The organism is Streptomyces canarius, assembly GCF_014650735.1.
In the GTDB taxonomy this organism is placed as follows: domain Bacteria; phylum Actinomycetota; class Actinomycetes; order Streptomycetales; family Streptomycetaceae; genus Streptomyces; species Streptomyces olivaceoviridis.
The window spans coordinates 403,701-516,417 of sequence record NZ_BMVN01000001.1 but is presented as its reverse complement, the minus strand read 5'-3'; the positions used below and the strand labels follow the sequence as shown (position 1 = coordinate 516,417).

Genomic DNA, 112,717 nt, shown 5'->3' with positions numbered 1-112,717 from the left:
ACTTCGGTGAAGTCCCTGATCTGTCTGGGGTAGTGGCCGTATCCCTTGCTGTGTGAGATACGCGGATGGGGGTGGGCCGACGGCTGCGGGACGCCAGCGTCGGGAGATCGTGCGGATGCAGGCGGCCGAGCTGTTCCAGCAGAGGATCAAGCCACTGGAGGTGGCGCGGCAACTGCGGACGAGCAGGAAGTCGGCTTACCAGCGGCACCGGTTGTGGCGGGAGGGCGGTCGTGAGGCTCTGGCCTCCCGAGGCCCGGGCGGATCGCGATGCCGTCTGTCCCTGCGCTGTCTGGAGAAACTGGCCGCGTATCTGGAGCAGGGTCCGGCCGCGCACGAATGGGTGGCGGACCAGGTGTGGACCGCGGCGAGGGTGGCCACGCTGATCGGCAGACAGTTCCACGTCCCCTACAGCGTCTCGGGTGCAACGAGGCTGTGCACCGGCTCGGCTTCGGCCCGCAGGTCCCCGCGCGGCGGGTTGCCGAGCGTGACGAGCAGGCCGTGACCGTGGGGAAGGAGGCGACCTGGGCGGAAGTAAAAGGGGCCGGGCGGCCTGCGGGGGATACGTCTGCTTCGAGGACGAGGCAGGCTTCACCCGAAAGCCGCCCCGAGGACGCACCTGGGGCCGACGCGGCCGTACCCCGGTCGTGAGGGTCAGCGGCCGGAGCACGGGACGCCTGTCGGCAGCCGGGCTGATCGCGCGCGGCCCGGCTCCCGGACCCGGCTGTACCACCGCCTGCGCACCCACCCTTCGGGCAATGGCGGGCGCCGCAGTATGGGCGAGCGGGACATCATCGCCCTGATCGACGGCGCCCATCAGCTCGTCAAGGCGCCAATCGTGCTGGTCTGGGACCGCCCGAACACCCACGTCTCCCGCGCCATGGGCGAGCTGATCGCCGATCGTGAGTGGCTGACGGTGTTCCTGCTGCCCCGCGTACTCGCCCGACCTCAACCCCGTCGAATGGGTATGGGCGCACGTAAAAAGCAGCCTGGGCAACCTCGCCGTCGTCGCCCTCGACCGACTCGAAGCCCTCGTACGCAACCGGCTCGAACGTCTTCAGTACCGACCCGGCACTCTCGGCGGCTTCATCGCAGGCACCGCGCTGACCCTTGACGATCCACCGTCATCCTGAGCAGCCGAAATCAGTGAACACCAAGCTCCGCCCTGGCGAGGGTGCCGGCGATAAGGGTTGTCAGCATTTCCTCCAGGGTGGTGGTGAAGTCCATGCGCAGGGCGGCGAGTGAGGGGTCGGCTGCGTAGGCGGCGAGCATGGCGGCGGAGGGCCGGGCGTGGGTCCATACCGCGCCGCTGACCATGAGGGCCTGGGCGCAGAGCTGCTCGGCGTGGTGGCCGAGTTCGGGCAGGTGCCGGCGGGCGAGTACGGCCAGGGCGGCGACGTTGTCGAGGGCCGCTCGTTTGTAGCGGGCGGCGACGTCCGCGGAGACGTTGTGCTCCAGGACGCCCGCCTGGGCGCTGAGCAGGTCGCACAGGACCCGGCGCTGCGCGAGGGAATGGGCCAGGACGGCGGCGAACTGCTGACCGCGCTGGGTCGGCGGGGCGTCGGGGGTGAGCGAGGCGGCGAGCTGCTCGGGAAGGGCGGCGGTCCACTGCCGCCAGTCACGGTCGAGCAGTTCCAGCAGGACGGCTTCGCGGGACTCGAAGTAGCGCAGCACGTTGGACTTCGCCAGGCCCACGCGCCGGCTCAGCTCGTTCAGGCTGAGTGCGCTCACGGACATCTCGTCGAGCATCGCCGCCGCGGTGTCGAGGATCGCCCGGCGCCGGATCTCGCGCTGTTCCTCGCTGCGCGCTCGCTGGAAGGTCGTCATCCCCCCATATTACAGACTGACGGTCTTTTGACATCGAACCGCCGGTCTCTTAATCTGAAGCACAAGAGACCGGCGGTCTTCTAAAGCTGGATCGTCGGCCGTGCTCACCTGTATGTGAAAGAGGTCCCCCGTTATGAGCGTCTCCCGCATCGCCCTGGTCACCGGAGCCACCACCGGCATCGGCAAGGAGACCAGCCTGGCTCTGGCCCGCGCCGGCCACGCCGTCGTCGTCTCCGGCCGCCGCAAGGAAGCGGGCGAAGCCGTCGCCCGCGAGATCCGCGACAACGGCGGCCAAGCCGCCTTCGTCGCCGCCGACGTCGACTCAGAAGAATCCGTCGCCGCCCTGGTCGCGGTCACCGTCGAGCGCTTCGGCCGACTCGACGTCGCGGTCAACAACGCCGGGATCTCCCTCGACGCCGGCCGCATGGCCGACGAGCCCACCAGCCGCTTCCAGCAGATGCTCACCACGAACGTGCTCGGCGTCTTCTGGAGCATGAAGTACCAGATCCAGCAGATGCTGGCCCAGGACAACCCCGGCGGCTCCATCGTCAACCTGGCCTCGATCGCGGGCCTGGGCGGCATACGCTACTCGGCCAACTACTCCGCCACCAAGCACGCCGTGGTCGGCCTGACCAAGTCCGCCGCGCTGGAGTACGCCACCGACGGCATCCGCATCAACGGGGTCGCCCCCGCCGCGATCAAGACCGACATCCTCAACGCCGCCATCGAGGCCGGCACCTGGGACGAAGCCGGCATCGCCGCCCTCCAGCCCGTCGGTCGGATGGGCCGCCCCACCGAGGTCGCAGAAGCCATCACCTGGCTCGCCTCGCCGGCCGCGTCCTTCGTCACCGGAACCATCCTCAACGTCGACGGCGGCTACAAGGCCCAGTAAAGATCCAGCCGCGGCGCAGGGCCGAAAGCCGTCCTGATAAGCGCCTGCGTCATGCGGATTCTGCCCGAGCGGAATGCGTAAACGGCGCTCCTGCAGCGCGCGGACCCGCTCGGCGGTCTCCTGGCGTAGCCGCTTCGCCTCCTCGGCCGTTCCGCGCGGATCCGGTCGGCCTCCGTGACCGCCTCGCGCAGCCGTACGAGGTCGGTCTCGGCCTCCGCGGGCATGCGCGCCACGAGCGGGCTGGACTCGGTCTGACTCAGTTTGCGAGCGGAGTGTTTCTATCAAGTGCTCAAGAAGCGGCAGGCTGCCCTGCCCGACAACGAGACGATCGGGATCATGCCACTCGGTGGAATGCGGATTCGTCTTCGGGTTCTCGAACCCGATCTGCTGATCACCTATCGCGGATACGCGGGGGTGATTGAGGTCGACGGCCCGCAGCACAAGGGCCATGCCGGAATCGACCACAGCCGTACCCGTCAGCTCCTGCATGCCGGGCTCAAGGTTGTCGACCGCCTAAACGTGCAGGAGGTAGGCACCCTGGCGAGGTCGAGAAGTCACGCGCCGGGCGCATGGGAGCCGAAGGGACAAGTGGGGCCGCCGCTGGGCGAAGAAGAACAAGGTCGAGCTGTGCTTCACCCCGGCCTACGCTTCCTGGGCCAACCCGATCGGGGCCCCCTTCGGCCCGCTGCGGCAGTTCACCCTGGCCGACTCACACCGCCGCAGCCACCCCGCGCAGACCCGGGCACTGCACCGCTGCCCGCGCCGGCGCAACGCCAACGCCCGCCACCCCGACGTACGCACCGCCCAACGCAGGGAACGCGCCCGCAGCCGCAGCGAAGAGGGCATCCGCTGGGGCGGGCACCCCCTCGACACCGCGGCCTGACCGACCGCGAACCGCAGCCCCCGAACGCCGAAGGGGCAAGGTCAGGAGAAGGACAGCGACAGAAGGATGGCTCAGGAGGCGAACGGCTCGATCTCCCCCGCGAAGACGATGACCTGGTCGATGAGGCTCCGCCGCAGATGGACGACGTCCGTTCCCGCCAGGCGGGGACCTCCGTCCGGCGTGGTGAAGACCCACTGGTACCGGGCCCACTCGTCAGGCATGTCCACCGCCGAGCAGCGCACCATCGTGCCGGTCCCCGCCGGGTGGCGCCGGATGTCCAGCACGAACCGCTCGACCGCCGCGATTCCTTCGCTGCGACCCAGCGGCCCCCAGAAGACCACGTCTGAGGTCAGAGCCTGGGAGAGCAGGGCAGTCACATAGCTGTCTTCCGAGGCGTTGAACGCGGAGATGAACGTGTCGATCGCGGAGCGTGCAATCTCTTCCTGCATGCCCCAGTAATACCAGCCGTTTCGCGTGCGCTCGCCCCGCATGCCGCCTTCCGATCACGGTGAACCAGACGGCGCGATCGAGCGGGCGGAGTTGCCGGCCGGCCTCTTGGCGTGGCCGGGGGCACGGCGTCGTCGTTTCCCCCGGCCGGTTGAGCCCCGACCGCCGGTCTCAGTGCGCGGCGGCGATCTCCTGGCCCGCCTCCATGGGGTGGGTGACGTCGTGGGCCTCGCGGCCCTTGCCCAGGTGGTTGAAGAGGAGGTTGAGCACCACGGCGGTGACGCAGCCCGTGGAGATGCCCGAGTCCAGGACGATCTTCGCGGTCTCGGGGAACGCGTGGTAGAACTCCGGCGCGGTGATCGGGATGATGCCGACCGCGAGGGACACGGCCACGATCAGGACGTTGTTGTCCCGGTCCAGGCCGGCCCGGACCAGGGTCTGGATGCCGCTCGCGGCGACCGAGCCGAACAGGACGACGCCGGCGCCGCCGAGGACCGGCCGGGGTACGACCGCGATGAGCGAGGCGGCCATCGGGCACAGGCCCATCAGGACCAGGAAGCCACCGCCGGTCGCGACGACGTACCGGCTGCGGATCCTCGTCATCGCGACCAGGCCGATGTTCTGGGCGAAGGCGCTGCACATGAAGCCGTTGAACAGCGGGCTGATCGCGGAGCCGAGGGTGTCGGCGCGCAGGCCGGCCGCGATGGTCTTCTCGTCCGCGGGACGCTCCACGATCTCGCCGAGCGCCAGCATGTCGGCGGTCGACTCGGTCATCGAGACCACCATCACCACGCACAGCGAGAGGATCGCGGCGAGCTGGAACTGCGGGGCGCCGAAGTGGAACGGGGTGGGGAAACCCACCACGTCCGCGTGGGCGACGGGGCTGAAGTCCGTGACGCCGAACGGTATCGCGACGAGCGTGCCCACGATCAGGCCGAGCAGGACGGCGATCTGCTTGACGAAGCCGCGGGTGAAACGGCGCAGCAGCAGGACGATGAGCAGGGTGATACCGGCGAGGGTGAGGTAGGTCGTGGAGCCGTAGTCGTCCGCCCGGGGGTCGGGGCCCTGGGCCCAGCCGAAGGCGACCGGCAGCAGGGACACGCCGATCAGGGTGATGACGGAGCCGGTGACGACGGGCGGGAAGAAGCGGACCGCCTTGCAGAAGACGGGCGCGGCGAGGAAGCCGAGGAGGCCGGCGACGATGACCGCGCCGAAGATGACCGGCAGGGCGTCGGACTTGTCCTTGGTGGAGGCGACGATCGCGGTCATGGGGGCGACACCGGCGAAGGTGACGCCGTTGACGAAGGGCAGCCGGGCGCCGATCTTCCAGAAGCCGAGGGTCTGGAGGAAGGTGGCGAGGCCCGCGGTGAACAGGCAGGCACCGGTGAGGAAGGTCAGGTCGGTCGCGCTCAGGCCAATGGCCGCGCCGACGATGAGCGGCGGGGCGACGACCCCGGCGTACATGGCGGCCACGTGCTGAAGGCCGCTGGTCGCCATTTTCAGGGCGGGGAGTTTCTCGTCTACGGGATGGTCGGCCACGGCGGGTCCTCCGGGCGGGTAACACGTCGTCGTCGACGTGGGTTTCATGGAGGTGGTGCGGGTGGTCGTGCGGGACCTTACGGGGGGTGGCGCGGTGAGCGGGGGCGAGCGGTGTGGGGGTGACCGTCCCCGGGGCGCGTGTGTGCACCCGCCCCGGGGACGGCTGCCGTGGATCCCGCTCGGATCCACGGGTCCCGGCCGGGAGCCGTCCCTCCCGGCCGGAGTCTGTGCGGGCCCGGGCCGGATCAGGCCTGTGCGGTGACGCGGGCCAGGCGCTGGGCCTCCGCGCGGGTGGCGACGGCGATGGCGTCCTCGTCCACGGTGAGCAGGCGGCCGTTCCGGACGATCTGCCGGCCGTTGACGAAGGACGCGGTGACCGGTGCCGCGGCGCCGAGGACCAGCGCGGTCACCGGGTCGGCGATGGAGGCGTGGGCGAGGGTGTCCATCTTCCACAGCACCAGGTCGGCGAGCTTGCCGGGCTCCAGCGAGCCGATCTGCTCCGCGCGGCCGAGGACCTGGGCGCCGCCGTGGGTGCCGAGCCGCAGCGCCTGGCGGGCGTTCAGCGCGGCCTCGCGGTGGGCGCCGAGGCGGTTGATCAGGAGGGCGTTGCGCAGCTCGGTGTGGAGTTCGCCGGACTCGTTGGAGGCGGTGCCGTCGACGCCGAGGCCCACCGGGACGCCCGCCTTGAGCATGTCGGGGACGCGGGCGATGCCGGCCGCGAGGCGGGCGTTGGAGGACGGGCAGTGGGCGACGCCGGTCTTCGTGCGGGCGAACGCGGCGATGTCGGAGTCGGTCATGTGGACGCAGTGCGCCATCCACACGTCCTCACCGAGCCAGCCGGTGGACTCGAAGTAGTCGGTCGGCCCCATGCCGAACAGCTCGTGGCAGAACTTCTCCTCCTCCACCGTCTCCGAGCCGTGGGTGTGCAGCCGTACGCCGAGCCGGCGGGCCAGCTCGGCGCCCTCGCGCATGAGTTCGGTGGAGACGGAGAACGGCGAGCACGGCGCGACCGCCACCTGGGTCATCGCGTCGAAGGAGGTGTCGTGGTGCGTGCGGACGGTCTCCTCGGTGGCGGCGAGGGCGCCTTCCAGCGTCTCGACGGCGAAGTCCGGCGGCAGCCCGCCGTCCTTCTCGCTGCGGTCCATCGAGCCGCGGGCCAGTGTGAAGCGGACGCCCGTCTCGGCGGCGGCCCGGATGATGGAGCCGGACAGGTCGCCGGAGCCGTGCGGGTAGACGTAGTGGTGGTCCATGGCGGTGGTGACACCGCCCCGGGCCATCATGGCGAGCGATCCGCGCGCGGCGGCGTACGTCATCTGCTCGTCGATGCGCGCCCACGTGGGGTAGAGCGCGACCAGCCAGTCGAACAGGTTGTGGTCGGTGGCCAGGCCCCTGGTGATCCACTGGTAGAAGTGGTGGTGGGTGTTGACCAGACCGGGCGTGGCCAGATGGCCGGTCGCGTCGACCCGGCGCACCACGTTCTCCAGACCCTCCGGGGCCTTGCCCGCGCCGACCGACTCGATGCGGTTGCCCGCCAGGACGAGGTGCCCGGAGGCGTACTCCGTGTCGCCCGCGTCCACGGTCGCGATGGCGCAGTTCTCGATGACGATGCGCTCGGCTGCCGATGGTGCCATCGTGCTTCCTTGTCTTTCGGTGGCGGCCCGTGGACGGGGGTGGTCCACGGGAAGGGCACGGCAGGACCCTAGGAGGATTTGAGTGCCGGGGCGGGTTGCCCGCTCCGGGTGCCGAGGTGGTGGAAGAACAGGTTGAGCAGGACCGCGACGAGCGCGCCGGCGCTGATGCCGGAGCCGAGCACGGTCTGCGCCCAGGCCGGGAACCCGGCGTAGAAGGTCGGCGCGGCCAGCGGGATGATGCCGGCGCCGAGGGCCACGGCCACCAGGATGATGTTGGAGCTGTCGTCCAGGCCCGCCTCGGACAGCGTACGGATGCCGCTGACGGCGATCGAGCCGAAGAGGACGATGCCCGCGCCGCCGAGGACCGGCATGGGGACCAGGGAGACGACCGCGCCGAGGACCGGGAAGGCGCCGAGGACCAGCAGGGCGGCACCGGCGACGGCGACGACGTACCGGCTGCGCACCCGGGTGAGGGAGACGACGCCGACGTTCTGGGCGAAGGCGGAGGTGGGGAAGCCGCCGAAGACGGGGCCGAGCAGGGTGGCGATGCCGTCGGTGCGCAGACCGCGGATGATGGTCCGCGGGTCGGCGCGGCGGTCGCAGATCTCGCCGAGGGCGAGCATGCCGGCGCTGGACTCGGTCATCAGGACCAGCATCACGATGCACAGGGAGAGGACGGCCGCGGGCTGGAACTCGGGGGCGCCGAAGGCGAACGGCGTGGGCAGCGCGGCGACGGGCGCGGACTTCAGGCCGCTGAGGTCGGCCATGCCGAAGGGGATCGCGGCGAGGGTGCCGATGAGCAGCCCGAACAGCAGCGCGATCTGCCGGACGAAGCCCCTGCCGAAACGCTGGATGAGCAGGATGACGGCGAGGGTGAACCCGGCGAGCGCGAGGTGCCGCATGGCGCCGAAGTCGGCGGCGGTCTTGTCGCCGCCCTGTGCCCAGCCGACCGGTACGGGCATCAGCGTGACGCCGATCAGGGTGATGACGACGCCGGTGACCAGGGGCGGGAAGAAGCGGAGCAGCCGGCCGAAGAACGGGCCGAGGGCCAGGCAGAAGGCGCCGGCGACCATCACCGCCCCGTAGATCGCGGGGAGTTGGTGGCCCTTTCCGTTGGTTTCGGCGATCGCGAGGATCGGGGCGATGCCGGCGGAGGAGGCGGCGTTGACGAAGGGCAGCCGGTTGCCGACGAGGCCCTTGACGCCGAGGGTTTGCAGGACGGTCGCGACGCCCGCGATGAGCAGGCTCGCGGCGATCAGCCGGGTGCGGGCCGCGATGTCGAGTCCGCAGGCCTGGCCGATGATGAGCGGAGGAGTGACAACGCCCGCGTACATCGCGGCGATGTGCTGGAGCGCGGCGGGGACGAGCCGCGAGAGGTGGAGCTTCTCGTCCACCGGGTGCACGGACGTGACGGCGTCCTCGGTGTGCTCCGGCGGGGTGGGACAGGGGGCTGTGGCGGGCCCCTTCGCAGGCTGTGCCATTTCGTTCCCTCCGGTGTGGCGGGCCCCCGGCCCGGTGGCGGGGCCGGGGGCGCGCGTCCCGCGTCAGAGGTTGGTCATGTCGACCGGGATACGGGCCTCACAGCCGTCCCGCAGGATGGTGGCCTCGATGAGGCCGTAGGGGCGGTCGGCGGCGAAGTAGACCTCGTTGCCGTTCTTCAGTCCGAACGGCTCCAGGTCCACCAGGAAGTGGTGCTTGTTCGGCAGCGAGAAGCGGACCTCGTCGATCTCGCCGCGGTTGTTGATGATGCGCGCGCCCATCTGGTACAGCGTCTGCTGGAGGGAGAGGGAGTACGTCTCGGCGAAGGCCTGGAGCATGTGCTTCTTCGTCTGCTCGTAGGACTTCTCCCAGTGGGGCATCTTCTGCTCGTCGTCGGTCCAGTTGAACCGCCAGCGGCCGGAGACCTCGGTGGCCAGGATGCGGTCGTACGCCTCCTGGAGGGTGGTGTACTTGTCCTTGACGTAGCCCCAGAACTCGGAGTTGGTCGAGTTCATCACGACCAGGTCCTTCAGGCCGGAGATGACCTCCCACCGCTCGCCGTCGTAGGTGATCTGGGTGAGGCGGGTCTCCTGGCCCCTGCGGACGAAGGAGTGCTTGACCTCGTCGGCGCCGATGAACCTGGAGTTGGCGTCGGAGGTCTCGATCCGCTCCCAGGCGTACTCCTCGATCCGGATCCGGGCGCGGTGGATCGGCTCCTGGCTGGTGACGAAGTGCCGGGCGAGGTGGATGCCGAACTGCTCGGCGGACTCGATGCCGTGCTCCTTGGCGAACGCGAACACCGTGTTCTTGGTGGTGTCGGTCGGCAGGACGTTGGCGTTGGAGCCGGAGTAGTGGACCTCGTCCATGTCGCCGCTCAGTGCGACGGAGACGTTGAGGTCCTTGATGTGGTGGGTGGCGCCGTCCCGCGTGATCTTGACGACTCGGTTCTCGGCCTTGCCGTACTGGTTCTGTCCCAGGATCGTGGGCATGTGTCTGCTAGCTCCCTCGGTAAACGGAGTAGCCGAACGGGTTGAGCAGCAGCGGTACGTGGTAGTGCTCGCCCGGTACGACGGCGAACGTGATCGCCACCTCCGGGAAGAACACGGACGACGCACCGCTGTCCCGGTTCGCGGGGGCGTCCTGCTGCGCATCGGCTTGCTTCTTCGCGAAGTACGGCTCCACCTCGAAGTCGAGCCGTACGTGGGTGGTCCCCTCCGGCAGGGCCGGCAGGTCCTTGCACCGGCCGTCGGCGTCGGTCGCGGAGCCGCCGAGCGCCTGCCAGTCCCCTCCCTGCCCGTAAGGGGCGCCCTGGCCGCTGCGGGCGAAGAGGCGGACGGCGACGCCCTCGGCGGGGCGGCCGATCGAGGTGTCCAGGATGTGCGTGGACACGGAGGCGGTGGTGCTGGTGCTCATGGTGTCAGGCGTCCTCTTCGACGAGTCGGGCCAGTCGGATGCGGTTGATCTTGCCCAGCTCGGTGCGGACGATCTCCCGCTCCTGCTCCGGCGCGTTCCCGATCCGCTCCTCGACCGCGTCCCGCATCTGCTCGCCGGTCCGGCCGGTGGCGCAGATGAGGAAGACATGGCCGAACTTCTCCTGGTAGGCCAGGTTGAGTTCGAGCATCTCCGCCTTGAGCTCGTCGGAGGCGCCGGCCATGCCGCGCTGTTCGCGGGCGGAGGCCGGGTCGCCGGGCTTGGGCCGCCCGATCGGCGGGTGCCCGGCCATCGCCTCCTCAAGGTCCGCGGTGGTCAGCTCGGCCATGGCGGCGTCGCTGGCGGCGTACAGGTCCTCCGGCGTGGCGTAGGGGCGGGTGGCGAGCAGTCGCCGGGCCCACTCGGTGGAGGCGCACGCCTCGTGGAGGGCGGCGAGGGCCGCGCGCTCCTCCAGATCGTTGAACCGGGCCAGGCCCGGGGGCGTGGAAGTCGACGTCACGGGAGCCTCCGTGGCCGCGTTGGGCCGTCGTGCTGATCGGGCTGCCGATAGCTAACGCCCTCGGAAACATCACGTCAACACTTTGTTGAAAATTCCGCGTAACAAGCCGGGACGGGCCCGGACGGCACCACGACCCCCGCTTCCGGCCCGGTCAGGAACCCTTTTCCCGGTTCAGGTAGTTGTAGACCGTGAACCGGCTGACGCCGAGCGCGCTCGCCACGGTCTCCACGCCGTGCCGCACGGCGAACGCGCCGCGCGCCTCCAGGCTGCGTACGAGTTCCTGCTTGGCCTTGCGGTCCAGGTCGGCCAGCGGCCGGCCCTGCCTGCGCTCCATGGCGGCGAGGATGTGGTCCAGGGAGTCGGCGAGCTGGGGCAGGCGTACGGCGACGACGTCGACGCCCTCCCAGGCGAGCACGACGTCCTCGGGGCCGGCCTCGTCGGGCGGGAGCATCTCCCCGCCCATGGCGTCGACCAGTGGCTTCACGGCCGCGATGAACGGCTCGTCCCCGGTCACCTGCCGCCCTCCGCGGTCCCGTCGCCGTGCACGTCGTCGATCACGTTGACCTGGAGCGAGACCCGGGTGGCGCCGGCCTCCAGGGACTTGCGCAGCAGCGCGTCCACCGCGGTGAGCACGCGATCGGCGGCGCCCTCGGCCGTGTTGCCGAACGGGCCGACGTCGACGGCGTCCAGCCCGGCCGTCTCGATGACCTCCCGCGCCACCAGGGCGTGCGCGGGCGCCTCGTCCAGATCGAAGGGTTCGGTCGTGAACTCCACTCTCAATCGCACGCGCTCAACCTAACGCCCGGCGCGGATTTTCGGGCGGCCGGCGACCGGCCCCCCTTGACAAGCTCCGACACCCACCGGCAATCTTCCATTACGTAGAAACAAACTTCCGTAATACGGAATCTCGACCCACGGAAGGGAGCGCGGCCCGAATGCCAGGTTTCGAGTGGAGCACCGCCGCAGACCAGCGCTTCAACGTCAACCTGTCGATCCTCTTCACGGAACTCCCGCTCCTGGAGCGTCCCGCGGCCGCCGCCGCGGCGGGCTTCTCCGCGGTCGAGCTGTGGTGGCCCTGGATCGACTCCCCCACCCCCGCCCGGTCCGAACTGGACGCCCTGAAGAAGGCGATCGAGGACGCGGGAGTCCGGCTCACGGGCCTGAACTTCTACGCCGGACGGCTGCCGGGCCCGGACCGCGGCGCCCTGTCGATCCCCGGCGAGGAGTCGGAGAGGTTCCGCGCCAACATCGACGTCGCCGCCGGCTTCGCGGCCTCCCTCGACTGCACGGCGCTCAACGCGCTGTACGGCAACCGCGTCGAGGGCGTGGCCCCGGCCGAGCAGGACACACTCGCCCTGGAGAACCTGACCCTCGCGGCCCGGGCGGCCGACCGGATCGGCGCGATCCTGCTGATCGAGGCCCTCAACGAGCCCGAGTCGCCGCTGTACCCGCTGGTGAGCGCGCCCGCCGCCATCGCGGTCGTGGACCAGGTCAACGAGGCGACGGGCCTCGGGAACGCGAAGTTCCTGATGGACCTGTACCACCTGTCCATGAACGGCGAGGACCTGCCCGAGGTCATCGACCGGTACGCCGCGAAGACCGGCCACGTGCAGATCGCCGACAATCCGGGCCGCGGCGCCCCGGGCACGGGCTCGCTGCCGCTGGAGGACCTCCTCGGCCGGCTGAGGAAGGCCGGTTACGACGGCTGGGTCGGCCTGGAGTACAAGCCGGGCGACCGCCCGAGCGCCGAGGCCTTCGACTGGCTGCCCCGCGCGGCCCGCTGACCACCCCGCACTGAGAAAGGCACCCCCGATGAGTCTTCCCAAGATCGCCTGGATCGGCCTCGGCATCATGGGCTCCCCCATGTCCGAGAACCTGATCAAAGCGGGTTACGACGTCACCGGCTACACCCTGGAGCGGGAGAAGCTGGACCGGCTGGCCGCCGCCGGCGGTACGGCCGCCGCCTCCATCGCCGAGGCCGTGCGGGACGCCGACGTGGTGATCACCATGGTGCCCGCCTCCCCGCAGGTCGAGGCCATCGCCTACGGCCCGGACGGCGTCCTGGAGAACGCCAGGCCGGGCACCCTGCTGATCGACATGTCCTCGATCACCCCGCAGACCTCCGTCGACCTCGCGAAGAACGCGGAGGAGAAGGGCATCCGCGTCCTGGACGCGCCCGTCTCCGGCGGTGAGGCCGGCGCCGTCGAGGCCGTACTGTCGATCATGGTCGGCGGCGAGCAGGCCGACTTCGACCGGGCCAGGCCGGTCTTCGAGGCGCTCGGCAAGACCATCGTGCTGTGCGGTCCGCACGGCTCCGGCCAGACCGTGAAGGCCGCCAACCAGCTGATCGTCGCCGTCAACATCCAGGCGTGCGCGGAGGCCGTGGTCTTCCTGGAGAAGTCGGGCGTGGACCTGAAGGCCGCGCTGGACGTGCTGGGCGGCGGCCTCGCCGGCTCGACCGTGCTGGCGCGCAAGAAGGACAACTTCCTGAACCGCGACTTCCAGCCGGGCTTCCGCATCGACCTGCACCACAAGGACATGGGCATCGTCACCGACGCCGCCCGCACCGTCGGCGCGGCGCTGCCGGTCGGCGCCGTGGTCGCCCAGCTGGTCGCGTCGCTGCGCGCCCAGGGTGACGGCGGCCTGGACCACTCGGCCCTGCTGCGGGCCGTGGAGCGCCTGTCCGGCACCCAGGTCTGACGGCCCCTCACAGACTTCCGGGCCGTGGTGCCGCCGACACCTGTCCTGTCGCGCCCAGGCGGCGCCGCGGCCCGGAACCACCTTCACCCCGGCGCCCGGCACCGATTCAGTTCAACAAACTGTTGACGCTCAGATCGCCCACTCCTAGGCTCCACGAAGCGGAAACAGGTTTCCGCTGACACCCGCACGGAAGGTCCACGATGTCGCAGCGCGTGCTCACCACCGAGTCCGGCGCCCCGGTCGCCGACAACCAGAACTCCGCCTCCGCCGGCATCGGCGGCCCGCTCCTGATCCAGGACCAGCACCTCCTGGAGAAGCTCGCGCGCTTCAACCGCGAGCGGATCCCGGAGCGTGTGGTGCACGCCCGTGGCTCCGGCGCGTACGGCCACTTCGAGGTGACGGACGACGTCACCGGCTACACCCACGCCGCCTTCCTCGGCGAGATCGGCAAGCGCACCGAGGTGTTCGTGCGCTTCTCGACCGTGGCCGACTCGCTCGGCGGCGCGGACGCCGTCCGCGACCCGCGCGGTTTCGCGGTGAAGTTCTACACCGAGGAGGGCAACTACGACCTCGTCGGCAACAACACCCCCGTCTTCTTCGTCAAGGACCCGGTCAAGTTCCCCGACTTCATCCACTCGCAGAAGCGGGACCCGTTCACGGGCAGGCAGGAGCCGGACAACGTCTGGGACTTCTGGGCACACTCCCCCGAGGCGACGCACCAGGTCACCTGGCTGATGGGCGACCGCGGCATCCCGGCGTCGTACCGGCACATGAACGGCTACGGCTCGCACACCTACCAGTGGACGAGCGCCGAGGGCGAGGCCTTCTTCGTCAAGTACCACTTCAAGACGAACCAGGGCATCCGCTGCCTGTCCGCCGAGCAGGCGCAGGAACTGGCCGGCAAGGACCCCGCCTCCCACCAGACCGACCTGCTCCAGGCGATCGAGCGGGGCGTGCACCCGTCCTGGACGCTGTACGTGCAGATCATGCCGGCGGCCGAGGCGGCGGACTACCGCTTCAACCCGTTCGACCTCACCAAGGTGTGGCCGCACAAGGACTACCCGCTCCAGCGGGTGGGCCGCCTGGTCCTCGACCGCAACCCGGACAACGTGTTCGCCGAGGTGGAGCAGGCCGCGTTCGCCCCGAACAACTTCGTGCCCGGCATCGGCCCGTCCCCGGACAAGATGCTCCAGGGCCGCCTGTTCGCCTACGCCGACGCCCACCGCTACCGCCTCGGCGTCAACCACACCCTGCTCCCCGTGAACACCCCGAAGGCGGTCCCCGGCGGCGCGCGGAACTACGGCCGGGACGGCTTCATGGCGCTCAACGCGCAGGGCCGCCACGCCAAGAACTACGAGCCGAACTCCTACGACGGCCCGGTCGAGACCGGCCGCCCCCTCTCGGCCCCCCTGGCGGTCTCGGGCCACACGGGCACCCACGAGGCGCCCCTGCACACCAAGGACGACGACTTCTTCCAGGCGGGCGAGCTGTACCGCCTGATGTCGCCGGAGGAGAGGTCCCGCCTGGTCGCGAACATCGCCGGCGGCCTCTCGCAGGTCTCCCGCGACGATGTGATCGAGAAGAACCTGGCCCACTTCCACGCCGCCGACCCCGAGTACGGCAAGCGCGTGGAGGAGGCGGTCCACGCCCTGCGCGAGGACTGAGCACCGGGAACCCGCAAGCTGCGTACGGCATCTGACGGAAGGTCATGATGTCCGCACGCGGCCCGCGCGGCACGCCGGACGGCCCGGATGAGGGGTGGCCGCCGGGCGGAGCGCGCGGGCAGGGCGAGGACCGCGGTGGCCTGCGAGCCAGTGCGGTGGTGAAGGGCCCGCGTCCCCTTCTCGACCAGAGGGAAGGGCACCCGGTTCCGTCGCATCCACCGTGGTCCCACCCGGCCCCTCGCGAGGGGCCCACCCACCCCGTCCGGCGGCGCGAACGACCTGTCGCGCCCAGCCTCGCGCCGTCGGACGGCTACCAAGCGCTCCCGGCACCGGGGTCACGTCCCCCGGCGAGGGAGCGTTCGGCGTTGTCCAGCAGTTCTTTGTAGGTGAGCACCTCGACCCGGGTGACGTGCGAGTTGAAGGTCCGCAAGGCCTCGTTGACCTCGCGTTCCGGTACGTCGGGGTGCAGACCGGGATGACCGACGAGCACCAGCGCGCCGGCTCGCCGGGTCTCGATGCCGAACTCGTCACGGATGCGGGTGCGGTGCTCATCCAGTCCGACCAGGTAGTTGACGGCCTGACCGACGGCCTCGTGGACCTGCGCCGCCGGCACCCAGGCGTTGCGCTGGCGTTTGACCAGCGGGGGCTTGAGGCTCATGGCCCGCTTGAGCTCGACGATGTACAGCGCCCCGTCACCACGTACGAGCGGGATGTCCACCTCGTCCCCGGGCACCAGCCGGCGCCGCGCGGCCTCGCCGACGAACCGGCCACCGAAGATCCAGTGGTTGCCTTCGAGGGCGCGCTGGAGATCCGCCTCGGTAGCCGCACGGTCCTCCACGACAGCCCGCAGCGCCTTCAGCCGCTCGGCGCGACGCCGCAGCTCGGCGGCCCGCAGGACGAGCTGTCCCGCACGGTCGGCGGCGAGCAGGGAGATGGCCTGCGGAGAGCCGACGATCCCGCGGGCCGACTCCGCCGGGTCCGCGACGTCGATCCGGTCACTCCTCATCAGCCGCTCCAGCCACAGCGAGATCTCGGCCGCCCCGCGGGGGATCACATAGCGCCCCGGGTGTTCGTCGGGGGCCCGCAGGAACGCGGCGTCCTCCCCCTGGGCCCGGAAATGGTCCAGCGTCTCCTCGGCGCTCGCACCGGGATGATCCCTCAGGTAGGCCTCGCCCGCGGCGACCATCCACTGGTGCATCGCCCGCAGGCTGCTCGCCGCGAAGTCACGGGACTGTTCCCTGCGTACCCCGTCCTGGAAGATCCGGTACCGCTCCTGGAAGTCCTGTTGCAGGATGCGGCCCTCCGCGTAGTCCAGCGAGTCCTGCAAGAGCCGGACGACGTGCCACTCCCCCGCCTCCGCCGCCGTTGCCCGGGCGGCCTCCATGAGCCTGACGAGTTCCCTGCCCTGTCTGCGTCTGCCGCGGCTGCCGCTGCCCATGTAGGTGAAGACCGCGTCCACCGCCGACCGCACGGCCTCGCCGGCGGCCACCCCACGCACCTGCCCGAGCTGCCGCTCCAGCACCATGTCACTTCGCACGCTCATGGACGGCAGTGTGGATGCCGCCACTGACAGTCGCCGTCCCGGCGTGCAGATCCGCTTCCCGCGCCGCAGGCTGAAGGCATGGCCAATCCGACCCACTACCCGCACATCGTGGTCCACCCCCCGGCCCTGGACGGTTCCCGGCGGGTGACCGAGGGGGACGTGACGCTGGGGATCGCCTCGCATCTCGACGACGTCGTGGAGATCCTGCGGCTGGCCGATCTGGACCCGATCGAGGTGGAGCAGAGCGACCTGATCGAATGGCAGGGCGGCGGCCCGGACGACTGGCCGGGGCTGTCGGAGCACGCGTGGTGACGGCGGCGCGTACGGCAGCGGTCGTAGACCGGGTGCGCAACCCTCAAATCAACCTCTGAAGACCTCGGCGGAGGCTTCAACCACCCCGGTGCCAGGGCACATTAACGGCACACGGGGCCCGTCGGCACGGGGGCGACGGGCCCCGTACGGGGGTGTCTGATGAGCCGTACGACGTCGAATCCGCCGGACCCTCGCGCGGTGGCGCTGTTGCGCGGGGGCGACCGCGCCGCTCTCACCGTCGCCGTGCTCGGGATGCATCTGCGCGGGGCGGTCGAGGCGGGCCGGCCGGGCACGCTGCGCAAGACGGCGACCGGCGGCACCGAGCCCCTCCGGCATCCGCTGGAGAAGGCCGTGCGTACCGCCCTCTACCGGCCCGCCGGTCCCCGGGAGCTGCCCGCCCGAGCGGTGGTGCGGCGGGCCCTCGCCCGGATGCGCGCCGAGCTGGCGGCGGAGGGGCTGCTGCGGGTGCTGCCGCCCGGCCGCACCCGTGCCGCCCGCCGTCTGCTGGCGGATCTCCGCGAGCGCCGTCCGCTCCCCGAGGGGCCGGACGGACTGGCGGAGGACGAGGTGCTGCTCGCCGTCGCGCTGTACGGCGAGCGGGCCCTGACCGCTCTCGCCCCGCGTTTCGCCCGCGAAGCGGGGCTCACCGGCCGGGGCGCGCTCGCGGACGAGGGCCGCTTCCCGTTCGGCCGGGGCACCGCCTTCCGGTACGTCGTGGGGGACGAGGGCGCGTACGACGGCGGGGACGGCGGTGGGTACGGGGGTCACGGCCACGGCGGGCACGACTACGGGGGCCACGACTACGGGGGCGGGTTCGGCGGAGGCGGCGGGTTCGACTGAGGGCCGGGCGGGTGCGCGTACGACGCGGGGGCGGCCCGTCCGGATGACGGGCCGCCCCCGCGGTGCGCGCGGTCGGTCAGACCTTCAGCGGCTTGATGGACGTCGGCGCGTGGCCGGGCTCGGTGGCCAGGTCCTCGAACTCGCTGATGTCGCTGATGTCCATGGTGCGGCTCATGGAGATGTTGGTGATCCGCTCCAGGATCGCCTCGACGACGACCGGCACCCGGTACTCGGCGGCCAGCTTCTTCGCCTGCTCGAAGGCGGCGCCCAGCTCGTCCGGCTCGGTGACCCGGATCGCCTTGCAGCCCAGCCCCTCGGCCACCTTGACGTGGTCGACGCCGTAGACCCCGATCTCGGGCGTGTTGACGTTCTCGAACTCCAGGTTCACCTGGAAGTTGATGTCCAGGCCGAGCTGCGCCTGCCGGATCAGGCCCAGGTAGGCGTTGTTCACCAGCACGTGGACGTACGGGATCCTGTGCTGCGCGGCGACCGCCAGCTCCTCGATCAGGAACTGGAAGTCGTAGTCCCCGGAGAGCGCGACGACCGGGGAGTCCGGGGCGGCCTTGGCGACGCCGATCGCGGCCGGGATGGTCCAGCCGAGCGGGCCGGCCTGGCCGCAGTTGATCCAGTGGCGCGGCCGGTAGACGTGCAGCATCTGCGCGCCGGCGATCTGGGAGAGGCCGATCGTGGTGACGTACCGGGTGTCCGGGCCGAATGCCTTGTTCATCTCCTCGTACACGCGCTGCGGCTTCATCGGCACGTTGTCGAAGTGGGTACGGCGCAGCAGCGTGGCCTTGCGCTCCTGGGTGGCGGCGACCCAGTCGGAGCGGTCGGGGAGCCTGCCCCCGGCCTTCAGCTCCTCCGCCACCTCGACGAACAGCTCCAGCGCGGCCCTGGCGTCGGAGACGACCCCGTAGTCCGGCGGGAAGATCTTGCCGATCTGGGTGGGCTCGATGTCGACGTGGACGAACGTGCGGTCACCGCGGTACACGTCGAGCTTGTAGCCGGTGTGGCGGTTGGCCCAGCGGTTGCCGATGCCGAGGACGAAGTCGGAGGCCAGGAAGGTGGCGTTGCCGTAGCGGTGCGAGGTCTGCACCCCGACCATGCCCGCGTTCAGCTCGTGGTCGTCGGGCAGCGCGCCCCAGCCCATGAGGGTCGGGATGACCGGGGTCCGGGTCAGCTCGGCGAACTCCACCAGCAGGTCGGCGGCGTCGGCGCCGATGACGCCACCGCCGGCGATGATGACGGGACGCTCCGACTCCAGGAGAAAGGCGATGGCCTTCTCGATCTGGGCCAGGGTCGCGGCCGGCTTGTAGACGGGCAGCGGCTCGTACGTCTCCGGGTCGAACTCGATCTCGGTGAGCTGGACGTCGATCGGCAGGTCGATCAGGACCGGGCCGGGGCGGCCGGAGCGCATCAGGTGGAACGCCTGCTGGAAGACGCCGGGGACCTGCGCGGCCTCCAGGACGGTCACCGCCATCTTCGTCACCGGCTTGGCAATCGAGGCGATGTCGACGGCCTGGAAGTCCTCCTTGTGGATCACGTGGGTGGGCGCCTGGCCCGTGATGCACAGGATCGGGATCGAGTCGCCGATGGCCGAGTACAGGCCGGTGATCATGTCGGTGCCGGCCGGTCCGGAGGTGCCGATGCAGACACCGATGTTGCCCGGCGCGGTCCGGGTGTAGCCCTCGGCCATGTGCGAGGCGCCCTCGACGTGGCGGGCGAGGGTGTGGTTGATGCCGCCGCCCTCCTGGAGGGCCTTGTAGAACGGGTTGATCGCCGCGCCCGGCACACCGAAGGCGTCGGTGACGCCCTCGCGCTTGAGGATCTCAACTGCCGCGCGGGCAGCGGTCATACGAGCCATCGAGTACTCCTGCTTCGGCTGTCGGATGCGTACTCCCGTCGCGCCCCGCGGTGAGCACCCACATCTTCCGCATAACGGAAACTGACTTCTACTATCTGGAAGCAATGTAAGGGGGTGGGGCAAGGCCGTCAAGAGTGCTCCGGACACCGGCAAGCGCCGGACAGGAGCGGCCGGAGAGGAGCACCATGGGAGCGCCGTCCCGACGCGACGCCTTGGAGTGGGCCATGCCCGAGAGCGTTCCGGTGCGTTGCCCGGCCTGCCGGCGCGCACACGTCTACACCGCGCCGGCGTATCCCTGTGCGTGCGGGGCACCGACCGCGCCCCGGCTGGATCCGGCGGCCGAACCGGCCGTGGCGGCGCACCGCGCCTGGAACGACGAGTGGCTCACGCTGCCGTGCGCCGCCTGCGGGCGCCTGGGCCACTGGCCCCACCCGGAACTGGGCTGCCCGTGCGGCACGGTCCTGCGCATCCCGGTGACGGGGGCGCGGGCGGCGGAGCCGACGGCGGGGGCACGGGGACCGGCCGGCGCATGGGGATCACCGGGGACGCCGGAACCGGCCGGCCCCCAGGCCCCGTCGGGCCCACAGGGACCCGCCGGCCCGCCGGAACCGGTCGGCACGCACCGTCCCCCCTTCCAGCCCCGCACCATCCGTACCGCCCGGGACGCCGTCACCACCGCCGTGCTCTACCTCCGCTGGCTCGGCTACCGGGACATCCGCCGGGCGGACCAACGGCCGCCGAACGGCATCGGGCTCGCGGCCCACGGGCTGCTCGCCCAGGTGGACCCGACCGTGCGGCCGGCCGGGCCGAGGGACGTGGAGTGCCTGTGGCTGACGGCGATGACCGAGTCCGCCGCGTGCGTGTACTTCTCCCTCGCCGGCTACACCGACGCCGCCCGGTCCGGCGCGGACGCCCTCGTCGTCCCGCTGTTCGTGCTCGACCTCGCGGGCGTCCCGCAGCCGGTGAACGACCCCGCCGACACCCTGCACACCACGGGCGCCCCGGAGCGGGGAACGAGGGCCCGGGACGAACTGGCCTGACCTCCCCTCTTCGCCCGGCGCGGACGAGCGCCGTGAGAAGAGGGCCTGGTGAGAGCGCCGGCGACGCTCGCCGGCCCGCACCGGACGCGTGGCGAGGGGTTCGCGGGGCGGCGCCGGGAGCTCCCGCCCGACGCTCCCCGGGCCGAGCGCGCCGCCGACCGTGCGCTCGCCCGGGGACCGCCGTGGAACGTTCACCGCCTGCTCGCTCCCGGCCGTTTCACTCCGGGATCACACCGCGTACGTGTCCCGCAGCTCCACCTTGCGGACCTTCCCGGACACCGTCATCGGGAAGGTGTCGAGGAGCTGGAGCCTGCTGGGGACCTTGTAGTGCGCGAGCCGCCCCGCGCAGAAGTCCCGCAGTTCCTCCAGGGTGAGGGGGTCGGCGGGGTCGATCGGGATGACACAGGCGAGGACCTCCTCGCCGTACCGCTCGTGCGGCACCCCGACGACCTGGACGTCCCGGATCTTCGGGTGGGCGTACAGGAACTCCTCGATCTCGCGCGGGTAGATGTTCTCGCCGCCCCGGATGATCATGTCCTTGATCCGGCCGACGATCTCGACGTACCCGTCCTCGCGCATCACCGCCAGGTCCCCGGTGTGCATCCAGCGGCCCGCGTCGATGGCCTCGGCCGTCTTCTCCGGCTCGTTCCAGTAGCCGAGCATCACGCTGTAGCCGCGCGTGCACAGCTCTCCTGCCGCGCCCCGCGGTTGGGTGACCCCGGTGGCCGGGTCGACGACCTTGACCTCCAGGTGGGGCAGGACCCGGCCGACGGTGGCGGTGCGGTGCTCCAGGTCGTCCTCGATCCGTGTCTGCAACGACACCGGGGACGTCTCCGTCATGCCGTAGCAGATGGAGACCTGCTCCATGTGCATCTCGGCCACCACCCGCTTCATCACCTCCACCGGGCACGGGGAGCCCGCCATGATGCCGGTGCGCAGGCTGGAGAGGTCGTAGGAGGCGAAGTCGGGGAGGTTCAGCTCCGCGATGAACATGGTCGGGACGCCGTACAGCGACGTGCACCGCTCCCGCTGCACCGCCTCCAGCGTGGCCGCCGGGTCGAAGGACCGCGCCGGTATGACCATGCAGGCGCCGTGCGAGGTGGCCGCCAGGTTGCCCATGACCATGCCGAAGCAGTGGTAGAAGGGCACCGGGATGCAGATGCGGTCCTGCTCGCTGTAGGCGATCGACTCGCCCACGAAGTACCCGTTGTTGAGGATGTTGTGGTGGGAGAGGGTGGCGCCCTTCGGGAAGCCGGTCGTGCCCGAGGTGTACTGGATGTTGATGGGGTCGTCGCAGGACAGCTCCGCGTACGGCACCTCGGGCGTCGCCCGCCGCAGCAGTTCGTCCCAGCTCGGGTCGCCGATGTACACGATGTCGCGCAGCTCGGGGCAGTTGCCCCGCACCTGTTCGGCCATCGCCCGGTAGTCGCTCGTCCGGTGGCTGAGGGAGGCCACCAGCAGCGAGACGCCCGACTGTCTGAGGACGTACTCGGCCTCGTGGGTGCGGTAGGCCGGGTTGATGTTGACCATGATGGCGCCGATGCGGGCGGTGGCGTACTGCACCAGCACCCACTCCGGGCAGTTGACCGCCCAGATGCCCACCCGGTCGCCCTTGGTGATCCCGCCGGCCGCCAGGGCGCGGGCCAGCTCCTCGACGGCCGCGCCGAACTCGGCGTACGTCCAGCGCCGCCCGGACGGCACGTCCACCAGGGCCTCGCGGTCCGGCCAGGCCGCCACGGCCCGGTCCAGGTTGGCGCCGATGGTGTCGCCGAGCAGGACGGTGGGACTCGTTCCGTGCGTGTACGACAACCGCGCGGTCACCGGAAGTCCTCCTCGCGGTACTCGCTCTCCGAGCCGGCCGCCGTGGCCTCGCGCAGCTCGATCCGGCGGATCTTGCCGGAGACGGTCTTGGGCAGCGCGCCGAACTCCAGCCGGCGGATGCGCTTGTACGGCGCGAGCACGTCACGGGAGTGCTCGAAGATGACCTTGGCCGTGTCCGGGCCGGGCTGCCAGCCCTCGGCGAGGACGACGTACGCCTTGGGCACCGCGAGCCGCAGCTCGTCCGGGGCGGGGACGACGGCCGCCTCGGCCACCGCCTCGTGCTCCAGCAGGGCGCTCTCCAGCTCGAACGGACTCACCTTGTAGTCGGAGGCCTTGAAGACGTCGTCGCTGCGCCCGATGTAGGTGAGATACCCCTCCTCGTCCCTGGTGGCGATGTCCCCGGTGCGGTAGTAGCCGCCCGCCATGGCCTCCGCCGTGCGGTCGGGGTCACCGTGGTAGCCGGTCATCAGGCCGACCGGGCGCGCGGCGAGGTCGAGCGCGATCTCGCCCTCGGTCGCGCCGGGCGCGCCGGAGACCGGGTCCAGGAGTTCCACCCGGAAGCCGGGGCTGGGACGGCCCATGGAGCCGGTCTTCAGCTGCTGGCCGGGGCTGTTGGAGACCTGCACGGCCGTCTCGGTCTGCCCGAAGCCGTCCCGGACGGCCACCCCCCAGGCGCGCCGGACCTGCTCGATGACCTCGGGGTTGAGCGGCTCGCCGGCGGCCACGATCTCGCGGGGCGGGGTGCGCAGCTGCCCGAGGTCGGCCTGGATGAGCATCCGCCACACGGTCGGCGGCGCGCAGAACGTGGTCACGCCGGCCCGGTCCATCTCGGCCATCAGCCGGGCCGCGTCGAAGCGGGTGTAGTTGAAGACGAAGACGGTCGCCTCCGCGTTCCACGGCGCGAAGAGGTTGGACCAGGCGTGCTTGGCCCAGCCGGGCGAGGAGATGTTCAGGTGGACGTCACCGGGCTTGAGGCCGATCCAGTACATGGTGGCCAGGTGCCCGACCGGGTACGAGGTGTGGGTGTGCTCGACCAGCTTGGGGCGGGCGGTCGTCCCGGAGGTGAAGTAGAGCATCAGCGGGTCGTCGGCCAGCGTCGGGCCGTCCGGGACGAAGTCGGCGGGGACCGCGTAGGCGTCCTCGTACGGCTCCCAGCCCTCCTGCGGCAGGCCGCCGACGGAGATCCGGGTGTAGGCGCCGGGCACGTCGGCGAACTTGGCGGTGTCCTCCGCCCGGACGACGACGTGCTTCACCCGCCCCCGCTCCACCCGGTCGGCGAGGTCGGCCGGGCCGAGCAGCGGGGTGGCCGGGATGACGACCGCGCGCAGCTTCATCGCGGCCAGCGCGGTCTCCCACAGCTCGGCCTGGTTGCCGAGCATGACGAGGACGCGGTCCTCGGCGGCGACCCCGCGCTCGCGCAGCCACCGGGCCACCCGGTCGGACCGTTCGGACAGCTCCGCGAAGGAGAGCCGGGTCTCGGTGCCGTCCTCCTCGACGATGTGCAGCGCGGTGCGGTCGTTGCCGTCGGCGATCTCGTCGAACCAGTCCAGCGCCCAGTTGAAGTGCTCGGGCCGGGGCCAGCGGAAGCCCTCGTAGGCGGTGGCGTAGTCCTCTCGGTGTTCCAGCAGGAAGTCCCGTGCCCTGCGGAACATCTCCGTCGCCGTCGTCATCGGTTCTCCTCCTATGCTCCGGACCATTGCCGGGCGGCTCTCTGGCATCGTCTAATCCGTGATGCGGGTCTCACTACCCCCGAACGGGGGGGTGCGCGGCCGAAAGGGCGAACGGGTGACGGCAGACGCGGTGGGGGCGGTGGAGATCGGTGGCGCGCTGGCACGGCTGCGGCGGGCGACGGGGCTCCCGGTGGCCTTCGGTGGCCTGGTGGAGTCCGGCCGGCCGCAGATCCGGATCAGCGAGCTGAGCGGCACGACCACGGCCGCGCTGCGCTCGCTCGCGGTGACCTCCGGCAGCGGGCTCGGCGGCAAGGCGGTGGCGCTGGCCCGGCCGTGCGCGGTGACCGACTACTCCAGCTCACGGCAGATCAGCCACGAGTACGACGTGCCGGTGGCCGCCGAGGGCATCCACGCGGTGCTCGCCGTGCCGGTGGTGGTGCGGCGCCGGGTGCGCGGGGTGCTGTACGGCGCGCTGCGCTCGGCCCGGCCGCTCGGTGACCGCGCGCTGGGCGCGGCGGTGGCGGTGGCGCGGGACGTGGAGCAGACGCTGGTGGTGCGGGACGAGGCACGGGAGCTGCTGGCGGCGGCCCGGCCCGAGCGGACCTGCACCGGTGAGAACGCCGTGTGGGAACAGGTGCGCGAGGCGCATGCCGCGCTGCGGGCGCTGGCCCCCCGGATCGCCGACCCGGAACTGCGGGCCGAACTGCTGGCCGCGTGCGGGCTGCTGACCGCGCCGCCGCGAGCCGGGGGCGTGGCCCTGGCGCCACGCGAGGTGGACGTGCTGTCCTGGGTGGCGGCGGGGGCCACCAACGCGGCGGTGGCCGAGCGGCTGGGCATCGGCCCGGAGACGGTCAAGGGATATCTGCGTTCGGCGATGCGGAAGCTGGGCGCGCACACACGGGGGGAGGCGGTGACCGCGGCGCGCAGGGCGGGACTGCTGCCGTAGCCCGAAGCCGGCCGGGAAACCTGACGGTCATGAAACCTGTCGGTTAGGAAACCTGACCATTCATCCGGTGCCACTTTGAATTTCCCTCTGCTTGACCGTTTGTTATTTCCCTCACCAGGGCTTCCGTCCGAATTTCAAGGATCGTTGCCTAGAATTTGGTCCGGACACGACACACGAGGGGAGCGGTGACCGTGCGACGGGACTTCCAGGAGCCTGCCAGGTGCCGCCCCGACCTGGTCATCGGCCGCGAGGAGCTGTTCGCCGGCGCCCGTGGGCAACTCGCCTCCGGGGGCAGTGTGCTGCTCCACGGCCCCGCCGGAATAGGAAAATCCACCGTCCTGCGGGCATTGGCCGAGGAATACGGCGCCACCGCGCGCACGGTCTTGCGCTGCTCGGCGACCGAGTCCGAATCCCACCTCCCCTTCCTCGCCCTCGCCGACCTCCTCGGCCTGGTCCTCGACGAGGTCTCCCCGCGGCTGCCCGCCGCCCAGCGCACCGCCCTGGAGTCGGCGCTCACCGGCCGCGGCGAGTCCAGCCTCCAGCGGGACGGACTCGCCCTGCGCCTGGCCGTGCTCTCCGCGCTGCGCGCCCTCGCCGCCCACGGCCCCGTCCTGGTCGTCGCCGACGACCTCCAGTGGCTGGACCCGGCCAGCGCCGAACTGCTCGGCTTCGCCGCCCGGCGCCTGGAGGGCACCCCGGTGCAACTGCTGTGCGCGGTCCGCACGGAGGGCCGGCAGAGCCAGGAGTACGACCGCCACCTGCGCGCCTGCCCGCCGGGCACCCTCGCGGTCCGGCTGGGCCCGCTCTCCCGCACCCAGGTCGCCGAACTGCTCGACCACCGCGGCCACGGCTGCCTGTCCCGCTCCACGGTCCGCGAGATCCACCGCACCAGCGGCGGCAACCCGCTCTTCGCCCTGGAGCTGGGCCGCGCCCTCGCCGACAGCCCCACCCCGCCCCGGCCGGGCGAGCCACTGCCCGTGCCGACCTCGCTGCGCGCCCTGGTGCTCAGCCGGCTGGACATGCTCTCGGTGGAGGCCCGCCGCACCCTGCTGGTGGCCAGCGCCGGCGCCCGCCCCACGCCGGCCCTGCTGCACGCGGCCGGCCGGGAGAACGCCGAGGCCGAGTGCGCCCAGGCCGCCGAACTCGGGCTGCTGGCCACCGAACCGGATGCCCCGGCCGTACGGTTCGCGCACCCGCTGATATCCGCCGCGCTGTACGCGGAGGCGCCCGCCCACGAACGGCGGGCCGCGCACGCGGCGCTGTCCACCGCCGCCTCCGACCCGATCGAACGGGCCCGGCACCTGGCCCTGGCCACCACCGGCACCGACCCGGAGGTCGCCGCCCGGCTCGCCGAGGCCGCCGCCCTCGCCCGGGACCGCGGAGCGCCCTCGGTCGCCGCCCAGCTGGGGCTGCTCGCCGCCCGGCACACCCCCGCCGACGGCGCCCCCGGCCCGCAGGAGCGCCGGCTGACGGCCGCCGAGGACGCGATCACCGCCGGCGAGGTCGACCTGGCCCGGGACATCGCCCGGGAGGTGCTCGTCCGGGCGACCGTGCCCGCCGACCGGGTGCGGGCCTGGATGATCGTCATCGACACCGCCGGCCACACCATGGCCGAGGTCGACGCCGTCTTCCCGCAGGCCCTCGCCGACGCCGGCGACGACCCCCGGCTGCTCGCGCTGGTCCACTACCAGCTGGCCTGGCGGGCGCTCATCGTGGAGGGTGACTTCACCGAGGCCCGGGAGGCCGCCGCGCACGCCGCCGAGCTGGCCGCCCGCGGCGAGGACCGCCGCACCGAGCTGCTCTCCCTCGCCTTCCAGGCGCAGACCGAGACCCTGATGGGCCATCCGGAAGCGCCCCGCACCATCAAGCGGGCCCTGAAGGAGCCCCAGGACCCCCGGGTGGCGTGGCATCACAACGGCGCGGGCAGCGCCCGGTTCCGCTGGCTGGTCATGGGCGACCAGCTGGCCGAGGCCCGGACCACCGTCACCGCGCTGCTGCGCGAGGTGCGCCGGCGCGGCTCGGTGGAGAGCGAGGTGCACTTCCTGCGCGGCCTCGCCGAGACCGAGCTGCGCGCCGGGCACTGCGGACGCGCCCTGGAACTGGCCCGCGACAGCCTGCGGCTCGCCCGGGACTCCGGGATCGGCGAGACCGCCTCGGCGATGCTCACCTCGCTCGCCGAGGCCTCCGGCGGCGACGTGGACCGCGCCCTGGCCCTCGCCCGGGAGGCGGTGGAGCACGCCGAGGAGGACGGCGACCAGATGTACCTGTCCCGCGCGCTGGGCGCCCTCGGGTACGCCCAGCTGGTCGCCGGGGACCCGGCGGGCACCGTGCGCTCGCTGCGCCGGGTGCGCACCCTGGAGCTGGGCCTCGGCATCACCGACCCGGCCCGGGGCCGCTGGCACGGCGACCTCGCCGAGGCACTCGTCCGGACCGGTGAAGCGGCCGAGGCGCAGGACGTCATCGACGTCAGCCGGGAACACGCGCTGCGGCTCGGCCGGGAGAGCGTCCTCGCCGTGCTCGACCGGTCCGAGGCGCTGGTGCGCGCCGCCCGGGGCGACCTGGAGGCCGCGCTCGCCCAGCTGACGTCCGCTCAGGACCGGCTCGGCAAGCTCGGCTACGCCCTGGAGGAGGCACGGGCCGCGTTCGCGCTGGCCCGGCTGCGGGGCGGCCCGCGGCCCGGACCGGCGGTGTTCGACGAGGCCACCCGGATGTTCCGGCGCTGCCGGGCGCTGCCCTGGCTGCGCCAAGTGGACGAATCCCCGGCCACCGCCGAACCGGAAGCGGCGCCGGCCGTGCCCCAGGCGCCGGCCGCGCTGCACGCGCTGGCCGCGATGGAGCGTCAGGTCGCCGCGCTCGTCATGGAGGGCGCCACCAACCGGGAGATCGCGGCCCGGCTGTTCATCAGCGTGAAGACGGTGGAGGCGACCCTGACGCGGGTCTACCGCAAGCTGGGGATCCGCTCGCGGGTGGACATCGTCCGATTGGCGGCAGGTCACCGCGCGCCCTGAGCGGGGCTCTTGTTAACTGAACCGGACCGAGGGTTTTCCCTCACCCAACCCCCTAGGGGGTTCCCTCATTGGGAGCCGAGGGTTCCGGGTCCTAGCGTAATGGGCGTGCCGCTCGCCCGGGCACATGGGGTCGGTCCCTCCCCCACTCTCGGCTTCGCTCGAGCGGGGGTGCCCCCGCCCCATGCAAACCCCCCACACAGACCCGCGCGATCCCCCACCGGTGCAACCCCACTGAGGAGACTCATGTTCGGGCTCACACGTGCAAGAAAGACCGCCGCGACCGTGGTGGCCACCGCCGCCGCGGCGGCGTCCGCGCTGCTCGCCTCCCCCACGGCGAGCGCCGCCCCTCAGCCCATCGTCGGCGGTACGACCACCACGACGACCGCGTACCCGTTCATGATGCAGATCACGGACGCGTCCCAGAACCAGTTCTGCGGCGGCACCCTGGTGGCGCCCAAGAAGGTGGTGACGGCCGCGCACTGCATGGTCGGCGAGACCACGAGCAGCGTCCGCGTGGTGGGCGGCCGGACCTACCTCAACGGCACCAACGGCACGGTGAGCCGGGTCAGCGGCATCTGGATCGACCCGGACTACACGGACGCCACCAACGGCGACGACGTGGCCGTGCTGACCCTCTCGACGTCGATGCCGTACACCACGGCGAAGTACGTCTCCTCCTCCCAGACGAGCGTGTACGCGGCCGGCACCACCGCCCGCATCCTCGGCTGGGGGACCACCTCGGAGAACGGCGGCTCCTCCAACCAGCTGCGGACCGCGACCGTCCCGGTCGTGTCCGACTCCAGCTGCCGCTCCTCCTACGGTTCGGACTTCGTCCAGTCCGACATGGTGTGCGCCGGATACACGTCCGGCGGCGTGGACACCTGCCAGGGCGACAGCGGCGGTCCCCTGCTCATCGGGGGCGCCCTGGCAGGGATCACTTCCTGGGGCGAGGGGTGCGCGGAGGCCGGTTACCCGGGTGTCTACACCCGGCTGACCACCTTCTCGGACCTGGTGACCGCGCAGGTCGACTCGTGACCCGGAAGACTTCCCGAGCATCCCTCGGGTGACGGCCGGGGGGCGTTGCGGGCCACCACGAGCGGCCCGCAACGCCCCCTCTCCACCGCTTTCGGTCGCATCGGCCGGCGCCCTCACCGCCGTACGACGTCCCCGAACCGGATGTCGTACGCGGTGCCGGGGTGCATGACCGCGAGCATCCGCTCCGCCTCCGCGGTCACCTCCTCCCGCCGCGCCCTGCCCGGCTCGGCGAAGGTCTCGATGACGAGGGTGGCGCCGTCGAGCTTCCACAGACCGGCCAGGAAACCGTCGACCAGCAGCGTGCGGTGGGCCTGGTTGCCCTGCCGGTGCCGGCCGCGGTGCGCGGGCGGCACGACACGGGTGCGGTCGGCGTGGGAGAGCAGCAGGTTGTCGAACTCGGGCAGGAAGCGGGGCGGTGCGGGGGTGGCCGGGTCGGGGCGCGGGGCGTCGGGGAGGTCGAAGAGTTCGACGCCGTCCGGGTCACGGAAGGTCAGCAGCCGGGGGCGCAGGCGTTCGAAGGCGGGCCCCAGGCGGGTGAGTCCGGCCCAGGTCTGCATGTCCCGCACGGAGGCGGGGCCGAAGGCGGCGAGATAACGCAGGACCACGGCGTCCGGCTCCGGGGCGGGTTCGGCGGGACGGCCCAGCCAGTGCTCGGCGGTGGTGAGGGCGACCTGGCCGCTCCCGTCCCACAGACCGCGCGGGGTCACCTGGACGAGCGGGAGCGTGCAGCGGGCCGCGACGGCGAGGGCCCGCGGGTCGGCGTCCGGCCACTCGGCGCCGAGCGCCGCGCGCAACTGGGCCATGGTCCGTGGCTTCGCCTCCACCAGTTCCCGGGCGACGGCCGCGAGCCGGTCCGGGTCGACGCCGGTCAGCCCCGTGCGGAAGGTGCCCAGCTCGCGGTCGCGGGCGGGCTGGACGAAGGGCCGCAGGGCGAGGCAGTCGCCGGCGGTGTGGGTGTGGATCGTGGAGCGCAGCGTGACGATCCGGGCCACGTCCCGGCCGGCCATGAGCGCGGACAGCCGCTCCGGCGCGAAGCCCTCCAGCCGGGCGGCGAGGGCGTAGTACGGGGGCCTGGTGTTCTGCGCCTGGAGCCCGAGGAGATGGCTCACCGCGTCCCCGGCCGGCCGCGCGGACCGGCTCAGCAGGAGCTGCCGGGCGAGGGTGGCGCGGTTCAGCGCACGGACGTCCATGACCGGCGCGCTTCCCGGACCGCTCCGGACACCGCTGTGCTTCCCGCTGCTCTGGGTCATGGCCGCACGCTAACGCCCCTAGCGGACAACGCCTGTCCGCGATGCCCGGCGGTTGTCCCTCCGCCGCCGCCTGTGGTGTCGTACCCCGAAGATCAAGGATTCTGCGGGAGGGGCGGGCATGGGCGAGGCGTTGGTGCTGGGCGGCGGGGGTGTCGGTGGGATCGCCTGGACCACCGGGGTGCTGGCGGGGCTCGCCGAGGCCGGGCGGGACGTGACCGGCGCCGGTCTGCTCGTGGGGACCTCCGCCGGGTCCACCGTGGCGGCGCAGGTGGGCAGCGGGCTGGGTCTGGAGGAGCTGTACGCCCGGCAGGTGGATCCCGCCCGGCAGGCCGCCGAGATCATGGCCGAGATGGACCTGGAGAAGTTCGCGGCGGAGATCGGCGCGGCCATGGAATCGGCCGCGTCCATGACGGAGTTGCGGCGCGCGGTCGGGCAAAGGGCCCTGGACGCGCGGACGGTCTCCGAGGCGGAGCGCCGCGCGGTGATCGAGTCCCGGCTGCCGTCCCACGGGTGGCCGGAGCGCGCCTTGAAGATCGTCGCGGTGGACGCGGAGAGCGGTGAGCCGCGGGTCTTCGACCGGGCTTCGGGCGTGCCGCTGGTCGACGCGGTCGCCGCGAGCGGCGCCGTGCCGGGCGTGTGGCCGCCGGTGACGATCGGCGGGCGCCGGTACGTGGACGGCGGGGTGCGGTCCGCCGCCAACGCCGACCTCGCCGCCGGTGCCGACCGGGTGCTGGTGCTGGTGCCGCTGGGTGCCGCCGAGCCCTTCCCCAGCGACCGGCCGCTGGAGCGGTCCGTGGCGGAGCTGCGCGCGGGGGGTGCCGAGGTCGTGGTCGTCGCGCCCGACGAGGCGTCCGCCGCGGCGATCGGCGACAACCCCCTCGACCCGGCCACCCGCCGCCCGGCCGCCGAGGCGGGCCGCGCCCAGGGCCGCGCGCTCACGTTCCCCTGGACGCGGGGCTGACCGGGCCCGCACGCCGGCGGGTTCACGGGGCACGGCCGCGGGCCGAGGGCCGAGGGCGGCCTGCCCGTACGCCGCCGGGGCGTGACGCGCGGTCGTGCCCTGACGGCGCCTCCGCCGCGCGTCGGCCGTTGACGCCGTCAATGCCGTTAACGCCGTACGGGCGCACACCGACGGCTTCACGCCGTGCGGTCGCACACCGACGGCAGCCAGGTCAGGCCCGAGGTGTGGCTGAGGGTGTCCAGGGAGTGCAGGAGGTCGTCCAAGTGGCCGGGGTGGGCGAGGAATTCGATCGCCGCCTCGGCGAACGCGTCCCGTACCGCGGGCGGCATCGCGTCGGAGGCGTCGAAGCAGTGCACGGCCCGCCGGTCGCGGAGGGTGAGCGCCAGGGAGCGGCGCCAGTCCGGGTCGGTGCCGCCGGCGGGCGGGACGCCGGTGTGGACGGAGAACCCGGACTGCTGGGCGCTCCAGGCACGTTGGGCGTCGGCGGAGGCCAGGTACCGGATCAGCTTCCTGGCCGCAGGGGTGGCGTGCAGCAGGGCGACCAGGTCCCCGGAGACCTCCCACGCGCGGTTGGCGGGGGCGCCGAGGAGCAGCCGGGCGGAGGGCTCGTAACGGCCGTCGACGTCCTTCCAGGCGTGCTGGCGGCCCCGGATGAACGACGCCTGGTGCTCCAGCGTGCAGCCCCGCGGGCTCGCGGTGACCGGTCGTGACGCCACCTCGTACGGGGTCTTCAGGGCCCGCCGGACGAGGTCCGGGTCGCCTCCCGCGCCGACCAGGTCGCGCCAGGTGGTCCAGGCCGTCCTGACCTGCTTCGATCTCCAGGGCAGTGCGCCGCGCGCCCACTGCTCGTAGACGCCCGGACCGTACCGTTGCAGCAGGATGTCCTCGATCCAGTCGGTGCCGGGCCAGCCGCTGGTGGCACCGGAGCCCATGCCGACGCACCACGCGGCCGGCCGGTGCGCCGCCTGCTGCCGCTCCTGCTCCCCGACGTCGGCCGGGTACCAGACGATGCTCTTCAGGTCGGCCTTCAGGGGGAACCAGTACACGTGCCCGCCCGCCAGCGGCATGGCCCAGGACGGGCCGAAGTCCGCCCGGTCCACCAGGTCTTCCAGTGGAAGCAGGTGCTTCTGCCGGGCGTACTCGGCGAGTTCGCCGGGCCCGGTGAGCACCACGACGTCGGGCGGCGTCCCGGCCTCGACGTCGGCGCCGAGCACCTGGCTCTCGGCGTTGCTGCCCTGGTAGTCGACATGGATGCGGTACTTCCGCTCGAACGGCTCGACGACCGCCTTCCGGAAGGTGTCCTCGTCCTCACCGGTCCAGTTGGCCAGCAGGGTGACGGTCGGCTCCTGCCCGACGGCGCGTACGCCCACCACGACGGCCGCCACCAGCAGGGCCAGGCAGCTCGCGACCACCGTGACGATGCGGACCGGGCGGCGGGAGGGGCGGGACCGGGTGCCGGGGGCGGCCGTCGCGGAGCCGCCGGGGTGCGCGTTCACCGGGGCCTGAACCGGTAGTCGTCGATGTGCCGCCGCAGGCCCGTCTCGGCCAGTGCCATCAGCAGGACGCCTCCTATCAGGATCCACACCGCCGCCGACGCGCGGAAGCCGGTGTGCGCCAGGTACGAGGCGGTTTCCCGCCCCGCGACGGGTATGAGCCGCCCGGGCAGCGGGCTGTCGAGCAGCTGCCGGGTGTCCGCCATCCCCCGCTGGGTCCATACGGTGAACAGCACGGCGATGGCGACACCGGCCGCCGACAGCGCCAGGGCGGCCAGGAGCCGGCGGTTGTACCGGCGCCGGAAGCGGCGGCGCAGGAAGAGCTGGGTCTCCAGCAGCGCGGCCCAGAGGGCGAGGGCCAGCAGCAGGGTGACGCTCCAGGCGAGCCACAGCAGCGGGCCGAACGAGGTCTGCCGGTGCACGGCCGCCCGCTGCTGCCGTTGCAGCGCCTTCAGGCGGTCCTGTATGCCCGTGCCCTTCTCCGTCAGGATGCTGGTGGCATAGCTGCGGTAGGCCTCGCGCAACAGGCTGCCGTCCGGCTGGAGCTGGGACTTCTGGACCTTGACCGCGTAGACCGTGATCAGCCCGGCGATCGTCTGGAGGGCCTGCCGGCCCGCCGGCCCGCCCACGTCGTCGTCCGCGGCGGCGGCCGACAGGCTCTGCGCGGCGACCGAGATCTGCTTCTGGAAGTCGCTGGTCGGGGCGGGTGCGCCGGCGTCCCGTTCGGCCTGGCCGAGCGCGTACAGCGCGGTGTCCAGGGACAGGACGGCCGGGGCGCTGGAGGTGCGCAACGGGTTCGCGTCGCCGTGCACGCCCTGGTACGACACGAACAGCGACAGCGCGAGGAGGGCCGACAGGGCCAGCAGCAGGCGGTGACGGACGGTCAGGTCGTGGGCGGTCGTGCTGCCGCCGTCCGCCGGGCGCGGACCGGTACCGGGGAGCCGGACCCACGGGCGGGCGAGGCGGCGCGGCGCCCTGCCGAGGGCACGGTGGTCGGCGGGGCGGGCCCGTGCGGGGCGTGGGCTGGGCGGGGCCGCCGGCTGCGCGCCGGTCGCGGGGCCGGTGCCGGGTGTCGTCCCGCTGCCGGTGGTCATGCGGGCGCCCCTCTCAGCGGCCGGCCGCACCTGCCGCCGCAGTAGACGGAGTCGGCCGGACCGAGCCACTCGCAGCCCGGACACTCGACGAGTCCGTCGGGGCGGACGGGGAGGGACGGCCCGGCGGAAGCGGGCGGGACGGCTTCCTGAGGCACAGCGGAGCCCGGCGAGGCGGCCCCCTGTGGCACGCCGGAACCCGGTGGGGTGCCGGAACCCGGTGGGGTGCCGGAACCCGGTGGGGTGCCGGAACCCGGTGGGGTCCCGGCACCCTCGGCGCTCCGTGCGGCGGCACCGCCCTCCGCCGGACCCTCCGCCGAACCCGCCGCCGGCTGTTCCGGTGGCGTCGTCAGGGCGCTGGAGAGGATCAGGTGCTGCCAGTCGACGTCCTTCAGCCCGGTCCGGACCCGGCCGGTGCCCGGCGCGGCCTCGATCAGCCGGAGCGCGCCGAGCAGGTGGGTGTCGCCCAGTTCGGCGGCCAGCGCGAGCGCGCGGGTGAGGTCCCGGTCCGCGGTGTCACGGCCGTCCGTGCCGCGCAGCCAGGCCCGGTAGGCACCGGCGACGGCGGCGCTCGCCTGCTGGTACAGCTCGTGCCGGCGGACCCCGGGATGCTGCCGGGAGGCGTCCAGCGGGTTGTCGGTCCAGCGCACCAGGACGGGCTGCGGCGCGGGCAGCCGTACCGGCCGGCCGAAGTCGGGTACGGCGATCTCCACGGCGGCGAGCTGGAGGTCCTCGCCGGTCTCGCGGCCGGTCGGGTCGGCGGTCAGGACGACCTGGAAGTGCCGTACCTCGTCGCCCCAGGCGCGGGTGACGTACTCCGCGCCGCGCCCGCCGGAGCCGGCCGGGACGGGCGGCAGCTCCTGTTCGCTCGGGACGACCTGCTTGACCTGACGGATCACCGTGCCCGGGGTGGGGGTGAGCCGGATGCGCAGCTCGGGCACCGCCGTGCCGAGCAGTCCGGCCACCAACTCCTCGTAGGCGGCGGCCAGTTCGGACTCGGCACGAACGGCGCGGGCGCGGCCGTGCAGCCGCCGGGTGATGCGCAGCAGCAGGTCGGCGTCCCAGTCGTCGCCGATGCCCCAGGCGTCGCAGACGAACCGTCCCTCGCAGGCGTCGAGGGCGGTCTCCAGGGACATGGCGGCCCGGTGGTCGTGCTCGTTGCGCCCGTCGGTGAGCAGCAGGACGTGTTTCACGGGGGCGGGGTGGTCCTTGAGCAGCCACCGGGCGAGGTCGAGCCAGGTACCGATGGCGGTGCCGCCGTCCGCGTCCAGGATCCGTACGGCGCGTTCGGCGGCCTCGCGTTCGCCGGAGCCGGCGACGGCGAGCACCGCGCTGCCGGCTCCGGGGTGGACGAGGGTGGCGTCGAACCGTCCGGAGAGCACGGCGAACGCGGTGCCGTCGGGCAGCATCCGGACCGCCGCGACGGTGGCGTCCTTGGCCGCGTGCAGTTTGGCGGCGGGGTGGAGCATCGAGCGGGAGGTGTCGACGATCAGCACCTCGGCGAGCGCGGGCCCGGTGCCGGGCACGGGCGCGCCGGGGTGTCCCGGGCGGCCCCGGCTCCTGACCCCGATCTCCAGGATGGCGTGCATCTCCGGGTCGGGGTGCCGCCCGGCGGGGTCCGGCGCGACCGGCAGTTCCTTCTGCTGGCCGACCGCGAGCGTCACCTCGGTCTCCTCGGCCACGGTCATCGCTGCCTCTTCCCAAGTGGTCCAGAAGGTCGTCCCCTGCGGGCGTCGGGTTCCCGGAGGGCCGTGCGGGGTTCAGAACGTGGTCATCGGCCGGACCGCGTGGGCCAGGTCGAGGAGCCGGCCGTGTTCGCCGGCGGTGCGGGCCTGGGCGGCCAGTTGCCGGAACGAGTGCTCCAGCCGGGCGCGCAGGCCGTCCTCGTCCCCGGGTCCGAGGAGCTCCCCGGCGGGGAAGTCCGGGCCCCAGCCCTGGGCCGGCCGGCCGTGCAGGGCGTTCTCGCGGACCTCGGCGACCAGCCGGGCCCGGGACTCCCCGGCCGCCGCGCCGCCGTCCAGGCGCAGTTCGGGCAGCCGCCGGGCGGCGTCCCGCAGGCCGGCCGGGGTGGGCGGGTCGCCGTGCAGGACGCCGGCGCGGACGCGGACGGCCGCGATGCGGGCGGCGTCGTGGTGCCGGGAGGTGGCGGGCACCTCGTCGAGGACGTGGACGGCGGCGTCCCGGTCGCCGCCGGCCAGGTGGCCGCGGGCCAGGCCGAACGCGGCGGCGGTGTGCGCGGAGTCCCGTTTCCAGACGGCTTCGTAGTACCGCATGGCCCGCGTGGGGCGTCCATGGCCCGTGGGCCGGGAGCCGGAGTGTTCGGCGCAGTAGCCGAGGGCGAGCTTGGGCACGTACTCGCCGGGCAGGGCCCGGTAGACGGCGTCGAAGCGGGCACCGGCCGGCTCCACCTCGCCCTTGCTGAGGTGCAGTACGCCGTGGTGCCAGGCGATGCGCCAGTCATGGGCGGCGCGTTCGCCGAGCTGGGTCTCGGCCTCGGCGAGCCAGCTCTCCGCCGCCTGCTGCTCGCCCTTCCTGAGGTAGGCGCGGCACAGCCACAGCGCGGTCTCGGGGGTGCCGAGGCGGGATTCGCGTGGCCACTGCCGGGCGACCCGGTCGGGGGCGTCGGGCGGGAAGGTGTCCAGGAGCAGGGCGGCGCCGTCGTCGGGGTCGGGCAGCGGCTCGGGCAGGGCGCCGGCCACCTCGGCGGCGGCGGGCGGGGAGGCGTCCAGGCCGGCGGGCCGCTCGCCGGGGCGGGTGGTCCAGTGGTCCAGGGCGGGGATGGCGCCGAGTCCGGCGTCGAGGCTGGCGCCGGTCGCGCGGAACCGGGTGGAGCTCTCCGGCAGCTGCTCGCCGAACTGGAGCGAGCGGAACTCACGGAGGACTTCCCACAGTTGGCGGGACATCTCGGCGGCGGAGCGGAAGCGGGCGCGGGGTTCGGCGTGGGTGGCGCGGGCGATGAGGCGGCGGAAGGAGTCGGGGGCGAGGCCGCGGGCGGGTTCGGTGTTCCGGGCCAGGGCCTGGAGGGTCATGCCGACGGTGTAGAGGTCGCTGTCGACGTGCCAGCCGCGCCGGTCGATCTCCTCCTGGGGCGGGGCGTAGCCGGCCGTGTGGACGTGGGCGGAGGTGCGGTCGCCGATGGCGCGGACGGCGCCGAGGTCGATGACCTTGAGCGCCCGCCCGAAGTGGATGACGTTGGCGGGCTTCATGTCGCAGTAGAGCAGCCCGCGTTCGTGCATGTACTGGAGGGCGCCGAGGATCTTGCAGCCGTAGGTGAGGACGTGGTCGAGCCGGGGGCGGCCGTGGAAGATCCGCTCGACGTCGTCGGCGTCGAAGAGCTGTTGCAGGGAGCGTCCGCCGATGTAGTCCATGACCAGGTAGCCGGTGGGCGGGCGGCCGGGGGCCCGGTGTTCGGCGTAGGTGATGATGCGGACGATGTCGGGGTGGTGCAGGTCGGTCAGGGAGCGGCGCTCCTCGACGGCGGTGCGGCGGGCGAGGGCGTCGTGGACGTTGATCTGGCCCTTGAGGACGACCCGGTGGCCGGCGGCACGGGTGTCCTCGGCGAGGTACACCCAGCCGAGGCCGCCGTGGGCGAGGCAGCCGAGGACCTGGTAGTGGTCGGCGACGATGTCGCCCCGGGTGAGCTGCGGCCGGAAGGAGTAGGGCGTGCCGCAGCGGGGGCACCGGCCGGTGTCGCGGGCGGGCTGGCCGCCGTAGCCGATGCCGATGGTCATGGTGCAGCCGTTCGCGCCGCAGCGGCGGCCCCCGGTGGGCGGTCGCGGGTCCTCGACGAGGACGTCGTCGGGGACGGGGACCTCGGGCAGGACGACCAGTCCGTGCTGGTCGAGTTCGCCGGTGCCGGCGACGGCGTGCACGGCCGCCGGGCCGGGGGGCTCGGGCTCCTCGGCGGCGCCGGCCGGGGGCCGGGCCTGCGGTGCGGTGCGCGGTTCTGCGTGCCGGTGGCCGCAGGTGTCGCAGTAGCCGGTGCCCATGATGCGGCCCGCGCAGCCGGGCCGGACGCACGAGGTCACGAGGCGCCCTCCTCACCGGGTGGGGTGGCGGAGCAGAAGCCGACGAACCGCTCGACGGCGGCCTCGGCCCGCTCGATGTCGCAGGGGGTCTGCCGCAGCAGCGAGACGGCCTGTTCGTAGAGCCGGTACGCCGCCACGACCCGGTCGCCCTGCGTGGCGGCCCGCTGCCGGCACAGCGGCCACTCGGCGCCGACGCGGCCGAGGAGTTCCTCGCGGCGGCGCAGCCGGGCGTCGAGCAGGTCGACGGCCTTCTCCAGGCGGCGCCGGCGGCGGCCGACGGCGTCCTCGAAGGTGAACAGCAGTCCGGCGCGCGCCGGTGCGCGTTCCTGTTCGGGGGCGTGGTCGATCCAGGCGCGCAGCATGCGGCTGCGCCTGACGCCGGCCTCGGCCCGGTCGAGGAGCCGCTGGGTGCCGGGCGGGGGCAGGACGCGGTCCCGGCGGGCGTCGAGCGCGGGCCCCAACGCGTCGGTGATGTGGTCGAGTTCGGTGTGCAGGCGGGCCCAGCGTGCACGCAGCGGCCGGTGCACGAGCAACTCGATGGCCTGCTCGGCGCGTTCCGCCCGGTCGCGGAAGACCAGCAGCAGCCGTGCGCCCTGCCGGGCGAGCCGGTCCAGCAGACCGAGCAGCGCGTCGGGTTCGGCGGCCTCGTCGACGGCGACCAGGACGGCGGCGAGCGGGAGGCGCAGCGTGCCGAGCCGTTCGGGCCGGGGGTCGTCGCGGATGCCGAGGCGTTCGGCGATCCGGTCCATGACCTCCGCGGCCGTCAGTCCCTTGACGTCCAGGGCGAGGTCGTGGGCGCCGGCGGGGGGCACGGTCTCGGGCGGGTCGTGGCTGACGGCGCTGGTGTTGCGGTGGGTGCGCAGCTCGCGGTCGGCGAGGGTGACGGCCCGTTGCAGGGTCCAGGCGCGGTCGCCGCGCGCGGGGACGACGGTGACGAGCACCGGCCAGCCCTCGCCGCGGAACCAGGAGGCGAGTTCGCCGGCGAACGGGACGTCGAGCCGGCCGGCGCCCGCTCCGGTGCCGGTGCGCAGCCGGGGGTCGACGGCCTCGGCGCCGTCGGTCCAGGCGGCGACCTGCGGCAGATGGCTGAGGATGGTCTCGGTGGGGCTCATGTAGCTGAAGGCGGAGCGCGGGCCGTCGTCCACGCTCAGGACGATGCCGATGACCTGGTCGGTGGCGTGGTCGACGACGCCTCCGCCGCTGAAGCCGTGGTCGGCGAGTTCTTCGGGGGTGAGCGGGCGCAGTTGCACCTGGCTGTCCCGGCCGCGCGCGGCGACCAGGGTGGCGCCGTGCCAGCGCCCGCCGTCGTCGCCGCGCGGGAAGCCGTACATGCTGACGGGGCCGTGGGGGGCGGCGAGCCGGTAGAGCCGCGTGGTGTGCTCGGCGGGCAGTGGTGCGTCCAGGCGCAGCAGGGCGAGGTCGCCGCTGCGGTCGCCGAAGGTGTCCTCGCTCTGCGGTACGTGTTCGTCCGGGCGGACGGTGGCGGTCACGGCGGCCAGGCCGGGCACGCCGACCAGGCGGACGGTGTAGCGGTGGCCGGGACCGACGACGTGCGCGGCGGTGAGGACCCGCTCGGGGGCGAGCAGCACGCCCGCGCCCAGGACCCGGCCGTCCGGTGTCTCGATGCGCGCGATCCAGGACGGTGTCCGTAAGCGCGATGCGACGACTCGCTCCCCCGTGCGCGTCATGGTCCTGAGGTTACTCCGCGTACCCGCCCGGTACTACTGGTGTGCACGGGGTCGTCGCGGCAGTCGCACCCTCGGACGCGTGCACTATACACACCATGTATAGTCCCGGCATGCCCCTGACGACCGACACGAACTCGACGCCGACGCACGCGACCACCGACGCGCCCAGGAAGATGCGCGGAACGGGCCGGAGGTTGCGTGGCTGGGCGCTCGCGTCCGCCGCCGCCTGCCTGGCGCTCACCCTGTCCGGCTGCGCCCAGGTCGACACGACCGCCCCGAGCACCGCCCGCGCCGAGGCGGCGCACGGGGCACCGGCCCGGTTCGGGACCGTCGACTGCCGGGAGGCCAAGTGCATCGCGCTCACCTTCGACGCGGGCCCCAGCGAGAACTCGGCGCGGCTGCTCGACATCCTGAAGGAGAAGAAGGTCCCGGCCACCTTCTTCCTCCTCGGCAAGCGGCACATCGAGAAGTACCCGGAGCTGGTCAAGCGGATGGCGGCGGAGGGCCACGAGGTCGCGAGCCACACCTGGGACCACAAGATCCTCACCCGGATACCGGACAAGGAGATACGTGAGGAGCTGAACCGGCCCAACGAGGCGATCGAGCACCTCACCGGGCGCAAGCCGACGCTGATGCGCCCGCCGCAGGGCCGCACCGACGCCGACGTGCACGAGATCTGCAAGGAGCTGGGCCTGGCGGAGGTGCTGTGGAGCGTGACCGCCAAGGACTACACCACCGACGACTCGGCGCTCATCACCAAGCGGGTCCTCGACCAGTCGTCCCGGGACGGGATCATCCTGCTGCACGACATCTACCCCGGGACCGTGCCGGCCGTGCCCGGCATCATCGACGCGCTGAAGGCACGGGGCTACGTCTTCGTGACGGTCCCCCAGCTGCTGGCACCCGGCAAGGCCGAGCCCGGCAAGGTGTACCGCCCGTAGCCCACGCCCCGGCTCAGAACACCACCGACCAGCCCTCGCGGGAGGCTTGTTCGGCGGTGTAGGAGACGCCGTGCACCTTCAGGCCGGCCGCGTCGAGGAGCGTGATCTCGCCGCCCTGATTGCCGAGCGGTGCCTCGGCGGTGAGCGGCACGGTGAGGCAGTCGCCGGGCGCGAGCGGGGCCGTGGCCGGGACCGGCGAGCCGTGGCCGAGGCGGCTGACGATCCGCCAGCCGGTGAGATCCGCGGGCTCCGGCGAGGCGTTGAGGAGGGTCACGGTCTCCGTCTCGGGAGCGGGGCCCGTCGGGTTGACCCTCGCCGCGATGATCATCACGGGCTGCGCGCCGGTCGTGGGCCGGGTGCCGTCGACGTCCTCCAGGGTGTGCCCGGTGGTGTCGTCGGTGTGCCAGGACTGGCTCTGGAAGGCCAGGAAGATGCCGACCCAGCGGGACTGCGCCGGGAAGCGCAGCAGGAGTCCGCCGTCCTGCCACACCCCGTCGTCGCCCTGGAAGCGCCGGCTGTTGCCCTGGTTCATGTGGACGTCGTGCACGCCGTTGCCGGGCAGGAAGCCGAACACCTTGTCCTTGACGGCGGGTTCGGGGCCGAAGCGGGAGCCGAAGACGTACGCCCGCGCCTGCGGGTCCGCCACCGCGCGCTGTACGTAGTGGTCGAGGAGGTCGGCGAGGTCGTTGTCCGGTCCCTCGACGTCCGGTGGGAGCGTGCGCATCCCGGCCGGGTCGAAGAGGTTGCCGCGCACGAAGTCGAGGGTCGGGCCGCCGGGGCCGGCCGGCAGGGTGTTCCAGCCGCCGGACAGGCCCTCCAGGGCGGCGGTCAGCGGGTGCCGGAAGTCGTCGGTGACCAGGTAGAGCAGTTCGGAAGGGTGCTCCTGGGAGAGCACGTTGACCGCGGCGCGGTAGTGCGTGCCGTGGTCGTCCGTGAGGTGGATCTGGTAGTGCGGTGTCTCCCGCGCGCCCTCACGCCGTGTCTCGACGACGCGGGCGATCAGAACGCCGTAGTTCTTCACCGGCATGACGATCAACTCCCCCGTACGACGGGCCGCTTGCCCGGCCCGTGGCAGGAAGCGTAGAAGCAGGATCCCCGTGGCGCCGCCCCGCGCACCCACTGTTCCAGAATACGACTCCCCAAGGACACCTGCTACGCGAGCGGCGCGGCGCGGCGGGTGAACGCGCAGGTGACCGGCGTCCCTTGCCTACGATCGTGCCGTGCCCACCTTCTCCTTCGAACGCACGGTCCCGCTCCCGCCCGACGAGGCGTGGCGCCGGCTCACGGACTGGCCGCGCCACGCCGACGCGGTCCCGCTGACCCGGATCAGAGTGCTCACGCCCCCGCCGACCCACGAGGGCACGCGCTTCGTGGCCCGGTCGGGGTTCGGCCCGCTCGCCGTCGACGACGTGATGGAGGTGACGGTGTGGCGCCCGCCGGCCGACGACGCCCCCGGCCTGTGCCGCCTGGAGAAGCGCGGCCGGCTCGTCCTCGGCTGGGCGGAGATCGAGGTCCGCCCGGGGCCCGGGGACCGCAGCCGCGTGGTGTGGCGGGAGGACCTGGGCGTCCGCTTCCTCCCCCGGGCCTTCGACGGCCCGTTGAAGTCGGCGTCCCTCCTGCTCTTCGGCCGGGCGGCGGACCGTCTGCTGACACGGGGGTGAGCCGGGACGGGTGCGTCCGCGCGCCCTCGGTCCCCCTGGCCCGTCAGGGCCACCGTCACGCCCGGGCCGATCATCGTCAGGCCGCCCGTTCCGCCGACCGCGGACAGGCGGCGGGGCGAGCGGGCGAACCAGTCGCGGGCGGCCGAGGCGGCCAGGCCCCAGACGGCGTCGGAGACCACCGCGATGGCGTTGAGGACGAGCCCGGGCAGCGGCATCCGCGCGGGCACGTGACCCTGCTCGCGGTCCACGAACCGGGGCAGTACGGCGGCGAAGAAGACCATCGTCTCGGGGTGGGCCACGCCGAGCGCGAACCCCTCCCCCAGGGTGCGCGGGCCGCCGCGCGCCGGGCCGGACTCCGCGACCGCGGCCCGCAGCGAGCCGCGCCGCCGCCACGCCTTGACGCCGAGGTGCACGAGGTACGCGGCGCCCGCGAGCTTCAGCGCGGTGAAGACGAGGACCGAGCGCTCGACGACCGGCCCGACGCCGAACGCCACCGCGACGACGAGCAGGTACGCGCCGAGCGTGGTGGCGGCGACGGTGGTCGGCGCGGCCCGGCGGCCGTGGGCCGGGGCGCGCCCGATCACGAACAGCACGCCGGGGCCGGGGACGATGACGAGCAGGAAGGAGGGGACGGCGAAGGCCGCCAGACGGCCGGGGGACACCATGCCGTCATGCAGCACAGGGGCGACGGCGGCCGGCGAACGCCTTTCAGGCCACCGACCCGATCCGCCCCGCCGGCCGCGTGGCCGCATCGTGGTGGATGGGGGTGTGCGCGCCGGTCAGCGACACCCCGCTGCCCCCGCGCCGGCCCGCGACGATCTCCGCCGCGATGGACAGCGCCGTCTCCTCCGGTGTGCGGGCGCCGAGGTCCAGGCCGATCGGGGAGCGCAGCCGGGCCAGCTCCAGCTCGGTGACGCCGACCGCGCGCAGCCGCTCGGTGCGGTCGAGGTGGGTGCGGCGGGAGCCCATCGCGCCGACGTAGGCGACCGGCAGCCGCAGCGCCAGCTTCAGCAGCGGTACGTCGAACTTGGCGTCGTGGGTGAGGACGCACAGGACGCTGCGGCCGTCGACCTCGGTGCGCTCCAGGTACCTGTGGGGCCACTCGACGACGATCTCGTCGGCCTCGGGGAAGCGGGCGCGGGTGGCGAACACCGGGCGGGCGTCGCAGACGGTGACGTGGTAGCCGAGGAACTTCGCGATCCGGACCAGCGCCGACGCGAAGTCGATCGCGCCGAAGACGATCATCCGGGGCGCGGGGACGGAGGACTCGACCAGGACCGTGAGCGGGGCGCCGCAGCGCGAGCCCTGTTCGCCGATCTCCAGGGTGCCGGTGCGGCCCGCGTCCAGGAAGGCTCCGGCCTCGGCGGCGACCGTGCGGTCCAGCTCGGGGTGGGCGCCGAAGCCGCCGTCGTACGACCCGTCGGGCCGGACCAGCAGGGCCCGGCCGCGCAGTTCCGCCGGGCCGTCGGCGATCCGCGCGACCGCCGCCGCCTCCCCTCGGGCGGCGGCGGCCAGCGCTGCCGCGAACACCGGCCGGGCGGGACCGTCCGCCCGGACCGGTGTGACGAGGATGTCGATCACGCCGCCGCAGGTCAGGCCGACGGCGAAGGCGTCCTCGTCGCTGTACCCGAAGCGTTCGAGGACGGTGTGGCCGTCCTCCAGCGTCTGTCGGCACAGCTCGTACACGGCGCCCTCCACGCACCCGCCGGAGACCGAGCCGATCGCCGTGCCGTCGGCGTCCACCGCGAGCGCGGCGCCGGGCTGGCGCGGGGCGCTGCCGCCGACGGCCACCACGGTGGCGACGGCGAAGTCACGGCCCTGCCCGGCCCACCGGTCCAGCTCCTCGGCGATGTCCAGCATCTGTCGGTCTCCTTGAACGGGGTCGCGGGGATCAGGGTGGCTAGTGCACGCCCAGCCACGCCTCGATGGGGTGGAGGGCGAAGTAGACCAGGAAGAGGGCCGTCAGGCCCCACATGAAGGCGCCGGCCTCGCGGGTCTTGCCCTGGGCCGCCTTGATGGCGACGTAGGAGATGACGCCCGCGGCGACACCGGTGGTGATGGAGTACGTGAACGGCATCAGGACGACGGTCAGGAAGACCGGGATCGCGGTCGCGCGGTCGGCCCAGTCCACGTGCCGGGCGTTCATCAGCATCATGGCGCCGATGACGACCAGCGCGGCGGACGCGACCTCCTGCGGCACGATCGCGGTGACCGGGGTGAAGAACAGGCAGGCCGCGAAGAACAGGCCGGTGACGACGGAGGCGAGACCCGTGCGGGCTCCCTCGCCGACGCCCGTCGCCGACTCGATGAACACGGTCTGGCCGGAGCCGCCCGCCACGCCGCCGATCGCACCGCCGGCGCCGTCGATGAACAGTGCCTTGGACAGGCCCGGCATCCGGCCCTTGTCGTCGGCCAGTCCGGCCTCGGTGCCGACGCCGATGATGGTGGCCATCGCGTCGAAGAAGCCGGCGAGCACCAGGGTGAAGACGATCATGCCGATCGTCATCGCGCCGACCTCGCCCCAGCCGCCGAACCCGACGTGCCCGAAGAGCGAGAAGTCGGGCATCGAGACGGCACTGCCGTGCAGTTCCGGGGCGCCGCCCGCCCACTGCCCCGCGTCGATGACACCGAGGCCGCCCAGGGCGGCGGCGACGACCGTGCCGGAGACGATGCCGATGAGGATGGCGCCGGGGACGTTCCGGGCCTGGAGCATGAAGATCAGCAGCAGGGTTCCGGCGAAGAGCAGCACCGGCCAGCCGGCGAGTTCGCCAGCGGGGCCGAGGGCGAGCGGGGTGGCCTTGCCCTGGTGCACGAAGCCGGACTTGTAGAAGCCGATGAGGGCGATGAACAGGCCGATGCCCATGGTGATGCCGTGCTTGAGCGCGAGCGGGATCGCGTTCATGATCATCTCGCGCAGGCCGGTGACGACCAGCAGCATGATGACCACGCCGTACACCACGCACATGCCCATGGCCTGCGGCCAGGTCATGGCGGGGGCGACCTGCGAGGACAGGACGCCGGAGACGGAGAGGCCGGCGGCGAGGGCGAGCGGCACCTTGCCGACGACACCCATCAGCAGCGTGGTGAAGGCCGCCGCGAACGCGGTCGCGGTGATCAGCGCCTTCTGGCCGAGCGTGTCCCCCGCCGCGTCCTTGCCGGACAGGATGAGGGGGTTGAGCAGGAGGATGTAGGACATCGCCATGAAGGTGGTGATGCCGCCGCGCACCTCACGCGCGACCGTGGATCCCCTTCCCGATATGTGGAAGTACCGGTCGAGCCAGGACCGCCCGGCCGGGACGAGGCTGCCTTCGCCCGCGTCCTCGGCGGCGGTCCCGGGCTCCACTGACTGCTGGGTCATGGGCCAACTCCCAAGGTTCATGGGTGCACCCGTGCGGCGCCTAGTCCGGGCACGGGTTTTGGGAATGGACGACCCGGGGGACGGCCCGAGACGAACTGAGTGGGGGCCGGGGGGACGAGGCCCCCCGGGAGATCACCGGCTGGATCCCCGAAGGGTCACGTTCCGGTCAGATGCTCGGGCCGCACCGGCGTGCGGTTGAGCTCCAGCCCGGTCGCGTTCCGGATCGCCGCGAGGACGGCCGGGGTGGACGACAGGGTCGGGGCCTCGCCGATGCCGCGCAGCCCGTACGGGGCGTGTTCGTCGGCGAGTTCGAGCACGTCGACCGGGATGGTCGGCGTGTCGAGGATGGTGGGGATCAGGTAGTCCGTGAAGGAGGGGTTTTTGACCTTCGCGGTCTTCGGGTCCACGACGATCTCCTCCATCACGGCCACGCCCAGGCCCTGGGTCGTACCGCCCTGGATCTGGCCGATGACGGAGAGCGGGTTGAGCGCCTTGCCGACGTCCTGGGCGCAGGCCAGTTCGATGACCTTGACCAGGCCGAGTTCGGTGTCGACCTCGACGACCGCGCGGTGGGCGGCGAAGGAGTACTGGACGTGTCCGTTGCCCTGGCCGGTGCGCAGGTCGAAGGGCTCGGTCGGCCGGTGCCGCCACTCCTCCTCGACCTCCACGGCCTCGTCCTCCAGGACGTCGGCCAGGTCGGCGAGGACCTCGCCGCCGTCGGTGACGACCTTGCCGCCCTCCAGCAGCAGCTCCGCCGTGGCCCAGGCGGGGTGGTAGGAGCCGAACTTGCGCCGGCCGATCTCCAGGACCCTCTCGCGGACCAGCTCGCAGGCGTTCTTGACGGCTCCGCCCGTGACGTACGTCTGCCGGGAGGCCGAGGTCGAACCGGCCGAGCCCACCTGGGTGTCCGCCGGGTGGATCGTCACCTGTGCGACGCCCAGCTCGGTGCGGGCGATCTGCGCGTGGACGGTGACCCCGCCCTGGCCGACCTCCGCCATCGCGGTGTGCACGGTGGCGACGGGCTCGCCGCCCACGACCTCCATGCGCACCTTGGCGGTGGAGTAGTCGTCGAAACCCTCGGAGAAGCCGACGTTCTTGATGCCGACCGCGTAGCCGACCCCGCGTACGACGCCCTCGCCGTGCGTGGTGTTGGACAGGCCGCCGGGCAGCTGCCGTACGTCGGCGCCCTCGCTGGACTCCCACTGGCGCTCCGGCGGCATGGGCATCGCCTTGACGCGGCGCAGGAGTTCGGCGACCGGGGCCGGGGAGTCGACGGGCTGCCCGGTCGGCATGACGGTGCCCTGCTCCATCGCGTTGAGCTGCCGGAACTCCACCGGGTCCAGGCCCAGCTCCTTCGCCAGCTTGTCCATCTGCGCCTCGTAGGCGAAGCACGCCTGCACCGCGCCGAAGCCGCGCATGGCGCCGCAGGGCGGGTTGTTGGTGTAGAGGGCGATCGCCTCGATGTCGACGTCGTCGATCACGTACGGGCCGACGCTCAGCGAGGAGGCGTTGCCGACGACCGCCGGGGAGGCGGAGGCGTAGGCGCCGCCGTCCAGGACGATCCGGCACTTCATGTGGGTCAGCTTGCCGTCGCGGGTGGCCCCGTGCTCGTAGTGGAGCTTGGCCGGGTGGCGGTGGACGTGCCCGAAGAAGGACTCGAACCGGTTGTAGACGATCTTCACCGGCTTGCCGGTGCGCAGCGCCAGCAGGCAGGCGTGGATCTGCATCGACAGGTCCTCGCGTCCGCCGAACGCGCCGCCGACGCCGGCCAGCGTCATGCGCACCTTCTCCTCGGGCAGGCCGAGGACGGGCGCCATCTGGCGCAGGTCGGAGTGGAGCCACTGGGTGGCGATGTAGAGGTGGACGCCGCCGTCCTCCTCGGGCACGGCGAGGCCGGACTCGGGGCCGAGGAAGGCCTGGTCCTGCATGCCGAAGGTGTACTCGCCCGTCACGATCACGTCCGCGCGCCCACGTGCCTCCTCCACGTTGCCGCGGACGATCGGCTGGCGGTGCACGATGTTCGGGTGCGGCACGTGCCCGGCGTGGTGGTCGTCGCGGTTCTCGTGGACGAGGATCGCGTCCGGGGCGGTCGCGGAGGCCTCGTCGGTGATGACGGGCAGCTCCTTGTAGTCCACCCTGATCCTGGCCGCGGCCCGGCGGGCCGTCTCCGGGTGGTCGGCGGCGACGATCGCGACCGGCTCACCGTGGTGGCGCACCTTGCCGTGCGCGAGGACCGGGGTGTCCTGGATCTCCAGGCCGTAGTTCCTCACCTCGGTGGGCAGGTCGTCGTACGTCATGACGGCGTACACGCCCGGCGTGGCGAGGGCCTCGGAGGTGTCGATGGAGACGATCTCGGCGTGCGCGACGGTGGAGCGCAGGATCTGGCCCCACAGCATGTCCTCGTGCCACATGTCGGACGAGTACGCGAACTCGCCGGTGACCTTGAGGGTGCCGTCCGGGCGGAGCGTGGACTCCCCGATGCCGCCCTTGGTCTGCGAACCCTGGGTGATCTTGGTGGGTGCACCGTTGGCCGGCATGCTCAGACCCCCTCGGACTGCCGTGCGGCCGCCAGGCGGACCGCGTCCATGATCTTCTCGTAGCCCGTGCAGCGGCACAGGTTGCCCGACAGCGCCTCACGGATGTCGGCGTCGGTCGGGTTCGGGTTGCGTTCCAGCATCTCGTCGGCAGCGACGAGCAGGCCCGGGGTGCAGAAGCCGCACTGGACGGCGCCTGCGTCGATGAACGCCTGCTGGACGGGGCTCAGTCCGGTGCCCTCGCCGGTCCGCGAGTCGGCGCCCTTCGCCTGCCATCCCTTGGCCTCGTCCAGGCTCGTGCCACCGCGGGCACCCGTCCCGCAGGAGCGCTGCCTGGCGTAGTCCGCCAGCCCCTCGACGGTCACGACGTCCCGGCCCTCGACCTGGCCGGCCGCGACCAGGCAGGAACACACGGGCACGCCGTCGAGGCGGACCGTGCAGGAACCGCACTCGCCCTGCTCGCAGGCGTTCTTGGAGCCCGGCAGGCCGAGCCGCTCGCGCAGCACGTACAGCAGGGACTCACCCTCCCAGACGTCGTCGGCCTCCTGCGGACGTCCGTTGACGGTGAAGTTGACGCGCATCACGCAGCTCCCTCGGTGGCGCGGCGGGCGCCGCGGTACGACTCCCAGGTCCAGGTCAGGGTCCGGCGGGCCATCACGCCGACCGCGTGCCGGCGGTAGCTCGCGGTGCCCCGGACGTCGTCGATCGGGTTGCAGGCGGCGGAGCACAGGTCCGCGAACCGCTTGGCGACCGACGGGGTGATGATCTTCCCGTTGTCCCAGAAGCCGCCCTCCTCCAGGGCCGCGTTCAGGAACTCCTCGGCGGTCTTCGCCCGCACCGGTGTGGGCGCGGCCGAGCCGATGCCGGTGCGCACGGTCCGGGTCCGCGGGTGCAGGGCGAGCCCGAAGGCGCACACGGCGATGACCATGGCGTTGCGGGTGCCGACCTTCGAGTACTGCTGCGGGCCGTCGGCCTTCTCGATGTGTACCGCCCGGATCAGTTCGTCGGGCTGGAGCGCGTTGCGCTTGACGCCCGTGTAGAACGCGTCGATCGGGATGAGGCGGGTGCCCCGGGCCGCCGACGCCACCTCGACCTCGGCGCCGGCCGCGAGGAGCGCGGGGTGGGCGTCGCCGGCGGGCGAGGCCGTGCCGAGGTTGCCGCCGACGCCGCCGCGGTTGCGGATCTGCGGGGAGGCGACCGTGTGCGAGGCGAGCGCGAGGCCCGGCAGCTCGGCACGGAGATTCTCCATGATCGCGGTGTACGGGACGGAGGCACCCAGCCGTACGGCGTCCTCGCCGACCTCCCACTCGTAGAGGTCGCCGACGCGGTTCAGGTCGAGGAGGTACTCGGGCCGGCGGTGATCGAAGTTGATCTCGACCATCACATCGGTGCCACCCGCAATCGGCACAGCGGTGGGGTGCTCGGCCTTCGCGGCGAGCGCCTCCTCCCAGCTGGCGGGGCGAAGGAAGTCCATGACCGGCTCTCTTCTTCGTCTCGGTGCTCTTGAAGTCCTACAGATTGAGCCAATCCGTGTGCGGCGGGCCCGGCTCGTTCATGTGCTGTTAACGCGGAGCGGACTCAGTACACCGCCCTGTGCTCCGACGGGGTCAGTCACCGAAACCATGAAGGAGTTCGCTGGCCAGCACGAGCATCTTGTAGATTCGTATGAACGGAGGTCATCGCTCACCTCTCCGTTTTCCCGGGGAAACACGGGTGACGGCACGGCGACCCCGCCACTCCGGCCGGTGCGGCCCCTCACCGGACCACTTCCCGGCACTCCTCCAAGATTCATCGTAGGTTTCGAGACACAGAACGGCGGCGACGAGATGCGGCTGCGCGCACTGCTGGACACCGATGCGCTGGGCCTGCGGCTGCTCGGCGGCGAGGACGAGCTGGACCGTGCGGTGCGCGGGGTCATGACCACCGACCTGCGCGACCCGAGCCGCTACCTGTCCGGCGGTGAGCTGGTGCTCACCGGGCTGGCCTGGCGCCGGGACGCCGCCGACTCCGAGCCCTTCGTACGGATTCTGGTGCAGGCCGGGGTGGCCGCCCTCGCGGCCGGCGAGGCCGAGCTGGGCGATGTGCCGGACGATCTGGTGCTGGCCTGCGCGAAGCACCGGCTGCCGCTGTTCGCCGTGCACGAGTCGGTGGCGTTCGCGACGATCACCGAGCACGTGGTCCGGCAGGTCTCCGGGGAGCGCGCCGGGGACCTGGCGGCCGTCGTGGACCGGCACCGCCGGATGATGACCTCGGGCCCGGCCGGCGGCGGCCCGGACGTCGTCCTGGACCTGCTCGGCTCCGACCTCGACCTGCGCGCCTGGGTGCTCTCCCCCACCGGCCGGATGATCGCCGGCTCCAAGGTGGCGGGCCCGGCGCTGCCCGCCGAGACCTGCGCCCGGCTCGCCGCCGAGCACCTGGCGGCCACCCGCACCGGCCGCCGCGGCCCGCACCGCGTCCACGTGCACGGCACCACCTACTCCCTCTTCCCGGTCCGCTCCTCCGGCCGCTCCCCGCAGGCCGCCCGCGACGTCCGCGAGACGGTCCTGTCGGACTGGCTGCTGGCCGTCGAGGCGGACGCCGGCGACTGGCCCGGTGAGCGCCTGGACCTGCTCCAGGGCGTGACCCAGCTGATCGCCGTCGAGCGGGACCGCCGGGACGCGGCCCGCACGGTCCGCCGCCGGCTCGCCCAGGAGGTGCTGGAGCTGGTGCAGACGGGCGCCGCGCCCGCCGAGATCGCCGCCCGCCTCAGGGTGGCGGCCCCGGTGCTGCTCCCCGGGCTCGGGGCGGCCCCGCACTGGCAGGTCGTGGTGGCCCGGGTGGAGTGGGAGGACGGCGAGGTCGAGGGCGGCCCGGTAGCCCAGTCGCTGCTGGAGGAGGTGCTGGTCGACCCGCTGGCCACCGGACCCGAGCCCGCGGACCGCATCGCCGTCGCGCACACCGGCGACGAGGCCGTCGCCCTGGTCCCGCTGCCCGCGGTCGCCTCCGAGCACGACGGCTCGGAGACCGGCCTGCTCGCCGACGCGCTGCTGCGGTCGGTGCGCGAGCCGCTGTCGGCGGGCCTGGACGACGACGGACGGCTCACCCTCGGGGTCAGCGCGGCCGTGCACTCGGCGGAGGGCCTGCGCGGCGCCCTGGAGGAGGCCCGGCACGCCCGCCGGGTCGCCGCCGCCCGCTCCGGGCGGGTCTGCGCGGCCGGCCACCAGGAGCTGGCGTCGCACGTCCTGCTGCTCCCGTTCGTCCCGGACGACGTCCGGCGCGCCTTCACGGCCCGCCTGCTGGACCCGCTGAAGGAGTACGACCGCCGGCACCGGGCCGAGCTGATCCCGACCCTGGAGGCGTTCCTCGACTCCGACGGCTCCTGGACGCGCTGCGCCACCCGCCTGCACCTGCACGTCAACACGCTGCGCTACCGGGTCGGCCGGATCGAGCAGTTGACGGGACGGGACCTGTCCCGCCTGGAGGACAAGCTGGACTTCTTCCTGGCCCTGCGCATGAGCTGAGGTCAGCGGGGGCGTGCCGCGGCCGGAACAGGTCACGGTCGCGCCCCACTACTTTGTGAAATCTTTCACCCACCCTCTTGGCCGGGCCCCGCGATTGGTGCTGGAATGCCGCCACCACTCAACAGCTCGATGGCGTGCTCGGGGAGGGCAACGTGGCGCATACCGCCATGTCTGGTAACGGAACCACCGGTGACGATCCGCTCCAGACCGCGGTATGGCGGTTGCGCAGCCGGGCCTGCTGGGCCGACGCGGCGGCTCTGCTGCCCGCCGACCGCCCTGCCCCGGCGTTGCAGCGGGCCGCCCTGCTGGCCGAACGGTGCCTGTACACCGAGGGGGGCTGGGAGGAGGCGGAGGACGCGCTGCGGACGGCGGAGGCGGTGGCGCACAGCGACGAGGAGCGGGGGGCCGCCGCGTGCGAGCGGGGCTACCTGGCGTACGCCGCCACGCTGCTCGGGGTGCGCGACCGGGCCGACGAGGCGCGGGCCGCGCTGGGCCGGGCGGCGGCGCTGATCCCGCCGGGGGCCGCGGGGCGGGCCCTGCTGGACTTCCGGCGCGGGCTGGTGGCCCAGAACCTGGCCGGCGCCCCGCAGGCGGCCCGCGCCGCGTTCCGCCGGGCGCACGCGGGTGCCACGGCGAACGCCGACCCGTTGCTGCTGTCCTTCACCTGGCGCCACCTGGCGGGACTCGCGCTGCGGGACGGCGAGTTGACGGAGGCGCGGCACGGCTTCGCCGAATCCCTGCGCATCCGCGAGGAGCTGGGGTACCTGGTGGGCACGGCGCCCGCGCTGGTCTCCCTGGCCGACACGGAGGAGGAACCGGAGGCGTCCCGGCTGCGCGAGGAGGCCCGCCGCCTGTTCCGTTTGCTGGGGGGTGTGCCGACGTGGCTGGCGCAACAGCTGGCACCGCCCGCGCCGGGGGCGGCGACGGCGTAGGGGCCGCCGGTCCGTTGCCGTTTGCGGGCCGCTGGTACTCGCTCGCGCGGTTCCCCGCGCCCCTTCAGGGCGCGTCAGCCGCAACCCGCACCCGGCGGACGGCCGGTACCCGGGCGGCGCCCCCTCAGTACTCAGCCCGCGCCCGCGAAATGCCCGCCCACCAGCCCCCGCACCCGCTCCACGTCGCCGGAGGCGAGGGCGTCCAGCAGGGCGAGGTGCTCCGCCGCGTCGGCGACCAGCTCGCCCCCTCCCCGACGCACCGGGGGCCACTGGGAGCGCCGGTGCAGGTCCTCGGCGATGCGGAGCAGTTGCTCGTTGCCCGACAGGGCGAGCAGCGCCCGGTGGAAGGCCCGGTCGGACTCCGCGTACGTCGCCGGGCAGCCGGCGGCGGCCACCCGTACCGTCTCCTCCGCGAGCGGTCGCAGCTCGGCCCACCGCTCGGCCGGCACCGTCCGCGCGAGCCGCAGCATCACCGGCACCTCGATGAGCGCGCGCACCTCCGCCAGCTCGGCCAGCTCCCGCGCGCCCCGCTCGACCACCCGGAAGCCACGGTTGGGCACGACCTCGACGGCGCCCTCCAGCGCGAGCTGCTGCATGGCCTCCCGCACCGGCGTGGCCGAGACGCCGAAGCGGTCGCCGAGCACCGGCGCCGAGTAGACCTCGCCCGGCTTCAGCTCGCCGGTGACCAGCGCCGTGCGCAGCGCGTCCAGGATCTGCCCGCGCACCGAGGAGCGCCGCACCGCGGCCCGCGGCTCCGGGACCGGCCGCTCGCCGTGGGTGTGCTCGCCCCGCGCCGTGCCCGGCACCGCGGCGTCCCGTTCCCGGCCCGGGTCGGCACCGTCGGCGGGCCGCTGCCGCTGCTGCGCGGGCACCCGGGCGGCGCCCGGCGCGCCCGGGGAGCCCTGCACGCCCTGCTTCACGGCTCCTCCTGGCGGCTTGTCGGCACTTGGGGTCATTAACGACGGGTTGTCGCTTGTCCGTCAAGCACCTTAGGCGCACCGGGCGGCAGTTCAAATTCCGACAACTCCAGGTAAGGTAAGGCTTACCTGTTCAGCCCAGTCCGTGACCGCGGACGCGTCCAAGGACCGGTGGTCCCGCCATGCCCGCTGCGGCCTCGCCGCTCACCGCCGCGTACGACCGCCTCGCCACGGCCTTCCCGGGCCTGGCGGTGACCGAGCTGGGCCCGGACGACCCGGCACCCGCGGGCGGGGGCTGGACCGCCGCCGCCGGGCTCGCGGCGGGCGGCGCGGAGATGGACGCCTTCCTCGCCCGGGACGCGGACCAGGTGGTGCGGGACTACGGCCGGCCGGCCCGCCCGGACGTCGTCGCGAGCTTCGGCCTGCACCGCTACGCCTGGCCGGCCTGCCTGCTGATCACCGTTCCGTGGTTCCTGCACCGCCGGGTGCCCCGGCTGCCCGTGACACACGTCTGGTACGACCGCACGGCCGGCCGGATGGCCGTACGGCCCCCCGTCTCCGTCGCCTGCCTGCCGGGCGACCCCGCCGCCGCGCTGCCCGGCACGGTCGTCGTACCGGACGAGGAGGCGCTGCGGGCCGAGGTGCGGGCGGCCGTCGCCGAGCACCTGGAGCCGGTGCTCGGCGCCTTCGGGCCCCGGATGCGGCGGCGCGGGCGCGCGCTGTGGGGCATGGCGACCGACGAGGTCGCGGAGGGGCTGTGGTACGTCGCCCGGCTGTTCGGCGAGCGGGAGGAGGCGCGGGCCGTGCGGGAGCTGGAGCTGCTGCTGCCGGGGGCGACCCCGCCGTACGCCGGTTCCGCCGGGTTCCGGACGCCGGCCGGGCCGGACGGCTCACCGCTGCCCACCCGGGACCGGGTGAGCTGCTGCATGTTCTACACCGTCCGCCCGCAGGACATCTGCGCCACCTGCCCGCGCACCTGTGACGGCGGGCGGATCGCCAAACCCGCCGCGTCCGCAGCCGCTTGAGGGGCCCTCAGGGACGGAGCACGCCCCAGGGTCCACTAAGATCACCGGCACAGGACCACCCACCCTCGGCCCGGTTCCCGGACAGGTGATTCACAACTTCCTCACCTGTCGCGGGAACTTTCCGAGGAACCACCCGTACGGGTAGTCTTATTCGAACTCAACTCCCGCCCCTCACGCGGCAGTTCGAGCAGAACGCCGTCCCTGGGCATTCCCTTGCACCTTATTGGCGGCCTCTTGCCCCGAAACCCCCTGAGGGCCCTCGGGAGTGGGCCACTATGGCGGGCGTTACGCCCTATCCCAATGCAAGGGACCCCTGATGAGACTGACCGACATATCGCTGAACTGGCTGCTTCCGGGCGCCGTACTGCTCCTGGGCGTGCTGGCGGCGGTGGCGGTGCTCGCGCGCGGCAAGCGCTCCTCCGGGGAGAACGCGAGCGCGGACGACTCGTGGGAGCGCAGCGAGGAGCGCCGCAGGCGCAAGGAGGCCATCTACGGCACGGCCTCCTACGTACTCCTTTTCTGCTGTGCGGCGGTGGCGGCTGCGCTGTCCTTCCACGGCCTCGTCGGCTTCGGTGAGCAGAACCTCGGGCTGACCGACGGCTGGCAGTACCTGGTGCCGTTCGGCCTGGACGGCGCGGCGATGTTCTGCTCCGTCCTCGCGGTCCGCGAGGCCAGCCACGGCGACGCGGCGCTCGGTTCCCGGATACTCGTCTGGCTGTTCGCCGCGGCGGCGGCCTGGTTCAACTGGGTGCACGCGCCCCGGGGCGCGGGGCACGCCGGTGCGCCGCAGTTCTTCTCCGGCATGTCGCTGTCGGCGGCCGTGCTGTTCGACCGGGCGTTGAAGCAGACCCGCCGGGCCGCGCTGCGCGAGCAGGGCCTGGTGCCGCGTCCGCTGCCGCAGATCCGGATCGTGCGCTGGGTGCGGGCGCCCCGCGAGACGTACAGGGCCTGGTCGCTGATGCTCCTTGAGGGCGTGCGCAGCCTCGACGAGGCCGTCGAGGAGGTCCGCGAGGACAAGCGGCAGAAGGAGGAGACCCGGCAGCGGCGGCGCGACCAGCAGCGTGTGGAGCGCGCCCAGCTGAAGGCGATCAGCCGGGGCCACCGCGGCTTCGTCGGCCGGGGCGCCGGCCGGCAGGTGGAGGTGCAGGCCGTGGAGCGCGGCCCGGCTCCCGCGACCGCGGAGCCTGCCATATCGACCGCGGAACAACTGCCCGTCCGCGCACGGCCCTCCCTTCAGCGGGTCCCCAGCGGGAGTGAGCCGGTGACCGTCGACCTCACCGCCGAGGACGACACCATGGCCCTGCCGCGCCTGGACTCCCTGGAGCGCAAGCTGAAGGACCTGGAGCAGCAGTTCGGCTGACGGGCCCCGCGGTGCGACCGCGGTACGGGACGGGGGCGTGACCGCGCGGGTCACGCCCCCGTCCCGTCGCGCTGTGCCTCACGCCGCCTCGGCGCCGAGTTCGAACCACACCGACTTGCCCACCTCGTGCGGCCGTACGCCCCAGGCGTCGGCGAGGGACCGCACCAGCAGCAGGCCCCGGCCGTGGGTGTCGTCGTCCGTCTCCGGCGCGTGCGGCTCGGGTCTGCGGGCCACGAAGTCCCGCACCTCCACGCGCAGTCCGCCCGGGTCCACGACGGCCGTGAGCACGGCGTCGTCATCGGTGTGGACGAGCGCGTTGGTGACGAGTTCGCTGGTGAGCAGTTCGGCTATCTCCGAGCGGCCCGGTTTGCCCCAGTGCCGCAGCAGTTCGCGCAGCTCCCGGCGGGCCTCCGGCACCGCCCTGAGGTCCGCCCGGCCCAGCTCGCGCCGCAGTTGCCGCGCGTGTTCGGTGATGGTGTCGGTCCGTTCCCCCGTTGTCGCCGAGAAGGCCCCTACCGTCACGGGACCGCCCCCTCGCGCCTGCCTCTTCATGACCCCCGCCCGCACGCCGCCGGTCCCTGCCCCTCCTGGTCGAACACGTTCACGGGGGGATGCTTGCCCAGCAGGCTCCCGGGCAGTCCTGGCGCATGCCCGATGACCGGTGGTTCAGCCATATCCGTGCCCCGCCCGGTCCGGCTGTCGGACACCGCGGCGGCCGGACCTCGCGCTCACCGGACGCCGCCGGACGCCACGGACGTCCCGGGACACCGGTCCGGCCGCGTCCGGCACCGGTTGACGTCGCATCGTCACGCCACGTGAAACTGGCCGAAATCACTCCCCTTAGGGCCGCGGTACGTTGCGCAGGTTGGAGCGGGCCATCTGGAGCATCCGGCCGACCCCGCCGTCCAGCACGATCTTGGAGGCGGACAGCGCGAACCCGGTGACCATCTCGGCGCTGATCTTCGGCGGGATGGACAGCGCGTTGGGGTCGGTGACGACGTCCACCAGGGCGGGCCCCTTGTGCCTGAAGGCGTCCTTGAGGGCCGCCGCGAGCTGCTTCGGCTTCTCCACGCGCACGCCGTACGCGCCGCAGGCCCGGGCGACGGCGGCGAAGTCGGGGTTGGTGTTGCCGGTGCCGTACGAGGGCAGTCCGGCGACCAGCATCTCCAGCTCGACCATGCCGAGGGAGGAGTTGTTGAACAGCACCACCTTGACCGGCAGGTCGTGCTGCACGAGGGTCAGGAAGTCCCCCATCAGCATGGAGAATCCGCCGTCCCCGGCCATGGCGACCACCTGCCGGCGCCGGTCGGTGAACTGGGCACCGATCGCCATCGGCAGCGCGTTCGCCATCGACCCGTGCGAGAAGGAACCGATGATCCGGCGGCGGCCGTTGGGCGAGACGTACCGGGCGGTCCAGACGTTGCACATCCCGGTGTCCACGGTGAACACGGCGTCCCCGTCGGCGACTTCGTCCAGTACGGCGGCCACGTACTCGGGGTGGATCGGGATGTGCTTGTCGACCTTCCGGGTGTACGCCTTGACCACGCCCTCCAGCGCGTCGGCGTGCTTCTTCAACATCCGGTCGAGGAAGCGCCGGTCCGTCTTCTCCTTCACACGCGGGATCAGGCACCGCAGCGTCTCGCGGGCATCGCCCCACACGGCCAGGTCGAGCCGCGAGCGGCGGCCGAGCACCTCGGGCCGTACGTCGATCTGCGCGATCCGCACGTCGTCCGGCAGGAACGCGTTGTACGGGAAGTCGGTGCCGACCAGGATCAGCAGATCGCACTCGTGGGTGGCCTCGTAGGCGGCGCCGTAGCCGAGCAGTCCGCTCATGCCGACGTCGTACGGGTTGTCGTACTGGATGAACTCCTTGCCGCGCAGCGCGTGCCCGACCGGCGACTTGATCTTCCCGGCGAACTCCATGACCTCGGCGTGGGCGCCGGCCGTGCCGCTCCCGCAGAACAGGGTGACCCTGCCGGCCGCGTCGATCATCTCCGCGAGCGCGTCGATCTCGGCGTCGCCCGGCCGCACGGTGGGCCGTGAGGTCACGAGCGCGCTCTGCGCCGCCTTCTCCGGGGCCGGCTCGGCGGCGATGTCGCCGGGCAGGGCCACCACGCTCACCCCGCTGCGGCCGACCGCGTGCTGGATGGCGGTCTGGAGCAGCCGGGGCATCTGCTTCGGGCTGGAGATCAGCTCGCAGTAGTGGCTGCACTCCTGGAACAGCCGTTCCGGATGGGTCTCCTGGAAGTAGCCGAGGCCGATCTCGCTCGACGGGATGTGCGAGGCGAGGGCCAGCACCGGGGCCATCGAGCGGTGGGCGTCGTACAGGCCGTTGATCAGGTGCAGGTTGCCCGGGCCGCAGGAGCCGGCGCAGGCGGCCAGCTTCCCGGTGATCTGTGCCTCGGCGCCGGCCGCGAAGGCGGCGGTCTCCTCGTGGCGTACGTGGATCCAGTCGATGGCGGCGTTGCGGCGGACGGCGTCCACGACCGGGTTGAGGCTGTCGCCGACGACGCCGTACAGGCGCCGCACCCCGGCGCGGACGAGGATGTCGACGAACTGCTCGGCGACGTTCTGTTTGGCCATGGCGCGCGTCAGCCCCTTCACTGTCCCGGGATACGGCCTACCCGTTCCATCAATCCACAGGGGCGGTGATCACGCCTCCCACACGGCCGCCGCCGTACGGTCGTCGGCGTAGCCCTTCACCCGTACCTGGGCGTCGGCGAGGAAGGCGGCGAGACCCGGCGGAGTACGGCCCGACCAGCGACGGGCCAGGTAGGCGCAGAGGGCGGGCTCGTCGCGCAGGGGGCCGGCCAGGCCCGCCGTGCACATCACCAGCGCATCACCCGTGCGGGCTACCGAGGCCCGGAACCGGAACGGCTCGCGGGGCGGCTGCGGGGCCGGCACCGCGGGCTCGAACGGGCTCGGCGGGGCCGGGAGGCCGAGGTCCATCGTCAGCCGGTCACCCTCGGGCGTCCGCTCCGGCGGCGCGCCGGGGCCGGCGACGGGTGCGCCGGTGCCGCCCTCGGGCGCGGCCTGCGGCTCGATGTCCTGCCAGGCGTCGTCCCGCAACCGGAACAGCCCGCCGTCTCCGACGCCGAAGAACACGCGGGTCCGGCAGTCCGGGTCGGCGGGCAGCAGCAGACAGCGCAGGCTCGCCGTGTACTCCTCGGGGTCCAGGCCCTGTTCGGCGGCGCTCGCGCGGAGCTTGCCGAGACTGCGGTCGGTCAGCCGGTGCAGACCCGACTTCAGGTCGCCGCGCCGGGCCGCGCGGATGTCCGCCACGAGCCGCTGGTGGCTGCGGCCCACGGCCCGCCCGATCCAGCGGCACGCCTCGGCCGCCGCCAGGTGCGCATCCGGCGCGGCTCGGGCCCCGGTGGCCATCGCGACCAGGACCAGAGCCTGCTCCCCCGCCCCGAACCGCGCGGTGAGCAGCGCGTCCCGGCGCGGCTCGCCCCGGTACCGGGCCGAGTCCCCGCGCAGCGACACGGCCCGCAGTGTGCAGGCGCCGTACCGGGCCCCGTCCAGCACGGTGTCCGCGACCAGCTCGCCGAGCCCGTCCGGCTCGGCGAGCGGGAGCGCGGTGGGCTCGGGATCGTAGGTGGGGGGACCGGAACCGACGTAGTCGACGGAGGGCGGTGGACTGCTCTCGGCGGGCGGGGCGGACTCGGTGGGGAGGGCGGGCTGTGGCGGTGGCGGCGGCGCGGTCCGCTGGGTCGGCACCGGCGCCTTCGCGGGAGCCGGTGCCGGCGGCGCCGGCTCGGCTGCTCCGGGACGGACCGGTACCGCGTCAGCCGGCTCGGGATCCACCGGTCCGGGCTCCGCCGTGTCCGTCGGCCGTCCCCCCACCGCGTTCCGCGCCGAGGCGAAGCGGTCGTCCAGGGAATCGGGCGCTGCCGTGGGACCCGTGTCCGCGGTGGAGTCGTCGTACAGCTGCCCCCACCAGTCGTCGTCGTGACGGGCGGGGCTTCCCCCCTGCTGGCTCATGCCCTTCATTGTCCACCGCACGGGCGGTGGGAAAACGGGGCATCAGGAAAATTCGGCGCATCGCCCCCGTCGAACGACGGGTCGAGTGAGCGGGTGAACTGCCGTACGAGCGGCGGCTGGTGGCCGCCGGGCGGCCCCACCCCCCACGGGAGGACCGCCCGGCGGCGTCCGCACCCACCTTGGCAGAGTCCCCACCGGTACGACGATGATGTCCGGCGGCGGGTTTGCGCCGTGGCCGGTTTCCGCCACGTCGTTCCGCTTCCGTCGGTTTGTGCACTGGGGAGGGACGCGGGGCGATGCTGGCAGCGATAGGGCTGGACGAGACGCACGAGGCGGCGTACCGGGCGCTGGTGTCCGTGGGCGCGGCCGACGTCACCGATCTGGCGCGGCGCCTGACGCTGGCCGAGCACGACACCGAGCGGGCGCTGCGCCGGCTGGAGCGGCAGGGTCTCGCGGCCCAGTCCTCGGCGTGGCCGGGCCGCTGGGTGGCGGCTCCGCCCGGGGTGGCGCTGGGCGCGCTGCTCACCCAGCAGCGGCACGAGCTGGAGAAGGCGGAGCTGGCGGCGGCGCTGCTCGCCGAGGAGTACCGGGCGGCGGCGGCCGAGCCGGCGGTGCACGACCTGGTGGAGGTGGTGACCGGCGCCTCGGCGGTCGCGCAGCGCTTCCTCCAGCTCCAGCTGGGCGCGGCCGAGGAGGTGTGCGCGCTGGTGACCGAAAACCCGGTGGCCGTCTCCGGCACGGAGAACGACGCGGAGGAGCAGGCGGCCGGGCGCGGGGTGCGCTACCGGGTGGTGGTGGAGCGGGCGGTGCTGGACCTGCCGCACGGGCTCACCGAGCTGACGGCGGCGCTCGGCCGGGACGAGCGGGTGCGGGTGGTGGACCGGGTGCCGACGAAGCTGGTGGTGGCCGACCGGTCGCTCGCGATGGTGCCGCTGACGTCGAGGACGGCGGAGCCGGCCGCGCTGGTGGTGCACGCCAGCGGGCTGCTGGAGCTCCTCGCCGGACTGTTCGAGTCGGTGTGGCGGGAGGCGCTGCCGTTGCGGCTCGGCGCCGCCGGGGTGACCGAGGGCGAGCCGGACGGCCCGGACGCCACCGATCTGAAGGTGCTGTCGCTGCTGCTGGCGGGGCTGACCGACGCGAGCGTGGCCAAGGCTCTCGACCTGGGCCTGCGGACGGTGCAGCGCCGGGTACGACGCCTGATGGAACTGGCCGGGGTGACCACCCGGCTCCAACTGGGCTGGCACGCCCGCGAACGCGGCTGGGTGTCCCGCGGAGCGGGCGGCTGACCGCCGGCGCGCCGGTGCGGCCTCACCTGCCTGCCGGTCGCGGGCGCGGTGCCGTGCGGGTGACCGGCGCCGTGGCGTGGGCGCGGCCCGTCAGGCCGGATCCGAGCGGCCCCTGGGTCAGCACGCGGTGGACGGTGTCGGCCACCGCGGCCATGCCCGCGTCGTTGAAGTGCAGGTGGTCGCCGGGGTCGTAGGCGGGCAGGATGCGGCCGGGGTCGTCGGGGTCCCGGACGGTCGCGTCCGCGTCGGCGACCGCGTCGAAGGCGCCACCGTCCCGGATGAAGGCGTTCACCCGCTGCCGTACCGCCTCGCCGGCGGCGGTCCAGGCGGGGTATCCGCCGTACGGGGTGAGGGTGACGCCGACGACCCGGACACCGCGGGCGTGGGCCCGGGTCACCACGGTGCGGTAGGCGTCCGCGAAGGCGGCGGTGTCGTTCGCCTCCGGGGTGCCCTTGATGTCGTTGATGCCCTCGAAGACGACCAGGACCCGCACCCCGGCCCGGTCCAGCGCGTCCGCGTCCAGACGGGCGAGGGCGCTCGGTCCGGCGCCGTCGAGCAGCAGGCGGTTGCCGGCGATGCCCGCGTTGAGGACGCCGAGCCGCCGCTCGCGCAGCCGCTGGGCGAGCCGGTCGGGCCAGCGGCGGTTGGTGTCGGGGGTCGAGCCGTTGCCGTCGGTGAGCGAGTCCCCGAACGCGACGACACTGCCGGCGGCGGGCCCGCGGACATCGACGCCGGTGACGTAGTACCAGCGGCTGGTGGTCGCCGTGTACGCGGTGCCGTCCTCGTCGGCGGCCCGGCCGGCGCCGGCCGGGGCCACGTAGCTGGTCTGGAGGGCGGTGCGGTGATAGGTGGCGGGTCCGGAGTTCTCCGGGGTGTACACGGTGACGAGCAGGTCGGCTCCGGTCGGTACGCGCAGCGGCACCGGGTCGGTGACCGCGTCCGCGCCCGCCGGTACGGTCAGCTCCGTGGCACTGCGGAAGGTGGCGGTGCGCAGGGTGCCGGGTACGGCCTCGGGGCCGGCCGCCCGGCTCAGCGCGACGGTGACCGCGCCGAGGCGCAGGGGCGCGGTGCCGAGCCGGTTGCTGAGCCGGACGCGGACCGCGGTGCCGCCGACGCTGAGGTGGACGACGTTGCGGACGGCGGCGCCGGGCAGCGCGGCGGCGGTGCCGGAGGGCGCGGTCTCCCAGCTCCCGGTCCAGGGCAGCGGGGCCGGCTCGGCGACGGCCGGTGCCGTCAGGCCCGGCAGCAGCGCCGGGAGGAGGACCGCGAGGACCCGTACGACCTTGTCCATGTGTGCCCGCCCTTCCCCGTCGGCCGTCGGAGGCGACCGTGCCACACGGGCGGGCCGCGCCGCCGGAACATCGACGGGGGTCCACCCGCTCGGCGCAACGGGGCACCGGGGAGCCACGGGACGGCGGACGCGGGTGCGGAGGCACGGCGGACGCGGGGCGGGAGGCGTGGCAGGGCGGGGAACGCGGCGGGCGGCGTGTCAGGGGAGCACGCCCTCCAGGGTGAGCAGCCGGACCTTGCGCTCAAGTCCCCCCGCGTAGCCGGTCATCGATCCGTTCGCACCGATCACCCGGTGGCAAGGGCGCACGATGAGCAGCGGGTTGGCGCCGATCGCCCCGCCGACGGCGCGAACGGCGGCGCGGGGCGCACCGATCCGGGCGGCGATCTCGCCGTAGGTGGCGGTGGCGCCGTACGGCAGCTCGTCCAGCGCGGCCCAGACCCGCTGCCGGAACTCGGTGCCGGTCGCCCGCAACGGCAGCCGGAACTCCTTGAGTTCCCCGGCGAAGTAGGCGGCGAGCTGGTCGGCGGCGGCGCGGAACGGCCCGGGGTCGTGCCGCCAGCCGTCCTGGACGGTCCGGCCGCCCTTCTGTCCGGGCACGGACAGGGAGGTGAGCGCGCCGTCCGTGTCGGCGGTGAGCAGCAGCCGCCCGACGGGGGCGTCCAGGTGAGTGCAGTAGACGGTGGTCATCGCAGCGGATTCCTCGGCTCGGCGGTGGTCAGGGGACGGGTGGACAGGGCGGTCACCGGACCGGCTCCCCCGCCAGCAGCAGGTGCCGGACGGCGTACGACCGCCAGGGCCGCCAGGTGTCGGGGACGTCGGCGCCGGGCGGGGCGACGTCGGGATCGCCGAGGGCGCGGACGCGGAGGGTGGCGACGGTGGCCGGGTCCATGCCGGGCACGGCGAGCAGGGCCTCCTCGGCGTCGTGCCGGTCGGCGCCCGGGTCCAGCCGTACGGTGCCGTCGGCTAGGGCGGCGGCGAGCGCGCCCAGCGGGCCGCCGGGCTCGGCCTCGGCGAGGACGGCGGGCTCCGGGAAGAGGTGGGTCAGGCCGCCGTGGGGCGCGTCGAGCACCTTGCCGTACCGGCGCACCAGTTCCTCGGCGCCGCGGATGCCGGCCAGGGCGCGTACGGCGGGCTCCAGCGGGTCCACGGCGCCGGGCGAGCGCAGTCCGGGCCGGGCGGCGACCAGCGGGGCGAGCCGGGGGTCGGCGCCGAGCCGTTCGTCGACGGCGTACGGGTCTGCGTCCAGGTCGAACAGCCGGCGCAGCCGCTGCACGGCGGTGGTGAGGTCCCGGGGGTCGGTGAGGTGCAGCCGGGCGTCGAGCCAGCCGCCCGGGCGGGTGCCGGTGCCGGCCCGCGGGGTGCGGGCGCGTTCGTCGACGGCGGCGAGGCCGGTGCCGTACGGCAGGCGCAGGGTGCGCCGGTAGGTGCGGGCGCCGGGGGCGCCGGTCACCTCCTCGACGCCCGGTACGGCCTCCCGCGCGAGCTGGTCGAAGACGGCGGCGGACTGGTAGGGGCCGCGGTGGGCGAGCCGGAGCGGGATGCCGGCGCCGGGTGCGGTCCGGCGGGCGGCGCGGCTTCGGGGGGCGGCGGCCCGCACCTCGGTGGGGGTCGCGGCGTACACCTCCCGGATGGTGTCGTTGAACTGCCGCACGCTGGCGAACCCGGACGCGAACGCGATCTCGGTGACCGGCAGGTCGGTGGTCCGCAGCAGCACCCGCGCGGTGTGCGCCCGCTGGGCGCGGGCGAGCGCCACGGGCCCGGCGCCCAGCTCGGCGGTGAGCTGCCGCTGGACCTGCCGGGCGCTGTAGCCGAGCCGCGCGGCGAGCCCGGCGACGCCTTCGCGGTCCACGACGCCGTCGGCGATCAGGCGCATGGCCCGGCCGACGACGTCCGCGCGGACGTTCCACTCCGCCGAGCCCGGCACGGCGTCCGGCCGGCACCGCCGGCAGGCCCGGAATCCGGAGCCCTGCGCGGCGGCGGCCGTCGCGAAGAACCGTACGTTGCGCCGTTTCGGCGTCACGGCCGGGCAGCTGGGCCGGCAGTAGATGCCGGTGGTCTCGACGGCGAAGAAGAACACCCCGTCGAACCGCCCGTCCCGGCTCCGCACCGCCTCGTACCTGCTGTCTTCGTCCTTCACGTGGTCCAGTGTGGAGCGGGCGGGAGGGAGGGGCCAGCGGAAATCGGACGTGGAGCCGGCGGGCGCGGCCGGGGTGTCCCTACGCCCACCGCCCCCGCTTGGCCTCCATCGCCGCCTTCCCCTCGGCTCCCTTCCGCCTGTACTCCCGGCGCAGCTCCGCACGGACCCTGGCGTCCGTCTTGGCCACGATCCACTGGTTCTCCCGCAGCAGCTTCCGGTAGCTCTCCAGCCGCCGCTGCGGAAGCTCCCCGTGCTCCACGGCGGACCGCACCGCGCAGCCCGGTTCGGACTCGTGGGCGCAGTCCTGGAACCGGCACCGCTCGGCCAGTTCCTCGATCTCGGTGAACACCTGCCCGACGCCGGTCTCGGCGTCGAAGAGGCCGACGCCCCGCAGGCCGGGGGTGTCGATGAGCACCCCGCCGGAGGGCAGGGCGAGCAGGTTGCGGGTGGTCGTGGTGTGCCGCCCCTTGCCGTCGACGTCGCGGGCCGCCTGCACGTCCATGACGTCGGCGCCGACGAGCGCGTTGGCGAGGGTGGACTTGCCCGCGCCGGACTGGCCGAGCAGCACGCTCGTACCGGAGCCGACGAGCGCGACGAGCACGTCGAGTCCGTCGCCGTGCAGGGCGCTGACGGTGAGGACGGGCACGCCGGGCGCGCTGCTCTCCACGTCCTGCACGAGGTGGGCCAGGGTGACCGGGTCCGGCACGAGGTCGGCCTTGGTGAGGACGACGACGGGCTGGGCGCCGGACTCCCAGGCGAGGGCGAGGAAGCGTTCGACGCGGCCGAGGTCGAGTTCGACGGCGAGGGAGACGGCGACGACGGCGTGGTCGACGTTGGCGGCGAGGATCTGCCCCTCGGACCGCTTGGAGGAGGTGGAGCGGACGAAGGCGGTGCGGCGCGGCAGGTAGGCGCGCACGTACCGGGGGTCGCCGCCGGGGTCGAGGGCGACCCAGTCCCCCGTGCACACGACCTTCATCGGGTCGCGGGGCACGACGAACTCGGTGTCGGCGCGGACGGTCCCGTCCGCGGTGACGACGTCGCACTGTCCGCGGTCGACCCGGACGACCCGTCCGGGCAGCAGCCCGTCGGCCTCGAACGGGGCGAACGCCTCGGCCCAGGACTCGTCCCAGCCGTAGGGAGCCAGTGCGGAGAATTCAGCGGAGGTGGAAGTCAAGGGAGACCCTTCACAAGGGTGGCCCCGGGCAGGCGCGTACGGTGCGCGGTCGGTTCAGCCGGCGGCCACGGAGGTGGACTTGATGAGTTCCTGGATGAGGGCAGCGCCCAGCGCAGTGACAGCCATCTGTCGACACCTCCTCGTCCTCGCTCGCGCGTCCGCACACCACCTCGGCGTGCCAGGCAACTGTAGCCCGTGGACGGGCCGGTACGTCAAAGCATTTTCCGCACGACCGGAAATTCCTCGCCCGCGGTCAACTGACCGTGCAGGGCGATCCGTTGAGCGTGAAGCGGTACGGCGTGCGGTTGCCGCCGGTCAAGGAGCCCAGGAAGCCGAAGGACAGGGTGCCGTGCGCGGCGACCGCCTTGTTGTAGTCGGCGGCGGTGGCGGTGACGCGGGGGCCGTCCTGGTGCACGGTGGCGTCCCACATCTGGCCGACCCGCTGGCCGTCGCGGAAGGCCCAGGACACCTCCCAGCCGGTGAGGGCCTGGTCGGTGGTGACGCTGACGGTGGCCTGGAAGCCGTCGGGCCACTGGCTGTCCAGCTCGTAGGCGACCCGGCAGCCGGCCGGCCGGGTGGTGGCGGGGGTGTTCGCCGGGCCCGCGCGGTGGGTGGCGGAGGAGGTGCCCTGGGGTTCGGGGTCGGGCTTCTGCGGGGCCGGCCGGCGCTCGGTGCGGGTCGCGGAGGCCGGGGCGGAGGAGGAGTGCGTGGCGGTGGGGCGGGCCGCGGTGCGGGAGACGCCGGGGCCGGCGACCGGCTGCCGGTCGTCCTGGGCGGCGGCGGTGTCCTCGGCGGAGCCGCCGAACGGCATCATCGACACACCGAGCGCCAGCGCCGACAGCAGCACCGCGGTGGCGAGGAGTCCGCCGCGCAGCACCCTGCTGCGGCCCGTGCCCTCCTCGCGGTCGTCGGCGTCGGCGCCGCCCGGGCGGCCCGCGCCGAGGCGGACCTCGGTGGCGCGGCGGCGCCGCTCCAGGTAGGCGAGGCCGCCCCAGCCGATCACGCCGCCGGCCAGCGCGCCGGGCAGTCCGCCGCCGTGCAGGCGCAGACAGGCGGCGGCCTCGGCGCACCGCACGCAGGTGGCGAGGTGCCGGGAGAGGTCGCCGGGGGTCTCGGCGACGGTCGAGCGGGTGACCGCGTCCAGCAGGCGGGCGTAGCTGCGGCACTGCGCGTCCATCGGGGAGTCGAGGTGGGCGCGGTGGCAGCGGTCCCGGAACAGGCCGCGGACCTGGTCGAGTTCGTCGGCGACGGTGGCCGGGTCCAGGCCGAGCCGGCGGGCCACGGTGGGCAGCGGGAGCGCCTCCACCTCGGCCAGCCAGAGCAGGGCGGCGTCCGCCTCCTGCATGTCCCGCAATCCCCGCAGCGCGACCGGCCGGCCGAGCGGTGGCCCGCAGAACCGGGCCGCGCTGCCGGAGTTGAGCCACAGTCGCAGCTCGGGGTCGAGCTTGTGCCCCTGCCCGCCGGCCTCCCAGGCGGCGGCGGTGGCGCGTACGGCGGTGAGCAGCGCCGGGATCGTCGGCAGCCGTGCGGTGCGGCTGCCGGCGCCGCGCACATGGGTGCTCGCGGCGGCGCGGACCTCGCGCATGCCGAGCGTGAACGCCTCGGTGGCGAGCTGGTGGGCCGTCAGGGAACCGGAGGTGCACAGGTCGGCGTAGGAGAGCACCGCGTCCCAGCACTCCGAGAACAGCGCGGCCTCGGTGTCGTCCTGAGGGGTCGGCAGGTCGGGCATGGGACTCCTGCATCCACGAGCGAGGGCAACTCACCAAAGGGGAAAAGGAGTTGCGGGGAACCCCGCGGCAGGGCACAGAGCCTTTCACGCTCCCGCCACAACTGACAAGCGGCCTGTTCACATCCGGCTACCGACAGTGGCGGCGGGCGCGCGTGCCGCGATCAGCCCGCGACTCCGGCCTTGGGTACGGACGCGGACACGGTTCTGCTCACCGGGTCGGACGCGGACCTCACCGGATCAATCGCGGACCTCACGGGGTCACACCCGGACCTCACGGGGTCACACCCGGACCTCACCGGGTCACACCCGTACCGGCTCCTCCCCCGTCTCCGTCCCCTCCGCGCCCTGCGCCGACGTGTCGTCCGCGGGCAGGCTGTCCATGAAGGAGCTGACGGAGAAGACCGCGCGGCCGGGGCCGGGCGGGCCGTAGCCGGGCGGGGAGGACAGGCCGAAGTCGTCCATGGTCTGCCGGTAGGCCTGGAGCAGCCGGATGTGGTACTCCAGCGGCGCGCCGTGCGGGTTGGCCTTGCCGAGCGGGGTGGTGGGCTCCGGGCACCAGGTGGTGAAGCGCGGGGTGATGCCGTGCGACATGAAGAAGCGCAGGCCCTCGGTGGTGGAGGCGATGGCCTCGTCGACGGTGGTGAAGCCGAACGGCTCGGCCATCTCCACGCCCGCCACGAAGTTGGGGATCACGTTGCGCGCGCCGAACACCTCGGCGGAGTCCAGGATGCGGCGGTGCCACTCGTCCCGGCCGACGTAGCGCTCCTTGCCGGGGCAGTACAGCTCGAACAGCCGGCGGTCCCACACCTCGAAGTTGGGGTGGTAGATCTGCACGCCGTAGTCCTTGAACCGCTGCACGTCCGCCTTGGGCAGCGCCTGCGCGACGACCTTGCCGATCCAGCGGCCCGGGAAGCGCTCCTCGATGGCCTTCGCGTAGTGGCCGTAGAAGTCGGCCTCGTCCCGGCCGGCCACCTTCGACGTGATCGCGCCGCCGGTGAGGGTGTAGGCCGTCGACGCCTTCTGGGTGTCGTACCGGTCGATGATCTCCAGCGCCTCCAGGACCTCCTCGACGTCCTTGACGCCGGTGTAGGGCCGGCCGGCGGCCTTGTGCTGGCGCCAGTTGTGGTTGATGTCGCAGTACTGGCACTCCTCCTTGGCGCCGAAGTACTGGCAGACCCGGAAGACGGTCAGGTAGATCAGGTAGCCCCACTGGATGGTGGGCGCGACCTCCATCACGGACTTCCCGTTGGAGAGGGTGTGCCGGTAGTACTCGGGCATCGGCGGCACCCCGACGTCGGCGACGCGCCGGCCGTCGAGGTACAGCCCGAGCAGCCCTTCCTCGTCGGCGGCGACCCGGTACGGCGAGGCGGGGTTCACCCGTACGGAGACGACCGTGCGCCTCAGGTCGTACGGGCCGCCCGTCAGGATGATCTCCTCCGGGGGCCGGCGCAGCGCGGCCTCGCCCAGCTCGGGCAGGGTGCCGTGGTCGAAGGAGAAGATGAAGTACGACTTCGGTTTGACGTCCCCGTCCTCATTGTCACTGAGAGCGGATTTGTCGAAGGCGACACCGCCCCGGAGCAGGTCCTCCTTGAAGACGGCTTCCCGCGGCACCTGCGGGAACCGCTCCATCAGATCCTCGACCAGCGCGGTACGACTGCCCATCCGTCTGTCTCCTCCCGGCTCAGGCGTACGCCTCTCACCGTATGCCCCCGCCACCGGCACCCCTGTGCCGGGGCCCCGACGATCCTACCGGTACACCCCTTTTGTTCACTTTGGCGATGAAATCGACAGGGCGCCGCGCCGCCACTCCCCCGGCCGGCACGCTCAGGCCGTTCGTCCCAGTTCCGCGGGGTCGACCGCGTGCAGCAGACCGACGCCGGCCGACAGCCGCTCGGCCTCCTCCACGACCACCCGCCCCAGCCGGGCCACCTCGTTGCCCTGCGAGCCGGCCAGGTGCGGGGTGAGGAAGGCGTTCGGCAGGTCGTACAGCGGGGAGTCGGCGGGCAGCGGTTCGGGGTCGGTCACGTCCAGCACGGCGCCGAGGCGTCCGGCGCGCAGCTCCGCGATCAGTGCCTCGTGGTCGACCAGGGCGCCGCGCGCGGTGTTGACGAGCACGGACCCGGCGGGCATCAGGGCGAGTTCCCGGGCGCCGATCAGATGGCGGGTCTCGGCGGTCTGCGGGGCGTGCAGCGTCACGATGTCCGAGGTGCGCAGCAGTTCGTCCAGCGGCAGCAGCGCTGCGCCGAGCCGGGCGGCCTCCGCCGCGTCCACGTACGGGTCGGCGAGCGTGACCGCGAGGTCGTGCGGGCGGAGCAGTCCGAGCAGGCGGCGGCCGATCCGGGAGGCGCCGACGACGCCGACGCGGCGGCCATGGTTGCCGATGCCGGGCAGGATGTCGCCGTAGGGAAAGGCGCGCCGGTCGCGCAGCCGGTCGCGGAGGGCGAAGACGTCCTTCCCGGCGAGCAGGATCATGGCGAGGGTGTACTCGGCGACGGGCACGGCGTTGGCGGCGGCGGCCGAGGAGACGGCGATGCCCCGCTGCCACACCTCGGGCGCGGTGAACCCCTTGACCGAGCCGGCCGCGTGCAGCACGGCGCGCAGCTTCGGCGCGGCGGCCAGGACGGCCGCGTCCAGGCGGGGACAGCCCCAGCCGGTGATCAGGATCTCGGTGCGGGCGAGGACCTCCCGCACCCGGGCCCCGGTGAAGTCGTGCGCCACCAGAGCGGGATCGAGGTCCACGCACGCGCGCAGCCGGGCCAGCAGTTCCGGCGGGAAGACGAGCGGCACGTTCCGGGCTGTCATGGCGAACAGCGCCTGGGGACGCTCGGGCAAGGAAGGGACCTTCCGGCTCGGTGACGCTCGGACAGCAACCGGTCTCTACGGTAGGCGGCGCCGAATGAGAGGGTCAACGCAGACGCAACGCTCCGGGAGAGGACGCAGGGATGGCTGAGACCGCAGGGACCACGGGGACGACGGGGGCCGGGGCCACCGGCACGGGCGCGGTCACCAACTGGGCACGCACCGTCACGTACGCGGCGCGCGAGTTCCACCGGCCGCGCACGCCGGAGGAGCTCGCGGCGCTGGTGGCGGGCAACGCGCGGGTGCGGACACTGGGCAGCGGACACTCCTTCAACCGGATCGCCGACCCGGGCCCGGACGGCGTCCTGGTGTCCACCGCCGGGCTGCCGCGGACGATCGACGTCGACACGGCCGCGCGTTCGGTCCGGGTGTCGGGCGGGGTCCGCTACGCCGAACTGGCCCGCACGGTCCACGCGCACGGTCTCGCCCTGCCCAACATGGCCTCCCTGCCGCACATCTCGGTGGCCGGTTCGGTGGCGACGGGCACGCACGGCTCGGGCGTGACCAACGGCCCGCTGGCATCGGCGGTCCGCGAGGTGGAGATGGTCGTCGCGGACGGCACGACCAAAACGATCGGCCGGGACGACGCGCGGTTCGGCGGTGCGGTCACCTCCCTCGGCGCGCTGGGCGTCGTCACCGCGCTCACCCTCGACCTGGAGCCGGCGTACGGGATGGAGCAGCGGGTCTACACCGAACTCCCCCTGGACGGCCTGGACTTCGAGACCGTCGCCGCCGCCGGGTACAGCGTGAGCCTCTTCACCGACTGGCGGCGGCCGGGCTTCCGGCAGGTGTGGGTCAAGCGGCGCACGGACCGGCCGGCGGTGGACTTCCCATGGGCGGCGCCCGCGACGGAGCCGCTGCACCCGGTGCCGGGCATGCCCGCGGCGAACTGCACGGAGCAGCTCGGGGTGCCGGGGCCCTGGCACGAGCGGTTGCCGCACTTCCGGGCCGAGTTCACGCCGAGCAGCGGGGAGGAGATCCAGTCGGAGTACCTGCTGCCGCGACCGGCGGCCCTCGACGCGCTGCACGCGATCGACGGCATCCGGGAGACGGTCGCCGGCGTGTTGCAGACCTGCGAGGTGCGGACGGTCGCCGCCGACCCGCAGTGGCTGAGCCCGGCCCACGGACGGGACTCGGTCGCACTGCACTTCACCTGGGTGAAGGACGAGGCGGCGGTGCTGCCCGTGGTGCGCCGGCTGGAGGAGGTACTGGAGCCGTTCGACCCGCGCCCGCACTGGGGGAAGGTCTTCCGGATCCCCTCGGCCGTACTGCGCGGGCGGTACGCGCGGTTCGCCGACTTCCGGGACCTGGTCCGCGCCCTGGACCCTTCCGGCACGTTCGCCAACGCCTTCGTGCGGGATCTCCTCGACCACTGACGGCCGTTCGCCGGGGCGCCTCCCCCGACTTCCTCCAGCCCCTTTCCAAACCCCTTGTCGAAAGTCCCTCACAGCCCATAGCCTGACGCCCGCGCCGGTGCCGGAGCCGCCCCGGCCCGCACCGGTCCGCACGGGAGGGGAGGGGCAGCCACGTGAAGCGCACCTCACGTGACATCCGCACCGCGAACCGCTACGAGGTGCTGCGCCAGATCATCGCCGAGTCCCCCACCTCCCGTCAGGAGCTGGCCGCGGCCACCGGACTGAGCCTCGCCACGGTGGCCACGCTCGTCGGTGAGCTGCTGGACCTCCGCGTGATCACCGAGGTCGGGTTCGAGGACTCGGCCGGGGGCCGCCCCCGCGGGCTGGTCGCCGTCAACGCGTCGGGCGGCGCGCTGATCGGCGTGGACATCGCCGAGACGTACGTCCACGTGGAACTGTTCGACCTGGCGTTGAACGTGCTGGCCCGCGCCGACGAGGACATGCGGCCCGGCGAGAGCCGGCCCGAGCAGGTGGTCGGGCACGTCGCCGCCGCGGTCGGCTCGGTGGTCGCCCAGGCCGGCATCGAGGCGGCCCGGGTGCTGGGCGTCGGGGTGAGCGTGCCGGGCCAGGTCGACCGGGACACCGGGGTCGCCGAGTACGCGCCCAACTGGGACTGGCACGACGTGCCGTTGCTCGGTCTGCTCGCCGGACACATCGCCTACCCGCTGTACCTGGACAACCCGTTGCGTGCCTGCGCGGTGGCCGAGCTGTGGTGCGGGGCGGCGCGGGGCCGCGGGGACGCCGTCGTGGTCAACCTCGGCACCGGGGTGGGCGCCGGTCTGGCCCTCGGCGGCGGTCTGCACCGCGGGGTGAGCAACAGCGCCGGCGAGTGGGGCCACACCACGCTCGTGCTGGACGGCCGGCTGTGCCACTGCGGCAACCACGGCTGCGTGGAGACGTACGTCGGCGCACCGGGCATCATGCAGAACCTGCGCGAACTCGACCCGCGCTCGGTCCTGTTGCACCCCGGGGACCAGACGGCCACCATCGACGCGCTGGCCCGCGCGGTCGCCCAGGACGACCCGATCGCGCTCAAGGTCGTCCGGGACACGGCCCGTTACCTCGGCGCCGGCATCTCCGACCTGATCAATCTCCTCAACCCCGAAGTGGTCGTCCTCAGCAGCTGGGTGGCCTCCCGGCTGGGCGAACCGCTGCTCGGGGAGGTCCGCCGGGCGGTCGCCCGGCACGCCCTGGGCCGGCCGCTGGCCGCCACCGAGATCGTCCTCTCCCCGATCCCCACCGACCCGGTGTCCCTCGGCGCGGCCACGTTCGCGCTGGAGGGGGCGCTTCAGTCCGTCGGGCAGCGGACCGGCACCAAGCGCACCACCGCACCCGCGAGGAGCCGTACCGCACCGCCTTCGTGACGACGGAAGGGATGCACGTGCCTCACCTCCGCACCTGTCGGCCCCCACTTCCCGGCCCCGCACCCGCGAACCGGTCCTGCTGACCGCCTCGGCCGCGCCGGCCGTCACCGGAGCCCTGCTCGGCTCCCCGCCCGCGAGTGCCGCCGGCACCGCCGCCACCCCGGCCACCCCGGCCGCCGAGGTCTCCGCCCACGCCGCCCAGACCATCGACAACATCGGCGCGTCCGGTGCCTGGTGGGTCGAGTTGACACCTCGCTGCCTAGGGACTCTAGGCTGTGACCTAGGAACCCAAGGGAGGTGGGCGGTGGCCCGGGTGGGAGTGACCGTCGAGCGGCTGGTGGCGGCAGCGGCGGAGCTGGCGGACGAGGCCGGCTTCGACCACGTCAGCATCTCGGCGCTGGCGCGCCGCTTCGGCGTCAAGGACGCGAGCCTGTACTCGCACGTCCGCGGTCTCAAGGACCTGCGCACCCGCCTCGCCCTGTACGCGGGCGGCGAGCTGATCGACCGGATCGCGGCGGCGGTGGCCGGCCGCTCGGGCAAGGAGGCGCTGCGGGCCTTCGCCGGCGCCTACCGGGACTACGCCCTTGAGCACCCGGGCCGGTACGCGGCCACGCAGATCCGCATGGACCAGGCCCTCGTCGCCGACTCCTCCGCACTGCACCGCACCGCACAGATCACCTACGGCATGCTGCGCGCGTACGGCCTGGAGGAACCGGACTTGACCGACGCGGTGCGCCTGCTGCGCAGCACCTTCCACGGCTACTGCCTCCTGGAGGGCGCGGGCGGCTTCGGCGCGGACCGGGACGTACAGGCCTCCTGGGACAAGGCCGTCGACGCCCTGCACCTCGCCCTCGTCCACTGGCCCCGGGAGCAGGAGAACGATGACTGACACACCCTCCTACGACGTCACGGGCCGAGGTCCCGTGCTGCTGCTCGTGCCGGGCGGGGCCGGGCATCCGATGGGCCTCGGACCGCTGACCGAGCGGCTGGCCACGCGCTTCACCGTGGTGACGTACGACCCGCTGGGCCTCGCGCACGGCCGGCTCGGGCACCCGGTCGCCGAGCAGCGGGTCGCGGACTGGAGCGAGGGCGCGCGACGGGTGCTGGAGGAGGTGCTGCCGGAGGGCGGGACGGCGTCGGTGTTCGGCACCAGCTCCGGTGGCATCGCGGTGCTGGACCTGCTGGCGCGGTACCCCGGGCGGCTGGCGCACGTGGTCGCGCACGAACCGCCGTGCGTGACGGTCCTGCCGGACGGGGCGGCGCGCCGGGCCGAGCTGATCGAGCAGTTGGACGGCCCCGGACGGCCGCCCGCCGAGGGCGGGTCGGCGACCCCGATGGGCGTCTTCCTGGCACGTGTCCTGCGCCCGTTCTCCGCGTACGCGCCCGCCCTGACCCCGCCGCCGGGCCGGCTCACCCTCGCCGCCGGGACCGCGTCGCGCGGTCAACTCCTGCACCGCACGACCGAGTTCCTCGCCGCACGCATGGGCTGTGCCTTCACCGAGTTCCCCGGCGGGCACCTCGGCACGCTGGATCACCCCGTGGAGTTCGCCGACTCGCTCGCCGAGACACTGCGTTCCAGTGCGCGGACATCGGCGTAGGACGGGGTCGTACCGGCCGGGGCGCGCCCGGCCGCGATGTCGGTCACCGCGTCCAGGGCCGCGCCCAGCGCCCGCCGGTACAGCAGCGAGCCGAGGCTGACGCGGCGCACGCCGAGCCCGGCGAGGTGACCGAGCGTGGGTCCGGTGGGCGAGTGGAGGACGTTGAGGGGGACGGCGGTGTGCCGGACGAGGGCCGCGATGCGCCCCGGGTCGGTGACGCCGGGTACGAACACCCCGTCGGCGCCCGCTTCCTGGTAGGCGTCGAGCCGGCGCAGGGTCTCCTTCTCGTCGCCGTCGCCCGACCAGTAGGTGTCGGTACGGGCGTTGACGAACAGGCCCGGCACGGCCGCCTTGACGGCGGCGATCTTCGCCGCGTGCCGCCGGACCGGGCCCAGGCCGTCCTCCAGGTTGACGCCGACGGCTCCAACGGCCCACAACTCGCGTGCCAGCTGGACGACTTCGGCCGGGTCGTCGCTGAAGCCGTCCTCGGCGTCGACCGAGAGGAGGTACGGTCCGGAGCCGAGGATCAGGGCGAGACCCACGGTGTGCTCGCGGGTCGCGCCCTCCCCGTCGGGCCGCCCCACGGCCGCCGCGACCGCCAGGCTGGTCGTGCCGATCGCCGGGAACCCCCGGGCGGCGAGGACGGCGGCCGAGGCGTGGTCCCAGGCGTTGGGCAGCAGCAGCGGCTCGCCCGGACGGTGGTGGAGGCCGGCGAAGGAGGGGGCGGGAGCGGGCTCTGCGGTCATACGGCCATGCTGCACCCCGGTTGTTTCGGCGCCCGCCGAAACGTACGGCGCCCCTCCCCGCCGCCTCACCGGGGCGACACCGACCAGGACGGGCCGGCGGACACCTCGTCCGCCGCCGTGAACCGGAAGGCGGCGGCCGGCCCCCCGGACCAGCTCACCCGCACCTCGTGGCCGTGCTCGTCGCCGTCCGTCTCCACGCGCGCCAGCTCCGCCGGCGGCAGCGGGTCCGGCTCCCCGGTGAGCCGGGCGAGCGCCACGAAGAGCGTGGCCGCGCCGTCCCCGGTCACCCCGGTCAGCTCCGCCGACAGGCCGGTGACCGGGGTGAGCTCGGCGCGCAGGCCCTTCCCGTCCGGCCAGCCCGTCACCCGTACCGGCGTGCCGGGTGCCGCGCCCGCCACCAGATGGGCCCGCACCTCCATCGCTCCCCGGACCGCCACCAGGCTGGTGACGGTGATCCCGGCGCGCACGGTGTGCCGGGAGGCGATCCACCCCTCGCCGGTGCCGAGCGGCTCGATCCGCGTACGGCTGGGATCGCCGTCGACGATCACGCTGTTGTCGTACGACGCCACGGGCGCGGTGGCGGTCGAGTAGGCGAGCCGGGTGTAGTAGGGGTCGTAGCGGACGTCCTCGCTGCCGTGGTTGTGCAGCCGGACCACGCCGTCCGAACGGGTCGTCTGGAGCAGCCAGTTGGGGGCGGGCACGGGGTGTGTCCCGTCGGCGCGGTCGGCCGGGCCCGGCTCCTCCGGTGCCGTCCACACCTCGTGCCCGGGTGGCAGCAGCAGCCCGAGGAAGCCCTTGCTCGCCCAGTACGGCGAGGCGGGGCCCGAGTAGGCCTGCGCGACGGACTCGTCGGGGCCGAGCCAGCCGAGCGGCAGCAGGCCCCGCTCGTCGACCGCGCCGCCGTCGAGGAAGTACCGCAGCGTTCCGGAGGCCAGCCGCCGTGTCTCGCCCGGCGGCAGCGGGGTGTGTCCGGTCAGGGCCCCGAGCCAGAGCGGGGCCGTCGTCGCGAAGCGGTAGGTGAGGGAACGGCCCTGGTGCAGGGGGGCGCCGTCGGCGCCGAACAGGCGGGCGTAGTCGGCGAGGTGGCGGGACAGCCGGCGGCCGTAGCGGTCGAGCAGTGCGCCGTCGTCCGCCAGCCATGCGTGCAGGACGGTGTACAGGTGCATGGCCCAGCCGTTGTAGTAGTCGAACTTCCGGCCGTCGCCGTCCGTGTACCAGCCGTCGCCGACGTACCAGCCCTCGACCCGTTCCAGCCCCCGGTCGACCGCCTTGCGCGCCGCCTCCTCCCGGTGGCCGGTCTCCGCGAGGAAGCCGCCGACGGTGACCGGGAACAACTCCCAGTTGCACGGCCAGGGTTCAGCGGTGAGCGCGTCCGCCAGCCAGGCGGCGGTCCGCTCGCGGACGGCGTCGTCCAGGCGGTCCCACAGCAGGGGCCGGGTGAGCCGCAGGGCGAGCGCGATCGAGGCGGCCTCGACCAGCGGCTGGCCGCGGTCCGTGATCCGTGGCCAGACCCCGCCGGGCCCGGCCGCGAGGCCCTCGGCGTACCGGCCGAGCGCGGTCTCGTCACGGCGGAACGCGGCCAGCAGCAGTGTGCGCGCGTACCCTTCGAGGCCGTCGGAGAGGCGGCCGGCGTGGCTCACACGGTCGCCGGGCAGGTGGTAGAGGGCGCGGTCGGGGGTGGCGTACGGCTCGACGGCGGCGAGCAACGCGTCGGCGGCGGCCTCCCAGTGGGCGCGGGTGAAGCCGGTGTATGGGCTCGACACCCGGTCGTCGGCGGGCAGTTCGATCACGGCGGTGACGGTCCTTCCTCGCGGGACCCGGGACGCCCCGGTTCCGGTCGGGGCGCCCCGGGGACTCATCCCACCCTTACCTCGCCCGGGGGCACCCGACGCGGGGCGGGCGGGATCGCGTACGGGCGCCTCATCTCACGCGCCCTCCTCCACGGCGTCGGCGACGGGTACGCCGAAGTCCGGCGTGCCGTCCGGTTTCCAGCCGAGCTTCTGGGCCCGGGTGTGCCGGTTGGGGTCGTGCAGGGGGTCGCCGGTGATCTCCTTGTACTGGCGGGCGTGGTAGACGAGGACGTCGGTACGGCCGTCCTCGGCGACGGTGAAGCAGTTGTGGCCGGGGCCGTACTGCTCGGTGGTGTCGTCGCTGGTGAAGACCGGGACGGGCGACTTGGCCCAGCTCCGCGCGCCCAGCAGGTCACTGTGCGCGTCGGCGGTCAGCAGGCCCATGCAGTAGTGCCGGTCGGTCGCGCTGGCCGAGTAGGTGAGGAAGACACGGCCGTTGCGTACCAGGACGTACGGCCCCTCGTTGACCTTGTAGCCGACGCACTCCCAGTCGTACTCGGGGGTGGACAGCCGGACCTGGGGCCCGGTCAGGGTCCATGGGTCGGCCATCTTCGAGATCCACAGCGCGGTGTTGTTGTCCATGCCGGGTTCGTGCTGGCGTGGGCGTTCTCCAGCACCCAGATCCGGATGGCCCACACGTCCTCGGCCGGGGCCGAGGCGAAGTAGATGTACCACTTGCCGCCGATCCGGTGCAGCTCCGGCGCCCAGATGTGGGCGCCCATCGGGCCGGTCGGGTGCGCCCGCCAGATCACCGACTCGTCGGCCGCGCCCAGGCCGTTCAGGGTGCGGGCGCGGCGCAGGACGATGCGGTCGTACTCGGGGACGGTGGCCGTGAAGTAGTAGAGACCGTCGGTGTGGCGGGTGATGTGCGGGTCGGCGCGCTGGAGGACAAGGGGGTTCCCGTAGGGGGTCGTGGCCTCCGGGTGCGGCTGCCGGGGCGTGGGGGCGCCTGGGCGAGGCCGGGGGCGGCGGTCGGGCGCCGGCGGCGAGCGCGGCGCCCTTCAGCATCAGTCTGCGGCTGGGAGCTTCGGGCAGGTCGTGGTCGCGGCTCATGCGGACTGCCTCTCGTGGGGAAGCGATGCCTTCGAATCGAGGGCTGCCGGTCAAGGACTGCTCGTTCGATATCCCTTCGTCGTTCGATATCCCGTACGTCATCTGTGATTCCGAACGCCGAAAAGGTACGGGCGGGCCACCAGGGGGTCAATGGGTCCGGCGGAGAAAGCGGGACCGGAGGGAAATCCCTTTCTCCCGGTCGTTCGACTAGCGTCGTGACCATGACCAGCCACACCTCCCCCAGCCTCGCCGACGCCCTCGCCGCCGAGACCGTCGTGCTCGACGGCGGCATGTCCAACCAGTTGGAGTCGGCCGGGTACGACCTGAGCGACGAGCTGTGGTCGGCACGGCTGCTCGCCGAGCGGCCCGAAGCGGTCACCGAGGCCCACCTCGCCTATTACCTCGCGGGCGCGAGCGTGGCGATCACCTCCAGCTACCAGGCCACCTTCGAGGGCTTCGGCAAGCGCGGCATCGGCCGGGACGAAGCCGCGCGGCTGCTCGGGCTGAGCGTGGAACTGGCCCGGGAGGCGGCCCGGAAGGCCCACGGAGCCGGTGTCCCCCGCCCGCTGTGGGTGGCCGCCTCCGTCGGTCCGTACGGGGCGATGCTCGCGGACGGCTCCGAGTACCGGGGCCGGTACGGGATGGGCGTGGACGAGCTGGAGCGGTTCCACCGGCCCCGGATGGAGGTGCTGGCCGCCGCCGCGCCGGACGTGCTCGCGCTGGAGACCGTCCCGGACGCCGACGAGGCCGCCGCGCTGCTGCGGGCGGTGCGGGGGCTGGGGGTGCCTGCCTGGCTGTCGTACACCGTCGAGGGTCTGCGGACGCGGGCCGGGCAGCCCCTGGAGGAGGCGTTCGGCCTCGCCGCCGACGCGGACGAGGTGATCGCGGTCGGCGTCAACTGCTGTGCGCCGGAGGATGTGCGGGGCGCGGTGGAGATCGCGGCGCGTGTCACCGGCAAGCCGGTCGTGGTGTACCCCAACAGCGGCGAGGCCTGGGACGCGCGGGCCCGCGCCTGGCGCGGACGCACCACGTTCGGCGCCGGGCAGGTCAAGGCGTGGCGGGAGGCGGGAGCGCGGCTGATCGGAGGGTGCTGCCGGGTCGGCCCGGAGGCGATCACGGGAATCGCCGGAGCGCTCACCACGTAGCCGAACCGAGCCGACCGCTTCCCCGCCCGGGCGGTTCCTGGTGTGTGGACCCTTCCCCAAGACTGCAATCTGACAGATCGCGAGGTGCGGCGTGGGCCGCCGACAGCCGGCCCCCGCCGGAGCAACCGCTGCGGCGGGCAACGTTCTTGAAGGCCCTCAGCGGTGCCGGGCCACCACCGACCGCCGCAGACGCCGTACCGCCGCCGCCAGTTCGGCCCCCGGCGCCCGGACCCCGGACGCGGGGGCGGGCTCCGGGACGGTGCGGGCAGTCGGCCACAGGCCGGTCTCCGCATCCCGTGGACCGTGCACGGTATGCGGTTCCCCCTCGCCGAAGACCCGCACCGGATGGGTCGCGTCCCAGGCGGCCCAGCCGGGGTCCCCGGTGGCCGCGAACCGCACCCAGGCGGCGTGCATCGCGTCGCTCAGCTCCTGCGGGGCGCCCTCACCGGCCAGCATCCGCGACTCGGGCACGTCCCCGCTGTCGAAGACGAACCCCAGCTCCAGGGCGTGGCAGGCACCGAGGCCGGGCAGCCGGGAGGGCCACGCGAACTCGTAGAGGTGACTGGCGCCGGGGCGGGCGTCGGCGAGCCGGTGCAGCGGCACCCGCAGCAGGTGGTCGGTGACCATCTGGCCGACGATCTCGGCGGTCCCGGCGTCCGGGTGCAGCGCGCGGTAGCCGCGCGCCACCTCGTGCCCGGCGTGGCAGCGGGCCATCGCCCCGGCCAGGGCGACCGCGCCGAGCCGGTCGACGTGCTCCAGCAGTCCGCCGGGCACCAGCCACAGCCGGTACTCGTCCCGGGTCCACCCCATGAGCAGGTCGACGTCCCGGGCGGCGGCGCCGTCGGTCAGCGCCTTCAGCGGGTCGCGGGGCACGAGGTCGCCGTCCACGACGATGCCGAACGCGGGCCCGCCCAGCACCGGGCTGCTGAGCCGGCCGACCTCGGCCTGCGTGCGCAGCAGCAGTGCGCGGTCGACCCCGGCGAACGCCTCGGCGGTGGCGGGGATCTTCAGCCGGGTGGCCATCCGGCGCACCATCCGCCGTACCTTGTCGCGGTCGACGGCCTCGGGCGCGCCGCTCTGTAGGACCGCCCGCCGGATCAGGCCCCGCGTCTGGGGTGCGGCGAGGAGGACGCCGGCGCTGATGGCACCGGCCGACTGGCCGCACAGGGTGATCCGGCCGGGGTCGCCGCCGAAGGCCTCGATCGACTCGTGCACCCAGCGCAGCGCGGCGAGCTGGTCGCGCAGGCCGGGGTTCGGGGGCGCGTCGGGGAACAGGCCGTAGCCCTCCACCCCCAGTCGGTAGTTGACCGAGACGCAGACGACCCCGTCGCGCGCGAAAGTCCTGCCGTCGTACACCGGAACCGCCGAGGAACCCCTGGTCAGCGCGCCGCCGTGCAGCCAGACCAGGACCGGGAGCCGGGCGCCGGGCCCCGGCTCGGGGGTCCAGACGTTCAGGTTGAGGCAGTCGTCGCCGGGGACCACGGGGTCGGACAGGTACGGGGCGAACGCCTCGGAGTACGGCGGCTTCGGCGCGGTCGGCCCGAACGCTCCGGCGTCCCGGACCCCGTCCCAGGGCTCGGGCGGCCGGGGTGGGCGGAACCGCAGGGGGCCGAAGGGCGGGGCGGCGTACGGGATGCCCCGGAAGACCGCGATCCCCCGCTCGTACCGGCCGCGTACGGCCCCGTGGGGCGTTCTGACCACGGGGCCCGTCTGGTCTGCCGTCATCGCCCACCAGCCCTTCGCCACGCACGCGTGCCTCTTCTCACCAAGAGCGCCACAGCGCCCGGACCTATTCCGGTGCACGGGTCTGCGACGTGGGCCGCCCGGTGTACGGCGGAGTTTCGAAAGTCTGAGCCGGTGCCATCCCGTGAATCCCCCCGTCTTCCCGCCGTCCCGCCCCGCATCTATCGCAGGAAGCGCTTTCTGCACCGTCGCCGAGCCAGCCGCGGGAGCGGTGTCGGTCGCGACTTTCGATGGCCCGCGGGCGGGCCGGACAGGTGGTTCCCCATGGTCCGTGCGGGGAGTGCGAGCGTGGGGGCCGGGCCGACGCCGGAGGTGGTGGCCCGGGAGGCGGGTGTGTCGGTGCCCACCGCGTCGAAGGTCGTCAACGGCCGCGAGGACGTGGCCCCGGAGACCCGCCGCCGGGTGACCGAGGCGCTCGACCGGCTCGGCTATGTGCGCCGCCCTCGCTTCGACGCGGCGAAGGCGCCGGGCCTGGTGGACCTGGTGCTGCACTCACTGGAGAGGTCCTGGTCGGGTGCGGTGCTGCACGGGGTGGAGGCGGCGGCGTACGAGGCGGGCCCGGAGGTGGTCGTCTCGGCCGGCCGGGCCCGGCTCCGGGACGCCCGCCGGAGCGCGACTGGCTGGACAAGCTGACCACGCGCGGCTCCTCGGGCGTGCTGGCCGACCGGGCGGAGCCGTCCGCCTCCCAGTACGCCCGGCTGGACCATCACCGCATCCCGTACGTGCTCATCGACCCGGCGCACGAGCCGCCGGCCGGCGTGGTGTCGGTCGGGGCGGCCAACTGGCAGGGCGGGGTGAGCGCGACCGAGCACCTGCTGGGGCTCGGGCACGAGCGGATCGCGGTGATCGCCGGGCACCGGCGCACGATGGCCGACGCCGCCCGGGTGGCCGGCTACCGCTCGGCGCTCGTGTCGGCGGGGGTGCGGCACCGCGCCGAGTGCGTGCGGCACGCGGGCCCCGACGAGACCACCGCCCGGCTGCGCATGCACGAGCTGCTGGACCTGCCCGAGCCGCCGAGCGCGGTGTTCGTGTGCTCCGACCGGATGGCGCTCGGGGTGTACGCGGCGCTGGCCGAACGGGGGGTGCGGGTGCCGGACGAGGTGAGCGTGGTGGGGTTCGACGATCTGCCCGAGGCGTGCTGGGTCACCCCGGCGCTGACGACCGTGCGCCAGCCGCCGGCGGAGATGGCGGCGACGGCGCTGCGGCTGCTGGTGCGGATGACGCGGGGCGACCGCCCCGAGGGGACGCGGACGGAGCTGTCGACACGGCTGGTGCGGCGCGCGAGCACGGCCCCACGCGGGAAGGTCCCCGCCGCGTGCCGCCCGTGAGCCGCACCGGCCGGCTGCTCCGCCGGACCGAGCGGCCGACCGCGTGATCCCGGCGGCGGGTCGGGGCGCGGGAGGTGACCCCGCGCCAGCGGTGATCGTTCGCCGGACATGAAGCACTCCACGCGTATCGCCGCGGCCCTCTCCGTGGCCGCGGTCGCCCTGGTCACCGTCTACGGCACGGCCCATGCCGCCTGCCGCACCCTCGCTCCGGGACAGCAGCGCGCCACCGTGGCCTCGCCCGTCGACGAGCACGACCCGAAGGAGGACGTCGAGCTCGACGAGAACGGCCGTCCCGACCTCAAGGAGGACTGAGTCCGGCGACCGGACGCCGGGAGCCGGTGCAACGGTGACGGCCGGGCACCTCCCGCAGGGGGTGCCCGGCCGTCGTGTCGTCCGGCGGCCGCTCAGTCCTCCTCGCCCCGGTCGGCCCCGACGAGTGCCTCGACCACGTCCACGGCGCTGCCGTCGTGGTCGCTGCCGGCGGTGCCGCTGCCGGTCTGGAGGTTGGCCGCGCGATCGACTTCGAGCCACGAGTCGGCGTGGGAGTTGTCGATCACGGTGATCAGGCTCCCGGACGCGACGGCGGGTACGGCACCGGCCCCGAGGAGCACGGCGGCCACCGCCGTGGCCATGCCGAGCCGCGGTACGGCACCGCTCACACGCCCACGCCCTCGGGGGCGAGCCGCTCGCGGGCGATGTTGCGCTCCAGCAGGCTGGTGGAGGCCTTCACGCCGACGCCGCTCGCCGGGTCCACCTCGGGCAGCCGGCCGTCGGCCGCCTTCAGGCCGGCGAGCGCGGAGTCCATCGCCTCGTGCGCGGCGAACAGGCACGGGGTGCTGTAGATGGCGACGTCCACGCCGAGGTCGGACAGCTCTCCGAGCGACAGCCGGGGCGACTTGCCGCCGGCGATCTGGTTGAACAGCAGCGGCTTGTCCCCGACGACCTCACGGATCCGCTTGATCCACTCGACGCTGCGCACCCCGTCGACCAGCACCACGTCGGCGTCGGTGGCCGCGAGCCGTTCGGCGCGGTGCAGGATGTCGTGCTCGTCGGTGGCGTCCGTGCGGGCGACCACGACCAGGTCCTTGCGGGTCTCCAGGACCTTGTGCAGCTTCTCCAGGTATTCCTCCAGGGGCAGTACCTGCTTGCCGTCGGCGTGGCCGCACCGGCGGGGCCGCTTCTGGTCCTCCAGGATCACCCCGGAGGCGCCGATGCGCTCCAGTCCCTCGACGACGTGACAGGCGACCTCGGGGTCGACGTACCCGTCGTCGATGTCGACCAGCAGGTGGTGGTGGGGGAACGCCCCGCGCAGCCGCTGGACGAAGGCCACCATGTCGGGCCAGGCGATGAATCCGATGTCCGGCAGTCCGTAGTACGAGGCCGCGAAGCCGAAGCCCGATACGAACATCCCGTCGTAGTGCTTGGCCGCGATCGACGCCGAGTACATGTCGTACACGCCGATCAGCGGCGTGGTTCCGGGATCGGCGATGCGCTCGCGCAGCTTATTACCGTAGGTCAAGGTCCGGCTCCTCCTGTGGGTGGGTGACGCGGGACGGAAGGGGGCCGCCGCGTCTCGACGCCCTTTGCCAAGACAAGAGCATCTCTAGATAGTCACGTGACCTTCCCCCTACGCCAGCTTTACTCACTCCAACGGCGCAACCGGTTCACCGCAGAAACGTCACTGGGCGGCCGTTGCCGCCCAGGTGAGGCCGCCGTTCAGGTGGGCCAGGAAGACCGGGTCGCGGTAGGCGCCGGCGGCATGACCGAGGGCCGTGTAGAACACGCGTCCGCCTCCGGGACCCCGCTCGTAACACCAGGCCAGCGGATGGTCCGCGCCCATCCCGCCGCCCTCGTACGACGTCTCGTCGGCGCGCAGCAGCACGCGTGCCCCGCCGCTCGGGGCGTGGTCGAAGTCGTACCACTCGTCGGTGAACTCCCAGACGGACGGCAGCCGCCGGGTCGCGGGGTGGGCGGGGTCGGCGACGAGGGCCCGGCCCGGCTGGTAGGCGGGGTGCCGGGTGAAGCGGGCGCCGAGGAGTTCGCCGTAGTACGGCCACCCGTACTCGGTGCAGGCCGCCGCGTGCACCCCGGCGAAGCCGCCGCCCGACCGGACGTACCGCTCCAGCCGCTCGCGTCCGGCCGGGGTCAGCACGTCCCCGCTGGTGGAGAGGAAGACCACGGCCGCGAACCCGTCCAGCGGCCGTTCCAGGTCCGCGGGGTCCTCGGTGTGCTCGACGGCGAACCCGCCCAGCGCCCGGACGGCGGCGACCGCGTCCGGGATGGAGTCGTGGCGGTAGTCGGTGGTGCGGGTGCAGAGGAGGAGACGAGGAGGCATGCCACGGGACTCTAGGCGCACGCCCGACGGCCCGGCAGGGCGGTCCGCCGTGCCCTGGCCCGGCACCGTCGGGTCAGGAGACGTTCTCCTCAACCGCCTTCGCCCACGCTGTCGTCGGGCGCTCCGTCGCCGTACGACGGCAGGTCACCGCGCCGCACCGGCACCGTCGCCGTGGGAACCGGCGGCAGCAGCGCGGCGAGCTCCGCCGACGCGGGACGGTGGACGGCGTCCGCGGCGCCGCGGAGCACGTCGGCCGCGACCTTCTCGCCGCTGATCCGCACCACCTGGCCCTTCGCCGGTGCCACGCAGGTGTAGCCCTGCGGGCAGTCGGCCGCGCTGCCCCGCTCGGCGTAGAGGTGGAGCACGGCGCCGTCCTTCGCCCAGTACGCGGCGGAGAAGCCGTCGTCGCCGTTCACGCCGACGGACTGCTGCGCGAGCGTGAAGCCGGGCACGTCGGTGACGTAGACGAGTTCGGGCGCGATGCCCAACGCGCGCAGCCTGGCGTCCAGTTCGGCGCGCGGCACGCTCGGGGACGCCGGGTCCCGGGCATCAGCGGACGCCGCGCCCCGGGTGTCGCCGGTGTCCGCCTTCTCGGTGCCGCACGCCGTGAGCAGCGCGGGGAGGAGCAGGAGCGGCGGCAGGACGCGTGCGGTACGGATCACGCGCCCATGGTGCCGCACGGGCGTTCCCGGGGACGGTCCCGATCCCGTAACCTCCTGCGCGATGAACGCGATTCCGCCACTGCTGGACCATCTCGTCCTGGCCACGCCCGACCTGGGCGCGACGGTCACCGCGTTCGCGCGGCGGACCGGGGTCACTCCGGCGCCCGGCGGGGTCCACCTCGGGCTGGGTACGCGCAACCACCTGGTGGGGCTGGGCGGCCGGAGCTACCTGGAGATCCTCGGGCCCGATCCGGAGCAGCCCGACCCTTCCGGGCCGCGGCCGTTCGGCGTCGACCGGCTGACCGGGCCGGCCGTGCTGACCTGGGCGATCAGCCCGCCCGACCTGGACGCGGCGATCGCCGGTGCGCGGGCGCGGGGCCATGACCCGGGCCCGGTACGGCCGATGAGCCGCCGCACCCCGGACGGCACCCTGCTGCGGTGGCGGCTGACGGACGCCGGACCCGGGGAGACGGGGGGCCTGCTGCCGTTCCTCATCGACTGGGGCGACTCCCCCCACCCGGCCGACTCGGGCCTGCCGGTCACCCCGCTGCTGGCGGTGTCGGCCTCGGCGCCCGACCCGGAGGGTCAGCGCGGCCCGCTGGCGGCCCTGGGGACCGCGCTGACGCTCACCACGGGCCCGTTCGCGCTCTCCTTCACCGTGGACACCCCGAACGGACCGGTCTCCTTCGGCTGAGTGCCGGGCCGCGGCCGACGGTGAGCACCGGGGCCCAGGCGATCTCTCGCGCGTGGCCGGAGAAGGCGTCCCGCACGTCGGAGAACGCGCTGACCCTGGTGACGCACAGGGGTGCACCTCACCGGCGAGTGATCAGTGGGAGGCGGGGAGTTCGTCGGCGGTCCGGTCGTCGGGCACGCCCGACGCGGCCATCGTGACCGCCGGCCGGCCGCGCAGTCCGAGGGCACCGATCAGTGTGGCGAGCAGGGCCGCGGCGAGGGGGACCCACAGGGCCGCCCGGTAGCCGTCGAGCAGGGCGGCCGGTGACGTCGACGCGGTGGCCGACACATTGACGGCGGTGGCCGCGGAGAGGCCGATCGCGGCACCGAACTGGAAAGCGGTGTAAAGCAGTCCGCCGGCCAGGCCCTGCTCCTCCTCCCGGACGCCCTCGGTGGCCACGATGGTGAGGGGGCCGTAGGCGAGGGAGAAGGCGATGCCGAGGGTCAGCAGGCTGGGAAGCATCGCCAGGTACGTCCAGTCGGCACCGACCGGGAGGAACAGCGCGTACGACAGCGAGGCCAGCAGCAGTCCGCCGAAGATCACCCGGGCGTTGCCGAAGCGGTTCACCAGCTTGGGGGTGAGGACCGGGGAGAGGATCGCGTCGACACCGACGACGATCATCGCGAAGCTGGTCTCCAGCGTCGACCAGTCGCGCAGCTCCTGGAGGTAGAGGACGACCAGGAACTGGAATCCGAAGAAGCCCGCCGCGAAGAGCAGTCCGATGAGATGGGCGCGGACCAGGGCGCCGCTGCGGAAGATGCCGAGCCGGACCAGCGGGGATGCCGAGCGGCGTTCCCTGGCGATGAACGCGGCGAGGAGGACGAGGCCCGTGCCGAATGTGCCGAGGGTCCACACGAGGCTGGTGTGGGCGGCGCGCTCCACGCCGAGGACGAGCAGGACGACGGCGGCGGTGATGGTGAGGCCGCCGGCCAGGTCGGTACTCCGGCCGGTGCGGTCGGGACGCGGTGTCCTCGGCACGAGGACGAGCGCCGCGACGAGGATCAGCCCGGAGAGCACGACCGGTGCGAAGAACACCCAGCGCCAGCCGGCCGAGGCGAGCAGCCCGCCGACGACCAGGCCGACCGAGAAGCCGCCGGCCGCGGTGCCGGAGTAGAGGAGCAGGGCCTTGTTGCGCTGCGGGCCCTCTTCGAAGCTGGTGGTGATGAGGGAGAGGCCGGCCGGGGCCATGAAGGCGGCGGCGACTCCGGTGACGAACCGGGCGGCGATCAGCGTCCAGCCCTCCGTGGCGAATCCGCCCAGTCCGGAGAAGAGCAGGAAGACCGACAGCCAGAGGACGAACATCCGGCGGCGGCCGAAGAGGTCGGCGGCGCGTCCGCCCACCAGCATGAAGCCGCCGTATCCGAGGACGTACGCGCTCATGACCCATTGCAGGGAGCCGGTGGACAGACCGAGGTCGGCCCGGATGGACGGCAGGGCCACATTGAGCATGGCCACATCGATGCCCTCCAGGAAGATCGCGCCGCACAGGACGAGCAGGACCCCCCAGTCGCGCGCACTCAGAGCAACCGCCTTCGGTGAGCCCATGTCAGTTCCTCGCTGTGTGGGTCTGTTGTCGGCTGAACCACCCTCGATCAGGCGCAGGAGAGGAACAACGGCGAATACCGCGACGTTCGTTCAACCAGGCTTACCGATCCGAGGGACCGGGGGACGTCGATGGAACGCGATGAACTGGTGTGCTTCCTCCTGCTCGCCGAGGAACTGCACTTCGGGCGCACGGCCGACCGCATGAGGCTGTCCCGGGCCCGGGTGAGCCAGCTCGTGCGGCGCCTCGAACGCCGCGTCGGCGCACCGCTGTTCATCCGTACCAGCCGCCGCGTCGCCCTCACCTCGCTCGGCCGGCAGTTGCGCGCGGACCTGGAACCGCACCACCGCGCGATCGAAGCCGCCCTGGAGCGGGCCGCCGCCACCGCGCGCGGCATCGACACCGTGCTGCATGTCGGCTTCCCGAACCCGCTGACCGGCGAGATCGTGATGAAGACGACCGAGGCGCTGCGCGCCAGCCACCCCGGGCTCGCCGTGGAGATCTGTGAGGTACCGCTCGCCGATCCGTACGGGCAGCTGCGCAAGGGCGAGTTCGACCTCCAGATCGCCGAACTGCCCGTGCGTGAGGAGGATCTGGGCGAGGGCCCGACACTGCTCGCGGAGGAGCGCGTCCTCGCCGTCGGCTCGGCACATCCCCTCGCCGCCCGGGACGCGGTCTCCCTGGAGGACCTGGCCGACGTACCGCTGCTCACGATCATCGGCGACGTCCCCGAGTACTGGCTCGCACACCACCTCCCCGCTCACACACCGAGCGGCAGGCCGATCGCCCGCGGCCCCGGCATGACCACCATGCAGGAGGCGCTGATGCTGGTCGCCGCCGGCAAGGGCGCGGTGCTCGCGCCCGCGCACACGGCCCTGTACCACGCCCGCCCCGGTGTCGCCTACGTCCCTTTCACGGACGCGGAGCCGACCGGCTACGGCCTGGTCTGGCGGGCCGGACACACCACCGGCGCGGTACGGGCCTTCGTCAGCGCCGCCCGCGAGGTCGCGAGGAGCATGGCACGGCCGGCTCCCGGGCACCGCGCCCCCCGCAACTGAACACGTTCACATGCGCGCCTGGTATCGGCCCCCTCGCTGTCGCGCGAAGGAGGGGGCATGCGCAAGGAGGAGAAGTCCGCCGCGAGTGGGCTCCGGCACGGGTTCGGGCAACTGGCGCGGTTCGGGATGGTCCAGGCCCGCGCCTGCGCCTGCGCCGTGGCACTGTCGGCCGGGCTCGGCGCCTCCCGGCTGCTGCCCCCGCTGCCGGTGGCGCGCTACACCTGGTCCTCGTCTACGGCGTGCTGCTCACCCTACGAGCTAATCAAGGTGCGCCTGGGGTCGTGGAGTTACCCCGAGGACGCTCTCACCAAGGTCGCCGGAGTGCCGCTGTACGGCGGCTTACTGTACGCGGCGGTCGCCGGTCACGTGTGCCGGGCCCGGCGGCTGATGGGACTGCGTTACACCCGCTACCGCGCCGCCGCCACGACCCTGGTGGCCGCCACCGTCTACCTGAACTTCTTCACCCACCACCGGATACCGGACCTGCGCCGGCCGCTCGCGGCGGCGATGACCGCCGCGACCGCCGGGACCTGGGTGGGCTTCAGCGTGGGCGCCCACCGCTACCGCATGCCGCTCACCGCCTCCTTCGTGCTGATCGGCTTCTTCCTGTGGGTCGCCGAGAACGCCGCGACCTAGGCGGGCGCCTGGAGCTACCCGCAGCAGCTGGGCGGCCGGCAGCCGGTGCCGCTGACCGAGTTCGGCGCCTGGTTCCTGCTGATCAGCGTGACGTTCGTGCTCGTCGAACGCCTCGGCACGGCCGGCCGGGACCGCTGCGCGGGCCGCCCGGAGCCGGGTCCGCGACCGTGCCCGCCACCGGTGTCCGATTCCTTCAAGACCGGCTGACCGGCCGCTGCCTACGGTGGCCGCATGACCGTACGATTCGCCGTGATCGGCCTGGTCGCCTCCGACCTGGCCGCCTCCCTCGCCTTCTACCGCCGCCTCGGGCTGGTCTTCCCCGACGGAGCCGAGGACCAGCCGCATGTCGAGGCCGAACTGCCCGGCGGGCTGGTGCTCGCCCTGGACACCGAGGAGACCATCCGCTCCTTCCATCCCGGCTGGCGGCCGTCCGCCGGCGGAGGGCGCGTCGCGCTCGCCTTCCGCTGCGACTCCCCCGCCGAGGTCGACGCCCGCTACGAGGACCTGGTGGCCGCCGGTCACCACGGGGAACTGGGGCCGTGGGACGCCTTCTGGGGGCAGCGGTACGCCACCGTGCACGACCCCGACGGCAACGCGGTCGACCTGTTCGCCCCGCTACCCGCGCCCGGCGAGTAGTTCCCCGAGCGGCATCCCCGCCAGCTCCCGCACCTCCCGCGCCAGATGGGGCTGGTCCGCATAGCCCGCGCGGACCGCCGTCTGCGCGGACGGCGTCCCGGAGCGGGCCAGGGCCAGCGCCCGCTGGAGGCGCAGGACGCGGGCCAGCGTCTTCGGACCGTACCCGAAGGCGGTCAGGCAGCGGCGGTGCAGCCGGCGTTCGCCGAGGCCCAGTTCGGCGGCCGTCGCGGCCACCGTGCGGCCCTCGTCCAGGCACTCCACCACCCGGCGCAGCAGCGGGTCCGGGGCACCCGCCTCCGCCGCCCGGTCGAGGGCGATGTCCTCCAGCGCGCTCGCCGGGTCGGGGGCCGCCGCGACCCGGTCGCACAGCCGGCGGACGCTCGCGGCGGGCCAGAGGTCCGCCAACTCCACGCGGAGGTCGCGCAGTTCATGCGCCGGAACGCCGAGCAGCGCGGGCGCGGTGCCGGGGAAGAAGCGGATGCCCGTCCACGAACGCGTCGGGCCCTCGGGGAGGTAGGGGCGAGTGTCGGGACCGGCTACCAGCAGCCGCCCCTCGCTCCACAGCAGATCCATGCACCCATCGGGCAGCACGGGCCGGGCAGCGACACCGACCGGGGAGTTCCTCCACACGACCGCACCGGCCAACCGGGACACCCGCTCCACGTACACGACGGCCAGCGTACGCCGCCCACGGATACCTGCGGGGCCGCCTCGGAAGCCCCGGGGGGGGCAGGCCGGGAGCGAGCACGCCCGAGCGGGGTCTCACCCCGGTGCCGGGTCGGGAGGGCGAGAGCCACGGGGCGGGCTGCCACTGGGGAGCGGACCGGGAAGGGAAGAGCTGCCGGGGCGAGGCTTCCATCCCGCAGCGGACCGGGAAGGCGAGCACACGCGGGCGGAGCCGCCGCCGGGTGACGGGGCGAGGTGGCCGGGGCGCCCGGACGGGGCGCACCCGGGTGGTCTGCGGAAGGCGAGGGTACCGTCAGCTCGGACGTGGGGACGCCGGGGAGGGGCTGCCTCGGTGGACCGTCGCCGGTGCCGGGGTTCCGAACAGCGGGAGGGTGTGGCGTATGCGGAAGCGGCGGGTGTAGACGGCGGTGGCCCCGGCGGTCAGGCCCAGCAGGAGCAGCGAGAGGGCCCGGTCCAGCAGCGGCACCGTGTCGGTCGGCAGCGTCGCGGCGGCGGCCGAGCCGAGGGCACCGTCGAGGAGCTGCTCGGCCCCCCACAGCGCAGTGAGGACACGCAGGGCTCGGCGGAACGGGGCACTGTCCTGCCAGATCCTGTCCCGTGCGCGGGCCGTGCCGCCCGGGTGCAGTCGCTGTCCCACCTGGAACGCCAGGGGTCTGCCGGTGAACGCGGTGCCGAGCGCCCAGCCGCCGACCGCGAGGGACAGTGCCGCGTTCTTGAACAGCAGGACGCGGGGGCCGCCACCGATCAAGGACACCAGCGCGGCGGCGGCCAGCAGGACCGTGAAGAACAGGTCGACGCCGTCGACCCGGCGGTGCCGGGCCGCGCCGGCCAGCAGACGCAGCGCCGGTGGCGCACCGCTCAGCAGCAGGGCCGACGCCTGACCGGCGCCGAGTGCCCGGGTCACGTAGTAGACGAGGAGCGGGAGGACGAGGTCCACGGCGAGGGAGAGCAGGGGGCCGCGAGCGGTCCCGGACGGCCCCGCAGGCTCGGTCGACTCGGCGGACGCGGACCCGTCCGTCCCATCTGTCCCAGGGATGCCGCCAGTCCCGGCGGTCCTGGTGCTCCCGAGCCGCCCGGCGGTCCCGCTGACCCCGGCGCCCCCGATCCGCCCGGCAGCCGCACCGATCCCGGCGGCCCCGTCGATCCCCACCACCCCGAAGCTCCCGGCCCGCCCGACGGCCCCGCCGGCCCTGATCGCCTCGGCCGCCCAGGCGGTGCCGCTCGCTCCGGGGGACCAGGCCGTGCCGCCGGCGTCGATCCTGCCGGCCCCGGCGCCCCCGCCCGCGCCGCCCGCCCTCCCCCTCGTACCACTGATTTCCGTGTGTCCCGTCGGATCCGCCATGTCCGCCGCCTCCTCGCCCGGTGCCGCAAGCCGTGCCGGGCGACGTGACGCACAACGGCGCTGCCCGGCTGTCCGCTCTGGCCGGACGCCTCCGGCCTGCGCGTGCACGACCTTCACGCTAGGTGCGGGACGGTGTCCGGCGGATCGGCGCAGGGGTGGAGTGCCGGGTGGACATTCCGGGGACAAGCGCAGTCACCTTCTCCACCGCAGGGTCCACACCCGAGGGTGGAGACGGCCGCGACGGGGGTCAGGGACGGCCGCCCCCACAGACCGAGCGGACCGACCCCGACCAGAGCGAGCAGACCGACCCCGACCAGAGCCAGCAGACCGACCCCGACCAGAGCCAGCAGACCGACCCCGACCAGAGCCAGCAGACCGACCCCGACCAGAGCCAGCAGACCGACCCCGACCAGAGCCAGCAGACCGACCCCGACCAGAGCGAGCAGACCGGGTCGGCCGGAAGGTCACCGCACCGGGTGCGCCGTACCCCCGTCCCCGTCCCCGTCCTCGCCCCCGGCGCGCCCGGCCCGCCCGCTCCCCTTGTGCGCGTGGTGCGGGTTCTTCGCGTGGGTGCGCAGGCGGGCCGTCACGTCCTCCGGGGGCAGGAAGCGGGACCAGCGTTCGGGGAACTCGGAGGGCATGTCGGGGTCGTCGGGGTCGGTCTCCCGGGCCACCGCGGCACGGGCGACGTACTCGGCGACCTGCGCGTGCCGCACCCGCTCGTTGGCCTCGCGCGCGGCGGCCGTGGCCGCGGCCGGCCAGACCCGGTCGATGGCCGCGTTGACGGCCGCGCCGACGAGCACGGCGAACGCGGACACGCCGATCCACAGCAGAACGGCGACGGCGGCGGCGAGCGAGCCGTAGATGGTGGCGCCCTCGATGGTGCTGGTGAGGTAGATGCGCAGCAGGAAGCTGCCGAGGACCCACATGGCGAGGGCGACCAGCGCGCCGGGCACGTCCTCGATCCACGGGGAGCGCACCGGCACCGAGACGTGGTACAGGGTCGTCAGGAAGACGATGGACAGGACGATCACGACCGGCCAGTACAGGACCTGGACGACCGTCTCCGACCAGGGCAGGATCCGCACCACCGCGTCGGGCCCGGCCACCATCAGCGGCAGTGCCACCGAGCCGATCAGCAGCGCCACGATGAACAGCAGGAACGCCATGATCCGGGTCTTCACGATGCCCCGGACACCGTCGAGGCCGTACATGACGGTGATGGTGTCGATGAAGACGTTCACCGCGCGCGAGCCCGACCACAGGGCGAACAGGAAGCCGATGGAGATGACGTCGGGCCGGCCGCCCTTCATCACGTCGTGCAGGATCGGCTCGGCGATGTCCTTGACGCCCTTGTCGGACAGCACCGTGCGGGAGGCCTCCAGGAGGTTGGTCTCCAGACTGTGGATGGTGTCGGCGCCGGTCCAGTCGTCGACGTAGCCGAGCAGTCCGATCAGGCTCAGCAGCAGCGGCGGCACGGACAGCAGCGTGAAGAACGCCGCCTCCGCCGCCAGGCCCAGGATGCGGTACTCCATGCAGGAGTTGACGGTGTCCTTGAGCAACAGCCAGGCGGTCCTGCGCTTGGAGACGTTCCGGTAGAGGGCTCTGGCGCGGTGGAGCCGGCCGGCCGGCCGCTCGGGGGTTTCACTTGCTGGCTGCACGTCCTAACGGTAGCCGCCGCACCGGGCCGCCCTCACCTTCCGGGGGCGATCACCGAGGGGACACATCGATTTCCGGCGCTGTGCCACTCCGGGGCCATCACCACCGCCGTCCCGGGTAGGTTCGCCATCATGGCAGGCACCTCCACCCACACCGTGACGAACCAGCCGCCCCCGCTGGCCGGCTACGACGTCTTCACCGCCGACCGGGCCCTCGCCGAGGCCGTCGACCGGTACACCGGAGCCGATGTCCTCAAGGAAGTGCGCGCCGAGCTGTCCGCGCTGGGCCGGGCCGCCGGTTCGGCCCAGCTCCAGGAGTGGGCGGTGCAGGCGAACGAGCATCCGCCCCGGCTGCGCAGCCACGACCGGTACGGACACCGGATCGACGAGGTCGACTTCCACCCGGCCTGGCACCGGCTGCTCGGCAAGGGCGTCTCGGCCGGGCTGACCGGCGCCTGGACGCGCCCGTCGGGGCATGTGCGGCGGGCGGCCGGGTTCCTGGTCTGGACGCAGGTCGAGGCGGGCACCTGCTGCCCGCTGTCGATGACGCACGCGGCGGTGCCCGCACTGCGCGCCGACGCGGAGCTGGCCGCCGAGTGGGAGCCCCGGCTGACGTCCACGGTCTACGACCGGGAGCTGCGGCCCGCCGGGCAGAAGCCCGGTGCCCTGTTCGGAATGGGCATGACCGAGAAGCAGGGCGGCAGCGACGTCCGCGCGAACACCACCGCGGCACGGCCCCTCGCGGAGGACGGCACATACGTGCTGACCGGGCACAAGTGGTTCTGCTCGGCGCCGATGTCGGACGCGTTCCTGGTGCTCGCGCAGGCCCCGGGCGGGCTCACCTGCTTCCTGGTCCCGCGGGTCCTGCCCGACGGCACCCGCAACGTCTTCCGGCTCCAGCGGCTGAAGGACAAGCTGGGCAACCGCTCGAACGCCTCAGCGGAGGTCGAGTTCGACGGCACCTGGGCGCGCCGGGTCGGCGAGGAGGGGCGCGGGGTGCGCACGATCATCGGGATGGTCGCCGCGACCCGGCTGGACTGCGCGCTCGGCTCGGCGGGCCTGATGCGGCAGGCGGTGGCGCAGGCCGTGCACCACTGCGCGCACCGGGAGGCGTTCGGCGGGAAGCTGGTCGACAAGCCGTTGATGCGCAACGTCCTCGCCGATCTCGCGCTGGAGTCGGAGGCGGCGACCGCGCTCGCGCTGCGGCTGGCCGCGGCCTGGGACGACGGTGGCGAACAGGAGCGCGCCTTCCTGCGGCTCGCGGTGCCGGCCGCGAAGTACTGGATCACCAAGCGCTGTGCCCCGGTGACCGTGGAGGCCGCCGAGTGCCTGGGCGGCAACGGGTACGTGGAGGAGTCCGGTCTGCCCCGGCTGGTGCGGGAGTCGCCGCTGAACTCCATCTGGGAGGGCGCGGGGAACGTGCAGGCGCTGGACGTGCTGCGGGCCTTGCAGCGGGAGCCGGGCGCGCTGGACGCCTGCCTCACCGAGATCGGCCGGGCGCACGGCGCGGACCACCGGCTGGACCGGGCCGTGAAGGACCTGTTCACCGAACTCGCCGATCTGGAGGGCGTCGAGGGGCGCGCCCGGCGCCTGGCGGAGCGGCTGGCGCTGGTCCTCCAGGGCTCGCTCCTGGTGCGGCACGCCCCACCGGAGGTGGCCGACGCCTTCTGCGCCTCCCGCCTGGGCGGCGACCGCGGCGCGTCCTTCGGCACGTTGCCGGCGGGCCTGGACCTGGAGTCGGTGGTGGATCGAGCGCGTCCGGTCTGAACCCGCCGTACCCGGCCGGGGCCTCGGCGGGAGGGGGTGGTGCTGCGCCGACACGGCACCACCCCCCACCACCTGGGTCAAGTCTCGGCCACGCTCCGGCGGTTCACCAGGGTTGCAGGGAGTTGCAACTCGTGGGGGCACATGCGCGGAGTCTGTGCCTCCGCCATGTCCGGAACGGCAGTATGAGAGGCACAGTCGGACCGGAAACCGCCGCCCGGACGGCTTTACACGTGTGTTCGACGCCCCTTTCCGGGAGGACCGCAGTGGTGAACCCGCCGATGAACGTGGCGCGCCTGGCCGCCGTGGACGCGGCGCAGGCGGCCCGGGTGCTGAGCGAGGTGCGCGAGGCCACGCTCGCCGGGCAGCGTACGCGGCTCGCGCCCCGTCCGGTGATCGAGCAGTCGTGGGGACGGATGCTGCGCAGTGGTGTCGACCCCGAACGCGACTTCAGGTCCGGGCTGTTGTCCTCGGAGGAGGTGCGGCGTCGGCGGGAGGAGTCGCCGCTGCGGCATGTCCTGCCGGTGCTGCGGGAGGGGCTGCTTTCGGTCGCGGACGTCGCCCAGCACATCATGGTCGTCGCGGACGCCGACGGGCGCGTGCTGTGGCGGGAGGGTGTGCCGTCGGTACTGCGGAAGGCCGACGGGCTGGGCTTCGAACTCGGCGCGGACTGGAGGGAAGACGTCGTCGGCACCAACGGGGTGGGCACCCCGGCGGTGGTGCGGCGGCCGGTGCAGGTGTTCGCCGGCGAGCACTTCGTGCGGTCGCACGTCTCCTGGACCTGTTCGGGCGCGCCGATCACGGATCCGCGGGACGGGCGGCTGCTCGGCGTGGTGGACGTCAGCGGCCCGCTGGAGACCATGCATCCGGCGACCCTCGCCTGGGTGGACTCGGTCGCCAAGCTGGCCGAGGCCCGGCTGCGGGAGCTTCATCTGGCCTCGCTGGAGCGGCTGCGGGTGGTGGCGGCGCCGGTGCTGGCCCGGTTGGCCGGGCGGGCGCTGGTGGTGGACCGCGACGGCTGGGCGGCGGCCGTGGCCGGGATGCCGTACGTGCGGCGGGTGACGCTGCCCAGGGCGCTGGCGCCGGGCCGTCGGTGGCTGCCCTCGCTCGGCTCCTGCGCGGTGGAGCCGCTGGCCGGGGGCTGGCTGCTGCGGGCGGAGGAGGAGCCGCGGGCCGGTGCCCGCCGGATCGTGCTGGACCTCGCCCGGCCGGGCCGCCGTACGGTGACGGTCACGGCGCCGGCGGGTTCCTGGTCGCGGGAACTGAGTCCGCGCCACGCCGAGTTGCTGTTCCTGCTCACCGAGCACCGTGCCGGACGCGGGGCGGCGGGGCTGGCCGAGGACCTGTTCGGCGATGCGTCCCGGACGGTAACCGTACGGGCCGAGATGTCCAGGATCCGGAGGTATCTTGGGGAACTCCTCCAGCACCGGCCGTATCGTTTCCGCGACGATGCGGAAGTGGACGTGATCCTTCCAGAAGATCCGTCCCACCTGCTTCCCCAGTCGACGGCACCAGCGGTAACCCGGAAGCGGAATGCTGTGCGCGACGCCCGGACCGAGCGGCCCGGACAGGGGTGACCGTCCGGCCGGCCCCGGCCCCGCACGCGCGTCTTCCACCGATCTGCGCAGTCCTGGCCCTGCGCGGCCCGTTCCTGCCGTAGCATCCCGTACGGGCCTCCCCACCTGCTCCTCGCGTCAACCCACGGATCGCGCGGCGCAGTTGGCCCGCCCTCTGGAGGAGAGATGAAGCATCGCGGCAGACACCGCCGACGCAGACGGGGCGCTGCGCTGCGCGCGGTCCTGACCGGCACCGCGCTCGCGCTCACCGCCGCGGCCACCCTGATCAGCGCCTCCCAGGCCGACGTCACCGACAACCCGGGCGCGCTGAAGCCGCTGACCTCCCCGGCGGACACCAGCCGGCTCCGCCTCCAGGAGCACCTGGTCCCCACGCGCTCCCTGGACCGGCTCACCACCGCGATGGGCCGCCCGGTCGGCGTGGACGCCGTGCTCCGCAGCACCGACCGAACCCTGCGCGAGGGCGAGGACTGCGCCAGCGGCGACCGCGCCTCGCTGCCCGTCGCCCCGGCCGCCACCCGCGCCTACTGCTGGGACCCGGCCGACACCGCCACCGGCGACTGGCGGCCCGCCTCCGTGACCACCTCCGGGGACGCCGACGAGGACGGCGTCTGGGGCACCCACCGGGTCGTCCTCGCCGGCTGGTCCCACAGCACCACCACCGGCCGCCGAGCCGAGCGCGGCCTCGCCCGGGTCGCCTTCGTCGACGCCGACGACCCGGCCCACCTCACCTACCGCTGGGTGCTGCTGGTGGTGCCGGTCGACGGCGGCCGGGACTACCGGGGCCTGGCCTCCGGCCTCTCCGGCATGGTCTGGTACCAGAACAAGCTGCTGGTCACCACCACGGCCGGCGGCGCCGACGCGCTGTACGTCTACGATCTGGACCACATCCAGCGCACCACGGTCGACGGGCCGGCGATCGGCCGCGTGGCCGGAGGCTGGTCCGCCGACGGCCACGACTACGTACTGCCCGCGGTCGCTTCGTACCGCTTCACCTCCGGCCGTTGCGCCCCCTCCGGGCCGCCCTGCCCCGGCGCGCTCGCCCTCGACCGCGGTACGACGCCCGACAGCCTGGTCGCCGCGGAGTGGACCGCGCCCGGCGGCGACCGGCGCGCCCGGCTGTGGCGGTACGCGTTCAGCGACGACCCGGCGCGTGCCGGGCTGCTCGCCACGGACCCCTGGGGGCGGGCGGACGCGGTGGAGGCGTACCGGACCCGGGCCGACGGGATCCGGGGCCTGCTGTCGTACCGGAAGCCCGGGGCGGACCGGCCGTCCTGGTATGTGGGACGGCTGCCCGAGTCGCAGGACGGGCACGGCGGACTGTGGCGGCAGGACACCCGGGGCGCCCGCGCGGCCCGTTGCGGCGCCGACGCCTCGGACCGCTGCTGGGCGCAGGAGGCGGGCTCGCTCTCCTACTGGCAGGAGACCGGCGAGGTGTGGTCGCTGTCCGACCGCATGCTGTTCGCGCTGCCCCTGGCCGAGCTGGACCGCTCCCTGGACTGACGGCGGTCCTGCCGACCGGCTCCGGGAGCGGTGGTGCCGACCGGCCCCGGGGTGCCGCGTTACCGCTCGCCCCCGCGGGCGATGCGCCGCCCGGCTCGGGCGGGCGCCCCCGGACCCGATCGACAGACCGGGCCGCGGGATGGTTCCCTGGCCCGCATGAGCAGCACCCCTGTCACCACCTGGTCCCTTGAGCAGACCTCCCCGGCCGATCTCCTGCCCGCCGCCGCCCCCGACGGCGACGTCCGGATCGTCCGCGCCGAGGTACCCTCCCCCGAGTTCAGCCGGTTCCTCTACGCCTCGGTCGGCGGCGACATCCGCTGGACCGACCGGCTGGGCTGGACGTACGCGCGGTGGCAGGAGTTCCTGGAGCGGCCCGGCGTGGAGACCTGGGTGGCCTACGACCACGGCACCCCGGCCGGCTATGTCGAGCTGGAGCCGCAGGACGAGGGCGCGGTCGAGATCGTCTACTTCGGGCTGATCCCCGCCTTCCGCGGCCGGCGCATCGGCGGCCACCTGCTGGCGTACGGAACGGCCCGCGCGTGGGACCTGGCCGAGCGGTGGCCCGGGCGGACGCCGACGAAGCGGGTGTGGCTGCACACGTGCAGCAAGGACGGCGAGTTCGCGATGGACAACTACCAGCGGCGCGGCTTCAAGCTGTTCGACACGAAGGTGGAGCTGGAGCCGGACGTGGCCGCGCCGGGCCCCTGGCCCGGCGCCTACCCCGCCTGACCTGCCAGGACAAGCCCTTCGGCGACGCATGTGAGCGATGACACCCTTGTCCCACATTCCGGGACAAGGGTGTCCACATGACGGATGAAGCTGGACTGCGTTCAGATCGCCGTGACACGCTTCCGTCATGTCCGGAACTGGAATTGCCTTGGTGAGTCGGCGGCACGTCGACCTCGGCCGCATGTCCAGCGCCATCTGTCCGGCGAGCTGACGCCTCCCAGCACCGCCGTTCCCCCTCGTACCTGATCCTGTGTGCGCGATGACGCGCACCCATGCCGCATGCGCACGTACGCGCAGGTCAGCCGCATTCCCGCCTGTCCCGAAGGACGTACATCCATGGCCGCCACCCCACAGAACCCCGCCGCCTCCGCGCCCCGCCGCAAGGTGAGCCGTCACCGCGGTGAGGGCCAGTGGGCCGTCGGCCATTTCACGCCCCTCAACGGCAACGAGCAGTTCAAGAAGGACGACGACGGTCTCAATGTGCGGACACGCATTGAGACGATCTACTCCAAGCGCGGCTTCGACTCCATCGACCCGAACGACCTGCGCGGCCGGATGCGCTGGTGGGGGCTGTACACCCAGCGCAAGCCCGGGATCGACGGCGGCAAGACCGCGATCCTGGAGCCGGAGGAACTGGACGACGAGTACTTCATGCTGCGCGTCCGCATCGACGGCGGGGCGCTGACCACGGCGCAGCTCAGGGTGATCGGTGAGATCTCGCAGGAGTTCGCGCGCGGCACGGCGGACATCACCGACCGGCAGAACGTCCAGTACCACTGGATCCGCATCGAGGACGTGCCCCAGATCTGGGACCGGCTGGAGGGCGTCGGCCTGTCCACCGTCACGGCCTGCGGCGACACCCCGCGTGTGATGATCGGCTCCCCGGTGGCGGGCATCGCCGAGGACGAGATCATCGACGCCACGCCGGCGCTGGAGGAGATGAAGCGCCGCGTCCTGAACAACAAGGCGTACTCCAACCTGCCGCGCAAGTTCAAGACGGCCATCTCGGGTTCGCCGCTGCTGGACGTCGTGCACGAGATCAACGACGTCGCGTTCGTCGGCGTCCGCCACCCCGAGCACGGTCCGGGCTTCGACGTCTGGGTCGGCGGCGGTCTGTCCACCAACCCCAAGCTGGGCGTCCGCCTCGGCGCCTGGGTGCCGATCGACGAGGTGCCGGACGTCTACGAGGGCGTCATCTCGATCTTCCGTGACTACGGCTACCGCCGGCTGCGCAACCGGGCCCGGCTGAAGTTCCTCGTCGCCGACTGGGGCGCGGAGAAGTTCCGGCGGGTGCTGGAGGACGAGTACCTGAAGCGCGAGCTGACCGACGGTCCCGCTCCCGAGCAGCCGGTGCGGCAGTGGCGCGACCACATCGGTGTGCACCGGCAGAAGGACGGCCGGTTCTACGTCGGTTTCGCGCCGCGCGTCGGCCGGGTCGACGGTGCCACGCTGACGAAGGTCGCCGACCTCGCGGAGGCGCACGGCTCGGGCCGGGTCCGCACCACCGTCGAGCAGAAGATGATCATCCTCGACGTCGAGCAGGACAGGGTCGAGTCGCTGGTGGAGGGCCTGGAGGCGCTGGACCTCACCGCCCGGCCGTCCTCCTTCCGGCGCGGCACCATGGCCTGCACCGGCATCGAGTTCTGCAAGCTCGCCATCGTGGAGACCAAGCAGCGCGGCTCGACGCTGATCGACGAACTGGAGCGCCGGCTGCCGGACTTCGACGAGCCGATCACCATCAACCTCAACGGCTGCCCGAACGCCTGCGCACGTATCCAGGTCGCGGACATCGGTCTCAAGGGCCAGCTGGTCCTCGACGACCGGGGCGAGCAGGTCGAGGGCTACCAGGTGCACCTGGGCGGCGCCCTCGGGCTGGAGCCGGGCTTCGGCCGCAAGGTGCGCGGCCTGAAGGTCACCGCGGAGGAGCTGCCCGACTACATCGAGCGGGTGCTCAAGCGGTTCCAGGCCGAACGCGAGGACGGCGAGCGGTTCGCGGCCTGGGCGGCGCGGGCGAGCGAGGAGGCGCTGTCGTGAGCGAGCGGGCCGCGCCCTTCTACTGCCCCTACTGCGGCGACGAGGACCTGCGTCCGAACGACGAGGGTCACGGCGCCTGGGAGTGCGGGGCCTGCAACCGCGCGTTCCGGCTGAAGTTCCTCGGGCTGCTCTCCCGGGGGCTCCAGCGAGCCGACAACGGAGGGGACGAGCTGATATGACGACGGCTCAGGAAGACCGTACGACCGAGGAGTTGAAGGCGCTCGCCGAGCAGGCGGGCCGCGACCTGGAGGACGCCAGCGCGCTGGAGATCCTCCAGTGGGCGGTGGACACCTTCGGCACGAAGTTCTGCGTCACCTCCTCCATGGAGGACGCCGTGGTCGCCCATCTCGCCTCGCGCGTGCTGAAGGGTGTGGACGTGGTCTTCCTCGACACCGGCTACCACTTCCCGGAGACCATCGGGACCCGGGACGCCGTGGAGGCCGTGATGGACGTCAACGTCATCACCCTCACGCCGAAGCAGACGGTCGCCGAACAGGACGCCGAGTACGGCCCGAAGCTGCACGACCGCGACCCCGACCTGTGCTGCGCGCTGCGCAAGGTGCGACCGCTGGAAGAGGGCCTGGAGAACTACCAGGCGTGGGCGACGGGCCTGCGCCGCGACGAGTCCCCGACCCGGGCGAACACCCCGGTCGTCGGCTGGGACGAGAAGCGTCGGAAGGTCAAGATCTCGCCGATCGCCCGCTGGACCCAGGACGACGTGGACGCGTACATCAGCGAACACGGCGTGCTCACCAACCCGTTGCTGATGGACGGCTACGCCTCCGTCGGCTGCGCCCCGTGCACCCGCAGGGTCCTGGAGGGCGAGGACGCGCGGGCCGGCCGCTGGGCGGGCCGGGCCAAGACCGAGTGCGGGTTGCACGGATGACGAACGAGCGGATTCAGGAGAACCACGTGACGACCGGAGCCACCGTCTGGCTCACGGGTCTGCCGAGCGCCGGCAAGACCACCATCGCGTACGAGCTGGCGGGCCGGCTGCGCGCCGGGGGCCACCGTGTCGAGGTGCTCGACGGCGACGAGATCCGCGAGTTCATCTCGGCGGGACTCGGCTTCTCCCGGGAGGACCGGCACACCAACGTGCAGCGCATCGGCTTCGTGGCCGAGCTGCTGGCCCGCAACGGCGTCAAGGCGCTGGTGCCGGTGATCGCGCCGTACACGGACGGCCGGGACGCGGTGCGGGGGCGGCACGAGGAGAACGGGACGCCGTACCTGGAGATCCATGTGGCGACCCCGGTCGAGGTGTGCAGCGTGCGCGATGTGAAGGGGCTGTACGCCAAGCAGGCCGCGGGCGAGCTGACCGGGCTCACCGGGGTCGACGACCCGTACGAGGAGCCGAAGGCGCCGGACCTGCGGATCGAGTCGCAGTACCAGACGGTCCAGGAGTCGGCCGCGTCGGTGTACGCGCTGCTGAGCGAGAGGGGACTGGCATGACCACGGTCGCCAAGGTGGACGAGGGCACGCACAGCCCGTACGCGCTGTCGCACCTGGACGCGCTGGAGTCCGAGGCGGTGCACATCTTCCGCGAGGTCGCGGGCGAGTTCGAGAACCCGGTGATCCTGTTCTCCGGCGGCAAGGACTCCATCGTCATGCTGCACCTCGCGCTGAAGGCCTTCGCCCCCGCGCCGGTGCCGTTCGCGCTGCTCCATGTCGACACCGGACACAACTTCCCGGAAGTCCTTGAGTACCGGGACCGTGTGGTGGCCGCACATGGGCTGCGCCTCCATGTGGCCTCCGTCCAGGACTACATCGACCGCGGTGTGCTCAAGGAACGCCCCGACGGCACCCGCAACCCGCTCCAGACCCTTCCCCTGACGGAGAAGATCCAGAGCGAGAAGTTCGACGCCGTCTTCGGCGGTGGCCGCCGCGACGAGGAGAAGGCCCGCGCCAAGGAGCGGGTGTTCTCGCTGCGCGACGAGTTCTCCCAGTGGGACCCGCGCCGCCAGCGCCCCGAGCTGTGGAACCTGTACAACGGCCGGCACGCCCCCGGTGAGCACGTCCGGGTCTTCCCGCTGTCCAACTGGACCGAGCTGGACGTCTGGCAGTACATCGCCCGCGAGGGCATCGAGCTGCCGGAGATCTACTTCGCCCACGAGCGCGAGGTGTTCCAGCGCGGCGGGATGTGGCTGACGGCCGGGGACTGGGGCGGGCCGAAGGACGGCGAGACGGTCGAGAAGCGGCAGGTGCGCTACCGGACCGTCGGCGACATGTCCTGCACCGGCGCGGTCGACTCCGGCGCCGACACGATCGAGAAGGTCATCGCCGAGATCGCCGCGTCCCGGCTGACCGAGCGGGGCGCGACCCGCGCCGACGACAAGCTGTCCGAGGCCGCGATGGAAGACCGCAAGCGCGAGGGGTACTTCTAAGCATGAGCACGACCACGACCGAGGCGCTCCCGGACACCACCCTGCTGCGGTTCGCCACCGCCGGCTCCGTCGACGACGGCAAGTCCACGCTCGTCGGACGGCTGCTGCACGACTCCAAGTCGGTCCTCGCCGACCAGCTGGAGGCCGTCGAGCGCGCCTCCGCGAGCCGGGGCCAGGACGCCCCGGACCTCGCGCTGCTCACCGACGGCCTGCGCGCCGAACGCGAGCAGGGCATCACCATCGACGTCGCCTACCGCTACTTCGCCACCCCGCGCCGCCGGTTCATCCTCGCCGACACCCCGGGCCATGTGCAGTACACCCGCAACATGGTCACCGGCGCCTCCACGGCCGAGCTGACGGTGATCCTGGTCGACGCCCGCAACGGCGTGGTCGAGCAGACCCGCCGGCACGCGGCCATCGCCGCACTCCTGCGCGTCCCGCACGTCGTCCTCGCCGTCAACAAGATGGACCTCGTCGGGTACGAGGAGAGGGTGTTCGCCGCGATCGCCGAGGAGTTCACGGCGTACGCGACCGAGCTGGGCGTCCCGGAGGTCACCGCGATCCCGATCTCGGCGCTGGCCGGCGACAACGTGGTGGAGCCGTCCGCGAACATGGACTGGTACGGCGGTCCGACCGTGCTGGAGCACCTGGAGACCGTGCCGGTCAGCCATGACCTGGCGCACTGCCACGCGCGGCTGCCCGTGCAGTACGTGATCCGGCCGCAGACCGCCGAGCACCCGGACTACCGGGGCTACGCGGGCCAGATCGCGGCCGGTACGTTCCGGGTGGGCGATCAGGTCACCGTCCTGCCGTCCGGCCGCACCTCGACGATCTCCGGCATCGACCTGCTCGGCGAGCCGGTCGACGTGGCCTGGACGACGCAGTCGGTGACGGTGCTGCTCGCGGACGACATCGACGTCTCACGCGGCGACCTGATCGTGCCGACGAAGGACGCCCCGGCCACCACGCAGGACGTGGAGGCGACCGTCTGCCACGTCACCGACGCGCCGCTGACCGTCGGTCACCGGGTGCTGCTCAAGCACGGCACCCGCACGGTCAAGGCGGTCGTGAAGGACATCCCGTCCCGGCTGACGCTCGACGACCTGTCCCTGCACCCGCACCCGGGGCAGCTCGTCGCCAACGACATCGGCCGGGTGAAGATCCGTACCGCCGAGCCGCTGCCGGTCGACTCCTACGCCGACTCGCGCCGCACGGGCTCCTTCATCCTGATCGACCCCGCCGACGGCACCACGCTCACCGCGGGCATGGTCGGCGAGTCCTTCGCGTCCCCCGAGCCGGTCAAGGACGCGGCCGACGACGACGGCTGGGACTTCTGAGCATGAACTCCACCGATTTCTACGCGACGTTCGCCAAGGAGGGCGGCCGTGTCGGCAGCGGCGCCCTCGGCAGCGGGCAGGGCGGGGTCGCGCGATGTGCGCTGTGACGTACGCGCACTGCCTGCGCGCCCCGTCCCCCCACCCTCCCCCACATGCTCGGCTTCGCTCGCAAGCGGGGGGACCCCCTCCCCGGAAGCGACGAAGACCCTTTGCCGACTCCCGGCCACGACCTGAGAGACCGTGACCGCCGGGCCAACGAGAGGAAAGCCTCCCGTGCCTGCCAACCGCTCCGCTCTGCTTCGCCGCGGGATCGCCGCGATCGCCGCACTGCCCCTGCTGTCCCTCGCTGCCTGCGGCTACGGGTCCGACTCCAAGGACGACAACGCGGGGGCCAAGATCGCCACCGGTGCCAAGAAGATCGACGGTCTCGACTCCGTCAAGATCGGTTACTTCGGCAACCTCACCCACGCCACCGCCCTGGTCGGCAACCAGAAGGGCTTCTTCCAGAAGGAGCTGGGCGCGACCGAGGCCAAGTACCAGATCTTCAACGCCGGTCCGTCCGAGATCGAGGCGCTGAATTCGGGTGCCATCGACATCGGCTGGATCGGACCCTCCCCGGCGATCAACGGCTACACCAAGTCCGACGGCAAGAGCCTGCGGATCATCGGCGGTTCGGCCTCCGGCGGCGTGAAGCTGGTCGTCGACCCGAAGAAGATCACGTCCCTGAAGGACGTCAAGGGCAAGAAGATCGCGACCCCGCAGCTCGGCAACACGCAGGACGTGGCGTTCCTCAACTGGGTGGCCGAGCAGGGCTGGAAGGTCGACGCGCAGAGCGGCAAGGGTGACGTGTCCGTCGTCCGCACGGACAACAAGGTGACCCCGGACGCCTACAAGTCCGGCTCCATCGACGGCGCCTGGGTGCCGGAGCCGACCGCGTCCAAGCTGGTCGCCGAGGGCGGCAAGGTGCTGCTGGACGAGTCGGCGCTGTGGCCGGACAAGAAGTTCGTGATCACGAACATCATCGTGTCGCAGAAGTTCCTCAAGGAGCACCCGAAGGCCGTCGAGGCGGTCCTCAAGGCGTCGGTCGAGACCAACAAGTGGATCAACGCCAACCCGGACGAGGCGAAGGCGGCGGCGAACAAGCAGCTGGGCGTCGACTCCGGCAAGGAGCTGCCCGCGAAGGTGCTGGACCCGGCGTGGAAGTCCATCCAGTTCACCGACGACCCGCTCGCCGCGACCCTCGACACCGAGGCGAAGCACGCCGTCAAGGCCGGCCTGCTGGAGAACCCCCAGCTGGACGGCATCTACGACCTCACCCTCCTGAACAAGGTCCTCAAGGCCGAGGGCGAGCAGAGCGTCAGCGACGCCGGACTCGGCGCCGAGTAAGTCCCGTAGCCGATGAGTTCCCAGGAGGTGACGACCATGGCAACGACCTTCGCCGAGGCCGCCGAGACGGTCGAGCACGCGGCACGCATCGAGCACGTCTCGAAGTCCTTCGCGACACCGGGCGGACAGCAGCTCGTCCTGGACGACATCAGCCTCGATGTCGCGCCGGGTGAGTTCGTCACCCTCCTGGGGGCCTCGGGCTGCGGCAAGTCGACGCTGCTGAACCTGGTGGCGGGGCTGGACCGGCCCTCCGCCGGCAGCATCGCGACCGACGGGCGGCCGGCCCTGATGTTCCAGGAGCACGCCCTGTTCCCGTGGCTGACCGCGGGCAAGAACATCGAACTCGCCCTCAAGCTCAGGGGCGTCGCGAAGAACGAGCGCCGCGAGCGGGCCGAGCAGCTGCTCGAACTGGTCCGGTTGCAGGGCTCGTACGGCAAGCGGGTGCACGAGCTGTCCGGCGGTATGCGCCAGCGTGTGGCCATGGCCCGCGCGCTCGCGCAGGACAGCCAGCTGCTGCTGATGGACGAACCGTTCGCCGCGCTGGACGCGATCACCCGGGACCTGCTGCACGACGAGCTGACCCGGATCTGGGCGGAGACGGGCGTGTCCGTCCTGTTCGTCACGCACAACGTGCGCGAGGCGGTACGGCTGGCGCAGCGGGTGGTGCTGCTGTCGTCCCGGCCGGGCCGGGTGGCCCGTGAGTGGCGGGTGGACATCCCGCAGCCGCGGCGCATCGAGGACGCGCCGGTCGCCGAACTGTCCTTGGAGATCACCGAAGTACTGCGTGGGGAGATCCGGCGTCATGGCCAGCACTGAGACCAAGACCGTCACGGACGCGGGGAGCGTCGAGGCGGGTCTGGACGCCCTGGAGGTCGTCGCCACCGGCCGTACGCCGTTCCGGCAGACGTTCACCAGCAAGATCCTGCCGCCGGTCGTCGCCACCGTGGTGGTGCTGGTCGTGTGGCAGGCGCTGATCTCCTTCGGAATCGTCGACGACCCGACGAAGCTGCCCTCCCCCGCCGACGTCGGCGGCGAGTTCAAGCGTGCCTGGCTGGAGGGCACGCTGCTGGGCTACATCTGGACCAGCGTCTCGCGCGGTCTGCTGGGCTTCCTGTTCGCGCTGGCCATCGGCACCCCGCTCGGTCTGCTGGTGGCGCGGGTGAAGTTCGTGCGCGCGGCCATCGGCCCGGTGCTGTCCGGTCTTCAGTCGCTGCCGTCGGTGGCGTGGGTGCCGCCGGCGGTGATCTGGCTGGGCCTGGACAACTCGATGATGTACGCGGTGATCCTGCTCGGCGCGGTCCCGTCGATCGCCAACGGCCTGGTCTCCGGCATCGACCAGGTGCCGCCGCTGTTCCTGCGGGCGGGCCGCACGATGGGCGCGACCGGGGTGAGAGGCGCCTGGCACATCGTCCTGCCGGCCGCGCTGCCGGGCTACCTCGCGGGCCTGAAGCAGGGCTGGGCCTTCTCCTGGCGCTCGCTGATGGCCGCGGAGATCATCGCCTCCTCCCCCGACCTCGGCATCGGCCTGGGCGCGCTGCTGGAGAACGGCCGCAACGCCAGCTCCATGTCCATGGTGTTCGAGGCCATCTTCCTGATCCTGTTCGTCGGCATCGCCATCGACCTGCTCATCTTCAGCCCGCTGGAGCGGTGGGTCCTGCGCAGCCGCGGTCTGCTGGTGAAGAGCTGACCATGCGCCGTCCCGTTCTCCTCGTCATCGCCCACGGCAGCCGCGACGCGCGGCACGCGGCGACCGTGCACGCCCTGGTGGAGCGGGTGCGGTCGCTGCGGCCGGGCCTGCGCGTGGAGACCGGGTTCCTGGACTTCAACGTCCCGTCGGTGCATGGGGTGCTCCAGTCGCTGGCGGCGGAGGGCGTGCGGGACGTCGTCGCCCTGCCGCTGCTGCTGACGCGCGCGTTCCACGCCAAGGCCGACATCCCCGCCGTGCTGCGGGACGCGCCGGCGCGGCTGCGGATCCGGCAGGCGGACGTGCTCGGCCCGTCCCCGCTGCTGCTGTCCGCGCTGGAACGGCGGCTGTACGAGGCGGGCCTGTCGCCCACGGACAAGTCCTCGACCGGGGTCGTGCTGGCCTCGGCGGGGTCCTCCGACCCGGAGGCGATCGCGGTGATCGCCGACATCGCGCGGGAGTGGTGGCACACCGGTTGGTGCGCCGTGCGGCCCGCGTTCGCCTCCGCGTCCCTTCCGCGCACCGAGGACGCGGTACGTGAGCTGCGCGCCCTCGGCTGCGAGCGGGTCGCCGTCGCGCCGTACGTCCTGGCCCCCGGCTTCCTGCCGGACCGGATCGCGCGCGGCGCGGCCGGTGCGGACGTGCTCGCCGAGGTGCTCGGCCCCGCCCCGGAGGTGGCGCGGGTGGTGCTGGAGCGGTACGCCGGGGCCTGCCGGCCGGCCGTGGCGGCACTCGGCGCGTAACCGCCGCGCGGCCGTGCTCCGCTGTTGTCGTGGCATCCACTGCCTGGGCGAGGCGGCGGGGCGCAAGCTGTACGGCCGGGGCCCGCTGTTCGTGTTCGACCCGGCGGACGACGCCCATGCGCCGGACCCGCTGGAACACGCGGCCGTGCCGGCCACCTGGGACGCGGCGGCGGGAGCTGTTCCGGCGGTCGTTCACGACGGGGCTGCGCGATCCCGCGGCCCGGGTGCGGGAGTCGGAGTGGCGTTGCGCGCTGCGGGCGGTGCGGGACGCGGTGGTCGAGTGCGTCTCGTGCGGGCAGCAGACCATGACGGAGCCGGGCGGGAACCCGCCGCCGCGGGACTGCTGGGGGTGCGGGGCCCGGCTGGTGCTGCCGCCGCGGCTGACGGTGACCGCTCCCCCGCCGCGCACCGAGCGTCACATCCGGCTGCGCCGCGCCGCCCGGGTGCGGGCCCACCATCTGCTGCCCGCGCCGACGCGGTACGACCGTTCGGACGCGGCGCTCGTCGCGGCGCTGGTCGAACAGCCGGAGAAGCCGGGGCGGTTCGGGCTCGCCAACCGTTCCCGGGAGACCTGGACGGGGACCCGCGCGGACGGCACCGTGCAGAAGGTCGAGCCCGGCCAGGCGGTGCCGCTGCGGTCGGGGCTCGACCTCGGCGGCGGGGTCCGGGCGGTGGTGCGGACCCGGTGACGTGCCATGGCCGAGGCCCCGTGGCGGCGGGGCTCCGGCCGGTCACAGCCCGAGGGCGGTGATGAGCTGCTGGGTGAAGGCGAGGCTGCCGGTGCCGGCCGAGGCCGCGATGGCGATCGTATCCAGCGCGGAGCGGATCCGGCCGCGGTTCGGCGGCAGGCCGTCCTCGGCGGACTCCTGGAACTGGGCCTGGATGATCTCGCCCTGGGGCACCAGCTCCGGGTACTCGGCGCGCAGCGTGTCGGTGAGCCGCTGGGCGAGGTCCATCATGGTGGGCAGGTCGGGGTGGGCGTGGTCGATGTGGGTCTGGCCGGGGTCGCCGAAGTTGGCGGGGCCGTTGCCGAAGTTGTAGGTGCTCATGTCCTGTCCTCGCTCACGGTCCGGCGGCTCGCCCCGGACCGGAGGAGCCGTCGGATGGGTGGGGTTACGGTTACGGCCTCGGCGCGGACGGGCCTGATCCCGCGGGGCCGGGGCCGCCCTGGGGTCCGGGCCCTTGCCGCCCGCCCGGGAGGATCGTCCCGTGGGCGCCGAAGTGGGAAGCGGCCGTCCAGCGGCGGTATCGCGTAGGCGGCGTCTGGGCACGGGGCCGCCGGGTGGGGTCGGCCAACTCGGGTATGAGGTGGGCGTCGCTGCCGAGGACGTGGAGCCGGTTCCTGGCCCGCCGTCCCTGGAGCCCGGAGGTGGTCTCCCTGTGCCGTGCCCCGTAGGTGTTCAGGTCGACGACGTCGAACGGGCGCATCGGCAGCTTTGCGCCACCCGGGGCGTCGGCAGGTCTGCCGACGTCAATGGGCTGCCGGACGACTTCCTTGATCTTGTCGCCGCCGCCGGCGAACGGCTTGGTGCGGGCCGTCCCGCCGGCGTGGGGCAGGACGTTGGCGCGTTTCAGGTCGTGCGGTACGGCCTCGGGTTCCACCGTGGGTGCGGTCTGCTCGGGCCCCTCGGCGCGGAGGAACGCGTCCCGTGCCATGACGCGGCTGCGCGCCTGGGTGCGGCGGACCAGGGTCCAGGCGATCGCGCAGGCACCGAGAGGGCCGAAAATCGCCACCCGCCCGAGTGACCGGTGTCCGTTGACCAGCCCCCGGAGTCCGGCGAGGAGTGCGAGGGGCACGGCCGTCTGGGGGCACGCGAGCCGGTGGTCGAGGGTGGCGCGGCGGCGGGTGGCCGCGCGCGCGTGCCGGGCGAGGGCGACGACGTCGATGCCGAGGCTCAGCCCGATCGTGTCGAGCCGGTCGCCGGTGCGCATCCGGTCGACGTACCGGGCGGAGTCGTCGTCGAGGTGCACCGGGGCGCTCAGGCGCCGGGTCACGCCGTCCTTGCGGTACCGCGGCAATGACGGCAATGGTCTGCCCGTCACACTCATCCGTCCGTCCCCCTCAGGCCTTCCGCGCGGTTCACCCTAGGGACAACGCCGCGGGTTTGTCGCCGGGTTCGGTGAGGGGCGGTGCCGGGGGGCGGTCGTGTGGTATCGGCCGCCGCGGTCCGGCGCTCCCCTGTGACGTCGGACCGCGGCGGCTCTTGGTTCTGCGCCGGACGGCGGCGCCGTGTCACACGCCCGGTGCGGCCGGCCCGCCCAAGGGGCGGTTATCGGCCAACCCGCTCCGGGTCAGTCGAACCGGAGCGCGCCGGTGCGGGTGCGCTTCAGTTCGAAGAAGTCGGGGTGCCGCGCCAGCACCCGGAAGGAGTCGAAGAGTTCGGCCGCCTCGGCGCCGCGCGGGACGGCGCGCAGCACGGGTCCGAACCAGACGGTGCCGTCGAGGTGCAGGGTGGGTGTGCCGACGTATCCGCCGGTCTCCGGCTCGGCGCCGGCCGCGTGGCTGCGGCGGACCGCGTCGTCGTACGACGGGTCGTGGGCGGCGGCCGACAGGTCGGCGGGGAGCCCGAGCCCGGCCAGCGAGTCGGTGATCACGGTGTCGAAGTCCTCGACGCCCTGTTCGTGGATGCGGGTGCCGAAGGCGGTGTACAGGTCGCGCAGCACCTTCTCGCCGTACCGTTCGGCGGCGGCCACGGCGACCCGTACGGGCCCGGTCGAACGGTCCACCAAGTCGCGGTACCAGTCGGGCAGTTCGTTGCCGGTGTTGTGCAGGTACAGGCTCATCGCCCGGAACCGGAGGTCGAGCGGGCGCAGCCGCTCCACCTCCAGCAGCCAGCGGGAGGTGATCCAGGCGAAGGGACAGGCGGGATCGAAGAAGAAGTCGACCCGGGTCGGGGCGGTGGTGGTGGCGGTGTCCGGGGCCGCGGCGGTGCTGCTGTGCGTCATGACGCCGACGCTAGTGCGCAGGTGGTACGGGATCCCGGCCCAATCCCTCACCGTTCTCCTGGCCCAATTTGGTCGGCGGTCAGGCGCGCACCGCCTCGTCGGCCAGTCGGACCAGGTCGGCGACGGGCAACGAGCCGGCCGCCCGGTGCTCCCGGGCGAACCGGTTGGCGAGATCGCGCAGCAGTTCGTTCAGCGGGGTGGGGACGCCGTGCAGCCGGCCGAGCAGGACGATCTCGCCGTTGAGGTAGTCCGCCTCGATGGTGCCGGTGCCCCGGACCAGGGACTGCCAGGAGGAGCCGCCGCCGCGGGGAGCGCCGTCCAGCGGGACCAGGGTGACCTTGTCGCCGCGGGCCGCGCGCTGCTCCTCCGCGCCGGCGTACGGGATGCCGGCGGCGTCCAGCACGGCCTCCCCCTCGGCCCGCACGCGCGCGAACAGGGCCCGCGCCTCCTCGCTCGCCACCGGCCCGCTGACCGCTTCGAGGGCGTTGCCGAGGTTGCCGAGCAGCTTGGCGTACTGCCAGCGGGCCACGTCGGGCACCACCGGCGCCTCGAAGTGGGCGTCCGCGAGGTCGGCGGCGATCCGGCGGGCGGTGTCGTCGGTGCCGTGCGGGAGACGGCCGAGGTGCAGGATGCCGGTGAGGGGGGCGCCGGTGGCGGAGACGACGCCGGGTTCCACGAAGGTCGACGGCAGCCAGACGCAGACGCCGTACACGTGCCGGAAGCGGCGCAGCGCCAGCCGGCCGCTCTCGACGCCGTTCTGGAGGCAGACCAGCGGCAGCAGTCCGGCCGCCGTGCCGCCACCGGCGACGGGCACGTCGCCCCAGGTCTCCAGGGCGG

At 73.3% G+C, this 112,717-nt stretch carries 97 protein-coding genes and 5 pseudogenes (1 of these 102 running past the window's edge); 48 read left to right on the top strand and 54 right to left on the bottom strand.

Annotated features, from left to right (window positions below; all coding sequences use genetic code 11):
• Positions 1-52 precede the first annotated feature (52 nt).
• Positions 53-1,130 (top strand): annotated as a pseudogene (locus IE294_RS50105) (IS630 family transposase).
• 10 nt (positions 1,131-1,140) lie between these two features.
• Here the strand turns inward: IE294_RS50105 and IE294_RS02125 are convergent.
• Positions 1,141-1,824, bottom strand: coding sequence for a TetR/AcrR family transcriptional regulator (locus IE294_RS02125; protein WP_189881650.1), 684 nt, complete (start codon positions 1,822-1,824; stop codon positions 1,141-1,143).
• A 133-nt stretch (positions 1,825-1,957) separates the two neighbouring features.
• On the opposite strand from IE294_RS02125, the gene IE294_RS02120 reads away from it, so the two are divergent.
• Together IE294_RS02120 and IE294_RS47300 are read left to right on the top strand one after the other, a co-directional pair.
• A complete protein-coding gene (locus tag IE294_RS02120; RefSeq protein WP_189881648.1) occupies positions 1,958-2,716 on the top strand; it encodes a glucose 1-dehydrogenase in 759 nt (252 codons plus the stop codon).
• A 595-nt stretch (positions 2,717-3,311) separates the two neighbouring features.
• Positions 3,312-3,599: pseudogene (locus tag IE294_RS47300) on the top strand (IS630 family transposase); the annotation flags it as partial.
• Between the two features lie 71 nt (positions 3,600-3,670).
• Here the strand turns inward: IE294_RS47300 and IE294_RS02115 are convergent.
• The 9 genes from IE294_RS02115 to IE294_RS02075 all read right to left on the bottom strand — a co-directional run bounded on the left by IE294_RS02115 (position 3,671) and on the right by IE294_RS02075 (position 11,411).
• Positions 3,671-4,048 (bottom strand): nuclear transport factor 2 family protein, encoded by a 378-nt coding sequence (locus IE294_RS02115; protein WP_189881647.1) that lies wholly within the window; start codon positions 4,046-4,048, stop codon positions 3,671-3,673.
• A 169-nt stretch (positions 4,049-4,217) separates the two neighbouring features.
• The gene (locus tag IE294_RS02110) at positions 4,218-5,585 is read right to left on the bottom strand and encodes a nucleobase:cation symporter-2 family protein (protein ID WP_189814170.1); all 1,368 of its coding nucleotides are present in this window, start codon (positions 5,583-5,585) and stop codon (positions 4,218-4,220) included.
• A gap of 245 nt (positions 5,586-5,830) precedes the next feature.
• Entirely contained in the window at positions 5,831-7,216 is a 1,386-nt protein-coding gene (locus IE294_RS02105) for an 8-oxoguanine deaminase (protein WP_189881644.1), read from the bottom strand.
• A gap of 68 nt (positions 7,217-7,284) precedes the next feature.
• Positions 7,285-8,697 carry a nucleobase:cation symporter-2 family protein gene (locus tag IE294_RS02100; RefSeq protein ID WP_189881642.1) on the bottom strand — a complete coding sequence of 471 codons (1,413 nt, stop codon included), beginning with the start codon at positions 8,695-8,697 and terminating at the stop codon, positions 7,285-7,287.
• 63 nt (positions 8,698-8,760) lie between these two features.
• Complete coding sequence (pucL, locus tag IE294_RS02095) at positions 8,761-9,684, bottom strand: factor-independent urate hydroxylase (RefSeq protein WP_189881641.1); 924 nt, start codon at positions 9,682-9,684, stop codon at positions 8,761-8,763.
• 7 nt (positions 9,685-9,691) lie between these two features.
• Positions 9,692-10,108: a hydroxyisourate hydrolase gene (uraH, locus tag IE294_RS02090; RefSeq protein ID WP_189881638.1), complete on the bottom strand. Its 417-nt coding sequence runs from the start codon at positions 10,106-10,108 to the stop codon at positions 9,692-9,694.
• Positions 10,109-10,112: 4 nt separating this feature from the next.
• The gene (uraD, locus tag IE294_RS02085) at positions 10,113-10,625 is read right to left on the bottom strand and encodes a 2-oxo-4-hydroxy-4-carboxy-5-ureidoimidazoline decarboxylase (RefSeq protein WP_189881630.1); all 513 of its coding nucleotides are present in this window, start codon (positions 10,623-10,625) and stop codon (positions 10,113-10,115) included.
• Between the two features lie 151 nt (positions 10,626-10,776).
• On the bottom strand, positions 10,777-11,088 hold the full coding sequence (locus IE294_RS02080) for a helix-turn-helix domain-containing protein (protein WP_189814171.1): 312 nt from the start codon (positions 11,086-11,088) through the stop codon (positions 10,777-10,779).
• Positions 11,089-11,135: 47 nt separating this feature from the next.
• Positions 11,136-11,411, bottom strand: a complete 276-nt coding sequence (locus tag IE294_RS02075; RefSeq protein ID WP_189813805.1) for a thiamine-binding protein — start codon at positions 11,409-11,411, stop codon at positions 11,136-11,138.
• 149 nt (positions 11,412-11,560) lie between these two features.
• Here IE294_RS02075 and IE294_RS02070 point away from each other — a divergent pair, with 149 nt between their 5' ends.
• The 3 genes from IE294_RS02070 (at position 11,561) to IE294_RS02060 (ending at position 14,989) form a co-directional block, all read left to right on the top strand.
• Positions 11,561-12,409: a TIM barrel protein gene (locus IE294_RS02070; RefSeq protein ID WP_189881628.1), complete on the top strand. Its 849-nt coding sequence runs from the start codon at positions 11,561-11,563 to the stop codon at positions 12,407-12,409.
• Positions 12,410-12,437: 28 nt separating this feature from the next.
• Entirely contained in the window at positions 12,438-13,325 is an 888-nt protein-coding gene (locus tag IE294_RS02065; RefSeq protein WP_189881625.1) for a 2-hydroxy-3-oxopropionate reductase, read from the top strand.
• A 200-nt stretch (positions 13,326-13,525) separates the two neighbouring features.
• Positions 13,526-14,989 carry a catalase gene (locus IE294_RS02060; protein WP_189881624.1) on the top strand — a complete coding sequence of 488 codons (1,464 nt, stop codon included), beginning with the start codon at positions 13,526-13,528 and terminating at the stop codon, positions 14,987-14,989.
• 310 nt (positions 14,990-15,299) lie between these two features.
• Here the strand turns inward: IE294_RS02060 and IE294_RS02055 are convergent, their stop codons facing one another.
• On the bottom strand, positions 15,300-16,532 hold the full coding sequence (locus IE294_RS02055) for a Shedu anti-phage system protein SduA domain-containing protein (protein ID WP_229916989.1): 1,233 nt from the start codon (positions 16,530-16,532) through the stop codon (positions 15,300-15,302).
• 78 nt (positions 16,533-16,610) lie between these two features.
• Here IE294_RS02055 and IE294_RS02050 point away from each other — a divergent pair, with 78 nt between their 5' ends.
• Together IE294_RS02050 and IE294_RS02045 are read left to right on the top strand one after the other, a co-directional pair.
• A complete protein-coding gene (locus tag IE294_RS02050; RefSeq protein ID WP_189881622.1) occupies positions 16,611-16,844 on the top strand; it encodes a hypothetical protein in 234 nt (77 codons plus the stop codon).
• A gap of 198 nt (positions 16,845-17,042) precedes the next feature.
• On the top strand, positions 17,043-17,684 hold the full coding sequence (locus IE294_RS02045; protein ID WP_229916988.1) for a DUF2207 domain-containing protein: 642 nt from the start codon (positions 17,043-17,045) through the stop codon (positions 17,682-17,684).
• A gap of 76 nt (positions 17,685-17,760) precedes the next feature.
• Here the strand turns inward: IE294_RS02045 and gcl are convergent, their stop codons facing one another.
• Positions 17,761-19,548, bottom strand: coding sequence for a glyoxylate carboligase (gene gcl / locus IE294_RS02040; protein ID WP_189881618.1), 1,788 nt, complete (start codon positions 19,546-19,548; stop codon positions 17,761-17,763).
• A 224-nt stretch (positions 19,549-19,772) separates the two neighbouring features.
• Between gcl and IE294_RS02035 the strand changes: the two genes are divergently transcribed.
• Positions 19,773-20,588, top strand: a complete 816-nt coding sequence (locus IE294_RS02035; protein ID WP_229916987.1) for a collagen-like protein — start codon at positions 19,773-19,775, stop codon at positions 20,586-20,588.
• A 228-nt stretch (positions 20,589-20,816) separates the two neighbouring features.
• Here the strand turns inward: IE294_RS02035 and IE294_RS02030 are convergent, their stop codons facing one another.
• Both IE294_RS02030 and IE294_RS02025 read right to left on the bottom strand, forming a co-directional pair.
• Positions 20,817-22,409, bottom strand: a complete 1,593-nt coding sequence (locus tag IE294_RS02030) for an AMP-binding protein (RefSeq protein WP_189881617.1) — start codon at positions 22,407-22,409, stop codon at positions 20,817-20,819.
• The gene (locus tag IE294_RS02025) at positions 22,406-24,079 is read right to left on the bottom strand and encodes an AMP-binding protein (protein ID WP_189881615.1); all 1,674 of its coding nucleotides are present in this window, start codon (positions 24,077-24,079) and stop codon (positions 22,406-22,408) included. The genes IE294_RS02030 and IE294_RS02025 overlap by 4 nt, the downstream gene beginning before the upstream one ends.
• A gap of 115 nt (positions 24,080-24,194) precedes the next feature.
• Between IE294_RS02025 and IE294_RS02020 the strand changes: the two genes are divergently transcribed.
• The 3 genes from IE294_RS02020 to IE294_RS02010 all read left to right on the top strand — a co-directional run bounded on the left by IE294_RS02020 (position 24,195) and on the right by IE294_RS02010 (position 29,068).
• Positions 24,195-25,025: a helix-turn-helix transcriptional regulator gene (locus tag IE294_RS02020; protein WP_189881613.1), complete on the top strand. Its 831-nt coding sequence runs from the start codon at positions 24,195-24,197 to the stop codon at positions 25,023-25,025.
• 185 nt (positions 25,026-25,210) lie between these two features.
• Positions 25,211-28,033, top strand: a complete 2,823-nt coding sequence (locus IE294_RS02015; protein ID WP_189881611.1) for an ATP-binding protein — start codon at positions 25,211-25,213, stop codon at positions 28,031-28,033.
• A 243-nt stretch (positions 28,034-28,276) separates the two neighbouring features.
• A complete protein-coding gene (locus IE294_RS02010) occupies positions 28,277-29,068 on the top strand; it encodes a S1 family peptidase (protein WP_189881609.1) in 792 nt (263 codons plus the stop codon).
• A gap of 113 nt (positions 29,069-29,181) precedes the next feature.
• Here the strand turns inward: IE294_RS02010 and IE294_RS02005 are convergent, their stop codons facing one another.
• Positions 29,182-30,318, bottom strand: a complete 1,137-nt coding sequence (locus IE294_RS02005; protein ID WP_189881607.1) for a winged helix DNA-binding domain-containing protein — start codon at positions 30,316-30,318, stop codon at positions 29,182-29,184.
• Positions 30,319-30,436: 118 nt separating this feature from the next.
• Here IE294_RS02005 and IE294_RS02000 point away from each other — a divergent pair, with 118 nt between their 5' ends.
• Entirely contained in the window at positions 30,437-31,279 is an 843-nt protein-coding gene (locus IE294_RS02000) for a patatin-like phospholipase family protein (RefSeq protein ID WP_189881605.1), read from the top strand.
• A gap of 176 nt (positions 31,280-31,455) precedes the next feature.
• Here the strand turns inward: IE294_RS02000 and IE294_RS01995 are convergent, their stop codons facing one another.
• The 5 genes from IE294_RS01995 to IE294_RS01975 all read right to left on the bottom strand — a co-directional run bounded on the left by IE294_RS01995 (position 31,456) and on the right by IE294_RS01975 (position 39,579).
• The gene (locus tag IE294_RS01995; protein ID WP_189881603.1) at positions 31,456-32,775 is read right to left on the bottom strand and encodes an ABC transporter substrate-binding protein; all 1,320 of its coding nucleotides are present in this window, start codon (positions 32,773-32,775) and stop codon (positions 31,456-31,458) included.
• Positions 32,772-33,866, bottom strand: coding sequence for a GlnX family signal transduction membrane protein (locus tag IE294_RS01990; protein ID WP_189881592.1), 1,095 nt, complete (start codon positions 33,864-33,866; stop codon positions 32,772-32,774). Before IE294_RS01990 ends, IE294_RS01995 begins: the two co-directional genes overlap by 4 nt.
• The gene (locus IE294_RS01985) at positions 33,863-35,551 is read right to left on the bottom strand and encodes a vWA domain-containing protein (RefSeq protein ID WP_189881589.1); all 1,689 of its coding nucleotides are present in this window, start codon (positions 35,549-35,551) and stop codon (positions 33,863-33,865) included. The genes IE294_RS01990 and IE294_RS01985 overlap by 4 nt, the downstream gene beginning before the upstream one ends.
• Before the next feature lie 72 nt (positions 35,552-35,623).
• Positions 35,624-37,891 (bottom strand): serine/threonine-protein kinase, encoded by a 2,268-nt coding sequence (locus IE294_RS01980; RefSeq protein ID WP_189881587.1) that lies wholly within the window; start codon positions 37,889-37,891, stop codon positions 35,624-35,626.
• Entirely contained in the window at positions 37,888-39,579 is a 1,692-nt protein-coding gene (locus IE294_RS01975; protein ID WP_189881586.1) for a trypsin-like serine peptidase, read from the bottom strand. Before IE294_RS01975 ends, IE294_RS01980 begins: the two co-directional genes overlap by 4 nt.
• 173 nt (positions 39,580-39,752) lie before the next feature.
• On the opposite strand from IE294_RS01975, the gene IE294_RS01970 reads away from it, so the two are divergent.
• Positions 39,753-40,520 carry a polysaccharide deacetylase family protein gene (locus IE294_RS01970; protein ID WP_229917001.1) on the top strand — a complete coding sequence of 256 codons (768 nt, stop codon included), beginning with the start codon at positions 39,753-39,755 and terminating at the stop codon, positions 40,518-40,520.
• A gap of 13 nt (positions 40,521-40,533) precedes the next feature.
• Here IE294_RS01970 and IE294_RS01965 read toward each other — a convergent pair whose 3' ends face one another.
• Positions 40,534-41,547, bottom strand: a complete 1,014-nt coding sequence (locus tag IE294_RS01965; protein ID WP_189881584.1) for a DUF2278 family protein — start codon at positions 41,545-41,547, stop codon at positions 40,534-40,536.
• A gap of 193 nt (positions 41,548-41,740) precedes the next feature.
• Here IE294_RS01965 and IE294_RS47295 point away from each other — a divergent pair, with 193 nt between their 5' ends.
• The gene (locus IE294_RS47295) at positions 41,741-42,181 is read left to right on the top strand and encodes an SRPBCC family protein (RefSeq protein WP_229917000.1); all 441 of its coding nucleotides are present in this window, start codon (positions 41,741-41,743) and stop codon (positions 42,179-42,181) included.
• Between the two features lie 29 nt (positions 42,182-42,210).
• Here IE294_RS47295 and IE294_RS01960 read toward each other — a convergent pair.
• From IE294_RS01960 to IE294_RS01935, 6 genes and pseudogenes are all read right to left on the bottom strand, one after another.
• A pseudogene (locus IE294_RS01960) lies at positions 42,211-42,846 on the bottom strand (LysE family translocator); the annotation flags it as partial.
• A 43-nt stretch (positions 42,847-42,889) separates the two neighbouring features.
• Complete coding sequence (locus IE294_RS01955; protein WP_189881582.1) at positions 42,890-44,041, bottom strand: XdhC family protein; 1,152 nt, start codon at positions 44,039-44,041, stop codon at positions 42,890-42,892.
• 40 nt (positions 44,042-44,081) lie between these two features.
• Positions 44,082-45,539, bottom strand: coding sequence for an NCS2 family permease (locus IE294_RS01950; RefSeq protein ID WP_189881580.1), 1,458 nt, complete (start codon positions 45,537-45,539; stop codon positions 44,082-44,084).
• 155 nt (positions 45,540-45,694) lie between these two features.
• Positions 45,695-48,076: a xanthine dehydrogenase family protein molybdopterin-binding subunit gene (locus IE294_RS01945; RefSeq protein WP_189881578.1), complete on the bottom strand. Its 2,382-nt coding sequence runs from the start codon at positions 48,074-48,076 to the stop codon at positions 45,695-45,697.
• Positions 48,077-48,078: 2 nt separating this feature from the next.
• On the bottom strand, positions 48,079-48,654 hold the full coding sequence (locus IE294_RS01940) for a (2Fe-2S)-binding protein (protein WP_189881576.1): 576 nt from the start codon (positions 48,652-48,654) through the stop codon (positions 48,079-48,081).
• The gene (locus IE294_RS01935) at positions 48,654-49,547 is read right to left on the bottom strand and encodes an FAD binding domain-containing protein (protein ID WP_189881574.1); all 894 of its coding nucleotides are present in this window, start codon (positions 49,545-49,547) and stop codon (positions 48,654-48,656) included. The genes IE294_RS01940 and IE294_RS01935 overlap by 1 nt, the downstream gene beginning before the upstream one ends.
• Before the next feature lie 352 nt (positions 49,548-49,899).
• On the opposite strand from IE294_RS01935, the gene IE294_RS01930 reads away from it, so the two are divergent.
• Both IE294_RS01930 and IE294_RS01925 read left to right on the top strand, forming a co-directional pair.
• The gene (locus IE294_RS01930; protein WP_189881572.1) at positions 49,900-51,573 is read left to right on the top strand and encodes a PucR family transcriptional regulator; all 1,674 of its coding nucleotides are present in this window, start codon (positions 49,900-49,902) and stop codon (positions 51,571-51,573) included.
• 167 nt (positions 51,574-51,740) lie between these two features.
• The gene (locus tag IE294_RS01925) at positions 51,741-52,505 is read left to right on the top strand and encodes a hypothetical protein (protein WP_059262256.1); all 765 of its coding nucleotides are present in this window, start codon (positions 51,741-51,743) and stop codon (positions 52,503-52,505) included.
• Positions 52,506-52,636: 131 nt separating this feature from the next.
• Here the strand turns inward: IE294_RS01925 and IE294_RS01920 are convergent, their stop codons facing one another.
• Positions 52,637-53,425 carry a GntR family transcriptional regulator gene (locus IE294_RS01920; RefSeq protein WP_229916986.1) on the bottom strand — a complete coding sequence of 263 codons (789 nt, stop codon included), beginning with the start codon at positions 53,423-53,425 and terminating at the stop codon, positions 52,637-52,639.
• Between the two features lie 179 nt (positions 53,426-53,604).
• On the opposite strand from IE294_RS01920, the gene IE294_RS01915 reads away from it, so the two are divergent.
• Both IE294_RS01915 and IE294_RS01910 read left to right on the top strand, forming a co-directional pair.
• A complete protein-coding gene (locus tag IE294_RS01915) occupies positions 53,605-54,447 on the top strand; it encodes a (2Fe-2S)-binding protein (RefSeq protein ID WP_189881568.1) in 843 nt (280 codons plus the stop codon).
• A gap of 316 nt (positions 54,448-54,763) precedes the next feature.
• The gene (locus IE294_RS01910) at positions 54,764-55,807 is read left to right on the top strand and encodes a DUF2637 domain-containing protein (protein WP_189813834.1); all 1,044 of its coding nucleotides are present in this window, start codon (positions 54,764-54,766) and stop codon (positions 55,805-55,807) included.
• 78 nt (positions 55,808-55,885) lie between these two features.
• On the opposite strand, the gene IE294_RS01905 is transcribed toward IE294_RS01910, so the two are convergent.
• From IE294_RS01905 to IE294_RS01895, 3 genes are all read right to left on the bottom strand, one after another.
• Positions 55,886-56,329 carry an ATP-binding protein gene (locus IE294_RS01905; protein WP_189881566.1) on the bottom strand — a complete coding sequence of 148 codons (444 nt, stop codon included), beginning with the start codon at positions 56,327-56,329 and terminating at the stop codon, positions 55,886-55,888.
• Positions 56,330-56,647: 318 nt separating this feature from the next.
• The gene (locus IE294_RS01900; RefSeq protein WP_189881564.1) at positions 56,648-58,390 is read right to left on the bottom strand and encodes a pyruvate dehydrogenase; all 1,743 of its coding nucleotides are present in this window, start codon (positions 58,388-58,390) and stop codon (positions 56,648-56,650) included.
• A gap of 69 nt (positions 58,391-58,459) precedes the next feature.
• Positions 58,460-59,791, bottom strand: coding sequence for a protein phosphatase 2C domain-containing protein (locus tag IE294_RS01895; RefSeq protein WP_189881562.1), 1,332 nt, complete (start codon positions 59,789-59,791; stop codon positions 58,460-58,462).
• A gap of 296 nt (positions 59,792-60,087) precedes the next feature.
• Between IE294_RS01895 and IE294_RS01890 the strand changes: the two genes are divergently transcribed.
• Positions 60,088-61,077 (top strand): helix-turn-helix domain-containing protein, encoded by a 990-nt coding sequence (locus IE294_RS01890; RefSeq protein ID WP_189881560.1) that lies wholly within the window; start codon positions 60,088-60,090, stop codon positions 61,075-61,077.
• Positions 61,078-61,099: 22 nt separating this feature from the next.
• On the opposite strand, the gene IE294_RS01885 is transcribed toward IE294_RS01890, so the two are convergent.
• The 7 genes from IE294_RS01885 to IE294_RS01855 form a co-directional block, all read right to left on the bottom strand.
• On the bottom strand, positions 61,100-62,368 hold the full coding sequence (locus tag IE294_RS01885) for an SGNH/GDSL hydrolase family protein (protein WP_189881558.1): 1,269 nt from the start codon (positions 62,366-62,368) through the stop codon (positions 61,100-61,102).
• 198 nt (positions 62,369-62,566) lie between these two features.
• Positions 62,567-63,055 carry a methylated-DNA--[protein]-cysteine S-methyltransferase gene (locus IE294_RS01880; RefSeq protein ID WP_189881557.1) on the bottom strand — a complete coding sequence of 163 codons (489 nt, stop codon included), beginning with the start codon at positions 63,053-63,055 and terminating at the stop codon, positions 62,567-62,569.
• Between the two features lie 52 nt (positions 63,056-63,107).
• Positions 63,108-64,505: a bifunctional transcriptional activator/DNA repair enzyme AdaA gene (locus IE294_RS01875; RefSeq protein WP_189881555.1), complete on the bottom strand. Its 1,398-nt coding sequence runs from the start codon at positions 64,503-64,505 to the stop codon at positions 63,108-63,110.
• A gap of 79 nt (positions 64,506-64,584) precedes the next feature.
• Complete coding sequence (gene rsgA, locus IE294_RS01870) at positions 64,585-65,679, bottom strand: ribosome small subunit-dependent GTPase A (RefSeq protein ID WP_189881553.1); 1,095 nt, start codon at positions 65,677-65,679, stop codon at positions 64,585-64,587.
• 253 nt (positions 65,680-65,932) lie between these two features.
• Positions 65,933-67,408: a cellulose-binding domain-containing protein gene (locus IE294_RS01865; RefSeq protein ID WP_189881551.1), complete on the bottom strand. Its 1,476-nt coding sequence runs from the start codon at positions 67,406-67,408 to the stop codon at positions 65,933-65,935.
• A 300-nt stretch (positions 67,409-67,708) separates the two neighbouring features.
• On the bottom strand, positions 67,709-69,070 hold the full coding sequence (locus IE294_RS01860; RefSeq protein WP_189881548.1) for a radical SAM protein: 1,362 nt from the start codon (positions 69,068-69,070) through the stop codon (positions 67,709-67,711).
• A 162-nt stretch (positions 69,071-69,232) separates the two neighbouring features.
• Positions 69,233-70,240: a hydroxyacid dehydrogenase gene (locus IE294_RS01855; protein ID WP_189881546.1), complete on the bottom strand. Its 1,008-nt coding sequence runs from the start codon at positions 70,238-70,240 to the stop codon at positions 69,233-69,235.
• A gap of 110 nt (positions 70,241-70,350) precedes the next feature.
• On the opposite strand from IE294_RS01855, the gene IE294_RS01850 reads away from it, so the two are divergent.
• From IE294_RS01850 to IE294_RS01835, 4 genes are all read left to right on the top strand, one after another.
• The gene (locus tag IE294_RS01850; protein ID WP_189881544.1) at positions 70,351-71,643 is read left to right on the top strand and encodes an FAD-binding protein; all 1,293 of its coding nucleotides are present in this window, start codon (positions 70,351-70,353) and stop codon (positions 71,641-71,643) included.
• Between the two features lie 152 nt (positions 71,644-71,795).
• On the top strand, positions 71,796-73,046 hold the full coding sequence (locus IE294_RS01845; protein WP_189881542.1) for an ROK family transcriptional regulator: 1,251 nt from the start codon (positions 71,796-71,798) through the stop codon (positions 73,044-73,046).
• Between the two features lie 304 nt (positions 73,047-73,350).
• Positions 73,351-73,935: a TetR/AcrR family transcriptional regulator gene (locus tag IE294_RS01840; RefSeq protein WP_189881540.1), complete on the top strand. Its 585-nt coding sequence runs from the start codon at positions 73,351-73,353 to the stop codon at positions 73,933-73,935.
• Positions 73,928-74,644, top strand: a complete 717-nt coding sequence (locus tag IE294_RS01835) for an alpha/beta fold hydrolase (RefSeq protein WP_189881538.1) — start codon at positions 73,928-73,930, stop codon at positions 74,642-74,644. The genes IE294_RS01840 and IE294_RS01835 overlap by 8 nt, the downstream gene beginning before the upstream one ends.
• On the opposite strand, the gene IE294_RS01830 is transcribed toward IE294_RS01835, so the two are convergent.
• The 3 genes and pseudogenes from IE294_RS01830 to IE294_RS01820 all read right to left on the bottom strand — a co-directional run bounded on the left by IE294_RS01830 (position 74,578) and on the right by IE294_RS01820 (position 78,293).
• Positions 74,578-75,390: an isocitrate lyase/PEP mutase family protein gene (locus IE294_RS01830; RefSeq protein WP_189881535.1), complete on the bottom strand. Its 813-nt coding sequence runs from the start codon at positions 75,388-75,390 to the stop codon at positions 74,578-74,580. The genes IE294_RS01835 and IE294_RS01830 overlap by 67 nt on opposite strands.
• A gap of 65 nt (positions 75,391-75,455) precedes the next feature.
• Positions 75,456-77,177, bottom strand: a complete 1,722-nt coding sequence (locus IE294_RS01825) for a DUF2264 domain-containing protein (RefSeq protein WP_189881806.1) — start codon at positions 77,175-77,177, stop codon at positions 75,456-75,458.
• A gap of 138 nt (positions 77,178-77,315) precedes the next feature.
• Positions 77,316-78,293: pseudogene (locus IE294_RS01820) on the bottom strand (glycoside hydrolase family 43 protein).
• A gap of 221 nt (positions 78,294-78,514) precedes the next feature.
• Here IE294_RS01820 and mmuM point away from each other — a divergent pair.
• Positions 78,515-79,438: a homocysteine S-methyltransferase gene (mmuM, locus tag IE294_RS01815; protein WP_189881533.1), complete on the top strand. Its 924-nt coding sequence runs from the start codon at positions 78,515-78,517 to the stop codon at positions 79,436-79,438.
• 156 nt (positions 79,439-79,594) lie between these two features.
• Here the strand turns inward: mmuM and IE294_RS01810 are convergent, their stop codons facing one another.
• Positions 79,595-81,163: a carboxylesterase/lipase family protein gene (locus IE294_RS01810; protein ID WP_189881531.1), complete on the bottom strand. Its 1,569-nt coding sequence runs from the start codon at positions 81,161-81,163 to the stop codon at positions 79,595-79,597.
• Between the two features lie 282 nt (positions 81,164-81,445).
• Here IE294_RS01810 and IE294_RS01805 point away from each other — a divergent pair.
• Together IE294_RS01805 and IE294_RS01800 are read left to right on the top strand one after the other, a co-directional pair.
• Positions 81,446-82,509 (top strand): annotated as a pseudogene (locus tag IE294_RS01805) (LacI family DNA-binding transcriptional regulator).
• A 108-nt stretch (positions 82,510-82,617) separates the two neighbouring features.
• A complete protein-coding gene (locus IE294_RS01800; RefSeq protein WP_189881529.1) occupies positions 82,618-82,821 on the top strand; it encodes a hypothetical protein in 204 nt (67 codons plus the stop codon).
• Between the two features lie 92 nt (positions 82,822-82,913).
• Here IE294_RS01800 and IE294_RS01795 read toward each other — a convergent pair whose 3' ends face one another.
• From IE294_RS01795 to IE294_RS01780, 4 genes are all read right to left on the bottom strand, one after another.
• Positions 82,914-83,168, bottom strand: a complete 255-nt coding sequence (locus IE294_RS01795) for a hypothetical protein (RefSeq protein WP_229916985.1) — start codon at positions 83,166-83,168, stop codon at positions 82,914-82,916.
• On the bottom strand, positions 83,165-84,028 hold the full coding sequence (locus IE294_RS01790; RefSeq protein ID WP_189881527.1) for an isocitrate lyase/PEP mutase family protein: 864 nt from the start codon (positions 84,026-84,028) through the stop codon (positions 83,165-83,167). Before IE294_RS01790 ends, IE294_RS01795 begins: the two co-directional genes overlap by 4 nt.
• 159 nt (positions 84,029-84,187) lie before the next feature.
• On the bottom strand, positions 84,188-84,844 hold the full coding sequence (locus IE294_RS01785; RefSeq protein ID WP_189881525.1) for a ThuA domain-containing protein: 657 nt from the start codon (positions 84,842-84,844) through the stop codon (positions 84,188-84,190).
• Between the two features lie 89 nt (positions 84,845-84,933).
• Complete coding sequence (locus tag IE294_RS01780; protein WP_189881523.1) at positions 84,934-85,506, bottom strand: membrane lipoprotein; 573 nt, start codon at positions 85,504-85,506, stop codon at positions 84,934-84,936.
• A gap of 61 nt (positions 85,507-85,567) precedes the next feature.
• Here IE294_RS01780 and IE294_RS01775 point away from each other — a divergent pair, with 61 nt between their 5' ends.
• Complete coding sequence (locus IE294_RS01775) at positions 85,568-86,200, top strand: VOC family protein (RefSeq protein ID WP_189881520.1); 633 nt, start codon at positions 85,568-85,570, stop codon at positions 86,198-86,200.
• A gap of 132 nt (positions 86,201-86,332) precedes the next feature.
• Here IE294_RS01775 and IE294_RS01770 read toward each other — a convergent pair whose 3' ends face one another.
• Complete coding sequence (locus IE294_RS01770) at positions 86,333-87,784, bottom strand: MFS transporter (protein ID WP_189881518.1); 1,452 nt, start codon at positions 87,782-87,784, stop codon at positions 86,333-86,335.
• A gap of 129 nt (positions 87,785-87,913) precedes the next feature.
• Between IE294_RS01770 and IE294_RS01765 the strand changes: the two genes are divergently transcribed.
• The 4 genes from IE294_RS01765 to IE294_RS01755 are packed head-to-tail and all read left to right on the top strand — an operon-like array spanning position 87,914 to position 90,112.
• The gene (locus IE294_RS01765) at positions 87,914-88,840 is read left to right on the top strand and encodes a LysR family transcriptional regulator (RefSeq protein WP_189881516.1); all 927 of its coding nucleotides are present in this window, start codon (positions 87,914-87,916) and stop codon (positions 88,838-88,840) included.
• Between the two features lie 57 nt (positions 88,841-88,897).
• Positions 88,898-89,476 carry a DUF817 family protein gene (locus IE294_RS01760; protein ID WP_306433301.1) on the top strand — a complete coding sequence of 193 codons (579 nt, stop codon included), beginning with the start codon at positions 88,898-88,900 and terminating at the stop codon, positions 89,474-89,476.
• A gap of 45 nt (positions 89,477-89,521) precedes the next feature.
• Positions 89,522-89,683 (top strand): hypothetical protein, encoded by a 162-nt coding sequence (locus IE294_RS49275; RefSeq protein ID WP_306433300.1) that lies wholly within the window; start codon positions 89,522-89,524, stop codon positions 89,681-89,683.
• Between the two features lie 24 nt (positions 89,684-89,707).
• Positions 89,708-90,112 (top strand): VOC family protein, encoded by a 405-nt coding sequence (locus IE294_RS01755; RefSeq protein ID WP_189813859.1) that lies wholly within the window; start codon positions 89,708-89,710, stop codon positions 90,110-90,112.
• Here IE294_RS01755 and IE294_RS01750 read toward each other — a convergent pair.
• The 3 genes from IE294_RS01750 to IE294_RS01740 all read right to left on the bottom strand — a co-directional run bounded on the left by IE294_RS01750 (position 90,092) and on the right by IE294_RS01740 (position 93,802).
• Positions 90,092-90,781, bottom strand: a complete 690-nt coding sequence (locus IE294_RS01750) for a helix-turn-helix transcriptional regulator (protein ID WP_189881514.1) — start codon at positions 90,779-90,781, stop codon at positions 90,092-90,094. The two genes, IE294_RS01755 and IE294_RS01750, sit on opposite strands and share 21 nt — an antisense overlap.
• Positions 90,782-91,091: 310 nt before the next feature.
• On the bottom strand, positions 91,092-92,141 hold the full coding sequence (locus tag IE294_RS47290) for a VC0807 family protein (RefSeq protein ID WP_229916983.1): 1,050 nt from the start codon (positions 92,139-92,141) through the stop codon (positions 91,092-91,094).
• Positions 92,142-92,605: 464 nt separating this feature from the next.
• Positions 92,606-93,802 carry a YihY/virulence factor BrkB family protein gene (locus IE294_RS01740; protein WP_229916982.1) on the bottom strand — a complete coding sequence of 399 codons (1,197 nt, stop codon included), beginning with the start codon at positions 93,800-93,802 and terminating at the stop codon, positions 92,606-92,608.
• Positions 93,803-93,931: 129 nt separating this feature from the next.
• Between IE294_RS01740 and IE294_RS01735 the strand changes: the two genes are divergently transcribed.
• The 16 genes from IE294_RS01735 (at position 93,932) to IE294_RS47285 (ending at position 109,623) form a co-directional block, all read left to right on the top strand.
• Positions 93,932-95,566 carry an isovaleryl-CoA dehydrogenase gene (locus tag IE294_RS01735; RefSeq protein WP_189881512.1) on the top strand — a complete coding sequence of 545 codons (1,635 nt, stop codon included), beginning with the start codon at positions 93,932-93,934 and terminating at the stop codon, positions 95,564-95,566.
• Positions 95,567-95,844: 278 nt separating this feature from the next.
• A complete protein-coding gene (locus IE294_RS01730) occupies positions 95,845-97,140 on the top strand; it encodes a GAF domain-containing protein (RefSeq protein ID WP_189881510.1) in 1,296 nt (431 codons plus the stop codon).
• Positions 97,141-97,305: 165 nt separating this feature from the next.
• Positions 97,306-98,640: a hypothetical protein gene (locus tag IE294_RS01725; RefSeq protein ID WP_189881501.1), complete on the top strand. Its 1,335-nt coding sequence runs from the start codon at positions 97,306-97,308 to the stop codon at positions 98,638-98,640.
• A gap of 156 nt (positions 98,641-98,796) precedes the next feature.
• Positions 98,797-99,369 (top strand): GNAT family N-acetyltransferase, encoded by a 573-nt coding sequence (locus tag IE294_RS01720; RefSeq protein ID WP_014675742.1) that lies wholly within the window; start codon positions 98,797-98,799, stop codon positions 99,367-99,369.
• A gap of 127 nt (positions 99,370-99,496) precedes the next feature.
• Complete coding sequence (locus IE294_RS49560) at positions 99,497-99,580, top strand: putative leader peptide (protein ID WP_309486338.1); 84 nt, start codon at positions 99,497-99,499, stop codon at positions 99,578-99,580.
• A 125-nt stretch (positions 99,581-99,705) separates the two neighbouring features.
• Complete coding sequence (locus IE294_RS01715; RefSeq protein WP_189881499.1) at positions 99,706-101,403, top strand: nitrite/sulfite reductase; 1,698 nt, start codon at positions 99,706-99,708, stop codon at positions 101,401-101,403.
• Positions 101,400-101,582, top strand: a complete 183-nt coding sequence (locus IE294_RS01710) for a hypothetical protein (RefSeq protein ID WP_014675740.1) — start codon at positions 101,400-101,402, stop codon at positions 101,580-101,582. The genes IE294_RS01715 and IE294_RS01710 overlap by 4 nt, the downstream gene beginning before the upstream one ends.
• Positions 101,579-102,289 carry a phosphoadenylyl-sulfate reductase gene (locus IE294_RS01705; protein ID WP_189881498.1) on the top strand — a complete coding sequence of 237 codons (711 nt, stop codon included), beginning with the start codon at positions 101,579-101,581 and terminating at the stop codon, positions 102,287-102,289. Before IE294_RS01710 ends, IE294_RS01705 begins: the two co-directional genes overlap by 4 nt.
• Positions 102,290-102,315: 26 nt before the next feature.
• Entirely contained in the window at positions 102,316-102,852 is a 537-nt protein-coding gene (cysC, locus tag IE294_RS01700; protein ID WP_229916981.1) for an adenylyl-sulfate kinase, read from the top strand.
• Positions 102,849-103,784, top strand: a complete 936-nt coding sequence (cysD, locus tag IE294_RS01695; protein ID WP_189813869.1) for a sulfate adenylyltransferase subunit CysD — start codon at positions 102,849-102,851, stop codon at positions 103,782-103,784. The genes cysC and cysD overlap by 4 nt, the downstream gene beginning before the upstream one ends.
• A gap of 2 nt (positions 103,785-103,786) precedes the next feature.
• On the top strand, positions 103,787-105,121 hold the full coding sequence (locus IE294_RS01690; protein WP_189881493.1) for a sulfate adenylyltransferase subunit 1: 1,335 nt from the start codon (positions 103,787-103,789) through the stop codon (positions 105,119-105,121).
• Between the two features lie 273 nt (positions 105,122-105,394).
• Positions 105,395-106,507, top strand: coding sequence for an aliphatic sulfonate ABC transporter substrate-binding protein (locus IE294_RS01680; RefSeq protein WP_189881485.1), 1,113 nt, complete (start codon positions 105,395-105,397; stop codon positions 106,505-106,507).
• 12 nt (positions 106,508-106,519) lie between these two features.
• On the top strand, positions 106,520-107,323 hold the full coding sequence (locus tag IE294_RS01675; protein ID WP_165951494.1) for an ABC transporter ATP-binding protein: 804 nt from the start codon (positions 106,520-106,522) through the stop codon (positions 107,321-107,323).
• Positions 107,310-108,194, top strand: coding sequence for an ABC transporter permease (locus IE294_RS01670; protein ID WP_189881483.1), 885 nt, complete (start codon positions 107,310-107,312; stop codon positions 108,192-108,194). The genes IE294_RS01675 and IE294_RS01670 overlap by 14 nt, the downstream gene beginning before the upstream one ends.
• A 2-nt stretch (positions 108,195-108,196) precedes the next feature.
• Positions 108,197-108,934 (top strand): sirohydrochlorin chelatase, encoded by a 738-nt coding sequence (locus IE294_RS01665; RefSeq protein ID WP_189881481.1) that lies wholly within the window; start codon positions 108,197-108,199, stop codon positions 108,932-108,934.
• Positions 108,935-109,050: 116 nt separating this feature from the next.
• The gene (locus tag IE294_RS47285) at positions 109,051-109,623 is read left to right on the top strand and encodes a hypothetical protein (RefSeq protein ID WP_229916980.1); all 573 of its coding nucleotides are present in this window, start codon (positions 109,051-109,053) and stop codon (positions 109,621-109,623) included.
• A 42-nt stretch (positions 109,624-109,665) separates the two neighbouring features.
• Here IE294_RS47285 and IE294_RS01655 read toward each other — a convergent pair whose 3' ends face one another.
• The 4 genes from IE294_RS01655 to IE294_RS01635 form a co-directional block, all read right to left on the bottom strand.
• A complete protein-coding gene (locus IE294_RS01655; protein ID WP_189881479.1) occupies positions 109,666-109,983 on the bottom strand; it encodes a hypothetical protein in 318 nt (105 codons plus the stop codon).
• A 70-nt stretch (positions 109,984-110,053) separates the two neighbouring features.
• Positions 110,054-110,929: a hypothetical protein gene (locus IE294_RS47280; RefSeq protein ID WP_229916979.1), complete on the bottom strand. Its 876-nt coding sequence runs from the start codon at positions 110,927-110,929 to the stop codon at positions 110,054-110,056.
• 297 nt (positions 110,930-111,226) lie between these two features.
• Complete coding sequence (locus IE294_RS01640) at positions 111,227-111,880, bottom strand: mycothiol-dependent nitroreductase Rv2466c family protein (protein ID WP_189881477.1); 654 nt, start codon at positions 111,878-111,880, stop codon at positions 111,227-111,229.
• 79 nt (positions 111,881-111,959) lie between these two features.
• Positions 111,960-112,717 carry the 3' portion of a ketopantoate reductase family protein gene (locus IE294_RS01635; protein ID WP_189881471.1) on the bottom strand. The gene runs 253 nt beyond the window's last position, so 758 of the gene's 1,011 nt are visible here — the last part of the coding sequence; its start codon lies beyond the right edge, outside the window; the stop codon is at positions 111,960-111,962.

What these genes read in the sequence shown, in the direction of transcription:
- IE294_RS02125 (WP_189881650.1), bottom strand. Translation starts at nt 1,824, where the DNA reads ATGACGACCTTCCAGCGAGCGCGCAGCGAGGAACAGCGCGAGATCCGG.
- IE294_RS02120 (WP_189881648.1), top strand. Translation starts at nt 1,958, where the DNA reads ATGAGCGTCTCCCGCATCGCCCTGGTCACCGGAGCCACCACCGGCATC.
- IE294_RS02115 (WP_189881647.1), bottom strand. Translation starts at nt 4,048, where the DNA reads ATGCAGGAAGAGATTGCACGCTCCGCGATCGACACGTTCATCTCCGCG.
- IE294_RS02105 (WP_189881644.1), bottom strand. Translation starts at nt 7,216, where the DNA reads ATGGCACCATCGGCAGCCGAGCGCATCGTCATCGAGAACTGCGCCATC.
- IE294_RS02100 (WP_189881642.1), bottom strand. Translation starts at nt 8,697, where the DNA reads ATGGCACAGCCTGCGAAGGGGCCCGCCACAGCCCCCTGTCCCACCCCG.
- pucL (WP_189881641.1), bottom strand. Translation starts at nt 9,684, where the DNA reads ATGCCCACGATCCTGGGACAGAACCAGTACGGCAAGGCCGAGAACCGA.
- uraH (WP_189881638.1), bottom strand. Translation starts at nt 10,108, where the DNA reads ATGAGCACCAGCACCACCGCCTCCGTGTCCACGCACATCCTGGACACC.
- IE294_RS02080 (WP_189814171.1), bottom strand. Translation starts at nt 11,088, where the DNA reads ATGGGCGGGGAGATGCTCCCGCCCGACGAGGCCGGCCCCGAGGACGTC.
- IE294_RS02070 (WP_189881628.1), top strand. Translation starts at nt 11,561, where the DNA reads ATGCCAGGTTTCGAGTGGAGCACCGCCGCAGACCAGCGCTTCAACGTC.
- IE294_RS02065 (WP_189881625.1), top strand. Translation starts at nt 12,438, where the DNA reads ATGAGTCTTCCCAAGATCGCCTGGATCGGCCTCGGCATCATGGGCTCC.
- IE294_RS02060 (WP_189881624.1), top strand. Translation starts at nt 13,526, where the DNA reads ATGTCGCAGCGCGTGCTCACCACCGAGTCCGGCGCCCCGGTCGCCGAC.
- IE294_RS02055 (WP_229916989.1), bottom strand. Translation starts at nt 16,532, where the DNA reads ATGAGCGTGCGAAGTGACATGGTGCTGGAGCGGCAGCTCGGGCAGGTG.
- IE294_RS02050 (WP_189881622.1), top strand. Translation starts at nt 16,611, where the DNA reads ATGGCCAATCCGACCCACTACCCGCACATCGTGGTCCACCCCCCGGCC.
- gcl (WP_189881618.1), bottom strand. Translation starts at nt 19,548, where the DNA reads ATGGCTCGTATGACCGCTGCCCGCGCGGCAGTTGAGATCCTCAAGCGC.
- IE294_RS02035 (WP_229916987.1), top strand. Translation starts at nt 19,773, where the DNA reads ATGCCCGAGAGCGTTCCGGTGCGTTGCCCGGCCTGCCGGCGCGCACAC.
- IE294_RS02025 (WP_189881615.1), bottom strand. Translation starts at nt 24,079, where the DNA reads ATGACGACGGCGACGGAGATGTTCCGCAGGGCACGGGACTTCCTGCTG.
- IE294_RS02010 (WP_189881609.1), top strand. Translation starts at nt 28,277, where the DNA reads ATGTTCGGGCTCACACGTGCAAGAAAGACCGCCGCGACCGTGGTGGCC.
- IE294_RS02005 (WP_189881607.1), bottom strand. Translation starts at nt 30,318, where the DNA reads ATGACCCAGAGCAGCGGGAAGCACAGCGGTGTCCGGAGCGGTCCGGGA.
- IE294_RS02000 (WP_189881605.1), top strand. Translation starts at nt 30,437, where the DNA reads ATGGGCGAGGCGTTGGTGCTGGGCGGCGGGGGTGTCGGTGGGATCGCC.
- IE294_RS01990 (WP_189881592.1), bottom strand. Translation starts at nt 33,866, where the DNA reads ATGACCACCGGCAGCGGGACGACACCCGGCACCGGCCCCGCGACCGGC.
- IE294_RS01985 (WP_189881589.1), bottom strand. Translation starts at nt 35,551, where the DNA reads ATGACCGTGGCCGAGGAGACCGAGGTGACGCTCGCGGTCGGCCAGCAG.
- IE294_RS01975 (WP_189881586.1), bottom strand. Translation starts at nt 39,579, where the DNA reads ATGACGCGCACGGGGGAGCGAGTCGTCGCATCGCGCTTACGGACACCG.
- IE294_RS01970 (WP_229917001.1), top strand. Translation starts at nt 39,753, where the DNA reads ATGCGCGGAACGGGCCGGAGGTTGCGTGGCTGGGCGCTCGCGTCCGCC.
- IE294_RS01965 (WP_189881584.1), bottom strand. Translation starts at nt 41,547, where the DNA reads ATGCCGGTGAAGAACTACGGCGTTCTGATCGCCCGCGTCGTCGAGACA.
- IE294_RS01955 (WP_189881582.1), bottom strand. Translation starts at nt 44,041, where the DNA reads ATGCTGGACATCGCCGAGGAGCTGGACCGGTGGGCCGGGCAGGGCCGT.
- IE294_RS01950 (WP_189881580.1), bottom strand. Translation starts at nt 45,539, where the DNA reads ATGACCCAGCAGTCAGTGGAGCCCGGGACCGCCGCCGAGGACGCGGGC.
- IE294_RS01945 (WP_189881578.1), bottom strand. Translation starts at nt 48,076, where the DNA reads ATGCCGGCCAACGGTGCACCCACCAAGATCACCCAGGGTTCGCAGACC.
- IE294_RS01940 (WP_189881576.1), bottom strand. Translation starts at nt 48,654, where the DNA reads ATGCGCGTCAACTTCACCGTCAACGGACGTCCGCAGGAGGCCGACGAC.
- IE294_RS01935 (WP_189881574.1), bottom strand. Translation starts at nt 49,547, where the DNA reads ATGGACTTCCTTCGCCCCGCCAGCTGGGAGGAGGCGCTCGCCGCGAAG.
- IE294_RS01930 (WP_189881572.1), top strand. Translation starts at nt 49,900, where the DNA reads ATGCGGCTGCGCGCACTGCTGGACACCGATGCGCTGGGCCTGCGGCTG.
- IE294_RS01925 (WP_059262256.1), top strand. Translation starts at nt 51,741, where the DNA reads ATGTCTGGTAACGGAACCACCGGTGACGATCCGCTCCAGACCGCGGTA.
- IE294_RS01915 (WP_189881568.1), top strand. Translation starts at nt 53,605, where the DNA reads ATGCCCGCTGCGGCCTCGCCGCTCACCGCCGCGTACGACCGCCTCGCC.
- IE294_RS01910 (WP_189813834.1), top strand. Translation starts at nt 54,764, where the DNA reads ATGAGACTGACCGACATATCGCTGAACTGGCTGCTTCCGGGCGCCGTA.
- IE294_RS01900 (WP_189881564.1), bottom strand. Translation starts at nt 58,390, where the DNA reads ATGGCCAAACAGAACGTCGCCGAGCAGTTCGTCGACATCCTCGTCCGC.
- IE294_RS01895 (WP_189881562.1), bottom strand. Translation starts at nt 59,791, where the DNA reads ATGAGCCAGCAGGGGGGAAGCCCCGCCCGTCACGACGACGACTGGTGG.
- IE294_RS01890 (WP_189881560.1), top strand. Translation starts at nt 60,088, where the DNA reads ATGCTGGCAGCGATAGGGCTGGACGAGACGCACGAGGCGGCGTACCGG.
- IE294_RS01885 (WP_189881558.1), bottom strand. Translation starts at nt 62,368, where the DNA reads ATGGACAAGGTCGTACGGGTCCTCGCGGTCCTCCTCCCGGCGCTGCTG.
- IE294_RS01880 (WP_189881557.1), bottom strand. Translation starts at nt 63,055, where the DNA reads ATGACCACCGTCTACTGCACTCACCTGGACGCCCCCGTCGGGCGGCTG.
- IE294_RS01865 (WP_189881551.1), bottom strand. Translation starts at nt 67,408, where the DNA reads ATGCCCGACCTGCCGACCCCTCAGGACGACACCGAGGCCGCGCTGTTC.
- IE294_RS01860 (WP_189881548.1), bottom strand. Translation starts at nt 69,070, where the DNA reads ATGGGCAGTCGTACCGCGCTGGTCGAGGATCTGATGGAGCGGTTCCCG.
- IE294_RS01850 (WP_189881544.1), top strand. Translation starts at nt 70,351, where the DNA reads ATGGCTGAGACCGCAGGGACCACGGGGACGACGGGGGCCGGGGCCACC.
- IE294_RS01835 (WP_189881538.1), top strand. Translation starts at nt 73,928, where the DNA reads ATGACTGACACACCCTCCTACGACGTCACGGGCCGAGGTCCCGTGCTG.
- IE294_RS01830 (WP_189881535.1), bottom strand. Translation starts at nt 75,390, where the DNA reads ATGACCGCAGAGCCCGCTCCCGCCCCCTCCTTCGCCGGCCTCCACCAC.
- mmuM (WP_189881533.1), top strand. Translation starts at nt 78,515, where the DNA reads ATGACCAGCCACACCTCCCCCAGCCTCGCCGACGCCCTCGCCGCCGAG.
- IE294_RS01810 (WP_189881531.1), bottom strand. Translation starts at nt 81,163, where the DNA reads ATGACGGCAGACCAGACGGGCCCCGTGGTCAGAACGCCCCACGGGGCC.
- IE294_RS01800 (WP_189881529.1), top strand. Translation starts at nt 82,618, where the DNA reads ATGAAGCACTCCACGCGTATCGCCGCGGCCCTCTCCGTGGCCGCGGTC.
- IE294_RS01785 (WP_189881525.1), bottom strand. Translation starts at nt 84,844, where the DNA reads ATGCCTCCTCGTCTCCTCCTCTGCACCCGCACCACCGACTACCGCCAC.
- IE294_RS01775 (WP_189881520.1), top strand. Translation starts at nt 85,568, where the DNA reads ATGAACGCGATTCCGCCACTGCTGGACCATCTCGTCCTGGCCACGCCC.
- IE294_RS01770 (WP_189881518.1), bottom strand. Translation starts at nt 87,784, where the DNA reads ATGGGCTCACCGAAGGCGGTTGCTCTGAGTGCGCGCGACTGGGGGGTC.
- IE294_RS01765 (WP_189881516.1), top strand. Translation starts at nt 87,914, where the DNA reads ATGGAACGCGATGAACTGGTGTGCTTCCTCCTGCTCGCCGAGGAACTG.
- IE294_RS01760 (WP_306433301.1), top strand. Translation starts at nt 88,898, where the DNA reads ATGCGCAAGGAGGAGAAGTCCGCCGCGAGTGGGCTCCGGCACGGGTTC.
- IE294_RS01755 (WP_189813859.1), top strand. Translation starts at nt 89,708, where the DNA reads ATGACCGTACGATTCGCCGTGATCGGCCTGGTCGCCTCCGACCTGGCC.
- IE294_RS47290 (WP_229916983.1), bottom strand. Translation starts at nt 92,141, where the DNA reads ATGGCGGATCCGACGGGACACACGGAAATCAGTGGTACGAGGGGGAGG.
- IE294_RS01735 (WP_189881512.1), top strand. Translation starts at nt 93,932, where the DNA reads ATGGCAGGCACCTCCACCCACACCGTGACGAACCAGCCGCCCCCGCTG.
- IE294_RS01730 (WP_189881510.1), top strand. Translation starts at nt 95,845, where the DNA reads ATGAACGTGGCGCGCCTGGCCGCCGTGGACGCGGCGCAGGCGGCCCGG.
- IE294_RS01725 (WP_189881501.1), top strand. Translation starts at nt 97,306, where the DNA reads ATGAAGCATCGCGGCAGACACCGCCGACGCAGACGGGGCGCTGCGCTG.
- IE294_RS01720 (WP_014675742.1), top strand. Translation starts at nt 98,797, where the DNA reads ATGAGCAGCACCCCTGTCACCACCTGGTCCCTTGAGCAGACCTCCCCG.
- IE294_RS49560 (WP_309486338.1), top strand. Translation starts at nt 99,497, where the DNA reads ATGTCCGGAACTGGAATTGCCTTGGTGAGTCGGCGGCACGTCGACCTC.
- IE294_RS01715 (WP_189881499.1), top strand. Translation starts at nt 99,706, where the DNA reads ATGGCCGCCACCCCACAGAACCCCGCCGCCTCCGCGCCCCGCCGCAAG.
- IE294_RS01705 (WP_189881498.1), top strand. Translation starts at nt 101,579, where the DNA reads ATGACGACGGCTCAGGAAGACCGTACGACCGAGGAGTTGAAGGCGCTC.
- cysD (WP_189813869.1), top strand. Translation starts at nt 102,849, where the DNA reads ATGACCACGGTCGCCAAGGTGGACGAGGGCACGCACAGCCCGTACGCG.
- IE294_RS01690 (WP_189881493.1), top strand. Translation starts at nt 103,787, where the DNA reads ATGAGCACGACCACGACCGAGGCGCTCCCGGACACCACCCTGCTGCGG.
- IE294_RS01675 (WP_165951494.1), top strand. Translation starts at nt 106,520, where the DNA reads ATGAGTTCCCAGGAGGTGACGACCATGGCAACGACCTTCGCCGAGGCC.
- IE294_RS01670 (WP_189881483.1), top strand. Translation starts at nt 107,310, where the DNA reads ATGGCCAGCACTGAGACCAAGACCGTCACGGACGCGGGGAGCGTCGAG.
- IE294_RS01665 (WP_189881481.1), top strand. Translation starts at nt 108,197, where the DNA reads ATGCGCCGTCCCGTTCTCCTCGTCATCGCCCACGGCAGCCGCGACGCG.
- IE294_RS47285 (WP_229916980.1), top strand. Translation starts at nt 109,051, where the DNA reads ATGCGCCGGACCCGCTGGAACACGCGGCCGTGCCGGCCACCTGGGACG.
- IE294_RS01655 (WP_189881479.1), bottom strand. Translation starts at nt 109,983, where the DNA reads ATGAGCACCTACAACTTCGGCAACGGCCCCGCCAACTTCGGCGACCCC.
- IE294_RS01640 (WP_189881477.1), bottom strand. Translation starts at nt 111,880, where the DNA reads ATGACGCACAGCAGCACCGCCGCGGCCCCGGACACCGCCACCACCACC.